107 protein-coding genes and 3 tRNA genes (2 of these 110 running past the window's edge) are annotated in these 114,656 nt (G+C 64.1%); 61 read left to right on the top strand and 49 right to left on the bottom strand.

The annotated features are described in order from the left end of the window. Positions 1–426 carry the start of an SDR family oxidoreductase gene (locus QGV54_RS11690; RefSeq protein ID WP_281016660.1) on the bottom strand. It extends 609 nt beyond the left edge of the window, so only the first 426 of its 1,035 coding nucleotides appear in the window; it begins with the start codon at positions 424–426; its stop codon lies off the left edge, out of view. Between the two features lie 2 nt (positions 427–428). Then, positions 429–1,754 (bottom strand): aspartate aminotransferase family protein, encoded by a 1,326-nt coding sequence (locus QGV54_RS11685; RefSeq protein ID WP_281016661.1) that lies wholly within the window; start codon positions 1,752–1,754, stop codon positions 429–431. A gap of 141 nt (positions 1,755–1,895) precedes the next feature. On the opposite strand from QGV54_RS11685, the gene QGV54_RS11680 reads away from it, so the two are divergent. The 12 genes from QGV54_RS11680 (at position 1,896) to QGV54_RS11625 (ending at position 14,046) form a co-directional block, all read left to right on the top strand. Further along, positions 1,896–2,747, top strand: a complete 852-nt coding sequence (locus QGV54_RS11680; RefSeq protein ID WP_281016662.1) for a fumarylacetoacetate hydrolase family protein — start codon at positions 1,896–1,898, stop codon at positions 2,745–2,747. A gap of 9 nt (positions 2,748–2,756) precedes the next feature. Continuing rightward, positions 2,757–3,476, top strand: coding sequence for a hypothetical protein (locus QGV54_RS11675; RefSeq protein WP_281016663.1), 720 nt, complete (start codon positions 2,757–2,759; stop codon positions 3,474–3,476). Positions 3,477–3,523: 47 nt separating this feature from the next. Beyond that, positions 3,524–4,573, top strand: a complete 1,050-nt coding sequence (locus QGV54_RS11670; RefSeq protein ID WP_281016664.1) for an enoyl-CoA hydratase/isomerase family protein — start codon at positions 3,524–3,526, stop codon at positions 4,571–4,573. Between the two features lie 170 nt (positions 4,574–4,743). Then, positions 4,744–5,538, top strand: coding sequence for a fumarylacetoacetate hydrolase family protein (locus tag QGV54_RS11665; protein WP_281016665.1), 795 nt, complete (start codon positions 4,744–4,746; stop codon positions 5,536–5,538). 55 nt (positions 5,539–5,593) lie between these two features. Beyond that, positions 5,594–7,009 (top strand): deoxyribodipyrimidine photo-lyase, encoded by a 1,416-nt coding sequence (locus QGV54_RS11660; RefSeq protein ID WP_281016666.1) that lies wholly within the window; start codon positions 5,594–5,596, stop codon positions 7,007–7,009. A gap of 84 nt (positions 7,010–7,093) precedes the next feature. Further along, on the top strand, positions 7,094–8,905 hold the full coding sequence (locus QGV54_RS11655; RefSeq protein ID WP_281016667.1) for an ATP-binding protein: 1,812 nt from the start codon (positions 7,094–7,096) through the stop codon (positions 8,903–8,905). Positions 8,906–8,938: 33 nt separating this feature from the next. Beyond that, positions 8,939–9,253 carry a cupin gene (locus QGV54_RS11650; RefSeq protein ID WP_348637611.1) on the top strand — a complete coding sequence of 105 codons (315 nt, stop codon included), beginning with the start codon at positions 8,939–8,941 and terminating at the stop codon, positions 9,251–9,253. Positions 9,254–9,350: 97 nt separating this feature from the next. Then, a complete protein-coding gene (locus tag QGV54_RS11645; protein WP_281016669.1) occupies positions 9,351–10,352 on the top strand; it encodes a cysteine synthase A in 1,002 nt (333 codons plus the stop codon). A gap of 37 nt (positions 10,353–10,389) precedes the next feature. Then, entirely contained in the window at positions 10,390–11,103 is a 714-nt protein-coding gene (locus QGV54_RS11640) for an alanyl-tRNA editing protein (protein ID WP_281016670.1), read from the top strand. 41 nt (positions 11,104–11,144) lie between these two features. Then, positions 11,145–11,993, top strand: a complete 849-nt coding sequence (gene sseA, locus QGV54_RS11635; protein WP_281016671.1) for a 3-mercaptopyruvate sulfurtransferase — start codon at positions 11,145–11,147, stop codon at positions 11,991–11,993. Between the two features lie 5 nt (positions 11,994–11,998). Next, complete coding sequence (locus QGV54_RS11630; RefSeq protein WP_281016672.1) at positions 11,999–12,544, top strand: GNAT family N-acetyltransferase; 546 nt, start codon at positions 11,999–12,001, stop codon at positions 12,542–12,544. Then, positions 12,541–14,046: a UbiD family decarboxylase gene (locus tag QGV54_RS11625; protein ID WP_281016673.1), complete on the top strand. Its 1,506-nt coding sequence runs from the start codon at positions 12,541–12,543 to the stop codon at positions 14,044–14,046. Before QGV54_RS11630 ends, QGV54_RS11625 begins: the two co-directional genes overlap by 4 nt. 16 nt (positions 14,047–14,062) lie before the next feature. Here QGV54_RS11625 and QGV54_RS11620 read toward each other — a convergent pair whose 3' ends face one another. Then, positions 14,063–15,391: an FAD-dependent oxidoreductase gene (locus QGV54_RS11620; protein ID WP_281016674.1), complete on the bottom strand. Its 1,329-nt coding sequence runs from the start codon at positions 15,389–15,391 to the stop codon at positions 14,063–14,065. A gap of 201 nt (positions 15,392–15,592) precedes the next feature. Between QGV54_RS11620 and QGV54_RS11615 the strand changes: the two genes are divergently transcribed. Together QGV54_RS11615 and QGV54_RS11610 are read left to right on the top strand one after the other, a co-directional pair. Beyond that, positions 15,593–16,915 (top strand): efflux RND transporter periplasmic adaptor subunit, encoded by a 1,323-nt coding sequence (locus QGV54_RS11615; RefSeq protein WP_281016675.1) that lies wholly within the window; start codon positions 15,593–15,595, stop codon positions 16,913–16,915. Then, positions 16,912–20,073 (top strand): efflux RND transporter permease subunit, encoded by a 3,162-nt coding sequence (locus tag QGV54_RS11610; protein WP_281019912.1) that lies wholly within the window; start codon positions 16,912–16,914, stop codon positions 20,071–20,073. The genes QGV54_RS11615 and QGV54_RS11610 overlap by 4 nt, the downstream gene beginning before the upstream one ends. Positions 20,074–20,085: 12 nt before the next feature. Here the strand turns inward: QGV54_RS11610 and QGV54_RS11605 are convergent, their stop codons facing one another. From QGV54_RS11605 to QGV54_RS11595, 3 genes are all read right to left on the bottom strand, one after another. Beyond that, positions 20,086–21,141, bottom strand: a complete 1,056-nt coding sequence (locus QGV54_RS11605) for an LLM class F420-dependent oxidoreductase (RefSeq protein WP_281016677.1) — start codon at positions 21,139–21,141, stop codon at positions 20,086–20,088. Between the two features lie 52 nt (positions 21,142–21,193). Continuing rightward, positions 21,194–21,973, bottom strand: a complete 780-nt coding sequence (locus tag QGV54_RS11600; RefSeq protein ID WP_281016678.1) for an SDR family NAD(P)-dependent oxidoreductase — start codon at positions 21,971–21,973, stop codon at positions 21,194–21,196. Between the two features lie 319 nt (positions 21,974–22,292). After that, positions 22,293–22,787, bottom strand: coding sequence for a tetratricopeptide repeat protein (locus QGV54_RS11595; protein ID WP_281016679.1), 495 nt, complete (start codon positions 22,785–22,787; stop codon positions 22,293–22,295). A 329-nt stretch (positions 22,788–23,116) separates the two neighbouring features. Between QGV54_RS11595 and QGV54_RS11590 the strand changes: the two genes are divergently transcribed. The 4 genes from QGV54_RS11590 to QGV54_RS11575 are packed head-to-tail and all read left to right on the top strand — an operon-like array spanning position 23,117 to position 25,466. Further along, entirely contained in the window at positions 23,117–23,593 is a 477-nt protein-coding gene (locus QGV54_RS11590; protein WP_281016680.1) for a flavodoxin domain-containing protein, read from the top strand. Between the two features lie 15 nt (positions 23,594–23,608). After that, positions 23,609–24,424 carry an alpha/beta hydrolase gene (locus QGV54_RS11585; protein ID WP_281016681.1) on the top strand — a complete coding sequence of 272 codons (816 nt, stop codon included), beginning with the start codon at positions 23,609–23,611 and terminating at the stop codon, positions 24,422–24,424. Between the two features lie 55 nt (positions 24,425–24,479). Continuing rightward, positions 24,480–24,773, top strand: coding sequence for a hypothetical protein (locus QGV54_RS11580; RefSeq protein WP_281016682.1), 294 nt, complete (start codon positions 24,480–24,482; stop codon positions 24,771–24,773). A 3-nt stretch (positions 24,774–24,776) separates the two neighbouring features. Beyond that, entirely contained in the window at positions 24,777–25,466 is a 690-nt protein-coding gene (locus QGV54_RS11575) for an NnrU family protein (RefSeq protein WP_281016683.1), read from the top strand. Positions 25,467–25,576: 110 nt separating this feature from the next. Here QGV54_RS11575 and QGV54_RS11570 read toward each other — a convergent pair whose 3' ends face one another. Beyond that, on the bottom strand, positions 25,577–26,029 hold the full coding sequence (locus QGV54_RS11570) for an Hsp20 family protein (RefSeq protein WP_281016684.1): 453 nt from the start codon (positions 26,027–26,029) through the stop codon (positions 25,577–25,579). A gap of 220 nt (positions 26,030–26,249) precedes the next feature. Then, on the bottom strand, positions 26,250–26,471 hold the full coding sequence (rpmE, locus tag QGV54_RS11565; RefSeq protein ID WP_281016685.1) for a 50S ribosomal protein L31: 222 nt from the start codon (positions 26,469–26,471) through the stop codon (positions 26,250–26,252). 189 nt (positions 26,472–26,660) lie between these two features. Between rpmE and QGV54_RS11560 the strand changes: the two genes are divergently transcribed. Then, a tRNA-Leu gene (locus tag QGV54_RS11560) sits at positions 26,661–26,747 on the top strand. A 22-nt stretch (positions 26,748–26,769) separates the two neighbouring features. On the opposite strand, the gene QGV54_RS11555 is transcribed toward QGV54_RS11560, so the two are convergent. Further along, the gene (locus tag QGV54_RS11555) at positions 26,770–27,585 is read right to left on the bottom strand and encodes a GNAT family N-acetyltransferase (RefSeq protein WP_348637612.1); all 816 of its coding nucleotides are present in this window, start codon (positions 27,583–27,585) and stop codon (positions 26,770–26,772) included. 427 nt (positions 27,586–28,012) lie between these two features. Between QGV54_RS11555 and QGV54_RS11550 the strand changes: the two genes are divergently transcribed. Further along, positions 28,013–31,723, top strand: coding sequence for a vitamin B12-dependent ribonucleotide reductase (locus QGV54_RS11550; RefSeq protein ID WP_281016687.1), 3,711 nt, complete (start codon positions 28,013–28,015; stop codon positions 31,721–31,723). 227 nt (positions 31,724–31,950) lie between these two features. Then, positions 31,951–32,757 carry an enoyl-CoA hydratase-related protein gene (locus QGV54_RS11545; RefSeq protein WP_281016688.1) on the top strand — a complete coding sequence of 269 codons (807 nt, stop codon included), beginning with the start codon at positions 31,951–31,953 and terminating at the stop codon, positions 32,755–32,757. 13 nt (positions 32,758–32,770) lie between these two features. Here the strand turns inward: QGV54_RS11545 and QGV54_RS11540 are convergent, their stop codons facing one another. The 4 genes from QGV54_RS11540 to QGV54_RS11525 are packed head-to-tail and all read right to left on the bottom strand — an operon-like array spanning position 32,771 to position 39,172. Then, positions 32,771–34,036 carry a serpin family protein gene (locus QGV54_RS11540; RefSeq protein WP_281016689.1) on the bottom strand — a complete coding sequence of 422 codons (1,266 nt, stop codon included), beginning with the start codon at positions 34,034–34,036 and terminating at the stop codon, positions 32,771–32,773. Further along, positions 34,033–36,726, bottom strand: a complete 2,694-nt coding sequence (locus QGV54_RS11535; RefSeq protein WP_281016690.1) for a trypsin-like serine protease — start codon at positions 36,724–36,726, stop codon at positions 34,033–34,035. The genes QGV54_RS11540 and QGV54_RS11535 overlap by 4 nt, the downstream gene beginning before the upstream one ends. After that, entirely contained in the window at positions 36,723–38,240 is a 1,518-nt protein-coding gene (locus QGV54_RS11530; RefSeq protein ID WP_281016691.1) for a caspase family protein, read from the bottom strand. The genes QGV54_RS11535 and QGV54_RS11530 overlap by 4 nt, the downstream gene beginning before the upstream one ends. Further along, positions 38,204–39,172, bottom strand: coding sequence for an OmpA family protein (locus QGV54_RS11525; protein ID WP_281016692.1), 969 nt, complete (start codon positions 39,170–39,172; stop codon positions 38,204–38,206). The genes QGV54_RS11530 and QGV54_RS11525 overlap by 37 nt, the downstream gene beginning before the upstream one ends. A gap of 63 nt (positions 39,173–39,235) precedes the next feature. Between QGV54_RS11525 and QGV54_RS11520 the strand changes: the two genes are divergently transcribed. Beyond that, positions 39,236–40,267: a hypothetical protein gene (locus tag QGV54_RS11520; RefSeq protein WP_281016693.1), complete on the top strand. Its 1,032-nt coding sequence runs from the start codon at positions 39,236–39,238 to the stop codon at positions 40,265–40,267. Between the two features lie 33 nt (positions 40,268–40,300). Then, on the top strand, positions 40,301–40,771 hold the full coding sequence (locus QGV54_RS11515) for a hypothetical protein (protein ID WP_281016694.1): 471 nt from the start codon (positions 40,301–40,303) through the stop codon (positions 40,769–40,771). A gap of 36 nt (positions 40,772–40,807) precedes the next feature. Here the strand turns inward: QGV54_RS11515 and sulP are convergent, their stop codons facing one another. The 6 genes from sulP to QGV54_RS11485 form a co-directional block, all read right to left on the bottom strand. Beyond that, complete coding sequence (gene sulP, locus QGV54_RS11510) at positions 40,808–42,520, bottom strand: sulfate permease (RefSeq protein ID WP_281016695.1); 1,713 nt, start codon at positions 42,518–42,520, stop codon at positions 40,808–40,810. An 82-nt stretch (positions 42,521–42,602) separates the two neighbouring features. Then, the gene (locus QGV54_RS11505) at positions 42,603–44,282 is read right to left on the bottom strand and encodes a bifunctional protein tyrosine phosphatase family protein/NAD(P)/FAD-dependent oxidoreductase (RefSeq protein WP_281016696.1); all 1,680 of its coding nucleotides are present in this window, start codon (positions 44,280–44,282) and stop codon (positions 42,603–42,605) included. A gap of 18 nt (positions 44,283–44,300) precedes the next feature. Then, positions 44,301–45,185, bottom strand: coding sequence for an MBL fold metallo-hydrolase (locus tag QGV54_RS11500; protein WP_281016697.1), 885 nt, complete (start codon positions 45,183–45,185; stop codon positions 44,301–44,303). A 43-nt stretch (positions 45,186–45,228) separates the two neighbouring features. Next, the gene (locus QGV54_RS11495) at positions 45,229–45,441 is read right to left on the bottom strand and encodes a DUF2892 domain-containing protein (protein ID WP_281016698.1); all 213 of its coding nucleotides are present in this window, start codon (positions 45,439–45,441) and stop codon (positions 45,229–45,231) included. A 155-nt stretch (positions 45,442–45,596) separates the two neighbouring features. Further along, on the bottom strand, positions 45,597–46,259 hold the full coding sequence (locus QGV54_RS11490; RefSeq protein WP_281016699.1) for a Crp/Fnr family transcriptional regulator: 663 nt from the start codon (positions 46,257–46,259) through the stop codon (positions 45,597–45,599). Next, complete coding sequence (locus QGV54_RS11485) at positions 46,259–46,729, bottom strand: Rrf2 family transcriptional regulator (protein WP_281016700.1); 471 nt, start codon at positions 46,727–46,729, stop codon at positions 46,259–46,261. Before QGV54_RS11485 ends, QGV54_RS11490 begins: the two co-directional genes overlap by 1 nt. A gap of 239 nt (positions 46,730–46,968) precedes the next feature. On the opposite strand from QGV54_RS11485, the gene QGV54_RS11480 reads away from it, so the two are divergent. The 4 genes from QGV54_RS11480 to QGV54_RS11470 all read left to right on the top strand — a co-directional run bounded on the left by QGV54_RS11480 (position 46,969) and on the right by QGV54_RS11470 (position 50,970). Continuing rightward, on the top strand, positions 46,969–48,378 hold the full coding sequence (locus tag QGV54_RS11480) for a cytochrome ubiquinol oxidase subunit I (protein WP_281016701.1): 1,410 nt from the start codon (positions 46,969–46,971) through the stop codon (positions 48,376–48,378). After that, the gene (gene cydB, locus QGV54_RS11475) at positions 48,368–49,372 is read left to right on the top strand and encodes a cytochrome d ubiquinol oxidase subunit II (protein ID WP_281016702.1); all 1,005 of its coding nucleotides are present in this window, start codon (positions 48,368–48,370) and stop codon (positions 49,370–49,372) included. The genes QGV54_RS11480 and cydB overlap by 11 nt, the downstream gene beginning before the upstream one ends. After that, positions 49,372–49,479, top strand: a complete 108-nt coding sequence (locus QGV54_RS19835) for a DUF2474 domain-containing protein (RefSeq protein WP_348637613.1) — start codon at positions 49,372–49,374, stop codon at positions 49,477–49,479. Before cydB ends, QGV54_RS19835 begins: the two co-directional genes overlap by 1 nt. Positions 49,480–49,593: 114 nt before the next feature. Beyond that, positions 49,594–50,970: a dicarboxylate/amino acid:cation symporter gene (locus QGV54_RS11470; RefSeq protein WP_281016703.1), complete on the top strand. Its 1,377-nt coding sequence runs from the start codon at positions 49,594–49,596 to the stop codon at positions 50,968–50,970. A 7-nt stretch (positions 50,971–50,977) separates the two neighbouring features. On the opposite strand, the gene QGV54_RS11465 is transcribed toward QGV54_RS11470, so the two are convergent. After that, complete coding sequence (locus tag QGV54_RS11465; protein ID WP_348637614.1) at positions 50,978–52,468, bottom strand: SulP family inorganic anion transporter; 1,491 nt, start codon at positions 52,466–52,468, stop codon at positions 50,978–50,980. A 184-nt stretch (positions 52,469–52,652) separates the two neighbouring features. Further along, entirely contained in the window at positions 52,653–53,366 is a 714-nt protein-coding gene (locus QGV54_RS11460) for a DUF1194 domain-containing protein (protein WP_281016704.1), read from the bottom strand. Between the two features lie 9 nt (positions 53,367–53,375). On the opposite strand from QGV54_RS11460, the gene speB reads away from it, so the two are divergent. Together speB and QGV54_RS11450 are read left to right on the top strand one after the other, a co-directional pair. Further along, entirely contained in the window at positions 53,376–54,341 is a 966-nt protein-coding gene (gene speB, locus QGV54_RS11455) for an agmatinase (RefSeq protein ID WP_281016705.1), read from the top strand. Next, complete coding sequence (locus QGV54_RS11450) at positions 54,338–54,691, top strand: hypothetical protein (RefSeq protein WP_281016706.1); 354 nt, start codon at positions 54,338–54,340, stop codon at positions 54,689–54,691. The genes speB and QGV54_RS11450 overlap by 4 nt, the downstream gene beginning before the upstream one ends. 5 nt (positions 54,692–54,696) lie before the next feature. On the opposite strand, the gene QGV54_RS11445 is transcribed toward QGV54_RS11450, so the two are convergent. Next, positions 54,697–55,176 (bottom strand): DUF2244 domain-containing protein, encoded by a 480-nt coding sequence (locus QGV54_RS11445; RefSeq protein WP_281016707.1) that lies wholly within the window; start codon positions 55,174–55,176, stop codon positions 54,697–54,699. Positions 55,177–55,273: 97 nt separating this feature from the next. Between QGV54_RS11445 and ruvC the strand changes: the two genes are divergently transcribed. The 5 genes from ruvC to QGV54_RS11420 all read left to right on the top strand — a co-directional run bounded on the left by ruvC (position 55,274) and on the right by QGV54_RS11420 (position 60,039). After that, the gene (ruvC, locus tag QGV54_RS11440) at positions 55,274–55,795 is read left to right on the top strand and encodes a crossover junction endodeoxyribonuclease RuvC (RefSeq protein WP_281016708.1); all 522 of its coding nucleotides are present in this window, start codon (positions 55,274–55,276) and stop codon (positions 55,793–55,795) included. Between the two features lie 20 nt (positions 55,796–55,815). Continuing rightward, entirely contained in the window at positions 55,816–56,640 is an 825-nt protein-coding gene (locus tag QGV54_RS11435; protein ID WP_281016709.1) for an aspartate dehydrogenase, read from the top strand. An 85-nt stretch (positions 56,641–56,725) separates the two neighbouring features. Further along, positions 56,726–57,430 (top strand): histidine phosphatase family protein, encoded by a 705-nt coding sequence (locus QGV54_RS11430; protein ID WP_281016710.1) that lies wholly within the window; start codon positions 56,726–56,728, stop codon positions 57,428–57,430. Positions 57,431–57,538: 108 nt separating this feature from the next. Then, a complete protein-coding gene (locus tag QGV54_RS11425; protein ID WP_281016711.1) occupies positions 57,539–59,620 on the top strand; it encodes a molybdopterin-dependent oxidoreductase in 2,082 nt (693 codons plus the stop codon). An 8-nt stretch (positions 59,621–59,628) separates the two neighbouring features. Further along, complete coding sequence (locus QGV54_RS11420; protein WP_281016712.1) at positions 59,629–60,039, top strand: DUF6524 family protein; 411 nt, start codon at positions 59,629–59,631, stop codon at positions 60,037–60,039. Between the two features lie 68 nt (positions 60,040–60,107). On the opposite strand, the gene QGV54_RS11415 is transcribed toward QGV54_RS11420, so the two are convergent. The 5 genes from QGV54_RS11415 to uvrA all read right to left on the bottom strand — a co-directional run bounded on the left by QGV54_RS11415 (position 60,108) and on the right by uvrA (position 66,767). Further along, positions 60,108–60,428: a hypothetical protein gene (locus QGV54_RS11415; RefSeq protein WP_281016713.1), complete on the bottom strand. Its 321-nt coding sequence runs from the start codon at positions 60,426–60,428 to the stop codon at positions 60,108–60,110. Then, complete coding sequence (locus QGV54_RS11410; RefSeq protein WP_281016714.1) at positions 60,425–61,765, bottom strand: acyclic terpene utilization AtuA family protein; 1,341 nt, start codon at positions 61,763–61,765, stop codon at positions 60,425–60,427. The genes QGV54_RS11415 and QGV54_RS11410 overlap by 4 nt, the downstream gene beginning before the upstream one ends. A 1-nt stretch (position 61,766) precedes the next feature. Continuing rightward, a complete protein-coding gene (locus tag QGV54_RS11405; protein WP_281016715.1) occupies positions 61,767–63,332 on the bottom strand; it encodes a long-chain-fatty-acid--CoA ligase in 1,566 nt (521 codons plus the stop codon). A 95-nt stretch (positions 63,333–63,427) separates the two neighbouring features. Continuing rightward, a complete protein-coding gene (locus tag QGV54_RS11400) occupies positions 63,428–63,772 on the bottom strand; it encodes a VOC family protein (protein WP_348638755.1) in 345 nt (114 codons plus the stop codon). Between the two features lie 82 nt (positions 63,773–63,854). Beyond that, complete coding sequence (gene uvrA / locus QGV54_RS11395) at positions 63,855–66,767, bottom strand: excinuclease ABC subunit UvrA (protein ID WP_281016717.1); 2,913 nt, start codon at positions 66,765–66,767, stop codon at positions 63,855–63,857. Positions 66,768–67,053: 286 nt separating this feature from the next. Here uvrA and QGV54_RS11390 point away from each other — a divergent pair, with 286 nt between their 5' ends. The 4 genes from QGV54_RS11390 to QGV54_RS11375 all read left to right on the top strand — a co-directional run bounded on the left by QGV54_RS11390 (position 67,054) and on the right by QGV54_RS11375 (position 72,013). After that, complete coding sequence (locus QGV54_RS11390; protein WP_281016718.1) at positions 67,054–67,566, top strand: single-stranded DNA-binding protein; 513 nt, start codon at positions 67,054–67,056, stop codon at positions 67,564–67,566. A gap of 144 nt (positions 67,567–67,710) precedes the next feature. After that, positions 67,711–69,114, top strand: a complete 1,404-nt coding sequence (gene leuC / locus QGV54_RS11385) for a 3-isopropylmalate dehydratase large subunit (protein ID WP_281016719.1) — start codon at positions 67,711–67,713, stop codon at positions 69,112–69,114. Between the two features lie 179 nt (positions 69,115–69,293). Continuing rightward, entirely contained in the window at positions 69,294–70,271 is a 978-nt protein-coding gene (locus QGV54_RS11380; RefSeq protein ID WP_281016720.1) for an ABC transporter substrate-binding protein, read from the top strand. Between the two features lie 68 nt (positions 70,272–70,339). Next, complete coding sequence (locus QGV54_RS11375) at positions 70,340–72,013, top strand: iron ABC transporter permease (RefSeq protein ID WP_281016721.1); 1,674 nt, start codon at positions 70,340–70,342, stop codon at positions 72,011–72,013. 23 nt (positions 72,014–72,036) lie between these two features. Here QGV54_RS11375 and QGV54_RS11370 read toward each other — a convergent pair whose 3' ends face one another. The 7 genes from QGV54_RS11370 to QGV54_RS11340 all read right to left on the bottom strand — a co-directional run bounded on the left by QGV54_RS11370 (position 72,037) and on the right by QGV54_RS11340 (position 79,444). Continuing rightward, positions 72,037–73,077, bottom strand: coding sequence for an ABC transporter ATP-binding protein (locus QGV54_RS11370; protein WP_281016722.1), 1,041 nt, complete (start codon positions 73,075–73,077; stop codon positions 72,037–72,039). Positions 73,078–73,189: 112 nt separating this feature from the next. Beyond that, positions 73,190–74,974 (bottom strand): NAD(P)/FAD-dependent oxidoreductase, encoded by a 1,785-nt coding sequence (locus tag QGV54_RS11365; RefSeq protein ID WP_281016723.1) that lies wholly within the window; start codon positions 74,972–74,974, stop codon positions 73,190–73,192. After that, a complete protein-coding gene (locus QGV54_RS11360; protein WP_281016724.1) occupies positions 74,967–75,959 on the bottom strand; it encodes an MDR family oxidoreductase in 993 nt (330 codons plus the stop codon). Before QGV54_RS11360 ends, QGV54_RS11365 begins: the two co-directional genes overlap by 8 nt. Positions 75,960–76,043: 84 nt before the next feature. Continuing rightward, positions 76,044–77,009 carry a hypothetical protein gene (locus tag QGV54_RS11355; RefSeq protein WP_281016725.1) on the bottom strand — a complete coding sequence of 322 codons (966 nt, stop codon included), beginning with the start codon at positions 77,007–77,009 and terminating at the stop codon, positions 76,044–76,046. Between the two features lie 19 nt (positions 77,010–77,028). After that, positions 77,029–78,069 (bottom strand): rod shape-determining protein, encoded by a 1,041-nt coding sequence (locus QGV54_RS11350; protein WP_281016726.1) that lies wholly within the window; start codon positions 78,067–78,069, stop codon positions 77,029–77,031. 192 nt (positions 78,070–78,261) lie between these two features. Continuing rightward, positions 78,262–78,894, bottom strand: coding sequence for a hypothetical protein (locus QGV54_RS11345; RefSeq protein ID WP_281016727.1), 633 nt, complete (start codon positions 78,892–78,894; stop codon positions 78,262–78,264). Between the two features lie 103 nt (positions 78,895–78,997). After that, positions 78,998–79,444 carry a hypothetical protein gene (locus QGV54_RS11340; protein WP_281016728.1) on the bottom strand — a complete coding sequence of 149 codons (447 nt, stop codon included), beginning with the start codon at positions 79,442–79,444 and terminating at the stop codon, positions 78,998–79,000. Positions 79,445–79,516: 72 nt separating this feature from the next. Between QGV54_RS11340 and QGV54_RS11335 the strand changes: the two genes are divergently transcribed. After that, a complete protein-coding gene (locus QGV54_RS11335; protein WP_281019911.1) occupies positions 79,517–79,960 on the top strand; it encodes a MarR family transcriptional regulator in 444 nt (147 codons plus the stop codon). 33 nt (positions 79,961–79,993) lie between these two features. Here QGV54_RS11335 and thiS read toward each other — a convergent pair whose 3' ends face one another. Further along, positions 79,994–80,992 (bottom strand): sulfur carrier protein ThiS, encoded by a 999-nt coding sequence (gene thiS, locus QGV54_RS11330; RefSeq protein ID WP_281016730.1) that lies wholly within the window; start codon positions 80,990–80,992, stop codon positions 79,994–79,996. Between the two features lie 146 nt (positions 80,993–81,138). On the opposite strand from thiS, the gene aroQ reads away from it, so the two are divergent. The 4 genes from aroQ to aat are packed head-to-tail and all read left to right on the top strand — an operon-like array spanning position 81,139 to position 84,117. Then, positions 81,139–81,600, top strand: coding sequence for a type II 3-dehydroquinate dehydratase (aroQ, locus tag QGV54_RS11325; protein WP_281019910.1), 462 nt, complete (start codon positions 81,139–81,141; stop codon positions 81,598–81,600). A gap of 2 nt (positions 81,601–81,602) precedes the next feature. Then, on the top strand, positions 81,603–82,073 hold the full coding sequence (accB, locus tag QGV54_RS11320; protein WP_281016732.1) for an acetyl-CoA carboxylase biotin carboxyl carrier protein: 471 nt from the start codon (positions 81,603–81,605) through the stop codon (positions 82,071–82,073). 18 nt (positions 82,074–82,091) lie between these two features. Then, positions 82,092–83,444, top strand: coding sequence for an acetyl-CoA carboxylase biotin carboxylase subunit (accC, locus tag QGV54_RS11315; RefSeq protein WP_281016733.1), 1,353 nt, complete (start codon positions 82,092–82,094; stop codon positions 83,442–83,444). A 13-nt stretch (positions 83,445–83,457) separates the two neighbouring features. Then, complete coding sequence (aat, locus tag QGV54_RS11310) at positions 83,458–84,117, top strand: leucyl/phenylalanyl-tRNA--protein transferase (RefSeq protein WP_281016734.1); 660 nt, start codon at positions 83,458–83,460, stop codon at positions 84,115–84,117. Positions 84,118–84,181: 64 nt separating this feature from the next. On the opposite strand, the gene meaB is transcribed toward aat, so the two are convergent. After that, positions 84,182–85,174, bottom strand: coding sequence for a methylmalonyl Co-A mutase-associated GTPase MeaB (gene meaB / locus QGV54_RS11305; protein ID WP_281016735.1), 993 nt, complete (start codon positions 85,172–85,174; stop codon positions 84,182–84,184). 3 nt (positions 85,175–85,177) lie between these two features. Next, positions 85,178–86,236 (bottom strand): tRNA (adenosine(37)-N6)-threonylcarbamoyltransferase complex transferase subunit TsaD, encoded by a 1,059-nt coding sequence (gene tsaD / locus QGV54_RS11300; RefSeq protein WP_281016736.1) that lies wholly within the window; start codon positions 86,234–86,236, stop codon positions 85,178–85,180. Positions 86,237–86,364: 128 nt separating this feature from the next. Here tsaD and hemC point away from each other — a divergent pair, with 128 nt between their 5' ends. From hemC to QGV54_RS11265, 7 genes are all read left to right on the top strand, one after another. After that, positions 86,365–87,297, top strand: coding sequence for a hydroxymethylbilane synthase (hemC, locus tag QGV54_RS11295; protein WP_281016737.1), 933 nt, complete (start codon positions 86,365–86,367; stop codon positions 87,295–87,297). Further along, positions 87,297–88,010 carry a uroporphyrinogen-III synthase gene (locus QGV54_RS11290; protein WP_281016738.1) on the top strand — a complete coding sequence of 238 codons (714 nt, stop codon included), beginning with the start codon at positions 87,297–87,299 and terminating at the stop codon, positions 88,008–88,010. The genes hemC and QGV54_RS11290 overlap by 1 nt, the downstream gene beginning before the upstream one ends. A 19-nt stretch (positions 88,011–88,029) precedes the next feature. Further along, positions 88,030–89,550 carry a mitofilin family membrane protein gene (locus QGV54_RS11285; RefSeq protein ID WP_281016739.1) on the top strand — a complete coding sequence of 507 codons (1,521 nt, stop codon included), beginning with the start codon at positions 88,030–88,032 and terminating at the stop codon, positions 89,548–89,550. Positions 89,551–89,553: 3 nt separating this feature from the next. Next, complete coding sequence (locus tag QGV54_RS11280; RefSeq protein ID WP_281016740.1) at positions 89,554–90,936, top strand: heme biosynthesis HemY N-terminal domain-containing protein; 1,383 nt, start codon at positions 89,554–89,556, stop codon at positions 90,934–90,936. A 26-nt stretch (positions 90,937–90,962) separates the two neighbouring features. Further along, positions 90,963–91,370: a VOC family protein gene (locus tag QGV54_RS11275; protein WP_281016741.1), complete on the top strand. Its 408-nt coding sequence runs from the start codon at positions 90,963–90,965 to the stop codon at positions 91,368–91,370. Further along, the gene (locus QGV54_RS11270; protein WP_281016742.1) at positions 91,370–92,338 is read left to right on the top strand and encodes a branched-chain amino acid ABC transporter permease; all 969 of its coding nucleotides are present in this window, start codon (positions 91,370–91,372) and stop codon (positions 92,336–92,338) included. The genes QGV54_RS11275 and QGV54_RS11270 overlap by 1 nt, the downstream gene beginning before the upstream one ends. Before the next feature lie 101 nt (positions 92,339–92,439). Continuing rightward, positions 92,440–92,516: transfer RNA gene (locus QGV54_RS11265), tRNA-Met, on the top strand. Between the two features lie 413 nt (positions 92,517–92,929). Here the strand turns inward: QGV54_RS11265 and QGV54_RS11260 are convergent. Next, on the bottom strand, positions 92,930–93,811 hold the full coding sequence (locus tag QGV54_RS11260) for a TauD/TfdA family dioxygenase (protein ID WP_281019909.1): 882 nt from the start codon (positions 93,809–93,811) through the stop codon (positions 92,930–92,932). A 76-nt stretch (positions 93,812–93,887) separates the two neighbouring features. Here QGV54_RS11260 and QGV54_RS11255 point away from each other — a divergent pair, with 76 nt between their 5' ends. Next, positions 93,888–94,214: a hypothetical protein gene (locus tag QGV54_RS11255; protein WP_281019908.1), complete on the top strand. Its 327-nt coding sequence runs from the start codon at positions 93,888–93,890 to the stop codon at positions 94,212–94,214. A gap of 56 nt (positions 94,215–94,270) precedes the next feature. Here QGV54_RS11255 and dctP read toward each other — a convergent pair whose 3' ends face one another. The 4 genes from dctP to QGV54_RS11235 form a co-directional block, all read right to left on the bottom strand. Then, entirely contained in the window at positions 94,271–95,314 is a 1,044-nt protein-coding gene (dctP, locus tag QGV54_RS11250; RefSeq protein WP_281019907.1) for a TRAP transporter substrate-binding protein DctP, read from the bottom strand. A gap of 80 nt (positions 95,315–95,394) precedes the next feature. Next, positions 95,395–96,723 (bottom strand): TRAP transporter large permease subunit, encoded by a 1,329-nt coding sequence (locus QGV54_RS11245; RefSeq protein ID WP_281019906.1) that lies wholly within the window; start codon positions 96,721–96,723, stop codon positions 95,395–95,397. Continuing rightward, entirely contained in the window at positions 96,716–97,213 is a 498-nt protein-coding gene (locus QGV54_RS11240) for a TRAP transporter small permease subunit (RefSeq protein WP_281019905.1), read from the bottom strand. Before QGV54_RS11240 ends, QGV54_RS11245 begins: the two co-directional genes overlap by 8 nt. Beyond that, on the bottom strand, positions 97,213–98,094 hold the full coding sequence (locus tag QGV54_RS11235) for a TauD/TfdA family dioxygenase (protein WP_281019904.1): 882 nt from the start codon (positions 98,092–98,094) through the stop codon (positions 97,213–97,215). The genes QGV54_RS11240 and QGV54_RS11235 overlap by 1 nt, the downstream gene beginning before the upstream one ends. Before the next feature lie 176 nt (positions 98,095–98,270). Between QGV54_RS11235 and QGV54_RS11230 the strand changes: the two genes are divergently transcribed. Together QGV54_RS11230 and QGV54_RS11225 are read left to right on the top strand one after the other, a co-directional pair. Continuing rightward, a complete protein-coding gene (locus QGV54_RS11230) occupies positions 98,271–99,050 on the top strand; it encodes an aldolase/citrate lyase family protein (protein WP_281019903.1) in 780 nt (259 codons plus the stop codon). 17 nt (positions 99,051–99,067) lie between these two features. Further along, positions 99,068–99,862 carry a phytanoyl-CoA dioxygenase family protein gene (locus QGV54_RS11225; protein WP_281019902.1) on the top strand — a complete coding sequence of 265 codons (795 nt, stop codon included), beginning with the start codon at positions 99,068–99,070 and terminating at the stop codon, positions 99,860–99,862. 461 nt (positions 99,863–100,323) lie between these two features. On the opposite strand, the gene QGV54_RS11220 is transcribed toward QGV54_RS11225, so the two are convergent. Next, the gene (locus QGV54_RS11220) at positions 100,324–100,575 is read right to left on the bottom strand and encodes a hypothetical protein (RefSeq protein ID WP_281019901.1); all 252 of its coding nucleotides are present in this window, start codon (positions 100,573–100,575) and stop codon (positions 100,324–100,326) included. A gap of 98 nt (positions 100,576–100,673) precedes the next feature. Between QGV54_RS11220 and QGV54_RS11215 the strand changes: the two genes are divergently transcribed. The 5 genes from QGV54_RS11215 (at position 100,674) to QGV54_RS11195 (ending at position 105,457) form a co-directional block, all read left to right on the top strand. Continuing rightward, positions 100,674–101,812, top strand: a protein-coding gene (locus tag QGV54_RS11215) for an IS3 family transposase (protein ID WP_281015974.1) whose coding sequence is annotated in 2 segments (ribosomal slippage) — positions 100,674–100,938 and positions 100,938–101,812 — 1,140 coding nt in all. Because the reading frame shifts where the segments join, the coding sequence is not laid out codon by codon here. Beyond that, entirely contained in the window at positions 101,707–102,324 is a 618-nt protein-coding gene (locus QGV54_RS11210; protein ID WP_348638785.1) for a thioredoxin domain-containing protein, read from the top strand. The genes QGV54_RS11215 and QGV54_RS11210 overlap by 106 nt, the downstream gene beginning before the upstream one ends. A gap of 212 nt (positions 102,325–102,536) precedes the next feature. Next, positions 102,537–103,745, top strand: coding sequence for an MFS transporter (locus tag QGV54_RS11205; RefSeq protein WP_281016747.1), 1,209 nt, complete (start codon positions 102,537–102,539; stop codon positions 103,743–103,745). Positions 103,746–104,040: 295 nt separating this feature from the next. Further along, a complete protein-coding gene (locus QGV54_RS11200) occupies positions 104,041–104,781 on the top strand; it encodes a class I SAM-dependent methyltransferase (RefSeq protein WP_281019871.1) in 741 nt (246 codons plus the stop codon). A gap of 61 nt (positions 104,782–104,842) precedes the next feature. Next, the gene (locus QGV54_RS11195; RefSeq protein ID WP_281016748.1) at positions 104,843–105,457 is read left to right on the top strand and encodes a dimethylsulfonioproprionate lyase family protein; all 615 of its coding nucleotides are present in this window, start codon (positions 104,843–104,845) and stop codon (positions 105,455–105,457) included. A 78-nt stretch (positions 105,458–105,535) separates the two neighbouring features. On the opposite strand, the gene QGV54_RS11190 is transcribed toward QGV54_RS11195, so the two are convergent. Beyond that, the gene (locus QGV54_RS11190) at positions 105,536–106,216 is read right to left on the bottom strand and encodes an OmpW family protein (protein WP_281016749.1); all 681 of its coding nucleotides are present in this window, start codon (positions 106,214–106,216) and stop codon (positions 105,536–105,538) included. Between the two features lie 313 nt (positions 106,217–106,529). Here QGV54_RS11190 and QGV54_RS11185 point away from each other — a divergent pair, with 313 nt between their 5' ends. Further along, positions 106,530–107,096 carry a hypothetical protein gene (locus QGV54_RS11185; protein WP_281016750.1) on the top strand — a complete coding sequence of 189 codons (567 nt, stop codon included), beginning with the start codon at positions 106,530–106,532 and terminating at the stop codon, positions 107,094–107,096. 197 nt (positions 107,097–107,293) lie between these two features. Next, positions 107,294–108,307, top strand: coding sequence for a hypothetical protein (locus QGV54_RS11180; protein ID WP_281016751.1), 1,014 nt, complete (start codon positions 107,294–107,296; stop codon positions 108,305–108,307). A gap of 221 nt (positions 108,308–108,528) precedes the next feature. Here the strand turns inward: QGV54_RS11180 and QGV54_RS11175 are convergent, their stop codons facing one another. Continuing rightward, positions 108,529–109,857 (bottom strand): PLP-dependent aminotransferase family protein, encoded by a 1,329-nt coding sequence (locus tag QGV54_RS11175; protein ID WP_348638754.1) that lies wholly within the window; start codon positions 109,855–109,857, stop codon positions 108,529–108,531. A gap of 144 nt (positions 109,858–110,001) precedes the next feature. Between QGV54_RS11175 and QGV54_RS11170 the strand changes: the two genes are divergently transcribed. Further along, positions 110,002–110,958, top strand: coding sequence for a DMT family transporter (locus tag QGV54_RS11170; RefSeq protein ID WP_281016753.1), 957 nt, complete (start codon positions 110,002–110,004; stop codon positions 110,956–110,958). A 160-nt stretch (positions 110,959–111,118) separates the two neighbouring features. Here the strand turns inward: QGV54_RS11170 and QGV54_RS11165 are convergent. The 4 genes from QGV54_RS11165 to QGV54_RS11150 form a co-directional block, all read right to left on the bottom strand. Next, positions 111,119–111,208, bottom strand: a tRNA-Ser gene (locus QGV54_RS11165). Between the two features lie 71 nt (positions 111,209–111,279). Then, on the bottom strand, positions 111,280–112,407 hold the full coding sequence (locus QGV54_RS11160) for an NAD(P)/FAD-dependent oxidoreductase (protein WP_281016754.1): 1,128 nt from the start codon (positions 112,405–112,407) through the stop codon (positions 111,280–111,282). Continuing rightward, entirely contained in the window at positions 112,394–113,782 is a 1,389-nt protein-coding gene (locus tag QGV54_RS11155) for an MFS transporter (protein WP_281016755.1), read from the bottom strand. The genes QGV54_RS11160 and QGV54_RS11155 overlap by 14 nt, the downstream gene beginning before the upstream one ends. Before the next feature lie 115 nt (positions 113,783–113,897). Further along, positions 113,898–114,656, bottom strand: the 3' portion of a protein-coding gene (locus tag QGV54_RS11150) for a patatin-like phospholipase family protein (RefSeq protein WP_281016756.1). Its footprint extends 171 nt past the window's final position; 759 of the gene's 930 nt are visible here — the last part of the coding sequence; its start codon lies off the right edge, out of view — the gene reads right to left on this strand; it ends in the stop codon at positions 113,898–113,900.

Below are 114,656 nucleotides of genomic sequence, written 5' to 3'. Positions count from 1 at the left end.
CGAGCCGCCGGTCTGCGGCGTGTCCTCCGTGACCTCGCCGGAGGACCAGTCATAGACGTTCCAGGTGGAGGTATGGATGAACCGCTTCGCCCCGTTCTTCAGCGCCGCATCGACCACATTCTCCGTGCCGTCGATGTTGATCTGGTTCTGCATCGGGGCCTGCCGTCGCCAGACCGAGGTCATGGCGGCGGTGTGAAACACGGCATCGCAGTCCTTCGGCACGGCGGCCTCCAGACTGTCCGGATCCAGCAGGTCGCCGGTCACCTGCGTTACCGGATAGCGGTCGAGATCGCGGTGGCGCAGCTTCTCCCGCCGCAGCGCCGTCACGTGCCAGTCCGCCGCCAGCAACTGTTCGACCAGGTTGAGGCCCAGAAAGCCGGTCGCGCCGGTGACAAAGGCGCGGCGTTGGGGCGACCCGTCAGCCATGGTCAGTCGAGGTCATTCAGCACGTCGCGGACCAGATCCATCAGTTCGTCGATCTGTTCCTTGCTGATGATGAAGGGCGGTGAAAGGGCAATGATGTCGCCGGTCACCCGCACCATGGCACCCTTCTCGAACGCCTTGATCATCGCCTCGAAGCCGCGTTTGCCTGGCTCGCCGTCCCGTGCGGAGATCTCGATGGCGCCGACCAGACCGATGTTGCGGATGTCGATGACATTCTTCGCGTCGGCGAGGGCGTGCAGCTTCTCTTCCCAGTAGCTCTCCAGCCCGGCGACGCGGTCGAACAGCTTCTCCTCCTGATAGATCTCCAGCGCGGCGATACCGGCGGCGCAGGCCATCGGGTGGGCGGAGTAGGTGTAGCCGTGAAACAGCTCGATGGCGTGCTCCGGCCCGGTCATGAAGGCGTCATAGATGCTGTCGCTTGCGGCGACGGCACCCATGGGCACGGCGGCGTTGGTCAGGCCCTTTGCCATGGTCATCATGTCCGGCACGACGCCAAAGCGGTCAGCCGCGAAGTTGGTGCCGAGACGCCCGAAACCGCTGATCACCTCATCGAAGATCAGCAGGATGCCGTACTTGTCGCAGATCGCACGCAGCCGCTGCAGATAGCCCTTCGGCGGGACCAGAACGCCGGTCGATCCCGACATGGGTTCGACGATCACCGCCGCGATGGTGGACGGGTCATGCAACTGCACGATCCGCTCCAGATCGTCGGCCAGTTCCGCGCCATGTTCGGGCTGCCCCTTGGCGAAGCTGTTCTGCTCCGGCAGGTGGGTATGCGGCAGGTGATCGACGCCGTTCAGCAGGGAGCCGAAATACATCCGGTTCTTGACGATGCCGCCAACGGAAATGCCGCCGAAGCCGACCCCGTGGTAGCCGCGTTCCCGCCCGATCAGGCGGGTCCGGGTGCCGTCCCCGCGGGCGCGGTGATAGGCGATGGCGATCTTCAGCGCGGTATCGACCGCCTCCGACCCCGAGTTCGTGAAGAAGATCCGGTTCAGCGGATCTGGCGTCAGGGCGCTGATCCGGTTCGCCAGATCGAACGCTGCCGGGTTCGCGTACTGGAACGAGGGCGCGAAATCGAGCGTGTTGGCCGAGTTGGTGATCGCATCCACGATCTTCTGCCGACCGTGCCCGGCGTTGACGCACCAGAGGCCGGCGGAACCGTCGAGAATCTGCCGACCGTCCGCGGAAGTGTAGTGCATGTCCTTGGCGGAGACGAGCAGACGCGGTTCCTTCTTGAACTGGCGATTCGGGGTGAAGGGCAGCCAGAAGGACTCGAGGTCATTCGGGATCGGATGGGCATAGGTCATGGCAGGCGCTCCCCCGGCGGTCGGTACATGGTTCGGTCTCGCAGATGCTAGCAAGCCGGGGCGCAAATGGCACTGGCGAAACACGGACCCATTCTCTAGGTTTCCGGCGGGACCGAAACGACATTCCTGGGAGGGGCAATCATGCGGTTGATGACTTTCGAACAGGCTGGCAAGACCAGCTATGGCGTTGCCACCGAACAGGGGGTGATCGATCTGGGCAGCCGGATCGGTGCCGAGTATCCGACCCTGCTGTCCCTGATCGAGGGAAAGGGGCAGGCAGCGGCCGAGAAGGCCGCCAGTGGCCAGGGCGATGATTTCGCCCAGTCGGACGTGACCTTCCTGCCGGTCATCCCGCGTCCCAACAAGATCATCTGCGTCGGCCTGAATTACGAGGATCATCGCATCGAGACCGGGCGTCAGCCGTCCGGTTACCCGGTGCTGTTCCCGCGCTACGCCAACTGCCAGGTCGGGCATGGGCAGGCGATGGTGAAGCCGCGCAACTCCGACCGTTTCGACTATGAGGGCGAGATGGCGGTCATCATCGGCACGCCGGGGCGGCACATTTCGCAGGCCGACTCGCTGAACCATGTCGCGGGCTATTCCTGCTACAACGACGGCTCGGTCCGTGACTTCCAGGGCCATACGCACCAGTTCCTGCCGGGCAAGAACTTCACGGCTACCGGCGCGTTCGGTCCCTGGATGGTGACGTCGGACGAGATCACCGATCCCTCCACCCTGACACTGACGACCCGCCTGAATGGCGAGGTCATGCAGCATGCCGACACGGATCACATGATCTTCAACGTGCCGTTCCTGATCGAGTACATCAGCAGCTTCATGGCGCTGGAAGCAGGTGATGTCATTGTCAGCGGTACGCCGGGCGGTGTCGGCGACCGGCGCAATCCGCCTGTCTACATGAAGGATGGCGATACGACGGAGGTCGAGATCACCGGCATCGGCACGCTGGTCAATCCTGTGGTGAACGAGGGCTGAGGCGGACAAGTGACCCTAGCGAAGCCAATCATCGGGGTACTGCTTTCCCTGCTGACGGGTGCCTTCCTGATGATCTCGCCTCTGACGGTCTCTCCGGCCAGGGCGCAGTATGATGACCCCTGCCGCAATCCGCGTGAACTGCCAACGGTGATCGTGGAGGTCGAGGCGCGGACGGAGCGGACAAGTGCCCGCTTCACGGCGGACGAACTGCACCAGTACGCCGACCGGCAGGATCCGCTGCCGGTCGGCTATCGGCATTTCGGATTTACCGAAATGGCGCGGGAGATCAGGACCAAGGCGCAGGTTCGTTCCGGCACGGATGAATACAAGAACTTCTGCTTCTCGCCGGAGACGATCACGGTGACGGTCAAGGTCGCGCCCGTGATGTATGTGCCGGGCGAGTACCCGCGGACCAGTTGTCCGGCGGGGGCCGTGCGGGTGCACGAACTGCTGCATCTGCAGGTTCACGAGGACGCGCTGCAGGAACTGCCGGGCAGGATCGAACGCGCGCTGGAGCTTGAGCGCGAGTTGCGGATCACCCGCAAGGCCCGGGACAAGCGTCATGCGATCAGTCTGGTCCGGGACCTGTCCCTGGAAGTGGCGGAACGCACCGCCAGGGAACTGGACGAGGAATACCGCATCAGGCATCTGGAACTGGACTCGCCGCAGAGCTATCGCGCCAATCTGGGCATCTGCGGAGAAGCCGAATGGGCCGGCCTGATGGATTGAGCAGGGCGTGAAATGCGCCATGCGCCGGGATGGGGAGAGAACCGGAAATGGACCAGGAAATTGAATTCGGCAGGAAGGGCGGTCTGGCCACCGTCCTGTTGAACCGGCCGAAGGCCCTCAACGCGCTGACGCACGAGATGTGCGTGGAGCTGCATGCGCGGCTGAAGCAATGGCGGACCGATGACTCGGTTCAGGCCGTTGTGGTTCAGGGGGCAGGGGACCGGGCGTTCTGCGCCGGTGGCGACATTCGCAAGCTGTATGACGAAGGCCGTGCCGGGGGACAGTACCCGTATGACTTCTACCATGATGAGTATCGGCTGAACGTCGATATCCACTACTTCCCGAAGCCCTGGATTTCCCTGCTGGACGGGATCGTGATGGGCGGCGGTTGCGGGGTGTCGATACCGGGCAGCCATCGTGTGGCCACGGAACGGGTGACCTTCGCCATGCCGGAAACGGGGATTGGCCTGTTCCCCGATGTCGGTGGTTCCTTCTTTCTTTCCCGTGCGCCCGGGCATGTGGGGACATGGCTGGCACTGACCGGCGCGCGGCTGAAGGCTGCCGACAGCCTGCACGCGGGCGTCGCCGATGCCTGCGTCGCTTCCGAACGTCAGGATGAACTGATCGATGCGCTGGCGGGCGCTGAAATCGCCAGCCATGACGACGCGACGACCGTGATCGCCGGATTTGCTTCCGAACCGGGAGACTCCGACCTGGCGGCGCGGCGAGCCGATCTTGACCGTCTGTTTGCGGGTGACAGTGTGGAGGAGATCCTCGACGCGCTTGATGCCGACGGTGGGGAGTGGGCCGCGAAGCAGGCTTCGATCATGCGCACCAAATCGCCGACGTCGCTGAAGATCGCCTTCCGGCAGGTCCGCGATGGCGGGACCAGGGATTTCCGCGAATGCATGAAGATGGAATGGCGCATGGTGAACCGCGTCATCGCCGGACATGACTTCTACGAAGGCACCCGTGCGACCGTCATCGACAAGGATCAGTCACCGGCCTGGCAGCCCGCGACACTGTCCGAGATCGATGCCGCGACCGTCGAAGGCTATTTCGCACCGCTGCCGGACGGCGACCTGACGTTCGATTGACCCGGAATCCTGCGCCGCGGGGGCGCAAGCGCGGCCAACGGCGTCTTGTCACATCCCATTGCGGGTGGTCTGCACAATGCCTAGGTTGAGGTTTCCCCATACAGCAGCCTGACTCGCCAGCGACGTTTGCGAACGGTCGGGCTTGCCTTGAACTGGTGCAGGAGTACCACATGAGCGATGCGATGACGAGCGAGCAGGCCGCGCTCTGGCTTGACGACATGCACACCCGACTGGCGCGATACGAGGCGTTGCCGGAAAAACTGGCCCCGACCAGCATCGAGGCGGCCTATGCCGTGCAGGACGCCTTCGTGCGCCGCATGCAGATGCGTGGCCTGAAGCCTCTGGGCGCGAAGATTGCGCTGTCCTCCCCTCAGATGCAGGAGATGGTGGGTATCGACCGTCCCGTCGGAGGAACGATTGTCGGCGCTGAGCTGCTGCACTCACCTGCCCGGATCCGCGCTTCCCAGCTCGGCCGTGTCTGCATCGAGTGTGAGGTCGCCGTTCGTCTGGGATCGACGCTCGAAGCCGGCGGTGCGCCGTTCAGTGAAGAGACCATCTACAACTCCGTCGATGCCTGCGCCGCAGCCTTCGAAATCGCGGACGACCGCAATGCGGATTACGCGAAGCTGGATGCGCTGAACCTGATAGCCGACAACGCCTGGAACGCCGGGATCATCCTGGGGCCGGTGGTCACTGATTTCGACGCTGCGACCCTGGCCGATGCCACGGCGGAACTGCACATGAACGGGGAGAAGGTCGGTGAGGGCAAGGGCTCCGACGCGCTCGGCCATCCGTTCAACAGCCTTCGGGTTCTGGCGGACGAGCTGACGGCGCAGGGACGTTCCCTGAAGGCCGGTGACTGGGTCCTGACCGGCACCGTGATCCGCACCTGGTTCCCTGACGTAGGTTCATCACTGACCTACAGCCACAGTGTGCTGGGGGATGTCAGCGCGGAAATCGTCTGACCGATTGGCCGCCTGATTGATCATCGGGGGGCGTGTGTCCGAAAAACCTGTTCTTGTGTGGTTTCGCCAGGATCTTCGGCTGGCTGACAATCCGGCCCTGACCGCGGCTGTCAGCACCGGCGCGCCTGTCATTCCGGTCTTCGTGCTGGATGACAGTGGTGCCGGGGACTGGCGACCGGGTGGTGCCTCCCGCTGGTGGCTGCACCATTCGCTTGCGGATCTGGACGAGAGTCTGCGGGGGAAGGGCAGTCGGCTTGTGCTGCGGTCCGGCGCGTCAGGTCAGGCCATCCGGGACCTGGTGCGGGAGACCGGCGCGGATACCGTCCTCTGGAACCGCCTCTACGAACCTCTGGCGATCCGCCGCGACACGGCACTCAAGTCGGACCTTAAGGATGCCGGTGTGGCCGTGGAGAGTTTCCCCGGCAACCTGGCCTTCGAACCCTGGACGATCCGTACCGGTGACGATGGTCCCTATCGCGTGTTTTCGCCCTTCATGAAGGCCTGCCTGCGCAAGGGTGCGCCGGACCAGCCTCTCACCACACCTGACGCACTGACGGCCCCGGAGAACTGGCCCGCCAGCGATGAGCTGGAAGGGTGGGCGCTGCAGCCGACGACACCGGACTGGGCGGGTGGCCTGAGAGAGCGCTGGACACCCGGCGAGACCGGCGCCCGCAGACGCTTCGGGGCGTTCCTGGATGATGCGCTCGACAACTATGCGAAGGCACGCGACCAGATGGCGGGCGAAACCACGTCGCGGCTTTCCCCGCACCTGCATTTCGGCGAGATCAGTGTCCGGTCGATATGGCAGACCCTCGATCACCGGGAAGCCGAAGGTGCCCGGTCCGTCGGAAAGTTCCGCGCGGAACTGATATGGCGCGAATTCGCCCATCACCTGCTGTTTCACTATCCGACACTGCCGGAGAAGAACTGGCGTGAGTCCTTCGATGCCTTTCCCTGGGTCGATGATCCGGAGGCCCTGAAGGCCTGGCAGAGCGGGCAGACCGGCTATCCGCTGGTTGATGCGGGCATGCGCGAACTCTGGGTCAGCGGCTATATGCACAATCGGGTGCGGATGGTCGTGGCATCCTTCCTGATCAAGCATCTCGCGATCCACTGGCGTCATGGTGCGGACTGGTTCTGGGACACGCTCGTCGATGCCGATCTGGCGAACAATGCGGCGAGCTGGCAATGGGTTGCCGGTTCCGGCGCGGATGCCGCCCCCTATTTCCGCATTTTCAATCCCGTGCGGCAGGGGCAGCAGTTCGATGCCGATGGTGCCTATGTCCGCCGTTGGCTGCCCGTACTGCAGGATCTGCCCGACAGGTACCTTCACGCCCCCTGGACCGCGCCTGATGCCGTGCTCCGGGACGCGGGTGTGAAACTGGGTGAGAACTATCCGAGGCCGGTCGTGGATCACGCCGAGGCGCGGGCGCGCGCGCTGGCCGGGTACGAGAGAGTTAAGGCGCTGTAATAAAATCGTAATTAGCAAAAGCTTAATTTTGCACCGTCACGATGCCCCGGCTTATGTTCCAGGCCGGAGAGCAGGGGAAGATCGGTGCCGAATTTCGTTGCTGCGATCCGACAGTTCATGGGCGTGTCTGCGGCCTTTTCCGCTTACGTGCGTCGCCACCCCGTGAGTTATGCCCTTCTCTCCGGTCTCGCGACCTCGATGCTGGTGTTCGCAAGCAGCAGCTTCACTGAACTCTCCCATGACAGTGCCTGGCTGCTGATGGCGACCACAGGGACCGCCGCCGCGATCGCGGTGCTGGGTGCTGCGACGCCGTTCGGGCGCACTGGCAGCAGAACGGGCAGACTGCGGGAGCAGGCGGTCGGGCAGAACATCTCGAGAGTGATGGAATCACTGGATGACGGCCTTTTTCTGTTTGATGCCGAAGAACGGCTGATCACCTGCAATGACATTGCCCGCCAGATATTTCCTGAAGTGACACAACGACAGGGATCTGGCGGCCTGATGGACCTTGGCGATCTGGCAAACATGGTCGCAGCCCACAATGGACGGAGCGAAAGCGGTGTGATCGGCCTTGATCTGGCCGGGTCGGTCCTGCATCTGCTGCGCAAGCAGGGGGCGGCAGAGATGCTGAGCATTCGTGGGTCGGAATGGTACCGGGTCACGGCCCGGCAGACCGAGGATGGCAGCCACCTGATCGTCTTCTCGGACATGACCGAGTTCGTGGACCGGGGTCTGAAGCTGAAGGAGAGTGAGGCGCGCTTCGAGCGTCTGGCCGAGCATCTTCCGGGCGCGATCCTGCGCCGGCTGGAACTGGCGAACGGCAGCTTCATCTTCGACTACCGGAACGGCGGCATCCGCGATCTGACCGGACTGGAGCCGGACCATTTCGTCGGTGACCTCGCGAACCTGCTGCGACAGGTTCATCCTGAAGACAGGGAGGAGGTCAGGCAACGGTTCGAACTGGGTGACAGGTCTCAGGCTTCCTGGAACATGGAGTTCAGGATCCTGCACGCGCGCCGGTCGGCGACATGGGTATCCCTGACCATGCGGGCACGGCTGAACAGGATCGGGCGGGCTGTCTTCGAGGGGATCCTGCTCGACATCACCGAACGCAAGCAGGTGGAGCAGACGATACGTCGTGCGCAGGAGGAGGCCGAGAAGGGCAGTCAGGCGAAAACCAATTTCCTTGCCAACATGAGCCATGAACTCCGGACACCGCTGAACGCGGTCATTGGCTTCTCGGAGATGATGATGCATCAGACGCTGGGGCCCCTGAATCCGCCGAAGTACCGCGAATATGCCGGCGACATTCGGGGTGCTGCCGTTCATCTGCTGGATCTGATCTCCGACATCCTCGACCTGTCGCGGCACGAAGCGGGCCAGTTCGAACTGCGCGAGACCACGCTGGATGCCAATGAACTACTGCGGGAATGCGAAAGGTACTTCAGTGCCCGGGCGCAACAGCGGGGAATGGCGTTTCGTGTCTGCCTCTCGAAGGAACCGGTCATGCTGCGGGTGGACCATCTCAGAATACGCCAGATCATGCTGAACCTGATCTCGAACGCCATGAAGTTCACGGATGATGGAGGCTCGATCCTGATCGATGTGCGCCTTGATCCGTCCGGACCGCAACTGCGGGTCCAGGATTCGGGAATTGGCATGGACAAGTCCCAGATCGCGAAGGCGTTCGAACCCTTCGGGCGGGTGGAGTCCCAGCTCACCGCAGGACGCGAGGGGACCGGTCTCGGCCTGCCGCTCTCCGCCGTGCTTGCCGAGCGGCATGATGGCGAACTGCTGCTGGAGAGCGAGCCGGGCAAGGGCACACTTGCCATCCTCCAGCTTCCCGATCATCGTCTGCTCCGGAAAAGGCCGCGCGGCATTCGCGCATGCGCATGAAGGCGTTGTTGCCCCCATCCGGAGTTTCGTCCGTTGCGAGTGATCCGACCGAATGAGTACACGGGCGAGAGTGCCTGGGATGCGCTGGACATCGAGAAGTTCGACACCGCAACCGTGCGCCTGCACTGGACCGATCAGCCCTACATCTGGCACGTCAACGACGGGCCGGAAGTGTTCGTGGTGGTGGATGGCCGGGTCGACATGAAGGTGCGCGACGCAAGCGGCACGGTCACTGTCCATCGTCTGGAGCCGGGCGACATTTTCCACGCCCAGGCCGGGGACGAGCATGTCGCTCATCCGCTGGGGGGCGCGCGGGTGCTGGTCGTGGAGCGTGCGGGCAGTATCTGAACTTCCCGCCCGACCGTTCCCTGTCCGCTTTACCTTCCCTGTAGTCTGTCCTAAATCCCGTAGGAGTTCGCGCTTCATGGAATTGTACGAGAAAAAAATGGATATCAGACAAGGCTTCGTCGGGTCGATTGGAAATACACCGCTGATCCGTCTCAACAGGGCATCCGAGGAGACCGGGTGCGAGATCCTGGGCAAGGCGGAATTCCTCAATCCCGGCGGATCGGTGAAGGACCGGGCGGCGCTGGCGATCATCAACGACGCGGAAAAGCGTGGCCTGCTGAAGCCGGGCGGCGTGATTGTCGAGGGCACGGCGGGCAATACCGGCATTGGCCTGGCACTGGTCGCCGCGGCCCGGGGCTACAAGTGTGTCATCGTCATTCCCGAGACCCAGAGCGACGAGAAGAAGGACATGCTGCGGATCTGCGGCGCCGACCTGCGCGAAGTTCCCGCCGTTCCCTATCGTGACCCGAACAACTACGTGAAATATTCCGGGCGCCTGGCGGAGGAGATCGCGGCCAGCAACCCCAACGGGGCCATCTGGGCCAACCAGTTCGACAATGTTGCCAACCGCCAGGGTCACATCGACACCACGGGTCCGGAGATCTGGGAACAGACGGACGGCAAGGTCGACGGCTTCATCTGTGCCGTAGGTACGGGCGGCACGCTGGCTGGTGTCGCCATGGCGCTGAAGGAACGCAATCGGCACGTGAAGATCGGTCTGGCCGATCCGCATGGCGCGGCCCTGTGGCACTATTATGCCCACGGCGAGCTGAAGTCCGAGGGCGGATCGATCACCGAAGGCATTGGTCAGGGGCGCATCACCGCCAATCTGGAGGGGCTGTCGGTCGATCATCCGTACCGCATCGGGGACGAGGAAGTGGTGCGGACAACCTTCGACCTGGCGCAGCACGAAGGACTGATCCTCGGCGGGTCCAGCGGCATCAATGTGGCAGGCGCCATCCGGCTGGCGCGGGAGCTTGGCCCCGGCCACACCATCGTCACCATCCTCTGTGACGGCGGGCAGCGGTACTTCAGCCGCCTCTACAATCCGGCCTTCCTGAAGGAGAAAGGCTTGCCGACCCCGCCCTGGTTGGACTAATTCCGGGGGCTGACGCAATTCCGTGCGGGAGCCCCTGATGACCGACGCCCTGTTTCGCGACGATGCCTATATGAAATCGTGTGACGCGACCGTGCTGGCGGTGACGGAGCGGGGCGGCGTGGTGCTCGACCGGACCATCTTCTATCCGACCGGCGGCGGGCAGCCCGGTGACAGCGGCACCATGCGCTGCACCGACGGCACTTCCATCCGCATTGCCACCACCGTGAAGGGCGAGACGCCTGACGGGATCGTGCATGTTCCGGCGGAAGGGGAAGCATTGCCCGAGGTCGGTTCGGCGGTGACGCTGGAACTCGACTGGGACCGCCGCCACGCGCACATGCGCATGCATACCTGCCTGCATCTGCTTTCCGCCGTCCTGACCTATCCCGTCACGGGTGGTCAGGTGGGCGCGGAGAAGAGCCGTCTGGACTTCGACATTCCGGAGGCGGTTCTGGACAAGGACGAGATCACCGCGAAACTGAACGAACTGGTCGCGCGCGACGCGCCGGTCAGCATGCGCTGGATCACGGACGCGGAACTGGCGGCGCAGCCGGACCTGGTCAAGACCATGTCCGTGCAGCCCCCGACCGGCGCCGGGCATGTGCGGCTGATCGAGGTCGAGGGCATGGATCTTCAGCCGTGTGGCGGCACGCATGTTGCCCGCACCGGCGAGATCGGTGCCGTGGAAGTACGCAAGATCGAGAAGAAGGGCCGGCAGAACCGGCGCGTCAGTATCCAGTTCGCGTCCTGAACAGCGACAACGACAGGCAACAATCCAGCAGGGGCCAAACAATGGGCTATTCCAATCCGCAATCACTGGTCTCCACGGAGTGGCTGGCCCGGCATATCGATGCACCCGATGTGCGCGTCGTCGATGCATCCTGGTACATGCCCCATCTGGGACGGGACCCGAAGGCAGAGTTCGCGGCGGAACATATTCCCGGTGCCGTCTTCTTCGATATCGACGAGATCGCCGATACCGACAGCGACCTGCCGCACATGCTGCCGTCGTCGGAGAAGTTCTCCTCCCGCTGCCGCAGGCTGGGCCTGGGCGACGGTGTCCGCATCGTCGTCTATGACGGTGCCGGCTGTACCGCGGCGTCAAGGGTCTGGTGGACGTTCCGCGCCTTTGGTCATGACGATGTCTCGGTGCTGGACGGGGGGCTGCCGAAGTGGAAGGCGGAGAATCGTCCGCTGGCGGATCTGCCCGACGTTCCGCGTGAACGCCACCTCTCGGCCCGTTTCAACAGCTTCCTGGTCCGCGACGTGGACCAGATGCTGGCGAACGTGAAGAGCGGGCGCGAACAGGTGCTGGATGCCCGCTCCCCCGGCCGTTTCGATGGCAGCGAGGCGGAGCCGCGGCAGGGACTGCGCGGCGGCCATATCCCCGGCAGCCTGAACACACCCTATCCGAGCCTGCTGAAGGAAGACGGAACCTTCCTGCCGCCGGAGGCCCTGAAAGAGGTCTTTGCCGCATCTGGCCTCGACATGAAGAAGCCGGTGATCACCACCTGCGGCTCCGGCGTCACTGCCTGCGTTCTGGCCCTTGCCCTGCATCTGGTCGGGCACCGCCAGGTCGCGGTCTATGACGGGTCCTGGACCGAATGGGGCGGTCGGGAAGACACGCCGGTGGAGCGGTAGGCATCATGGCGCAGGCGGATGAGGACCTGATTCCGATCACCATCACCTACCTGCGGATGGCGGCCCAGCCGACACGCCCGACACCGCCCGCGCCCGCGACACCGCATGCCATCATGCGGGCGGAGCAGCCGACGGTTCATTTCTACCGCTATCTCTACAACACGGTCGGGGAACGCTGGATCTGGACCAACCGGCGCTACATGCCGGACGAGGAGCTTGCCGCCATCATCCAGGACCGCGATGTCGAACTGATGGTGCTCTATGTGAAGGGTGTGCCTGCGGGATTTGCCGAACTCGACTTTCGCGGCCTGCCGGATGAGGCTGATCTGGCCTACTTCGGTCTGATGCCGGAGTTCATCGGGCGCAAGCTGGGGGGCTGGTTCCTGCACTGGGCTGTCAGCGAACTCTGGTCGCGCGGGCCCGAGAGCATCACCGTCAATACATGCACGAAGGATCACCCCTCCGCCCTGCCGATGTACCAGCGGATCGGATTCGTGCCCTACAGCCGTGAGGAATCGACCCTGCGGCCCCTGCCGGGTGCGTCCGCGTGACCGATCAGTCGCTGCGCGATTTCATCACCAGGCTGGAGCGCAAGGGCGATCTGGTGCGCGTCAGCGAGCCGGTCTCGACGGTGCTCGAGATGACGGAGATCCAGACCCGTCTGCTGGCGGAGGGCGGTCCGGCGGTTCTGTTCGAGAACCCGGTGAATGCCGATGGCTCTCCCGCCGCCATGCCGGTTCTGGTCAACCTGTTCGGTACGGTCGAACGGGTGGCGATGGGAATGGATCGCAGGCCCGAGGAACTTCGCAGTGTCGGCGAGATGCTGGCCTTCCTGCGTCAGCCCGAACCGCCTGCCGGGTTCCTCGATGCGCTGGACAAGCTGCCGCTGGTGAAGACGGTGATGGCAATGCGCCCGAAGACCATCGGCTACGGTCCTGTCCATGACGTGATCCAGACCGGCGACCAGATCGACCTGACGCAACTGCCGGTCCAGACCTGCTGGCCGGGGGAGCCTGCGCCGCTGATCACCTGGCCGCTGGTGGTGACGAAGGGCCCCTCCGAGGCGAAGGAGGATGACTTCAACCTCGGCATTTACCGGATGCAGGTGCTGGGGCGGAACAGGACGATCATGCGCTGGCTGAAGCACCGGGGCGGCGCGCAGCATCATCGGCGCTGGGCGGCGGAGAAGCCGGAGCCGCTGCCTGCTGCCGTGGTCATCGGTGCCGATCCGGGCACCATCCTGGCCGCCGTGACGCCGGTGCCGGATACGCTGTCCGAATATCAGTTCGCCGGGCTGCTGCGCGGTCGGAAGGTGGAACTGGTGGACTGCCAGACAGTGCCGCTGAAGGTGCCCGCCCATGCCGAGATCGTGCTGGAGGGGCACGTCAGCCTGGAAGACTACGAAGACGAAGGCCCCTACGGCGATCACACCGGCTATTACAACGCGGTCGAGAAGTTCCCGGTCTTCACGGTCAGCGCCATCACCCGGCGCAAGGACCCGATCTACCTGTCCACCTTCACCGGTCGCCCGCCCGACGAGCCGTCGGTACTGGGGGAGGCGCTGAACGATGTCTTCGTGCCGCTGCTGATCCAGCAGTTCCCGGAGATCGTCGATTTCTGGCTTCCGCCGGAGGGCTGTTCCTACCGCATCGCCGTCGTCTCCATCAAGAAGGCCTATCCGGGCCACGCCAAGCGCGTGATGCTGGGTGTCTGGTCCTATCTGCGGCAGTTCATGTACACCAAGTGGGTCATCGTCGTGGACGACGACATCAATGCCCGCGACTGGAAGGATGTGATGTGGGCCATCTCCACCCGCATGGACCCGGCCCGCGACATCACGGTGATCGAGAATACCCCCATCGACTATCTCGACTTCGCCTCACCCGAGGACGGGCTGGGATCGAAGATCGGTCTGGATGCCACCAACAAGTGGCCGCCGGAGACGAAACGGGAATGGGGCACCAAGATCCGCATGACCGATGAGGTCATCCGCACCATCGACGAGAAATGGTCCCGACTCGGCCTGCCCGGATCAGGCAAGTCGATCTGGTGAACGGCCGGGCATCTGCCTAGGCCCCGTCTGCTTCGCGCCCGCGTTCGCTGACGAAGCCGGCGGTCCAGGGATCATCCTTCGTCAGGGACAGGTTGTCGTCGATGGCGGTCTGCAGGGCGGCCACGTCGATCTGGTGGAATGATCCCGCGCCCACCAGCGCGGCGGCGTTGGCGGCGGCGCGTCCCATGGCGAAACAGGGGCCCATGACCCGCACGCTGGCGAGGGCCGCTGGTTCGGCGTCGATGCAACGCCCGGCCGTGACCACATTGTCCAGTCCCTCGGGCACCATGGCGCCGAAGGGAATCCAGTGCATGTGGTCGTCGGCGAAGACCTCCCAGTGCGTGTCCGCCATTTCCGTATGCAGCTCGATGGGCCAGGAGCAGCGGGCGATGGCATCGTCGGGGCGGTGCCCGGCGCGCACACCATCGACCGTGATGCGGCTGCGGCCCTGAATGGTGCGGGTCTGGCGAATGCCGGGCTGGCCATAGGTCGCGACACGGGCATTGCCGAAGGCTTCCGGAAACTCCGCCTTGAACAGGGCAAGCAGGCCGTCCACCTGCGCCCGGCCCTGCATTCCCGCCCGGGCAAGGCCGACAGGGTCCTGCGGGGTCTCGATATGGGTCATGTTGGCCAGAACCTTGCCCGGCTCCGCCTGCGGGAAAAGGAACCCGTCATGGCGCACCAGGCCGAATTCCGCGCCGCGCGCGCGCATTGCAGCGTGATAGGTCTCCCGCGGCATCTCGTTGACGATATCGGTATCCACGCCTTCGAACACCGCCATGATCGTGCCGTGAATGTCCGTGTCGGACTGGTTCAGGTCCAGACCGGCCAGCCAGGAGAGCACCGCGTCGCCCGACGCATCGACGAAGCTCTGGGCCTCGATCACCATGTCGCCCCAGCGTGTCGCGAGCTGCAGGGTGCTGATGCGGCGGTCGTTCTTCTCCACCCCGCGCAGCACTGCGCCGGTGACCGGCATGACGTCGGTTTCAAGAATCTGCCGCTCCACCCAGCGCATCCAACCGTTGATGGCATAGTCGACGATCAGCGTATTGCGGGCCCGGCGGGCGGTGGCCTGGCCGTTGGCTGTCATCTCTTCCAGCAAGGGGTCCATCACGCCATGCGTGACGCGACCCGGCGCAGGTCCGTTGGCATAGAGGCCGCAGATGGTGCCGATGGCGGAGTTCACGGCCTGTCCGCCGATCTGTGGTGCGGCATCTACAAGGACGACCGACTGACCCAGTGCACGGGCCTCCAGCGCCGCAGACAGGCCCGCAGCCCCCGACCCGATGACGCAAAGGTCGGCGGTCAGCTTCTGCTGTTGCGACATGCGTCGCACGGTTTGCATGCCTGGATGCTGCACCTGTTTCTCCCGATCCCGGATTGCTTTCGAACCTGTACCAGAGTGGCGGCTGGGCTGTACCGAATGCAAGGCAGTCATCTCGCCACGGTATTGTGACCAGTTGTAACCGTGCATACCGGTCGCGTTGTGGCGTCGGCCCCGGCACTCTATATCCTTGACGCAAACGTCAGCAGGACAGGGCAGTTCATGGCAAGCATCAAGATCAGGCGCCCGCGCGGCCAATTCGCCGTCAATCTTGCGGGCTTTGGCGCGCTGCTGGTGGTTGCGGTGCTGATTGCCGTGCTTCTCGTGGCGACCCGGACCCGCCTGGAGCCCACCGAACCGGTGGAGCGGGTCTGGAATGTTGAGACGCTGATCGTGGCGCGCCACGATCACCAGCCGCACATGAAGGTCTTCGGTGAACTGGCCGCAGGGCGCAGCAGCGAGATGCGGGCGCTGGTGCAGGGTGAGATCGCCGCAGTTGGTGACTATTTCCGCAATGGCGCGGCGGTCGCCAAGGGCGACCTGCTGATCGAGATCGACCGCTTCGAGTACGAGGCGGCGATTGCCGAGCTGAAGGCGACCATTTCCGAAACGCGGGCCCGTATCGCGGAAGCCGAGGCCAATAGGGACTCGGAAACAATTTCCCTGTCCCAGGACAAGGAAATGCTGGTCCTGCTGCAGCGTGACCTGGACCGGACCACGGAACTGCATGGTCGCGGCAACATCTCCGACAAGTCGCTGGACCAGGCCAAGATCGAGCTGACGCGGCAGCGCCAGACGGTGGCGCGGCGGGAGGCAGCAGTCAAAAGCAACGATGCACGCGTCGTCCAGCAGCGCGCGGCGCTGCAACGCCTGGGCATCGAACTGGAGCGGGCGGAGCGGGACCTGGAGCGGACCCGCCTGGTTGCGCCGTTCGATGGCTTCCTGTCGGAGGTCAATGCCCAGCTGGGACAGCGTGTGAGCGTCAATGACAGGATCGCGCGGCTGGTCGGCGCGGCGCAGCTGGAGGCGCGCGGACATCTGTCGGATGCCCAGTATGGCCGCCTGCTTGCGGACGGCGGTCTGGATGGTCGGCTGGCGAAGGTCGTCTGGACCGTGGGGGAGCGGAAGCTTGCCTATGATGCCGTCATCGCCCGCATCACGGCAGAGATCAGGCCTGAAACCGGCGGCGTGACCTTCTACGCATTGCTAGCGGCTGACGGGCTGGACCTGCCGATCCGTCCGGGGGCGTTCGTGAGCATCGAGCTGCCCGACAGGCGGTTTCCCGATTCCATCCGCATCCCTTCCGTGGCGCTGCACGACGAGAACCATGTCTTTGTCGTCGGGCCTGATGACCGGCTGGAGCGTCGCGCGGTGACACCGCTGGCCCGTGCCGACAATGACGTCATCGTCACGGGGGAACTGAACGACGGAGACACCATCGTCCTGACACGGTTCAACGAGATCGGGCCGGGCGTCCTGGTCCGGAGCGCGGACATGGAATCGGACAAGGCAGACCCGGTGCCGACAAAGGTTTCCAGCCGATGAACCCCGCCGATCTGGTCCGGATCTTCGTCCGGCATCCCAACGCAGCCAATCTGCTGATGGCCCTGATGCTGATAGCCGGGCTGTTCAGCCTGCAGAAGCTCAATACCCAGTTCTTTCCCGATACCGGCCTCGACTTCATCACCATCACCGTCGCCTGGCCCGGTGCGAGTGCGGAGGATGCGGATTCCAGCATCGTCTCCGCGATCGAGCCGGAGGTCCGCTTCATTGACGGCGTGAAGGAGGTCAACAGCTACTCCCAGGAAGGATCCGGGGTGGTTGTTGTCGAGTTCCAGGCCGGTTCGGACATGCAGTCCGCCCTGTCGAACGTGGATGCGGCGGTATCCGGCATCACCACCCTGCCCGAGGATGCAGAGGAGCCGCTGATCAAGCGCGCCATCCGCTACGATCTGATCTCTCGCATCTCGATCTCCGGTCCGGTGTCCGAAGCGACACTGAAGGCGCTGGCCAAGCACGTCCGGGACGGGCTGCTGGACCGCGGCATCGACCTGGTGAACTTCTTCGGCAAGCGCGACGAGGAGATCCATGTGGATGTCCCGCCGTCGTCCCTGCGCCGCCTCGACCTGACACTTGGCGATCTCTCCAAGCAGATCAGCGACACGTCGGTCGACCTGCCGTCCGGTGATCTGAGCGGCACCTCGGAGAAGCAGCTGCGCTCCCTCGGGGAACTGAAGCGCGCCGACGAAGTGGCGGGGATCGAGGTCGCGTCTGCTCCCAACGGAGAGAAGATCTTCCTGCGTGACGTGGCCCAGGTGCGCGAGAGCTTTGACAGCCGCCAGCCGGTCGGAGGGCGGGGAGAGAATCCGGCAATCGAGATGATCGTGCAGCGGTCGCTGACCACGGATGCGCTGGAGGCAGCAGCCATCGTCAACGCCTATCTGGAGGAGATAAGGGGCGTCCTGCCACCCAACATCGAGATCAGGCAGTACGACATACAGGCGTCCCTGATCTCCGACCGCATCAACCTGCTGCTGCGCAACGGTCTCAGCGGCCTGGTGCTGGTGCTGATCGTGCTTTTCGTCTTCCTGTCGGGGCGCATCGCCTTCTGGGTGGCGATGGGCATTCCGGTGGCGATCCTTGCCACCGGGGCAGTGATGCTCTGGAGCGGCCAGAGCATCAACATGGTCAGTCTGTTCGCCCTGATCATGACGCTGGGCATCATTGTCGATGATGCGATTGTCGTTGGTGAACATGCCGCGCATCTGCGCCAGCAGGGCATGAGCGCCGTGGACGCGGCGGAGGCGGGGGCGCTGCGCATGCTTGCGCCCGTGACAGCCGCCGCGCTGACCACCATCGCCGCCTTCATGCCCCTGTTTGCCATCGGCGACGTGATCGGGCAGATCATCGTGGCCATCCCGCTTGTGGTTGTGGCGGTGCTGGTGGCCAGTCTGATCGAATGTTTCTTCGTGCTGCCCGGTCATCTGCGTGGTGCGATGCGGGCCGAACCCGGTTCCGGAAACAGTCGCTACGAGAGCTTCCGGCTCTGGTTCGATACCCGCTTCAACCAGCTTCGCGACGGTCGGTTCCGGCGCGCTGTCGTCGCGGCGCTGGACTACCGCTATGTCACCATCGGCGCCATCCTTGCGGCCCTGATCATCAGCCTGGGCATTCTGGCCAGTGGCCGGGTCGGTTTCGTGTTCTTCCCCAATCCCGAGTCCGACACGATAGACGCGAATATCGAGATGGCGGCCGGCACACCGCGGGAGAACCTGCAGGACGCGCTGCTGGAACTGGAACGGGCGCTGGCCCGGGCCGAGAAGCGGGTGGCGTCGGAGACCAGCGATATCGTGGTCATGAGTTTCCAGCGTCTCGGGCAGAGTCAGGGGCGATCCTTCGAGCGTGTTTCCGGCGATCATCTGGGCGGGATGCAGGTCGAACTGGTGGCGTCCGATTACCGCAATGTCCGCACCAACGAGTTCATCGAGATCTGGCGCGAGGAGATCCCGCGCATCTCCGGCGTACGGCGGATCACGTTGCAGGAGCGGGCCGGCGGACCGCCGGGCCGGGAACTGGACATCCGGTTCCGTGGTGACGATATCGCGGAACTGAAACTCGCTGCCGAGGAACTGAAACTTGAACTGCAGCGCTTCGATGGCCTGTCGGATATCGAGGATGACCTGCCCTTCGGCAAGCAGGAGCTGATCCTGGAACTGACCCCACGCGGACGCGCGCTGGGCTTCACGACCGACAGTGTGGCCCGCCAGGTCCGCAATGCCTTCGAAGGTGCGATTGCGAAACGGTTTCCACGCGACGATGAGGAAGTGACGATCCGGGTGCAGTTGCCGGAGGCGGAGGCGACAGAGGCCGCTGTCCGCAACCTGTATCTGCGCAGTCCCTCAGGGGCGGAAACTCCGCTGGAAGGAGTTGTCTCCTTCAGGGAGGACGCCGGTTTCGCCCGCATCCGCCGCAAGGACGGCCGGCGGGAAGTCGCGATCTTCGCGGAGATCGACGAGACCGTGACCAAGCCGGGAGCCATCATCACCGCCCTGTCGGACGGGCGGGTACAGGCCATCGCGCAGCGCTACAATCTGTCCTTCCGCTTTGCGGGCAAGGCCGAGGAACAGGCGCAGACCCTGGGCGACATGAAGACCGGCGCCATGGTCGGGCTGTCCGCGATCTACATCATCCTTGCCTGGGTCTTCGCGTCCTATTCAAGACCTGTCATTGTCATGTCGATCATACCCTTCGGTCTGATCGGTGCCGTGACGGGGCACCTGATCCTCGGCTATGACATCACGATCCTGTCGCTTGTCGCCCTGATTGGTCTGGCCGGAATCCTGGTCAACAATTCCATCATCCTGGTGTCCACGATCGATGAGCGGGTGAAGGATGGCCAGACCGTCATGGAAGCCATTGTCGACGGCGCCTGTGACCGATTGCGGGCGGTGACACTCACCTCCATCACCACCATCGTCGGTCTGATCCCGCTGCTGTTCGAGACCAGCCTGCAGGCACAGTTCCTGATCCCCATGGCCGTGACCATCGTCTTCGGCCTGGCCACGGCCTCGGTGCTGGTGCTGTTCGTGGTCCCGGCGCTGCTGGGCATGCTGGAGGACATCTCCGCGTTCAGGACGCGGAACGTGAGGGGCTGGCGCACGCTTGGCGACGACCGGGACCTGTACGGGGACCGCGCCGACTGACTGACCGGGCGGTCAGCGCGGCTGGTTCAGCCGCGCGACCTCCGCCATCAGATCGACGACCGAATCCTGCTGGGTGCGGACCAGGCCGGTGGTGGCACCGGATTCCTCCCAGGCACCGAACCGCTCCCGGATCCGTTTCGCCGGACCGACCAGGCTCTTCGCGTCCACCCATTCGTCCGGCACCGCGGCGGTTGCCTCATCCTTGCGGCCCGCCAGATAGAGTTCCTGGATGCGTTCGGCAGCGTCGCCATAGCCGCGCCGGATCATCATTTCCTTGTGGTAGTTCTTGTTCTTGTGGCCCATGCCGCCGACGTAGAGCGCGACCTCCGGTTTCAGGCGGTCGAGAGCCGCCTGCACATCGTCATCCATCTCCACGTGGATCATGGCCTCCACCTCGAAGTTGTCCCAGCTCTTCTCCTCACCGCGCTTGCGCGCCCGCTCGAAGCCCTGTTCGATCCATCCCGCATATTCGTGCATCGTGCCCGGCGTGAAGCCGAGCGGCAGCCAGCCGTCGCAGATGTCGCCGCACAGGCGGACGGTCTGCTCATTCCCGGCGCCGAGGTAGATCGGAATGTCGGGGTTCATGTGCAGGATCGACTTCAGCGGCTTGCCGACACCCAGCGCACCGTCCCCGGTGTAGGGCAACTGGATCTGCTTGCCGTCATGGGTCACGGGCTCTTCCCGGCGGAAGACCTTGCGCATGATCTCGACATAGTCCTTCAGCCAGTAATAGGGGCTGCCCCAGGGACGGCCATACCAGCCCTCCACGATCTGCGGCCCGGAGACGCCCAGTCCGGCGATGAAACGTCCGCCGCCCGCCATGGCATCGACCGTCGCCGCGCACATGGCCGCGTTCGACGGCGTGCGGGCGGAGACCTGCATGATGGCGGTGCCGAGCTTGATCCGCTCCGTCTTCGCGGCGAGGAAGGCGAGGGGGGTCACGGCGTCGGAGCCATAGGCTTCCGCCGTCCACACCGAGTGGTAGCCGAGCTTCTCTGCCCGCTGCACACGCTCCACCGGCAAGTCCATCTGGCCGCCGGAATAGCCGATCATCAGTCCGAGTTTCATTGTTCTTCCTCCCCCGAGTTCATTGTGCCGCCGTGGCCGTGCACGGCTGTTGTCAGCCCATCCGCATGCCGCCGGAAATAGTGATCGTCTGCCCCGTCATGCCGTCGGATTCACTGCAGCCGAGGTAGACTGCCAGATGCGCGATCTCCACCGGTTGCAGCATGCGCCCGATCGGCACCCGGTCCACCAGCGCCTTCTGCATGGCCTCCGGCGTGATGCCGTTCAGTTCGGCATGGACGGAGAACTGGTCGATCATGTCCGTCTCGACGAAGCCGGGACAGATGGCATTGATGGTGATGTGGTCCCGGGCATGTTCCAGTGCGGCACAGCGGGTCATGCCGACAACGGCATGCTTGGAGGTGTTGTAGATGCCCTGGTTCATCGACTCCCACTTTCCGGCGGTGGAGGCGACGTTGACGATCTTTCCCCGGCCCGCGGCCTTCATGTGGCGCAGGGCGAACTGCATCGCATGGAACACGCTGTAGGTATTCACCTGCATGACCGTGTCGAAATCCTCGGGCGTGTAATCGACGAAGCGGGCCGCCTTGTAGATCCCGGCATTGTTGACCAGCACGTCCATGCCGCCGATCCGGTCGATGCAGGCGGCGATCATGCCTTCGACGGCATCCCTGTCGCTGACATCCGCTGCATGTATCTCGACCTTGCCGCCATGCTGGAGCGCGGCATCCCGCGTCGCCTCCAGTTGCTTCAGACCTGTGGCGACAAGGAACAGGTCGGCACCTTCGCGCGCATATTCTTCGGCAATGGCGCGCCCGATGCCCCGGCTGGCCCCGGTGATCAACGCCCGGCGTCCTTCAAGTCGCTTGCCCATCGCATCCTCCCCCTGATGTGTCGCCCGAGTTTAGGCCTGAATCGGTCCGGTTCCACCCCATCGGGTTGCATGGCTCCAATCAGCGGCGGGACGGATGGACAGGGCGGCTTCATCCACCCCGATCTCGCCTGTTGCGCGCCGTTGCAATGGCAGCTTGTTGTATTATCGCACTGGTCCCAGAGAAACGCGCCTGACCGAAACAAGAAAACCCGACATATCCATGAGGACATGCCGGGTTTTCCCGAAAACGTTTCAAAACCAGACGGTCAGTCGGTTGCCAGTTGCAAATTGCAGTTGGCCGCCGAGTGGCGTAGGGGCGTCAGGAGCCCTCGTAGGCGTCGACAATCTTCTCCAGGCGACGCTTGCCGGCCTGCAGCTGGCCCGGGCGCATGGTTTCGGCCAGGGCGTCACGCTGCGCGGCAGCTTCCTTGTCACCACGGTCGGCCGCAATCTGGAGGATCGCCCAGGCCTGCACCGGGTCCTGCGGCTTGCCGCGACCGTCGGCGAACATCTTTGCCAGCTTCTTCATGGCACCCTTGTGGCCCGCGCGTGCAGCGGTCTGGAACCAGTCAGCGGCCTTGGCCATGGCCTGCGCGTCTTCCTTGGCAGTGCCTTCCCCGGCTTCGAACATCAGGGCGGCACGATAGACAGCCTCCACATCGCCATTGCCGCCAGCCTTCACGAATTCCTGCAGCGCCTCGTTGAACTTGCCCTGTTCGTAGAGTGCCTCGCCTTCGTCATAGCCGGCATGGGCCATGCTGCCCATCATCAGTGCGGTCGCGAAGGTCGCGCCAAAAGCAATCTTGCGGAACATCTGGTCTACTCCTCGGTTCGTTTACGCTAGGGGATTCTATCGCCCCATGTCTCGCTGACCCCCGGCCAACACAAGTCCCCGCCAGGCGGGGTGTTGCAATCCGTGCAGCAAGGAATGGGCCAATTTTGTTAATGAAGGCTTTAGAGTCGCCGGAGAAGCGAATTTCATCCCTTTTCGATCCTTGTTCCGGTTGCGTCAGGGGCCCCGGCTGCGGGGCCTGAAGAGGCGGCGTTCCCGCCGCTTCGGCCATGGCCGGGGGCTGGATCAGCCTCCCTGTTTGGTCTATACGATCCGCTTTCAGCGTGCTGTCGGTCAAACGAGGGGAAGCCATGTCCGCATCGATCAATATTCTTGTCGGATCGATGACCGGTACAGCCGAGATGGTCGCCGAGGACATGCAGGCAAAGATCGAGGAGGTCAGTGATCATCCTGTCGAGATGATGCTGATGGATGATCTGGACGCCAGCGTGTTCGATCGGGACGGTGTGTTCCTGATCGTCACCTCCACCTACGGACAGGGCGAGGTGCCGGACAATGCGCTGGATTTCTACGAAGCCATCGATGAATCAGCGCCTGACCTGTCGGGTGTGCGGTTCGGCGTCTTCGGTCTGGGCGATTCCACCTACGGCGAGACCTACAATTTCGGTGGCAAGCTGTTCGAGGATCTGCTGACCCGGTGCGGTGCCCGTATCATCGGTGAACGGTCACAGCACAATGCCAATGGTGCGGAATTGCCGGAGGAAGCGGGGGTGGTGTGGATCCAGGAATGGATCCGCCTGATCGACGACACGGACGTTGCCGCCTGACGGGCGGTGCTGACCATGACGGATGCACCATCCTATGCACAGTTGAGCCAGGGCAGGATCGAGTATCGCTGGTTCGGCCACCGGGATCGGACCCCGACCCTGGTGCTGCTGCATGAGGGGCTGGGCTGCGTCGACCTCTGGCGAGCCTTCCCCGACGAACTGGCGGCGCGCACGGGCTGTGGTGTGCTCGCCTACAGCCGCTACGGCTATGGCCGTTCGGCACCCTGCGCCTTGCCGCGTCCGATCAGCTACATGCACGACGATGCCCGCACGGTGCTGCCGGAACTGCTGCGGCACCTGGACATCGGGGACCATGTCCTGATCGGCCATTCGGACGGTGGCTCCATTGCGCTGATCAACGCCGGGGCCTCCGCCGCACCGGGCCTGCGCGGCGTGGTCACGATGGCGGCGCATATCTTCATCGAGGATGTGAGCGTCCGTTCCATCGCCGCCGCAAGTGAGGCCTTTGCAACCGGACGCCTGCGGCAGGCGCTGGAGCGTTACCACGGTACGAATGTGGACTGTGCCTTCCGTGGATGGGCGGATTCCTGGCTCAATCCCGAATTCCTGCACTGGAATCTGGAAGAATTCCTGCCGACGATCCGTGTGCCCTGTCTGGTGATGCAGGGGGAGACGGACGCCTATGGCACGGCGGCCCAGGTCGAGGGGATCGTCGCCGGTGTCGGTTCCGGTGCCGGTATCGGGGGCAGGGCGGAGGCGCTGATGCTGACCGATTGCGGCCACGCACCGCATCAGGACCAGCCGCAGGCCACGCTGAATGCCATCGGCGCATTTGTCGCCGGAATTTCCGACGAAAGTGATCCAGAATGATCGCGTTCTCGATTATCCTCCCGTGATGGCCGGGGATTCTTCAAGAACGATCATCATGGACAGGAATGTGCCGACTGCGGCGCAACTGCGGTATCTCGCGCGTGGGCTGACCCAGCCCGGCGGGAAGCTGCCCCTGTTCGACGAGGACGGGCAGATGGTGCCGGTCGATGTGGTGCGCACCTGCATCGCGCGGGGGCTTGCGGCACCCTGGTTCGACAATCCCATCAAGCCGGACTGGATCGTATGCCGCCTGACCGAGAAGGGAAGGCGGCTCACCGGCATCACGGGCGGATATCAGACGGCGGCGGACCTGCCTGAGGCACGGCTGGCCGCCAACGACGCGGGGTAGGACATGACCGGAACCACGACCCATCTGATTCTGGCGATGGCCGTCTTCCTGATCATCCACATCGTGCCCTCAAGCGCCCTGCGCGGGCGGCTGGTGGCCATCATGGGACAGGGCGGCTATCTCGCCTTCTATTCCATCCTGTCGCTTGCCGGCATCGTCTGGGTGGTGATGGCCTTCAACGCCGCGGCGTTCAGCGGGTACCTATGGTATCTGCCCTATGTGATGAACTACGTGGCCGCAGTGCTGATCCTGCTCGGTTTCTTCCTGTTCATCGGCGGGCAGACGCAGCCCAATCCGGCTTCCGTCGGCCAGTCCGTGGCGGCGGACGATGATCCGGCGCGTGGTTTCATGCGGATCACGCGACATCCGTTCCTGGTCTCCGTCGTGCTCTGGGGTACAGCCCACATTCTGGTGCGCGGGGACTACAATGCCCTGATCTTCTTCGGCGGATTTCTGGTGCTCGCGGCGGCGGGGACGTTGCTGATCGATGCAAAGCGGCGCAAGGCCGACCCCGAAGGCTGGGCCCGCTACAGCGCCGTGACCTCAATCATCCCGTTTCTCGCCATCCTGCAGGGGCGCAACCGGCTTGTGGTCCGGGAGCTCGGCTGGTGGCGGCTGCTGCTGGCCGTGGTCGTCTTCATCGGCTTCCTGCACCTGCACCCGATCATCATGGGTGTCGATCCGCTGCCCTGAGCGACGCACTGTCCTGATCCGGAAAGTGAGAGGCCCGCGCTGGAGTTTCCGACGCGGGCCTCTTTCTTGTTCAGTTGGTTATCGCCGTTTCCTCAGCGATGACCTGCGGTTCAGGCGGCCTGGGAAAGCTGCTTCTGGCCGGAACCGATGGCGATCTCGCGGGGCTTCTCGGCCTCCGGGATCTCGTTCACCAGCTCGATGTGCAGCAGACCGTTCACCAGGTCGGCGCCGACCACCTTCACGGTGTCCGCCAGATGGAAGCGGCGGGTGAAGGCGCGACGGGCAATGCCGCGGTGCAGGAACGCGGTGCCTTCATCGGCAGCGACTTCCTCGGCCTTGCCGGAGATGGTCAGGCTGCGGCCTTCCTGATTGATTTCGAGCTCGTTCTCGCCGTAGCCGGCCACCGCCAGGCTGATGCGGTACTTGTCCTCCGCGTGGCGCACGATGTCGTATGCGGGGAAGGACTGGCTGTCGGCGGCGTTGAAGGCCGTGTCGAAGAGCCGGTCGAAACGGTCGAAGCCAACCGTGTTGCGAAGCAGGGGTGAGAGATCAAACGTACGCATGGCACATCCTCCTTGAAGCAATGTGAGTCTCGCGAGTCCCGGATGGGCAAACGCGATTTCCGATCACGATCGCCCCGCCAGGCGGCGACGACCGAGTCCATATCTTGGTGCCCACAAGGCTGGTTCAAGGGGGAGGATGGCCAAAAAAATGCCCCCGCCGCGCAGGGCGGCAGAGGCATCCTTGTATCCGGCATGCGGCGGGTCGAACCCGCCGGGCAGATCACTTCAGTCCGAAGCCCGCATACTTGCTGCGGAACTTGGCGACCTGGCCCTTGTCCATCAGACGCTGCGTGCCGCCGGTCCAGGCGGCATGGGTGGACGGATCGATGTCCAGCACCAGCGTGTCACCGGCGCTGCCCCAGGTAGAGCGCGTCTGGTAGGTATCGCCACTGGGCAGCTGCACCGTGATCTCGTGATAGTCGGGATGAATGTCCGCTTTCATGGCTCTCGTCCGCTCGTCTGGGGGCCGCACCGCGCAAGCGCGCAGACTGGCCCGTGAATGTCTCAGGAAGGCAGCTGTATAACGAAGGTGCGTCGTGCCCGCAAGCCTATAGCGACCACCGATACTCCCGCTCCGATGTCACTTGATCAAAGTGGCGCGGCATCTATGATCCGCCAGCCTTCTGGAAATGCCCCAGTGGCGGAATCGGTAGACGCGGTAGACTCAAAATCTGCTTCCGGTAACGGAGTGCCCGTTCGAGTCGGGCCTGGGGCACCAGAGGGAAATTTCCTTCGATATTTCATAGCATTGTCGTGTTTTTCTGATCCAATTCCCTCACCATCTCGAGCTGGTCGAGGAAGTGCGTTCCGCCCATGTGGGCCACGAACCGGGTAAACGCGCTGTCCGATGCATCGGCGTTCAGGATCCGCAGCGGGCGCCCCGTTACACATTTTTGCAGGCTCTGAACCAGTGCCTTTCCCAGGCCGTTCCGTCGGCACGCCGGATGCACCGCGACCTGTGCAATGACGCCCGGTGTGCGCAACAGCACGGCGTAGCCTGACAGCTCTCCCTGCTCATGATGTGTGGCGCAAACGGCTGAATCACCTGCGGCAAGGATGGATTCATCGTCGTGCTGCCAACTCGGCTCCCAGTCCCGCACCTGTCTGGCTGACAGCATCACATCCTGCCATGACCGGTCGACGGCAACGGTGGCTGGTGCCGGATCCTCGTCGGTGTCGTCAGGGGGGACCAGGGTGAAACAGCCGAGCCGCCTTCGTTCGGTGAAGCCAAGAGACCGGTAAAGGGACAGTGCGGGCGCGTTGTCGCTGATCACCTCGAGCTGCATGCTGGTCATGCCGGCTTCGGTGATCGCGGCAATGCAGCGTGCACCCAGCATGCGCGACAGGCCCCGACGCCGGTGTTCCGGGGTGCAGCCGCTGGTGATCGGGTAAGCCGACCTGTCGCGACGTCCGACGAACCAGAAGGCGGCGACCTTGTCTCCGGCAAGCACGACCCGCGACAGGTCGGGGTCGAATGATCGCTGGTCAAGCATGTTCATGAACCCGTCCAGATCGGACTTCATGGGGACCGGATAGTCGGCGAAGGCGGCCAGCATGGCCCGATGCAGATCCTCCGGCCGCTGATCCGCGGCGGTTGCGAATACTGGGGACACTTGCTGGGCCTTCCATGCTGGGTGAGGGGCCGGGCTGTGCGGCTGATCTCCTTCGGTGACTGTGTCCTGCTGGTACCACGTGACGCCATATGTGGTGTGCGAAGATTGTTGCCGGAATATGCCAAGCCCGGAAACCCGCCGTTCGCGCCACCTGACGCCCCCTGCATGTAGATTTCGGCCTGCCCAAAGGCACCAGATATTGTGATTTCCGATTGACGGGAATGGGCCATGGAACGCAATATGTTGTGGTTGTTGCGGGCGCGGACAGGGCTGCGGCGCAACAGATAGTACATGATTCAAAAACACGGCTACGCGCCAACCCGCGAATCGGAGAGAGTGTTCCGGTTTGCGGGAACAGAGGGGAAGACCAATGCGCATTGAGCGGCGTTTCACGAAGGACGGGGCGGATGCCTACGACGCCATCGAGTTCCGGACGACGACCAGCGAGATCCGGAATCCGGACGGCTCGGTCGTCTTCCGTCTGGACCGCATGAATGTGCCGAAGGCATGGAGCCAGGTGGCGTCTGACGTGCTGGCGCAGAAGTACTTCCGCAAGGCTGGCGTCCCCGCGCGACTGAAGCCGCATGCGGAGGATGATGTGCCCGTCTGGCTGCAGCGCCGTGTCCCCGATGAGGAGGCGCTGGCCGAACTGCCGAAGTCGGAGCGTGTCACCGGCGAAAGTGATGCACGGCAGGTTTTCGACCGGCTCGCCGGCACCTGGACCTACTGGGGCTGGAAGGGCGGCTACTTCGATGCGGAAAAGGACGCCCGCGCCTATTACGACGAGATGCGCTACATGCTCGCGAAGCAGATGGCGGCCCCGAACTCCCCGCAGTGGTTCAACACCGGCCTGCACTGGGCCTATGGCATCGATGGCCCGGCGCAGGGCCACTACTATGTCGATTTCCGTACCGGCGAGCTGACCGAGTCGCAGACTGCCTACGAACATCCGCAGCCCCATGCCTGCTTCATCCAGTCCGTCAGCGATGACCTGGTGAACGAGGGCGGGATCATGGACCTGTGGGTGCGTGAGGCGCGGCTGTTCAAGTATGGCTCCGGCACCGGCACCAACTTCTCCGCCCTGCGTGGCGCGAACGAGCCGCTGTCCGGCGGGGGCCGCTCGTCCGGCCTGATGAGCTTCCTGAAGATCGGTGACCGTGCCGCAGGTGCGATCAAGTCCGGTGGCACCACCCGCCGGGCCGCGAAGATGGTGACCATCGACCTCGACCATCCGGACATCGAGGAATACATCATGTGGAAGGTCGTGGAGGAGCAGAAGGTCGCGGCCCTCGTCTCCGGCTCCACCCTGGCCAACCGCCACCTGAATGCGATCATCGGTGCCTGCTGGGTCGATACCTTTGCGCCCGACGACGACCGTCGTCTGGATCCGAAGGAGAACAGCGCCCTGAAGACCGAGATCATCGCCGCGCGCAAGGCCGTGATCCCGGAGAACTATATCCAGCGTGTGATCCAGTTCGCCGGGCAGGGCTATCGCCACATCGATATCCCGGTCTACGACAAGGACTGGGATTCGGACGCCTACCTGACCGTTTCCGGCCAGAACTCCAACAATTCCGTGCGCGTGCCGAACGCCTTCCTGGATGCCGTGGAGCGCGGTGGCGACTGGGAGCTGAAGTTCCGCACCGACGAGAAGTCGGGCAAGCGCGTCAACGCGGCGGAACTGTGGGAGAAGGTCTGCTACGCCGCATGGGCCTCCGCCGATCCGGGCGTGCAGTTCGACACCACCATCAATGACTGGCACACCTGCCCGGAGGATGGCCGCATCAATGCGTCCAATCCGTGCTCCGAGTACATGTTCCTGGACGACACGGCCTGCAATCTGGCCTCCCTGAACCTGATGACCTTCCGCAAGGCCGACGCCAGCTTCGATATCGAGGCCTTCGAGCATGCGGTGCGGCTCTGGACGGTGACGCTGGAAGTCTCCGTCATGATGGCGCAGTTCCCGTCGAAGGAGATTGCGGAACTCAGCTATCGCTTCCGCACGCTGGGTCTCGGCTTTGCCAACATCGGCGGCCTGCTGATGGCACAGGGGCTGGGCTATGACTCGGACGAGGGGCGGGCGCTTTGCGGTGCCATCACCTCCCTGATGACCGGTGTGTCCTATGCGACGTCCGCCGAGATGGCGGGCGAACTGGGGGCCTTCCCCGGCTATGCGAAGAACGCGAAGCACATGCTGCGGGTGATCCGCAATCATGCCCGTGCTGCCGAAGGCAAGCAGGACGGCTATGAGGAACTGTCGATCAAGCCGGTGCCGCTGGATGTGCGGTCCTGCCCGGATCAGGCGCTGGTCAAGGCCGGACAGCGGTCCTGGCAGCGGGCGCTCGACCTGGGTGAGAACCATGGCTTCCGCAACGCGCAGGCCAGTGTCATTGCCCCGACGGGTACCATCGGCCTGGTGATGGATTGCGACACCACCGGCATCGAACCGGATTTCGCCATCGTGAAGTTCAAGAAGCTGGCCGGCGGCGGCTACTTCAAGATCATCAACCGCACGGTGCCGGAGGCGCTGACGAAGCTCGGCTATACCGACAGCCAGCGGGATGCGATCATCAACTATGCCGTTGGCCATGCCACGCTGGACGGCGCACCGTTCATCAATACCGAGACCCTGAAGGCACGTGGCTTCTCCGACTTCCAGCTCGAACAGCTCGAAGACGGAATCAAGAGCGCCTTCGACATCCGTTTCGCCTTCAACCGCTACACCCTGGGTGAGGACTTCTGCCTGCGGGTACTGGGTTTTGAACCGGAACAGCTCGACGACCTGAACTTCGACATGCTCGCGGGCATGGGTTTCAGCAAGTCCGAGATCGAGGCGGCCAATACCTACGTCTGCGGCGCCATGACCGTGGAGGGTGCGCCGCACCTGAAGGACGAGCACCTGATCGTCTTCGACTGCGCCAACCCCTGTGGCCGTATCGGCAAGCGCTACCTGTCCGCCGAGAGCCACATCCGGATGCTGGCGGCATCGCAGCCCTTCATCTCGGGTGCGATCTCCAAGACGATCAACATGCCGAACAGCGCCAAGGTGGCGGACTGCGAGCAGGCCTACATGCTGTCCTGGCGTCTGGGTCTGAAGGCCAATGCGCTCTATCGCGATGGGTCCAAGCTGTCCCAGCCGCTCAACGCCGTGGCACTGGACGAGGAAGGCGAGACGCTGGAAGAGGCCGTGGCCGAAGCCTCGCTGACCGAAAAGGCGCAGATCGTGGCGGAACGGATCATCGAGAAGATCGTCGTTCGCGAACGGGACCGCCTGCCCAGCCGTCGCAAGGGCTACACCCAGAAGGCCCTGGTCGGGGGACACAAGGTCTACCTGCGGACCGGCGAGTTCGACGATGGCCGCATCGGCGAGATCTTCATCGACATGCACAAGGAAGGCGCCGCCTTCCGCAGCCTGATGAACAATTTCGCCATCGCGATCTCCATCGGCCTGCAGTACGGCGTGCCGCTGGAGGAATATGTGGAGGCCTTCACCTTCACCCGCTTCGAGCCGAACGGCATCGTGCAGGGCAACGACGCGATCAAGAACGCGACGTCGATCCTCGACTACATCTTCCGGGAACTGGCGGTCAGCTATCTTGGCCGCAACGACCTGGCGCATGTGGAACCGAGCGACCTGCGCGCCGATGCCATCGGTGACGGCGCCGACGAAGGCAATCTGCCTGACCTGACCAAGGGCGAGGAAGAGGTCCGCGCCGCCGATGCGGCCCTGACCCATGCGATGGGTCTGGCGTCCACCGGTTACGTCCGCTCCAACCTCTATGTCCTGAACCCGGAGAAGCGTCAGGCTGCGGCCCAGACGCTGGAGGAAACCGCGACCGTAATGCGGTCCGCCGGGGGGACTTCGGGCGGGGCAACCGTCAGCCAGACCGTGGCCTATTCCGAGACCAAGACGGTCAGCGCCTCCAGTGGAGCCGGCAACGGCCGCGCCAAGCAGGTCGCGGAAGCCCGGATGAAGGGCTACGAAGGCGACTCCTGCGACGATTGCGGCAACTTCACCCTGGTCCGCAACGGCACCTGCATGAAGTGCGACACCTGCGGCGCGACGACCGGCTGTTCCTGACAACAGCCAGTCCGGACGAAACGGAAAAGGCCCGGCGGAGACAATCCGCCGGGCCTTTTTCGTGTTCGGTCCATTGCGCGGCAAGCCGCACTGACCGCTTGTCTTGCGTCCGACAGGACATTCAGGGTTCTGACCGCATTACCATCTCGATGATTGCCGTTGCGGGGGGCTAGACTGGCCGCTGGAACGGCGTGATTTCGCGACAGACGGAAGGGGAGACCGCAGCGATGACCGAGACCAATGATGAAGTGCTCTATGACGTGGCCGACCATGTCGCGACGATCACGCTCAACTGCCCGGACCGGATGAACACCATCTCCCGTCCGATGCTGGAGAGTATTTCGGCGCTGCTGCTGCAGGCGCGCGACGACACGGACGTCCGGGTGATCGTGCTGACAGGGACCGGGCGGGCGTTCTGTGCCGGGCTGGACCTGCGCCGGGACGCGAGTGGCGGCAGCCGGGGCATCCTGGAACCGAATGCACCGGTCAGGACAACCATCGACCTGCGCAATACGCCGCCCACCGTGCTGCATGAAATCGACAAGCCGACCATCTGCGTGCTGAACGGGTCTGCTGCCGGATACGGGTTCGACATGGCGCTCGGGTGCGATATCCGCGTGATGTCCGACAGCGCCAAGCTCTCGGCCGCCTTCACCAAGCGCGGGATCGTGCCGGAGTCCGGCGGAACCTGGCTGCTGCCCCGGATGCTCGGCTGGGCGAAGGCGTCGGAACTGATCTTCTCCGGTCGGACTCTCGATGCGCAGCAGAGTCTGGATCTTGGTCTGGTTAGCAGCATTCACCCGGCCGACAAGGTGGCGGAGGCGGGCGCGGCCCTTGCCGCCGAGATCGCGGCCAACGCACCGCTGGCCGTGCAGGCGTCGAAGCGGATGATGCGCATGGGTCTGGACGAGGGCTTCAGCGACCACGTCCACCACGTCTATCTGCAACTGCTGCCGCTCATGCAGACGGAGGACCAGAAGGAAGGCATGGCCGCCTTCATGGAGAAGCGCGAGGCGGTGTTCCGGGGCAGATAGCCTGTCGGCCTTCCTATTCGTCGGTGCCCGACGCGTCGCCCGGCCGGTTGATCATGCCGATCAGCAGGGGCAGCCCGGTCGTCTGTTCCCGGATCATCAGCACGAAGGGCCGGTCGAAGTTCAGTTCCACCGGCTCTGCACCGGCACGGGTGCCGATGGCGATCGTCGCTGCCGCCACTTTCGATCCCTTCTCGTCGACGGTCAGCGCGACCTGCTGGCGTATCGGGCCGGGACGCGTTGCCGGTGTCAGCATGGATGAACCCAGCAGGGGATCGTCGAGCACGTCGCCCAGCCGCGCCTGATGAAGCAACTGATCCAGACTGGCCGTTGCGTCCAGTTTCATGCGGGGCAGTCGCAGTGTGAGCGAATGGGAGTCGGTTGCGGCCACAGGGACGGTCAGGCCGCCAACGGTCTCGCAGGCCATCCTGCCGAAGCTGCCGAGTTCGAACGCCGTCGGCTGCACCAGCACCGCCTCGAAGCGCCCGTCGCCATAGGGCAGGGTCAGCCAGTCACCATGGGCGTCACGGCGATGCGGCAGGACCTGCCGGCGCGACTGCATCATCGCCACTTCCGTGGCCAGGGGTGTTCCCGATGCGAAGGCGGCGCGGCGCGTTTCCTCCGGGTCGAAGGGCGTGCTCCAGGCACCGCTGAAGGCAAGTACATCGGCCATCAGAATGGTCGTTTCGGCGGGGATGTCGGTGATGGCCTCCGCGATCATGCCGTCCGTCCGGTCACTGATCCATGCGTTGATCCGGTCGGTGGTGGCCGGGTCGGCAGGGTCCATGGCCTGCAGGCCGGCCCCGGCATGCAGGGCGAAGTAGGTGCGGGGTTCGTGGTTCCTGTCGTGCCAGATTCCGGTCGCCAGTCGCAGGGTCACATCGGGAGAGGCGTCCGCAGATAGCCGCGCCCGGTCCAGGCTGACGCCGAATGCCAGCGACCCGCCCAGGAATTCCGGCCAGGCCAGCAATGCCGCAATCTTCTGGCGGACGGGCAGGGGACTGCCCGCACCGATCATGGCCAGTATCCGGCCCGCTCCGGTCGGGGCGATCAGCACGTTCCGGTCCGGAGCGGTCTGCAGTGCTGCGCTGGCCAGACAGAAGCCGAGCCGCTCCAGCCCCACCGCGACGCGGCGCGCCGGATCCAGGGCGTCGAGCTGTCCGGAGCTGCTGTCGGCCGCTGCGGGGACGGTGGCCGCCAGGCCGCCAAGTACCCCGGCGGTTGCCAGTCCGAGAAGGAGCCTCCGAACCTTGCGCATGTTGCCGCCCCGTTCCCTGGTCATTGGACAATCTCATATTCAACCGCATGCATCGTCCAGTCGGGCAGACGCATGGCAAAGCCGTCCCGTTGCGGCTGACGCAGACCCGCGGCAACGTCGGAGAGATAGGCGCGCAGGTCCTTGATGGTCTCCAGGTCGCTATGGCGGTCCAGCACCTTCGCCACTTCCGATTCCGGATCGGCGAGGATGGCCACCAGTCGACCCTGACCCAGCGGCGGACCCGCCACGAAGTCATAGCCGTCAGCGAGCTTCGGGAACGTCATCGTCTCGCCCGCGTCGATGCGCGATGTCTGTCCGGCGGCAACAGCCAGCCTGTTCGGGAAGATCTGCACCATCTGACCATCGGAGCGGACGTCGATCACGAACAGGCGCCCCTCCCGCCGGGCGGTCACCGACAGTCGAATCCGGTCGCCAACCTTCACGGTGCTGGTCGGCGTCACTTCCAGATGGACGACACTCTTCCGCGGCTTCTTCGGGCCATCGACGACGGTCTCCTCCGGCGCACCCTCCGGACGTGGCGGACGGACGGAAGGGTTCGGTTCAGGTCTGGCCGACGGCGGTGGCACCGCGGCTGCCGCAACCTGCTGCGGTGCCGATGCGTCTGCCGTGGCGGCCAACGCGACCGGCGCCGGTTCCGTCTGGCCGACCGGTGCTGATGGTGTGCCGGTGGCCGATTCCAGGATGGCACGGTGGACCGGGCGTCTGGAGATGACGTCGGTAAGGTATGCCTCCGATGCCGCCTCCAGCGTGGGGGTCAGCCCGATTCCGCATGATCCGGGATTCTGCTTGCAATAGCTGCCCGCGCGCTGCCTCAGGTGATCCAGCAGCTCGGCGTGCGAGACAATCCCGTCCCCGTCCGCGTCAGCCGCCCTGTTCCGCAACCCCTCGACAAAGGCTGAGGTGAAGACACCGCCCGGCGGCGAGGCGCTGCGGTCGACCAGGGCGAGCTCCCGCTCGGAGACCGCTGTCCAGACAACCAGATTGTCGTTGCGCAGATCGATCAGGTCGTTGGCATTGGTCCGGGTACGCATGGAACTGCGCGGCAGCGGCTTGAAGGTGCCGCCCAGCCGGAAATCCAGGGAACGCGCATTGGCCGTGTCGGGCACGTTCGCGGCGAGATTCCGGGTGACGGAGCCCGAGAAACAGGAATCGAAGATCGCCGTCACCCGCCTGTCCGCGATCGCACGCAGCAGGACGCCGATGTCGTCGTCCACGATGACGCGCATGACAGCGGGGCGGATCAGGTCACGGGCCCGAAAGCGGTTGGCATCGTAGGGCACAATGGCTTCATCGATCGCGTCGGCCTCGTCGCCGTTCAGGTCCTGCTGGTGAAAGCCGTGTCCGGCGAAATAGAGCAGTGCCAGGTCATCGGGCCGGGTCTGGGCCGTCAGCCACTGCTCGAAAGCCAGATGAATGTTGGCCCGTGTCGCCTGGGAATCGGTCAGGACCATGATCTGGTCCTCCGTGAAGCTGCCATCGGCCAGCAGCAGGGCACGGATGCGCTCCACATCGGCGACGCTGCCGGTCAGGTCGAAGTCGTCATCCCAGTAGTCGTCGATGCCGATCAGCAGGGCGCGATTGCCTGCCGGGCGCTGGGGAATGTCGAGGGTGGCCAGATTCGGCGGTGGCAGGCGCGGGGAAACCGGCGCCAGGATCGTGCCGATGTTCATGGCGCTGCCGGTAGGAGCCGTGGCCGGGCTGTCAGGCGTGTCACCAGCGCCGGTCGGCGCCTGGGCAGCAGCCTGAGGCAGCACAACGACTGAATCGGAAGAGACCAGCGCCGACTCGAGGACGGGCGGCGCTGCCGCGGCCACCATCTGGGGATCATTCTCGAAACCGGTGAGGGTCGCGATGCTGAGGCGCGTTCGTTCCGCAATCCAGTCGAGGTAGCTGGTGATCCGGGTATAGACGCCATAGCGTCCGGCAACGGCGCAGCCCGCGCCCCAGCTGACGATGCCCAACTGCACGAAATCACCGTTCCCGTCCCGCACCAGCAACGGCCCGCCGCTGTCGCCCTGGCAGGTATCGCGCCCGCCTTCGTCCAGTCCGGCGCAGATCATGCCGGGCTGGAGATAGGTGCCGTAGACCTGCTTGCACTTGTCGTAGCCCTGCAGTGGCACGCTGGTTTCCAGCAGTCGGCCCGATGCGCCGCCGCCTTCCTCCACGGCGCCGAATCCGATCACGAGGCCCGGCGTGTCCTGTACGCCCAGCACCTCTTCGTCCGCAGGTGCCATCAGGCGCACCGGCACGAACGGCAGCGGCTCCGCCAGCCGGAGCAGGGATACGTCGTTCGGGTGATTGATGGCTGATCCGTCGTAGTCCGGGTGAACGTGTATCTCCCTGACGCCGACGATGACGCCGTGTCCCTCCTCCAGCTGCGTTGTGCCGGCGAGGACACGGATGCTGTTCGGCCTGTCGGCGACGGCATGGGTGCAATGGGCGGCAGTCAGGATCCAGTCGGCCGAGATGATGGTGGCACCGCAGGTATAGCGGAGGCCGGCGCGGTTGATGTTCAGCAACACCTGCCAGGGACGTGCGCCCGACTGGACCTCGTGGCCGCCGATGATGCGGGCAACCGGTTTGGGGGGCTCTTCGGCGGTGACATGCGGCGACAGCAGCATGGCAAGAAAGCCGAGAACAAGGCCGAGGCCCAGGGTCCTTCGTGGCGGCAAGGCTGTCTTCGGTCGGTTCATTGGCTTGCTCCCCCACCGGCGGCAGAGACGATTGGCAGGACGGCCACCCGGAAGTCGCGCCGCTCCAGCAGTGCGCTGACACGGGTCGCCATGTCTGGGTCAAAGGGCCGCCCGTCCCAGTCCCTGAAGGTCTGATACAGGTCCTGCGCCGGTTCCGCTGTCGCGATGATCACCACGCTGTCGGTTCCGAATGGTCCCAGGATCGCGAGGTCATCCAGCAATCCCCCCGGCCGGTCGGACTGACCACGCGCTTCCGGATAAAGCATCTGCACCGTCCCGTGTCCGGTGATGTTGGCGATGAGACGGTGGGGCAGTTCCGCGTCTCCGATCCGGATCGAAAAGCGCTGTCCAAAGGACCACAGACCGTGATCCGGCACCGTCCGGGCATCCAGGGGACTGTGTCGGGCCAGCAGATGCAGCCGGTCAATGGCCAGTCGGCTCTGCGTGATCTGTCCGGCCATGCCGACCGTCGCCTGTTCTGCAACCAGATCACCTCTTGCGGAGAAGGCATGCCGCCGCGTCGGCTCGATCGAGATCGTCCGGTTCAGCGGGATCGGGAGTGCGACGTGGTCTCCGCCTGCGCTGCCCCGGCTGAAGAAGAGGGTCGATTTCGGTGCGAAGCGATAGTGAATGCCTGGCCGCGCCGCGCCATCCGTGACCTGGCGCATTGTCGCGCGGATGTGGCGGTCCAGTTCGCCGGCGGTAATGCGTGCGTTGCCATCGCGATCCGCCGCGCCCCGGATTGCCTGGGCGAAGGCATGGCTGAGTGCGCCGCGCGTCGTTGTGGTCGCACTGTGGGTGCCATCCGTCAGCTCGAACGTCGGTGCCGCGTGATCCGGTTCCGCGGTCGCCTGCAGGACCATGGTGCGCGGCGGCATCTGCTCCAGTCCCGACAGTGACGAGGCCCGATAGACTTCCGCGAGTGCTGCAAATCCGGCGGATGACTCGGGCCACCGGCGTACCGCCTGCACCGGAAGTCCTCTCGCTTGCGGCGCGCTGCCTGGACTGCTCGCCGGTCGGCGGGGCGCATCGACATAGCCCGTGTCGAGCAACAGCATGGCGAGGGCGCCCCTTGCCGCAATGTCGGAGGCCCACAGTGCAAGCTCTCCGTCCCGGATCCCGGTGGTGAGGTCGCCATCGCCCATCCGCAGGACCTCGTCCAACTGGTCGGGCTCGCTGCCCAGCGCCTGTTCCGGCTGCTGGCCGCCCGCCCCTGCATAGGAAAAGAAGATCAGGTCGCCCGCTGCGGCACGGGACTGCAGCATTGCAAGTTCCCGGCGCACGGGACCTGGTCTTGCGTCAGGGCCGGTCAGGACCGTGATGTCGCTGCCGTGTACATGCCGCAGTGCGTCTGCGAGTTCGGCGGCATCGCGTTCCGCGCCCGGCGCGTCCAGTTCGACCGCCACCACAAGCGCGCGCAGTTCAGCCTGGCCCGGGGCGGAAATCAGCAAGGCCAGCAGGGTAACGGGTACGAGTATCAGCCGCCGCATGTGGCCGTGGCCAAGCCGACGCATATCTCCACCCGTCGATCAAGCCGCCACTGATCCTCCAGCGGCAGGGCATTCCGGCCGTCAATCGGGAAGGGCTGGCTCTCGCCGCGTCCGATCGCCGTGACATTGCCGGAAAATCCGGCCTCCCTGATCTTCTCCGCGATTGCCGCGGCCCTGCGCTCCGAAAGGGCCTCGTTGTAGCCCTCTTCGCCGCGCTCGTCGGCGTGTCCGACGACCGTGACGATATCCGGATTCTCGTTCAGCAGCCGCTCGACCAGTTGCGAGACGGTCTTCTCCCCATCATCCGTCAGTTCCGTCGAGTCGGTTTCGAACGCGATCGGCTCCCGCCGGACGGTCGGATTGAATCCGCGCACGGAGCCGAGCGCATACCCGCCCTTTCGCTGCGTGGCGGGGTCGAGGTCGACGGGGACATGGGTGGGGGAGAGCAGGCGCGCTTCCTCCATCTTCTGATGGATCATGCGCACGAAGCCGGGGCCCGGATCAAAGTCCTGCCAGCTCTGGCCGGTGTCCGCGAGCAATGTCATCGCGCGCTGGTAGGCCATGGCCGCCGCCGCGTAATGGCCTGCCGCACGGTAGCCGTCGCCCAGCGCCTCCAGCACCAGGGGCTGCGGCACGTCGAGCTGCAGCGCCGCCAGTTCGGGTGGTGCCGCGGCCTTGTGAATGTCGGCAGGCGGGTTGCCGGCAATTCCTGCGGTCGCGACCCGTGCCACAGCCACCCGGATCCAGTTCCGGAATCCCGGCGGGCAGGGGGCAACGGTTGCTGTTCTGGACATCTGTCTCAGGGATTGCAGGTCACCCCGCGTGAAGGCCTGCGTGGCGGCATCGGCGTCGGGGCAATCGTCGGCCTGTGCCGCCGAGGTTCCGACTGCGAGCAGAACCGGCACCGCGACGAGTGCGGACAGGCAGGTTCCGAAGGCATGGCGACTGGCTCTCATTCCAGCATTTCCCAGTACATGGTCCGGTCGCGATCCAGACCGGCGCACAACCAGAAGGGGAGTATGCTTTCGCCGGTTCCGACCGAACAGTTGATGAATTGTGCCCCTTTGTCGTTGCCTTGTCACGTGACGGCGGCGACAATGACGTGTCGTGCAGGGGGACAGGGACCGGATGCGATGAAACCTTTGAGTGTTTCAGTGCTTGCACTGGCCATGATCGGCTTGGGCGCCTGCCAGGGGGATCAGGCTGAACCGGGTCCGGTGCAGACCGCTTCTGCGGCCGGTGTCACGCCGTGTCCGCGCGCCGCGGTTGTGCAGCCGGATGAGATCGAGTCGCGCTTTCTCTCCTCGCTGGCTGCGCCGATACTCGGGTTTGCGGCGGAGAAGATCTTTGATCTGCTGGTCGGCACCCTCGATACCGGTGCGGAAGTTGCCGCGGCCGGGGTCGACAGTGTGACGAGTGATTCAGGTGCGGGATCGCCTGCGGCGATCAACGCGACGATGGATTGCGTTCCTGCGCAATCCGATAGCGGGACACTGGCCTCGGCGCCCGAGCCGGAACCTGTGTCAGCCACCCTGGTTGTGGCGACCTATCTTGACGATGGTGGCGAAAGCCTGCGTCAGGTCTCCCCCGACGAGACCACATTCACCGGCCAGGACCGGATTGTCCTGCGAACCACGGCCAACCTGCCGGGCATTCACCGCCTGTCGAACCGGACACCGGACGGCAGGCTGGTGCCGATCGGCGACTGGCCCGCTGCCGCAGGACAGGTGCACGATATCGGGCCGTTCGAGTTCTCGGGCGCGCCAGGCACCGATCAGGTAATCTTCAGCTTCATGCCCTGTGCTGATCCGGCGACCGCTGACAGTGACAATCTGGATGTCGCAGCGGATGTGCGGTCCAGCCTGCCTGCCTGCCGTGATGTGCAGCTTGCCGCGCGCACCGGGCTGCCTGCGCCCAGGGACATGTTCATCGCCGACAAGGGCAAGAATCATTTCACCTCCGCACGGCTGGACGACCTGGTCGCAGAGCGGCGCCTGCGCCGGCCATTGCAGACCGAGCTGTCATTTCGCCATGCCCCTGCCGGAGGCTGATTCCGACCGTGACGATCAGAGGAGGATTCCGTCATGAGACCGATTTCCGCGATTGCAGGCGCCGTTCTGGCCCTGTCCGTAGCTTTCTCGGCCAACGCCTTCGAACTGATCAGCCGCAGCGAGATTCTGGCGATCCGTGACGGCTCGCTGCCCGGCTCGACGCTGGAGGCCGCGCCGCGTGCCGTTGTCGCGGATGCGCCTGTCATCGAACTGGTGCAGCCCAACGCAACGACCCATTTCAAGGCCCCGGTGGACATTCACGTCCGGATGCGCCCCGGCCTTGGCGCTTCACTCGACATGTCGAGCCTGGAAATCCGCTACGTCGGTTCCATCTTCTCATTCGACATCACGGACCGGATTCTCGAACGTGCCGAGGTGAAGGACGGCGAGATCATGGCCAGCAACGCCGACCTGCCGGCGGGGGAGCACGAGATCCTGATCCGCGTGAATGACAGCTGGGACCGCAGGGGCGAACGCCGCTTCAACTTCACTGTCGAGGAATAGTTGCCCCCGGCGCCTGCGGCCTGCGCCACCCTCCGTTCAGGGTTTCAGCGTGCGCCAGGCGTCATACTGGGACAGGAAGACCTGGCCACTGAGCCTGTCGAGGAAATGGGTGGTCTGCAGCCGGTCCATCACCGGTCCCTTGACCTCTGACAGATGCAGCCTGACGTCGATGCTTTCCAGCCGCTGGTTTATCGTCTCCAGGCTCTCCAGCGCCGAATAGTCGATCTCGTTGATCGCCGAGCACATCAGCACAACGTGCCGGATATCCTTGTTCCCGGACAGTCGGTTGAGCACCAGATCCTCCAGGAAGCGCGCGTTCACGAAGAACAGGCTTTCATCGACCCGAAGGCTGACCACCGATGGATCGGTCTCGACCTTGTGGCGCAGGATGTTCCGGAAGTGCTGGCTGCCGGGCACCAGTCCGACCTCGGCGACATGCGGCCGGGAACTCTTGTAGAGGTGCAGCGCCAGCGAGAGGATCACGCCGGTCGATACGCCGACCTCCACGCCCAGCGTCAGTGTCAGGACGATTGTCGCCAGCACGGCGCTGAAGTCCGCCCGCGAATAGCGCCAGGTCTTCTGCAGGATGCTCAGGTCGACCAGGCTGAGGACCGCCACGATGATCGTCGCCGCCAGGGTGGCCTTCGGCAGGAAATGGACCAGGGGCGTGAGGGCTATCGCGGCAAAGGCCAGACCGACAGCGGTGAAGGCTCCGGCGGCCGGGGTTGCCGCACCCGCATCCGCATTCACGACGGAACGCGCAAAACCGCCTGTCACAGGATAACCGCCCGTGAAGGCTGCCCCCAGATTCGCGGCCCCCAGGCCAATCAGTTCCTGGTTCGGATCGATGCGCTGCCGCTTGCGCGCGGCGAGTGTCTGGGCGACGGATACGGATTCCACGAACCCGATGACGGAGATCAGCAGCGCGGGCACGAGCAGCAGCCGGATCAGTTCCACATCCATGGGCGGCATGGTGAGGGGGGGCAGGCTCTGAGGCACGGCACCCACGATCTTCACGCCTTCCGAGTCGAGACCGAGGCCCCATACAAGCAGGGTCGTGACGGCGACAGCCGCAACCGGACCCGCCTTGGTCAGGATGTCGGCGGGCATCGCCCCGAGACCGAGTGCCAGCAGGGAGCGTTTCAGGTGTTTCCTGACCCAGAACAGGAACCCGGTCGCGGCGACACCGATCAGCACGGTGACGGGATTGATCTGGTTCAGGTTGGTGACAAGTGACTGCACGATCTCGATCAGGGTGTGGCCACGGGCATTGATCCCGAGCACATGACCGAGCTGGCTTGCGGCGATCAGGATGCCACTGGCCGTGATGAAGCCGGCGATCACGGGATGTGAGAGAAAGTTCGCCAGGAAGCCGAGCCGGAACACGCCCATGATCAGCAGGATGCCGCCGGAGAGTGCGGCCAGGAGAAGGGCGGCGGCCAGATATCCCGCAGAGCCCTGATCCGCTACCTGACTGATGGCCGTGGCTGTCATCAGGGAGACCACGGCCACGGGTCCGACCGCCAGAACCCGGCTGGTGCCGAACAACGCATAGAGAACGATTGGCGCGATGGAGGCATAGATGCCCGCCTCCGGCGGCAGCCCGGCCAGCAGTGCATAGGCCAGCGACTGCGGGATCAGCATGATCGTGACGATGACTGCGGCGACCAGATCGTTGACCAGCGTCTCGCGCGAATAGGTGCGCCCCCAGTCCAGGACCGGCAGGTAGCGCGCGATGGATGGCTTCATGGTCAGTTGTCCCGCAGTTGGGTGGCAGGTGCGGCGGTCAGCCGTTGCGGATGACCCCGCAGCGGTCCGGGTTCAGGTCCGGTCAGTCGCTGTGAGCGGTCAGCTTTTCCGGCCTTGCCAGCCATTCGCGACCCCGCAGCATCGCCTTCCAGTAGATCGGCGGCAAGATGCGTTCCTTCAGCAGCCATGCCAGACGGCTGGGCCGGGTTCCATCGATCAGAGCCTTCGGAAAGCTTGGCAGCAAGGTGCCGCCATAGCCGAACTCGGCCAGCACGATCTTGCCGCGCTCGACCGTCAGGGGGCATGAGCCGTAGCCGTCATACTGGGCAACGGGAGAGTGCCCGGAGATGTCGGCAACGATGTTTTCCGCCACGACGGGTGCCTGCTTGCGGGCCGCCGCGGCGGTCTTCGCATTCGGGGCGTTCATCACGTCGCCGAGGGACCAGATGTTGTCATGGGTCCTGTGGCGCAGGGTTGCCTGGTCGACATCGATCCAGCCGGCGCTGTCGGCCAGCGGGGAGACACGGATGAAGTCAGGCGCTGTCTGGGGCGGACAGACATGCAGCATGTCGAATTCGGTCTCGATCAGCCGGGGCTCGGCATCCGGCTCCCGAACCTCGAAGGTCGCCTTGCGCGCCGGACCGTCAACGGCAACGAGATTGTGGAAGAAGTTCCGGGTGACGCCATAGCGATCCATGTAGGATTCCAGCGCGGGCACATAGTCCTTCACACCGAACAGGACACCACCGGCATTGTTGAACCGGATTTCGATGGCACCCAGCACCCCGTTGCGCCGCCAAGCATCGGCGGACAGATAGAGTGCCTTCTGCGGTGCCCCGGCGCATTTGATCGGCATGGGGGGCTGGGTGAATATCGCCCGGCCCGCCTTCAGTCCCTGCACCAGTTCCCAGGTATAGGGCGCCAGATCGTAGCGGTAGTTGGAGGTAACGCCATTCCGGCCCAGCGTCTCCGACAGGCCTTCCACCTTTTCCCAGTCGAGTTTCAGGCCCGGGCAGACGATCAGCCGGTTGTACTTCACGACCCGGCAGCCGTCCAGGATGACGGCATTGTTCTGCGGTTCGAACGCGGCGACGGCGCTCTTGATCCAATGGACGCCGCGCGGGATCAGACTGCCCATGGTGCGCGCCGTGTCGCTGGCGGAGAAGATGCCGCCGCCGACCATCGTCCAGCCGGGCTGGTAGTAGTGCACATCCGCCGGATCGATGATCGCGACCTCCAGCGACGGCATCCTGGCCCGGATGCTGGCTGCCACCGCGATGCCCCCCGCACCGGCCCCGACGATGACCAGATCGAATGATGCATCGCCCTGGTCGGTAGGCGTCCGGCCACCGTTGGCAATCCGGCGAACGACACCGTTCATGTCATACCCGGCGGCCTTGGTGGCGGCCAGGATGCTGGCCATGGGGCGCTTGCCGGCCTCGCTCAGGGACCAGAGCGTTGCGGAGCGGGTGCCGGTCCGGCAATAGGCCAGGACCGGGCCGGGCATGTCGCGCAGTGCATCGCCGAAGCCGGACACATCCTCATCGGAGACCACGCCTGGAACCACGGGCAGGTAGTGCATCTCCAGCCCGCTGGCACTTGCGGCTGCCGCGATCTCCTCGTGGGTTGGCTGGTCGGCCCCTTCACCGTCAGGGCGATTGCAGATGATGGTGCGGAAACCGGCGCCGGCGATGGCCGGAATGTCGTCAGCCGAGATCTGCGGACTGACCGACAGGCCATCCGTGATGTGCTTGATGTCCATGCTGTTGGTCCTTCAGTCTCAGAGGCCGTTGATCGGCACGGTCAGCACCATGTTGCCGTCGTCATCCGTCGGGATATGGCCACCGCGCATGTTCACCTGCAGGGAAGGGATGATCAGGCGCGGCATGCCGAGCTGGGGGTCGCGTTCGCTGCGGAAGGCGACGAACTCCGCCCGTGACCTGCCACCGCCGACATGGATGTTGGCGCGCTTCTCGTCACCGACCGTGGTCTCGAAGGCGATCTCGCGCCCGCCCGGGCCGTAGTCGTGGCACATGAACAGCCGCATCGCATCCGGCAGGGACAGCAGCTTCTGGATGCTGTCGTACAGCGTTCCGGCATCGCCGCCGGGGAAGTCGGCGCGGGCCGAGCCGCCATCAGGCATGAACAGCGTGTCGCCGACGAAGGCGGCATCGCCGATCACATGCACCATGCAGGCCGGCGTGTGACCCGGCGTATGGATGGCGAAGGCCTGCATGCTGCCGATCATGTAGGTGTCGCCATCGGCGAACAGGCGGTCGAACTGGGATCCGTCGCACGGAAAGCTGTCGCCTTCGTGGAAGAACGCCCCGAACGTGGTCTGCACATCGCTGATCCTGTCGCCGATGCCGATCAGCCCGCCCAGCGCTCCCTGGATGTAGGGGGCGGCGCTCAGGTGATCCGCATGGACATGGGTCTCGATGATCCATTCCAGCTTCAGCCCGCGCGCCCGGATGTCGTCGATGATCGCATCGGCGCCTTCATGACTGATGCGCCCGGCGGCGTAGTCCAGGTTGAGGACACAGTCGATGACGGCGCAGGCAGCGGTTTCCGGATCGCTCACCACATAGCTGAACGTATTGGTGTCCTCGTCGAAGAAGGCCTTGACGTCCGGCCTGGTATCCATGCTGACGGGATAGTTGTTCATGGCTCCATCTCCTCCTGCTGGTCGCGGGTTTGGCGTGGCGGTGTCAGATGCGGCAGGTGCGGATGCCGAAGATGCGGTAGAGCGGGCACATGCGCAGAGTGGCGGTCGCCAGCATCACCACGCCGATGGCGATCGCGACGTACTTCGGATAGGGCGTGGACATGGCATCCAGAGCGCCGCCGAAGGCCACGGCCAGCAGCACAACGCCGAGCAGCGCGCGGATGATGCGATCAACGGTTCCGACATTCACGGTCATCAGACCTCTCCTTTTTAAGGTGTAAAAGGAGTATATGTTTTGGCTGCTGGTCCTTCGGTGACTTTGTCACCCAACCGGGAAATTTCCTCGTGATGCGTGCGACGCCGCCATCGGGTCGAGAGTGAGACCGGTAAAAGATCTAGTTCGGATGAAGTTTAGTGGCTTTCCGCAATGTGACGCAGGCTTGCCGTGTCCAGAAGGCTGATGACGCCGCGGGCCTGTGCGACCCATCCCTTCCGCTGAAATTCGTGCAACTGGCGTGAAACCACTTCCCGCGCGGTGCCGAGTTCCGACGCCAGTTGCTGGTGAGTTGCCCGGATCTCCCGCGTGCCTCTCGCCAGGGTGACCAGCCGCTGGGCCAGGCGGACATCGATGTGGCCGAAGGCGACTTCGTCGATGACGCGGAACAGATCGGTGATGCGTCGGGAGTAGGCGTTGAAGACGAAGGCGCGGAACGCGCCCGAACCTGCCATCAGCTCGTCGAAGACCGCTCTGGGAATGGCCACGGCCTCCACATCGGTCTCGGCCACGCCCTCGGCCGTATAGTCCTCGTGCGCCAGCAGGCAGGCCGTGGTCAGAACGCAGCTCTGCCCGGCCTCGACCCTGTAGAGAACGATCTCGCGACCAGACTCGGAGGTCTGGTGGACCCGGACGGTGCCTTCGATCAGCAGCAGCAGATTGTCCGGTGACCGGCCAGGGCCGAAGATGACCTGTCCCTCAGGAACCCTGACCACGGCGCTGCGGGATACCAGTCTCTGGCGAATCTCGTCCGAGAGGCTGGACAGCCCGGCGAAGCGCTCGATCCAGGCGTCGGCCATCAGCCCAGCGCCCGCTTCGGTCGCACGATCCCGGCCTGCAGTGGCGCAATCCGGTCCAGCAGTTCACGCCTGTTGCCGGCAATGTCGGCGACGGTCAGATCGTCCAGCACGGCCATGAAGGCATCGGTGGCTTCCCGCAGGGCGCGGGACAGTCGGCAGATCCCCACCAGCGGGCAGGTGTTGCGCTCCGGGTTGAAGCATTCGACCACATCCATTGGTCCTTCCGTCAACCGGACAACTTCCCCGATCACGATCTTCTCCGCCGGCCGGCCAAGCCGAAAGCCGCCGCCCCTGCCACGCACGGTCTCCAGATAGCCGACCTTGCCAAGCTCATGCACGACCTTGACGATATGCGGGCGCGCCAGACCATGCACCTTGACCACGTCATCGACGCGGACAAGGTCCGGCGCGCGCAACGCGGCAAGCTGCAGCGACCTGAGCGCGTAGTTCGTGAAGCCGGTGAGTTTCATGGCCCCTCCCTGTTGAAACATATATCCGCGATATTGCTATCGAACAAGTTGGCTCCGTGGCCGTTCCGGGGACCTGGCTGAGCTGCTGAACGTCGCGATGAATCAGGCCGCAGACGGAGCCCTCGGGATGCTGCGGTCCGGTGCGCCATTTTGCCCTCTTAAAATATATAATTAGAATAGTTCTATTTGGCATCGATGGGCCGTGCAGACTGTTGCGGTCGCAAAATCAGGAAAGTGGCATGCTGGATTCCCTCTCCGCAGAAACACTTGCCCGGGCGCAGTTCGCGTTCACGGTCTCCTTCCACATCGTGTTTCCGGCCTTCTCCATCGGGCTGGCGAGTTTCCTCGCCGTCCTGAACGGGCTCTGGCTCCGCAGCCGCGATGCGACCTATCTGGCGCTGTTCGATTACTGGAAGAAGATCTTTGCCGTCGCCTTCGGCATGGGGGTCGTTTCCGGCATCGTCATGTCCTACCAGTTCGGCACCAACTGGTCGGTCTTCTCCGATCTGGCCGGTCCCGTCGTCGGACCCCTGATGGCCTACGAGGTATTGTCGGCGTTCTTTCTGGAGGCCGGCTTCCTCGGCATCATGCTGTTCGGGCGGAAGAGGGTCGGCGACCGGCTGCACATGTTCGCCACAGCCATGGTTGCCGTCGGCACGCTGATCTCCGCGACCTGGATCCTCAGCGTCAACAGCTGGATGCAGACGCCTGCCGGGTTCGCCATCAATGAGGCGGGGCAGTTCATCCCTGTCGACTGGATGGAGATCGTCTTCAACCCGTCCTTTCCCTATCGCCTGCTGCACATGGTCCTCGCCGCCTATCTGACCACGGCGTTTGTCGTCGGAGGGGTCGGCGCGCTGCACCTGCTGCGCGACCGGCGGGACGCGACGGCGCGGCGCATGTTCTCAATGGCCATGTGGATGGCTGCCCTGGTGACACCTGTCCAGATCTTCGCCGGGGACCTGCACGGGCTGAACACGCTGGAACACCAGCCGGTTAAGGTGATGGCGATGGAGGGGCATTACGACAGCCACCCGGACGGCGCGCCGCTGATCCTGTTCGGCTGGCCGAACGCGGCGGAGAAGCGGGTCGACTACGCCGTCGAGATCCCGAACCTCTCCAGCCTGATCCTGAAACACGACTGGAACGCACCGCTGGACGGCCTTGATACCGTGCCCGATGCGGACGAGCCGCCGGTGGCCATCGTCTTCTGGAGCTTCCGGATCATGGTCGGCCTCGGGTTCGCCATGCTGGGGGTGGGGCTGTTCAGCCTGTTCCAGCGCCTGCGCGGACGTCTGTATGATGCGCCCTGGCTGCATCGCGCGGCCCTGCTGATGGGCCCCAGCGGTTTCGTTGCCGTGCTTGCCGGATGGGTGACGACGGAGGTCGGGCGACAACCCTTCACGGTCTACGGATTGCTGCGAACCTCGGATTCACTGGCACCCGTCGCGGCACCGGCGGTGGCGACATCGCTGCTGATGTTCATCATCGTCTATTTCTTCGTCTTCGGTGCGGGCGTCTTCTACATCCTGCGCCTGATGAACCGATCCGCGCTGGCCGCCATGCCCGACGACGACGATGGTCCGTTGCGCGCCGCCGGTCCGGTTTCACGACCACACAAGGATGGGGAGGCACACCATGCCGTTTGATCTCGCCTTTGTCTGGGCCGGTCTGATCGCCTTTGCGGTGCTGACCTATGTCGTGCTGGACGGTTTCGACCTTGGCATCGGCATCCTGTTCCCCACGGGCCGCTCCCGCGATGACCGCGACGTCATGATGAATGCCGTGGCACCGGTCTGGGACGGCAACGAGACCTGGCTGGTGCTGGGTGGCGGCGGCCTGTTCGCCGTCTTCCCGCTGGCCTACGCCGTTGTCATGCCCGCGCTCTACATGCCCATCACGCTGATGTTGCTGGCCCTGGTCTTCCGGGGCGTGGCGTTCGAGTTCCGCTGGCGCACCGAACGCTGGAAGGGGGTCTGGGACGTGGCCTTCTTCGGCGGGTCCACGCTCGCCGCCCTGTGTCAGGGAATCGCCCTCGGCGCGCTGGTGCAGGGGATCGAGGTCCAGGGCCGGGCCTATGCCGGGGGCTGGTGGGACTGGCTGACGCCATTCTCCCTGCTCACCGGTGTGGCGCTGGTCGCCGGATATGCCCTGCTGGGCGCGACCTGGCTGGTGCTGAAGACGGAGGGACCGCTGCAGGCCCGGATGCGCGGCTACGCCTTCCGCCTCGGCATCGTGACACTTGCCTTCATCGGTGCCGTCAGCCTGCTGACACCCTTCCAGGACCCGGTCTACTTCCAGCGCTGGTTCAACCTGCCGGGCAGCCTCTACACCTTTGTCGTGCCGGTGCTGATGCTGGGCGCAACATGGCTGCTCTACAGCGGCTTGCGCCGTCGGAGCGACCTGCAGCCATTCCTCGCGGCGCTGGGCATGTTCGTGCTCAGCTTCATCGGGATCGGCATCAGCTTCTATCCCATGATGGTGCCCCCGGGCCTGACCATCGCCGAAGCCGCCGCCCCGGACGAGAGCCTCGGCTTCGCCCTGGTCGGCGCCCTGATCCTGATACCGATCATCCTCGCCTATACCGCCTACGCCTACTGGGTGTTCCGTGGCAAGGTGCGGGTCGGCGACGGCTACCACTGATGGCAGAGAGCGGCACGGGCAGGCGCTGGCTCTGGTTCATCGCCTACTGGATCGCTGGCGTCGCGGCGCTGGGGGTCGTGGCGCTGGTGTTGCGGATGGTGCTGTAGTGTCGGTGGCCTTGTTGGGCATTGGCAAGGCAGATGCCGTGAGCACTTGATCTGGATCATGGCGGCCTTGCGCGCGTCATGAAAGGAACACGCCTTGTACGCCGGAGGCGATTGATGACCAGCAAATCCGATCCTGTCCATAGCACCGATGCGCCCACCCGCTCCCTGCCGGGGCTGCGGCGGCATCTGTTTTCGCTGATCCGGGACCGGCTCTGGTTGCAGGTGCTCGTGGCGATGTTCCTGGGGGTGGGCTTCGGGACGCTGATCGGGCCGACGGCGGATCTGGTGTCGGCGGATGTCTCGACGCTGATCGGCAACTGGGTGGCGCTGCCCGGGCGGCTGTTCCTGCTGGCGATCCAGTTCGTCGTCGTGCCGCTGGTCGTGGCCTCCGTCATTCGTGGCATTTCGGCGGGCGGTGGCGGATCCAGTCTGGGCCGCATCGGCGGGCGGGCCGTCGGCTTCTTCATCCTGACCACCCTGTGTGCGGTGGCCATCGGCGTCGCCGTCGCGCTGCTGATCGAGCCGGGCAGCTTCGTCGATCGCAGCGCGGTGGGGGAGGCGCTGGCGACGGCGGGCAATGTCGCCACGACCGCAAGCCCGGCGCCGCCGAGCGTCGATCAGATACCCGACATGATCGTCGGGCTGTTCCCGACCGATCCGCTCAGCACCTTCGTCAGCGGCAACATGCTGCAGATCGTCATTGCCTCCGCGATCCTCGGCATCGCGCTGGTGATGACACCGCAGGAACAGCGCATGCCGCTGCTGGAACTGCTCGCCTCCGTCCAGGCGGTCTGCATGGTGATCGTCAGCTGGGTGCTGCGGTTCGCGCCGCTGGCCGTCTTCGGCCTGCTGGCCAACATCACGTCACGCATCGGCCTGTCGGCGCTGCTGGGCACGGGGATGTATGTGGTAACGGTGCTGCTGGGGCTGATCCTGCTGCTGTGCCTCTACCTGCTGGTGGTCTGGCTGCAGACAAGGCGTGGCCCGGTCGGCTTCCTGCGCGATGTCCGGGACGTCATGCTGCTGGCCTTCTCCACCTCCAGTTCCGCCGCCGTGATGCCGCTGACGCTGACCACGGTGGAGAACCGTCTGAAGGTGCGCAGCGAGGTTGCCCGCTTCGTCGTGCCGCTGGGCACCACGATCAACATGGCCGGCACGGCGCTCTATCAGGGGGTCGCGACGATCTTCCTGGCGCAGATCTTCGGCATTGACCTGGGGATCGGGGGCATTGTCCTCGTCGTCGTCATGGCGACCGGGGCGGCCATCGGTTCGCCGGGCACCCCGGGGGTGGGCATCGTCATCCTGGCCACCATCCTCTCCAGCGTCGGTATCCCCGCCGCCGGAGTGGCGATCATCCTTGGCGTCGACCGGTTGCTCGACATGTGCCGCACGGTGGTCAACGTCACGGGCGACATGGTGGCCTGCGTCGTGGTGGACCGGCAGACGGCAGATGCCACAATGGACTCCGCCGCCGAACCGGAGGTCGGCTGACCGCGCGTCAGTGCCCCATCAGGCGGTCCAGGGCGTCGGGCTTGTCGTGGATGCCCAGCCGGTCGACGATGGTCTCGCTGGCCCGGTTGAGGCCAATGAGGTCCGTTTCCGCCCCTTCACGCCGGAACTTCAGCACCGCCATGTCCAGCGCGGCAACGGCCGAGATGTCCCAGATGTGGGCGCGGCTGACGTCGATGGTGACGCTGTCCAGCGCCTCCTTGAAATCGAAGGACGCGCTGAAGTCATCGACTGAGGCGAAGAAGAGCTGTCCCTGCACCAGATAGGTCCGGTGGGTCTCGTCCTCCGAGAGGGTGGAGGTGACGCGGAAGATCTGCGCGATCTTCCAGGCGAAGAAGATGCCGGAGAGCAGCACGCCGATCAGCACGCCGATGGCCAGATTGTGGGTGAAGACCACGGTGATGACGGTGGCCAGCATGACGATGGAGGAGGATCCGGGATGCTCCCGCAGGTTCCTCAGCGAGGTCCAGCTGAAGGTGCCGATGGAGACCATGATCATGATGGCGACCAGCGCCGCCATGGGAATGATGCTGACCCAGTCGCCCAGCACCACCACCAGGATCAGCAGGAAGACACCGGCACAGAAGCAGGACAGGCGCCCCCGGCCACCGGATTTCACGTTGATGATCGACTGGCCGATCATGGCGCAGCCCGCCATGCCGCCGATGAAGCCGGTGGCGGTATTGGCCAGGCCCTGGCCGACGCATTCGCGGTTGCGGTCGCTGCTGGTGTCGGTCAGTTCGTCGACGATGGAGGCGGTCATCAGCGACTCCAGCAGGCCGACGGTCGCCACTGCCGCCGAATAGGGCAGGATGATCAGCAAGGTCTCCAGGGTCAGCGGAATGTCGGGCAGCAGGAAGACCGGCAGGGTGGACGGCAGTTCGCCGATGTCGCCGACCGTGCGCAGGTCCATGTCGAAGGTCAGCGTCACGGCGGTCAGGGCCACGATGCAGACAAGCGGGGAGGGGATGGCCCGCGTCAGGCGCGGCAGCAGGTAGATGATGGCCAGTCCCGAGGCGACCATGACATAGGTCATCCAGGGCACGCCGATCAGTTCCGGCAATTGCGCCATGAAGATCAGGATGGCGAGCGCATTGACGAAGCCGGTCATCACCGACTTCGAAACGAACCGCATGACGGTCCCGAGCCTGAGCATTCCTGCCGCGATCTGCATAAGCCCCGCCAGCACGGTGGCGGCCAGCAGGTACTGCAGCCCGTGGTCCTTCACCAGCGTGATCATCAGTACCGCCGTGGCCGCCGTGGCGGCGGAGATCATGCCGGGCCGCCCGCCTGCAATGGCCGTGATCACCGCGATGGAGAAGGAGGCGAACAGCCCGACCTTCGGATCGACACCGGCGATGATGGAGAAGGCAATGGCCTCCGGAATCAGGGCCAGCGCCACCACAAGTCCGGCAAGGACATCCCCGCGCAGGTTGCCAATCCATTCATTGCGCAGGCGCGATATCAGGTCGGTTTTCAAGAGGGGCGTCTCCAGCAGGCATGGCCCGCAAGAGCGGGTCGCGTCAGGCGAAATCGTTCTGGCCGTGGGGCAGGGGTCGGGGTTGCCATCCGGCGGGCAGCAGATGAATTCTTCATGCTGCACTGCAACATGTGCCCTTGATAGGCGTTCAGGTCCGGTTCGGCAAGGCCCGAAGCGGCAGACGTCAGCGTTGCATCGACACCATGGCGCCGCCCCTGATCTCCCGCATCAGCTTGATGCGGAAGGCGTCGGGAAAGGTCTCGAAGCTGTAGGTGGGGACCGAAAAGGCCCCGTACCCGGATATGACGATGTCGCGGTAATAGCGCGCGAGGCCGCTGTCATTGTCGGTGACCGGCAGGCCGTTGATGACCACGTCACGTCGCGCGATCTCCGGTCTCAGGCTGCGGATCAGGGGCGGCTTGGAGTTCCGGCCATCCCCTGAGACATCGATCACCCGACGCTCCGTCGGCCAGGGCAGCCGGTCGAACATCAGCAGGGAATAGCTCAGTGCCGCGCCGATGGCGGTGCCGCCGCGCAGGAACTTCTGCCGTGGCGAATCCAGCAGATGCGCGGAGACCTGCTGTGCCGCCGCTGGGCCGTCGATACGGGTCCAGGGCAGGAGGACATGCTGTTCCCCCACGCTGGCCCAGGTCACGACACTGATGGCGATGGCCTTGTTCCGGCCACCGTCGATCACCGACAGCACCGACGGATGGCTGATGGCATGGGCGATGCCGCCGATCTGCAGCAGATATTCCTGCCCATCGACACTGGCGGAGGCATCGACGGCCAGCACGATCGCCACATCGACCGTACCGGCCGACTGCGCCTTCACCGCTTGCGGCATGAGGCCGAGGCACGCGAGGATGGCGCAGATCGACAGCAAATGGCGGAGCATGGCACGACGATGAGCAGCAACAGTTACGATGGCGGCAGGCTCGACCTGCCCTTTGTCGGCCTCTGCACCTTCGGCAAGCAGCCCGTCTGCACGGACTGGTCCGCCATCGACGCCGATGTGGCCGTGCTGGGGGCACCGTTCGACATGGGCACGCAGTATCGGGCGGGCGCACGCTTCGGTCCGCGCGCGATCCGGGAGGCTTCGACCCTGTTCTCCTTCGGTCATGGCGGTGCCTATGATCATGAGGATGACGTGACCTATCTGCCGGTGGACCAGGTACGGATCGTCGATGTGGGCGATGCGGACATCATCCACACCGACACAATGGCAAGCCATGCCAACATAGAAAAGGGGGTCAGGGCGATCCTGGCCGCCGGGGCGATGCCGGTGACGCTGGGTGGGGACCATTCGGTGCATATCCCCTGCATCCGCGCCTTCGATGACCAGCCGCCGGTCCATATCATTCATATTGATGCCCATCTGGATTTCGTCGATGAGCGCCATGGCGTGCGCTATGGCCATGGCAATCCGCTGCGCCGGGCGTCCGAGATGGCGCATGTCACGGGGTTCAGCCAGTTGGGCATCCGCAATGTCTCCTCCTCCAATCGCGACGACTATGCAGCCGCCCGCGCTGCCGGGTCCGACATCCTCTCGGTGCGCCAGTTCCGGGCGCTGGGACCGGCGGGTGTGCTGGCGCGCGTGCCGGAAGGGGTGCGGTACTATCTGACCATCGACATCGATGGCTTCGACCCCTCCATCGCCCCGGGCACCGGCACGCCGAGCCACGGCGGGTTCCTGTACTACGAGATCCTGGAGTTCCTGCAGGGACTGACGGCGCGGGGGCAGGTGGTCGGCATCGATCTGGTGGAGGTCGCGCCCGACTATGACCGCGACGGCACCACGGCTTTCCTGGCGGCACAGGTGTTGATGAACCTGCTCGGCTTCATCTTCCATGCGCAGGGGCGCAGCGCATGATTCACGAGGACAGCAAGGCGCTGTACGCGGCGGCCTGCGCCGCGACCACAGCCATCGAACGGTTCTTTCAGGTCAGCCCGGAAGACTTCACCAACTGGCTCGCGTTCGGCGAACAGATTGCCGCGAACGGTGTTCTCGAACGAGTGGCGGCGAATGACTTCCCCATGTCCAAGGGGGAACGGATGCTCTGCCTGACCATGGTCGCCAAGGCCGACTTCGGCCACGTCGCGGCACAGGCGGAGCCGGATGTCTGGGGCCGGGGCGGCTTCTGGTCCATGGACCGGATCAATGGTTTGCTGGCGCTGCGTATCATCGCCGATGGCGTCTGGCCGCTGACGGGCCAGGACTGAAGGTTTCAGGCCGGGCGACGGGTGCGCCAGTTCCGGATGGCCACGGTCAGCTCGTCGGCCAGTTCCACCCGCTCCTCCGCCGAGAGAAACCCGCCAATGGCCAGATGGTTCCCGTGACTGGCGACGCTGAGCACATTGTCGCCGCTGTGGTGGGGGGTCAGGTCGAAGCGCGCCCAGTAGGCCGGGAAGCGCCAGATCTGCTGTCGTCCGTTGGCATGGTGCCGTGAAACGACCAGATCACTGCCCTGAATGTACAGCCGCTCCTCCGTCCGCGCTGCGCGGTAGTTCTGGCGGAACGCGAACCAGATCAGGGCCACGTCCAGGCCGAAGAAGCCGAAGACCGGCCATGCACCCTTCAGCATGAACAGCAGGCCTGTGATGAAGCTCACGCCCGCGATCAGGCTCATGACGATCAGGAATCCGCGCGGCCCCAGCGATCGGTAGGGACTCAGTCGGAAATCGAATTCGGGGGCGGCTTGCTGCATTGCGACAGGGTACCATCCGGCGCAGGGAACGAAAGTGAAACCTGCAGCGGACTGTGGCACTCTGGTCTGCCTGATTCGCATACGCTGGAGGTGCCACGTGCAGACGACGCGACTGATCGGCCTTGATCCTGGCCTCCGCGCCACTGGTTGGGGCATCGTGGACCAGCGCGGCAACCGCCTGAGCTGGGTAGCTGACGGTGCCGTGACCTCCAACGCGAAGGATGACCTGGCCACCCGCCTGCGCCAGCTGCATGACGGCATCCAGCAGGTGATCGCCGACTGGCAGCCCGACATCGCGTCGGTGGAGGAGACCTTCGTCAACAAGAACCCGGTCTCCACACTGAAGCTGGGACAGGCGCGCGGGGTGTCGTTGCTGGTGGCGGCGCTGAACGGCCTGCCGGTGACGGAATATGCGCCGAATGCGATCAAGAAGGCGGTGGTTGGCACCGGTCATGCGGCGAAGGAACAGATTCACCTGATGGTGAAGACCCTGTTGCCCGGTGCGGTGATTGCCAACGAACATGCCGCCGACGCCCTGGCCGCCGCGATCTGTCTGGCCCACCATCAGGGCGGGCGACGGGATGCCCTGCTGCGGCAGGCCGGTGCCGTGGTCCGCTGAGCGCAGGGGGAGAGCCGAATATGCCGAACATACCGACCAAGCCGCTGAAGGTTGCCGTGGCCGGGCTGGGGGCCGTGGGCCTGCCGCTCGCACGCTGGCTGGATGCCGGACAGGACCGCCTGACGCTCCATGCCGTCAGCGCGCGGGACCAGGAAGGCGCCGCGCGCAAGATGGCCGGTTTCAGGACGCCGCCGCCGATCCGCGACCTGGATGCGCTTTGCGATGGCGCGGATGTGGTGGTGGAGGGGCTACCGCCGGAACTGTTTCGCCCGCTGGCGGAGCGGGTGCTGGGGCAGGGGCTGATCCTGGTGCCGCTGACCGTGACGCAGCTTATCCTGCACATGGACCTGGTTGACCTGGCCGAGCGCACCGGCGCGCGGATCATCGTCCCGACCGGGGCAATCCTGGGTCTGGATGCGGTACGTGCGGCGGCGAAGGGGGAGGTGAGTTCCGTCACCATGATGACCCGCAAGCCGCCCGTGGGCCTGATCAATACCCCGCATGTGCGGGAGCAGGGAATCGACCTGACCGATCTGCGGGAGCCACTGAAACTCTATGAGGGCGCGGTGCGGGATGCGGCGCAGAAGTTCCCGGCCAACGTCAATGTCTCGGTGGCGCTGGCGCTGGCGGGGATCGGGCTGGACCGAACACGCTACGAGATCTGGGCCGATCCCGGTGTCAGCCGCAACACGCATGTGATCGAGGTGGAGGCGGACAGTACGCGGTTTCGGATGGAGATCGCGGGTGTCCCCTCGGAAGGCAACCCGGCAACCGGGCGCCTGACGCCGCTGTCGGCCATCGCGGCGCTGGAGGGACTGGTCAGCACGCTGAAGATCGGATCCTGAGCGGCCCGCCGGGCTGGAGCTGTCATTTCATTGGCGTCTGGCGGTGCTATGAAGGCATGCACCAATCAAGGGGAGAGCGAGAAACATGGACAATCCGGCCGGGAACCGCCGTCGCGTCTATCTGATGCGTCATGGTGATGTGCGCTATTACAACGACAGGGGGGAACGCGTCGCGGACCCGGATCTGGTGCCGCTGACGGAGCGGGGACAGGACCAGGCCCGGATGATGGGTGAACTGCTGGCGGATACCCATTTCGACCTAGCCTATTGCACAGGTCTGCTGCGGACGCGACAGACGGCGGAGGGGGCGCTGGGCGGGCGTTCGGATCCGAGCCTGCAGGTCGCCCCGGACCTGCGGGAGATCAAGTCGGGCGCCACCGATCTGATGACCCGGTCGGAGGCCATTGACGAGTTCGTCTATTCGATGGAGCACGCCGCGAAACCCGGTGCGCGTTTCGCGCGTGGCGAGGCCTATGCCGATTTCTACGCCCGCGTGACAAAGGGAATCGAGGAAGTGCTGCTGCAGGATGGCTGGAAGACCATGCTGATCGTCGCGCATGGCGGCACGAACCGGGCCATCCTGTCATGGCTGACCGGGGGCGGGCTGGCGACCATGTATGCCTATGAACAGGATACGGCGGCGCTGAACATCTTCGACGTCGATGTGGTCGATCACGCGATCCGCCGACGCTACCTGCGTCTGCTGAACTATCGCCCGGACGACGTGCTGAAGGCGGAGGACTGGCGCACCACGCTGGAGCGCACGTTTGCCCAGCGGAAGCCGGACTGATCCGGAGCGGAAAGGAGCCGCCGCACGGCGGCTTCTATCCCGTCCGGTTCGTGACTATGCTTGCGTCATGTTGAAGAGAAGCCGCTCCACGGGGAAGGAAACCGCCCGATGAATGCTCCGGTGAAACTGGCCTATTCGGCCTGTCCGCATGACTGTCCCTCCACCTGTGCGCTGGAGGTCGAGGTTCTGACGCCGGAGCGTATCGGCCGGGTTCGTGGCGCGAAGGACAACAGCTATACCGATGGCGTCATCTGCGCCAAGGTCGCGCGCTATGCGGAGCGGGTGCACCATCCCGACCGGCTGATGCACCCCTTGATCCGTACCGGCCCCAAGGGATCGGGACAGTTCCGCCAGGCGACGTGGGACGAGGCCATGACGATGGTCGTCGAGGGGCTGCAGGCGGCGGAGCGGGACTTCGGCGCCGAGTCGGTCTGGCCATATTTCTATGCGGGAACCATGGGGCTGGTGATGCGGGACGGCATCAACCGTCTGCGCCACGCCAAGCGCTACAGCCGCATGCACGCCACCTTCTGCACCACCATGGCGTTCGCGGGCTATATCACCGGCACGGGGAAACTGGCCGGCGCGGACCCCCGCGAGATGGCGAAGTCCGACTGCGTGGTGATCTGGGGCACCAACCCGGTGAACACCCAGGTCAACGTCATGACCCACGCCATGAAGGCGCGGAAGGAGCGGGGTGCGAAGATCGTCGCCATCGACATCTACCGCAACGGGACCATCGAACAGGCCGACATGGGGCTGGTGCTGCGCCCGGGCAGCGATGGCGCGCTGGCCTGCGCGGTGATGCATGTCCTGTTCAGGGATGGCCATGCCGATCGCGACTACATGGCGAAGTACACCGATGATCCGGCAGGGCTGGAGGCGCATCTGCAGGACAGGACGCCGGAATGGGCCGCCGGTATCACGGGTCTGACCGTGGAGGAGATCGAGGCATTTGCCGCGCTGGTCGGCACCACACCGAAGACATTCTTCCGCCTCGGCTATGGTTTCACGCGCGGGCGCAACGGCGCGGTGAACATGCATGCGGCACTCTGCATCCCGGCGGTGACAGGGGCCTGGCAGCATGAGGGCGGCGGCGCGTTTCACAACAATGGCGCGATCTATCACTGGAACCGGGAACTGATCGAGGGGCTGGACGTGGTCGGGCGCAGCACCCGCATTCTCGACCAGTCGCGTATCGGCCCGATCCTGATGGGCGACAAGCGCGACCTGGGGGACGGTCCGCCGGTGAAGGCGCTGTTCATCCAGAACACCAATCCGATGATGGTGGCCCCGGAACTGGCCAAGGTGCACGCGGGATTCGCGCGCGAAGACCTTTTCACGGTGGTGCATGAGCAGTTCATGACCGACACGGCGAAGATGGCCGATGTCGTGTTGCCCGCCACCATGTTCCTGGAGCATACGGACCTCTATCAGGGCGGTGGGCACCAGCACATCCTGCTGGGCCCGAAGGCCATCGATGTGCCGGGAGAGTGCCGGTCGAACCATGACGTGATCTGCGATCTGGCGAAGCGGCTGGGGGCCGAGCATCGCGGCTTCGACATGTCGGTGGAGGAGATCATCGACTGGACGCTGCAGGCCTCCGGCTGGCCTGACTTCGAGACCCTGAAGAACAGCCGCTGGATCGATGTGCAGCCGGAGTTCCGGGAGGCCCATTACCTCGACGGTTTCGGCCATGCGGATGGCAAGTTCCACTTCTCGGCCAACTGGTCCGGCAATGCGCCGCAGGGCTTTGGCCCGAATGGTGCCCCGGACAGCATGCCGACCTTCCCGGACTACTGGGGACGGGAAGACAAGGCGACGGATGCCTATCCGTTCCGCATGGGCACCAGCCCGGCGCGCAGCTTCCTCAATTCCTCCTTCACCGAGACCCCGGGCTCGAAGAAGCGCGAGGTCCGTCCGACAGTGAAGCTCAACCCGAAGGACGCGGAGAAACTGGGTGTGGTGGCCGGTGATCTGGTGCGCCTGAGCAATGCCAACGGTGCCACGCGGGTACATGCAGAACCCTTCGAGGGTGTGCAGCAGGGGATCGTCATCGTCGAGTCCGTCTGGCCCAACGATGCCTTCGTCGACGGCATCGGCATCAACGTCCTGACCAGCGCCGATCCCGGTGCGCCTGTGGGCGGCGGCCTGTTCCATGATACCGCCGTCAATATCGAGAAGGCGTAGGCGCGGCCATGCATTTCGATTTCGGAGATTTCATCAAGCGCTGGGTGATCGCGCTGGTTCTGGTCTTCGCGACCTACAATCCGACTCCCTGGTCCTATGTGACCTGGGTTCTGCGCGATCTGACCGCAGAGCTGCCCTACAAGGCACTGGCCGGGGTGGTGCTGTTCATCGCCTATGTCATCTTCCTGCGCGCTACCTGGCGCTCCATCGGCGGGTTCGGCATCATGCTGGTGGTGGCGCTGTTCGGGGCCCTGTTCTGGGTGCTTGCCGACCTGCGGCTGCTGGACACGGGGAACCGGGATCTGGTGACCTGGCTGATCCTGACGGTCGCGGCCACGGTCCTGGGTATCGGCGTCAGCTGGAGCCATGTGCGCCGCCGTATCTCCGGCCAGGCGGATGTGGACGACGTCGAGGCCTGAGCCGGGGAGCCCATCGTGCAGCGCCGGTGCTGAAAGGCTGCGTACCCGTATCAGATACGGGTGCGGCGTCAGTCGATCTCCACCGGCATGTCCAGCAGGATGAAGGACCAGCTCTTGCCGTGCCCGTCGAGATTCAGGGAGCCATTCACTCCGCCATCAAGGGCGCTGGTGAGGATGAAGTTCAGGCCGTGCAGATGAGGCATTTCATGACGTGTGACGGTGCCATCGACCTGTGAGCCGAAGTGCTGTTTCAAGGCTTCGGCGGTGATCTGCTGTCGCACGGTCTCGAAGTCTGCTGGGTCGTTGACCCAGAGCGAGATGTTGGAGGTGTCGCCCTTGTCGCCGGCACGGGCGTGGGCGATCTCCCGCAGTTGGACTGTCCGGCTCATGTCCGCAGCACCTCCACCCGTGTCGGCACGTCGGCTCTGGGCAGGAAGGCGTCGTGGGTGACGATCGACGGCGTGATGCGCCCCCTGAAACCGCCGCCACCGGCAGGACCGGCGCAAAGCAGTGACTCCACCTCCCACAAGACCGCCTCCGCCCGTTCGCGGTCGCGGAAGCGGCCCGCCACCCGCAGCCGCACATCGGTGTCCGCGCGCTCTGAGCCATAGTCCGCGTGAGCGTGCAGGGACCGCACGCCGATCAGGTCGCAGCGCAGATCCTCGGTCACCCCATGCACCCGGCGCAGGCGGGTTTCGGTGATCTCCGCCGCCAGCCGCGCCCGGTCGACCGCGCCGCGCCCGGCGTAGGAAATCTCGCCCTCCGCCAGCAGGCCGCCATCGAAGGCGACAGTGACCTTCAGCGTCTCCGGACGTGCGGTGCCGGAGGCGTCGCGCAGGCCCACCCGGTCTGCGCCCTGATCGATGACCTGCACGGCACTGAAATCCGCGGTGACATCGGGGGTGAGGTAGCGGGCGGGATCATGCACCTCGTAAAGCAACTGCTCCTTCACCGTGGCCATGGTGACCATGCCGCCTGCCTGCGGCAGCTTGGTGATGGTGACTGTGCCGTCTGCCGTGACCTCGGCGATGGGATAGCCGACGAAGGCCAGGTCGGGGACGTCCTTGTGGCCCGGGTCGGCGAAATAGCCGCCGGTGATCTGGGCCCCGCACTCCATCAGATGCCCGGTCAGTATGCCTGCCCCCAGCAGCGGCCAGTCGTCCGCCGACCAGCCGAAGCGGTGGCGCAGCAGCGCCAGGAACATCGACGGATCCGCCAGCCGCCCGCCGATGACCAGGCTGGCATCGGTTTCCAGTGCAGGCAGGATCGCGTCGGCACCGATGTAGGCATTGGCTCCGATCAGGGTCCGGTCAATATCCCCGACCGTACAGCCGGAGTGGGGCAGGGGTGTATCCGGGGTGATGCGATCAGTCACGTCGTCACCCAGCACCACGGCCACGATCTGCCCGTCCAGCCCCGCGTTCCGGGCAACACCCTGCGCCGCACGTCCGGCAGCCACCGGGTTTGCAGCACCCATGTTGGTGACGATGCGGCAGCCGCTGGCGGCGGTCAGCGGCCAGACCGCCCGCAACCGGGTTTCCAGCAGACTGTTGTAGCCCTTCGCCGGATCGGCGCGGCGGTCGCGATGACCGAACGCCAGCGTGCGTTCCCCCACGCATTCGAAGACCAGCGCATCGAGTGCACCGTCGCGCGCGAGATCGACCGCCGGGTCGAGCCGGTCCGCGGAGAACCCGGCACCACCGCCAATCCTGAACGTGGAGGTCACATCAGTTGACCTGCTTGGTCTTGCCTTCCCAGTAAGGCTTGCGCAGGTCCGTCTTCAGGATCTTGCCGGCACCGGAAAGCGGCATCGGTTCGGTGCGGAAGGAGACGGAGCGCGGGCACTTGTAGTTGGCGATCAGGGCGTGGCAGTGGGCGATGATCCCGGCCTCATCCACCGTTTCACCCTCCTGCAGGCGGACGATGGCATGAACCCGCTCGCCCCACTTGTCGTCAGGCACGCCGATGACAGCGCATTCGACCACGGACGGGTGCTGATAGATCGCGTTCTCCACCTCGGCCGAATAGACATTCTCGCCGCCGGAGATGATCATGTCCTTCACCCGGTCGACGACGAAGACGAACCCGTCCTCGTCCATCGTGCCGCCGTCGCCGGTATGGATCCAGCCGTCGCGGATGGTCTGCGCGGTCAGGTCCGGCTTGTTCCAGTAACCCTGCATGACGTTCGGGCCCTTGGCGCAGATCTCGCCGACCTCGCCGCGCGGCACCTCGTTGCCATCCGCGTCCAGAATGATCAGTTCGACACCGATGGTGGCGCGACCGACCGACTTGGCAAGATGAGCATCCGGGCCGTCAAAGTCGTGATAGCGCGGCTTCAGCAGGGTCAGCAGGGGGGAGCATTCCGTCTGGCCATAGGCATGGTAGAACCCGACATTGGGCATCAGTTCCATCGCCTTGCGCACCACCGCCTCCGGCATCGGGGACGCGCCGTAGAGAATGCCCCGCAGCTTGGAGATGTCCCGTTTCGTCACGTCGGGGTGGTTGACGACCATGTTCATCATGGTGGGCACGAACAGGGTGTTGGTGACCCGATACTTCTCCAGTGCCTCCAGCGCTGCCGCCGGTTCGAACTTCGGGATGAAGCAGTGACCGGCGCCCAGCACCGTCGCGCCGAAGGTCGCGGTGCCGTCCGCCAGATGGAACATCGGACCGGCATGCAGGTACATCATGTCGGCGCTGAATTCCATGTCGTGAATCACGTGCATGGCGTTGGAGACCAGGTTGCGGTGGCTCAGCATGACACCCTTCGACACGCCGGTGGTGCCGCCGGTATAGAACAGGCCTGCCAGATCCTCGCCACTGCGGCCGGCGTCTTCCGCCGGTTCATTCTCCTGAATCAGGGTCTCGTAGTGCAGCAGACCCTCGGGCGCGGCACCGTCACCCACATAGATGATGTGCTGCACGCTAGGCATCTTGCCCTGCAGCTTCGGCAGATAGGGCAGGAAGTCGTCGTCGATGAACAGGATCTGGCTGCCGGAATCGCTGATCCAGTACTCCACCTCCGGCGGCGCCAGTCGCGTGTTGATCGGCACGAAGACACCGCCCGACCACGGCACCGCGAAGAAGTATTCGAGATAACGGTCGGAGTTGTTGGCCAGGATCGCCACCCGGTCCCCCGGCGTGACCCCCAGGCCCTGCAGCCCGGCGGCCAGGCGGCTGATGCGGTTCTGGAATCCGGTCCAGTCCTGCGACCGCTCCCCGAAGGTTGTCGCGACCGCGTTGCGTGTAATCTGGGCGTTGCGTCGAATGAACTGCGTCAGAGCCATCTGCATCGGACCATATCCTCCCCGTCTGAATTCGCGGGAAGTCTAAGGTCAAAACACGTGGCCGCAACCCACGGCTTTCGCTGGTCAAGCGTGCCTGGATGTCAAACCGGCTGGAAGAAGGTGATCAGGTTGCCTTCGTGGTCCAGGACGGCAAATTCCAATGCCCCGTAGTCGGCACGTTTCAATGGCCCGTTGGGATGAACGATATCGTGCTCCCGGCAGGCGGCGTGGAGCGTTTCGATCTCCGTCACTTCGATACGGCAGCTTGCGGTGCCGGCGAGAAAGGACTCCGCACCGGAGATGATCGGATCGATGTTCGTGCGTTCCTTCCAGCGCCGGTCATCGGCCAGCCAGAGTTGCAGCAAGACGCTGTTGCGGGACAGCAGCGCAAAGCCCGGGCCCTTTGCCACCGGCGCAAAGCCGAGCTTTTTCTCATAGAAGGACACGGCTCGGTCGATGTCCTGAACCGGGAACGCAGGGGTTGCCGACACGAACTCGGACATACCCGAACCCCGCCGCCCCGCTGCCTCAGGCCGCCGATTTGCGCCTGCGCGTCGTCGATCCCTTGGCTTTCGGCTTCGCGGGTTTCTTCGGCGTACCCGACTTCGACCCGCGCCGGGCCAGTATGTCGGCCAGGTAGCGCCCGGTGTAGCTCTCCTTGACGGTTGCCACTTCCTCCGGCGTGCCGACACCGACGACATAGCCGCCGCCGTCACCGCCTTCGGGGCCGATGTCAACGACCCAGTCGGCGGTCTTGATGACCTCCAGATTATGCTCGATCACGATCACCGAATTACCGGAATCGACCAGGGCGTGCAGCACTTCCAGCAGCTTGCGCACATCCTCGAAATGCAGGCCAGTGGTCGGCTCGTCGAGGATGTAGAGCGTGCGGCCGGTGGCGCGCTTGGCCAGTTCCTTGGCCAGCTTCACCCGCTGTGCCTCGCCGCCCGACAGGGTGGTCGCAGGCTGCCCGACCTTGATGTAGCCGAGGCCGACCTGCATCAGGGTGTCCATCTTTTCCCGCACGGACGGCACGGCGGTGAAGAATTCCTGTGCTTCCTCCACCGTCATGTCGAGCACGTCGGAGATCGACTTGTTCTTGAACTTGATCTCCAGCGTTTCACGGTTGTAGCGCTTGCCCTTGCAGACGTCGCACTGGACGTAGACGTCCGGCAGGAAATGCATCTCGATCTTGATCAGGCCGTCGCCCTGGCAGGCCTCGCAGCGCCCGCCCTTGACGTTGAAGGAGAAACGGCCGGCCTTGTAGCCGCGCGCCTTGGCCTCCGGCAGGCCGGTGTACCAGTCCCGGATTGGTCCGAAGGCCCCGGTGTACGTCGCCGGGTTGGACCGTGGCGTGCGCCCGATGGGGGACTGGTCGATGTCGATGATCTTGTCCAGCCACTCCAGCCCGTCGATCCGCTCATGCGGGGCAGGGCCGGCCTTGGCATTGTGCAGCCGCCGCGCCACGGCCTTGTAGAGTGTCTCGATGGTCAGCGTCGACTTGCCCGATCCGGAAACGCCGGTGATGCAGGTGAAGGTGCCGAGCGGCAGGGTCACATTGACGTTGCGCAGGTTGTTGCCGCTGGCGCCGACGATGCGGATGAACCGGTCGCGATAGCCCTCCCGCCGTTTCGCCGGGACCGGCACCTGCTTCATGCCGGAGAGATACTGGCCGGTGATGCTCTTCGGGGCCTGCATCACCTTCTCCGGCGTGCCTTCCGCGATCAGTTCCCCGCCATGCATGCCTGCCAGCGGGCCGATGTCGATGACATGGTCGGCGGCCATGATGGCCTCCTCGTCATGCTCCACCACGATCACGGTATTGCCCAGGTCGCGCAGGTTCTTCAGCGTTTCCAGCAGGCGCGCGTTGTCGCGCTGGTGCAGCCCGATCGACGGTTCGTCGAGCACATAGAGCACGCCGGTCAGGCCCGACCCGATCTGGGAGGCGAGGCGGATGCGCTGGCTCTCGCCGCCCGACAGGGTGCCGGAGTTGCGCGAGAGGGTCAGATACTCCAGCCCGACATTGACCAGAAAGCCCAGACGCTCGTTGATTTCCTTCAGGATGCGACCGGCGATTTCCTGCTGCTTCGGCGTCAGCTTGCTGTTCAGGGCGTTGAACCAGTTGGCGGCTTCCAGGATGGAGAACCTGGCCGCGTGGCCGGCGTGAATGCCGTCGATCTTCACCGCCAGAGCTTCCGGTTTCAGGCGATGCCCCTCGCAGACCGAACAATGGGTAACCGCCTGGAAATGCTCGATCTCCTCCCGCATCCGCGCGGAATCGGTTTCCTTCCAGCGCCGTTCCAGGTTCCGCACCACACCTTCGAAGCTCTTGTTGGTGCTGTAGCTCCGCATGCCGTCGTCGTAGGTGAATTCGATGGTTTCATCGCCGGAACCGAACAGCAGCACGTCCTGCACGTTCTTCGGCAGTTCCTCCCAGGGCGTGCTCGACGACTGGCGGTAGTGGCGCAGGATGCTGTCCAGGGTCTGCAGGTAATAGGGACTGGTTGTCCTGGACCAGGGGGCAATCGCGCCGCCACGCACCGTCAGGGTCGTGTCGGGCACCACCAGGTCGGGATCGACATACATCTCCGTCCCCAGCCCGTCACAGGCCGGGCAGGCTCCGAAGGGATTGTTGAAGGAGAACAGGCGCGGTTCGATCTCGTCGATGGTGAAACCGGAAACCGGGCAGGCGAACTTGGCGGAGAAGATCGTCCGCTCGCCATCATCCGCATTTTCCGTCACCGCGATGCCGTCGGTCAGCGCCAGCGCCGTCTCCAGCGAATCGGCCAGGCGGGTGGCGATGTCGTCGCGCACCACGACGCGGTCCACCACCACGTCGATGTCATGTTTCAGCTTCTTGTCCAGCGTCGGCATGTCGTCGAGTTCGTACAGCTCGCCGTCCACCTTCACGCGCTGGAAGCCCTGTTTGCGCAGGTCACGGAACTCCTTGCGGTACTCGCCCTTGCGCCCGCGCACGATGGGGGCCAGCAGGTACAGCCGCGTCCCCTCCGGCATCGCCATGATGCGGTCAACCATCTGGCTGATGGTCTGGCTCTCGATGGGCAGGCCGGTGGCGGGGGAGTAGGGGATGCCGACCCGCGCCCACAGCAGGCGCATGTAGTCGTAGATCTCCGTCACCGTGCCGACGGTCGAGCGGGGGTTCTTCGACGTGGTCTTCTGCTCGATGGAGATCGCGGGGCTCAACCCCTCGATGCTGTCCATGTCGGGCTTCTGCATCAGTTCCAGGAACTGCCGCGCATAGGCGGACAGGCTCTCGACATAGCGCCGCTGCCCCTCCGCATAGATCGTGTCGAACGCCAGTGACGACTTGCCGGACCCGGACAGGCCGGTGATCACGACCAGCTGGTCGCGGGGGATATCGACGTCGATACCCTTCAGATTATGTTCCCGCGCCCCACGGACGCTGATCATCTTCTGCATCTACAAACCACCATTCCGGGGGAAGCGCCTGGCAGGGGCTGGGTCGCCCGTGCATTTCCTGAAACAGGAACATAGGGTGCACGCACCCCCAAGGCGAGTCCCCTGACGTCGCAGCCAGACTCTTCTGGCGACTCCCGAACCGCAGCGGCTATAAGGGCATGAATGGTTCGTGGCCTGTTCCATCCCTCTCCCCCTCCCGGCCACCCACGCAAGTATCCTGAAATGGGTGGGCGGGAGGGGGAGAGGGATGGAACAGGCAGACACAATATTTCGACGGAGCGGGGACATGGCAGGCAGCGTCAACAAGGTCATTCTGGTCGGCAATCTGGGGGCGGACCCGGAGGTGCGGCGGATGCCGGACGGCAATCCGGTGGTGAACCTGCGCATCGCGACCTCGGAGACCTGGCGCGACCGCAACAGCGGCGAACGCCGGGAGCGTACCGAGTGGCACCGCGTCGTGATCTTCAACGAGAACCTGGCCAAGGTCGCCGAGCAGTACCTGCGCAAGGGTGCCAAGGTGTTCATCGAAGGCCAGATCCAGACCCGCAAGTGGACCGACCAGCAGGGCCAGGACAAGTACAGCACCGAGATCGTGCTCAACCGCTTCCGCGGCGACCTGCAGATGCTCGACAGCCGCGGTGAAGGTGGCGGCGGTGGCGGCAGCTATGGCGGCGGTTCCGGTGGGGGCGGCGGCTACGGTGGTGGTTCCGGCGGCGGCGGCTCACGCGGCGGCAATGACCGTGGCGGCGACGATTTCGGTGGCGGCGGCAGCGACCTGGACGACGAGATCCCGTTCTGATCAGGCGGTCCGGGTGGCCATTGCGCCTCCCCGATTGACGACATTCGCAGTTGGGCATAGGGATAGCGCCCGGTCGGGCGGGTGATCCCGGCCAGGGGTCGTGCGCGCTGACGCGCGGCCCGTGCTGGGTGGAGGAGATTTGACGTGAGCCAGGCAAAGACGCTGTTCGACAAGATCTGGGATGCGCATGTCGTGGAGACGCGCGATGACGGGTCGGCGATCCTGTATATCGACCGGCACCTGGTGCATGAGGTCACCAGCCCGCAGGCGTTCGAGGGGCTGCGCAACACCGGGCGCAAGGTACGTCGGCCGGATGCGACCCTGGCCGTGGCCGACCACAACGTGCCCACCACCGATCGCTCCGCCGGTATCGCCGACGAGGAAAGCCGCATCCAGGTCGAGACGCTGGAGAAGAACTGCGCCGAATTCGGCGTGCCCTACTTCGGCATGGACGACATCCGCCAGGGCATCGTCCACATCATCGGGCCGGAGCAGGGCTTCACCCTGCCGGGCATGACCATTGTCTGTGGTGACAGCCACACCGCGACCCATGGCGCCTTCGGTGCGCTGGCCTTCGGCATCGGCACGTCGGAAGTGGAGCATGTGCTTGCCACCCAGTGCCTGCTGCAGCAGAAGTCGAAGAACATGCTGGTGAAGATCGAGGGCGATCTGAACCCAGGCGTCACCGCCAAGGATCTGGTGCTGGCCGTGATCGGCGTCGTCGGCACGGCGGGCGGCACGGGCTATGTCATCGAATATGCCGGTTCGGCCATCCGCGACCTGTCGATGGAAGGCCGCATGACCGTCTGCAACATGTCGATCGAGGCAGGCGCGCGCGCCGGTCTGATCGCCGCCGACGAGAAGACGTTCGACTACGTGAAGGGCAGGGCCATGGCGCCGAAGGCCGGTGGTTTCGAGCAGGCGGTGGAATACTGGAAGACCATGGTCTCCGACGAGGGCGCGCACTACGACAAGGTCATCGAACTGACCGCCGCCGACATCACGCCGCATGTCACCTGGGGCACCAGCCCCCAGGACGTGGCCCCGATCACCGCGCGGGTTCCCGACCCGGCGGATATCGAGGATGAGATCAAGCGCGACTCGCTGGTCCGGGCGCTGGCCTACATGGGCCTGCAGCCGGGTGTTAAGCTGACCGATGTGACCATCGACAAGGTCTTCATCGGATCCTGCACCAATGGCCGGATCGAGGATCTGCGCGCCGCCGCCGCCGTGGCGAAGGGGCGCAAGGTTGCCGCCAACGTGCATGCCATGATCGTTCCCGGCTCCGGCCTGGTGAAGGAGCAGGCGGAGCAGGAAGGGCTGGACAAGATCTTTGTCGAGGCCGGCTTCGACTGGCGGGAGCCGGGCTGCTCCATGTGCCTGGCGATGAACGCCGACCGGCTGGAACCGGGCGAGCGCTGCGCCTCCACCTCCAACCGCAACTTCGAGGGCCGTCAGGGGCGTGGCGGGCGCACCCATCTGGTCAGCCCCGGCATGGCAGCCGCAGCCGCGATCGCCGGCAAGCTGGCGGATGTGCGCGACCTCTGAGACTGTTTCATTCCTCGCCGATGACCTGGCAGGTTTGCCTGCGGGGGGCAGAACTGTGCAGGGCTGCCCCGACTGTCTGCTGTCCGACGTCTGTCACAATCCGCCCCTAGGTTCGGCCCTCGCCAGGATGCGGTATTGGCCGCATTGGTGAATTTCACATCTTCCAGGGGGATGAATCCATGAGACGTTTCGTGCTGGCGACAATGCTCGCCGTCGGACTGGGTGCAGGTGTGGCGGAGGCCGCTTCCGGCAAGCTGGTTGTCTATACATCGCAGCCCAACAAGGATGCCCAGCAGACCATGGACGTGTTCATGGCCGCCAACCCGGGCGTGGAAGTCGAGTGGGTCCGTGACGGCACCACCAAGATGATGGCGAAGCTGCGCGCGGAGTTCGCCGCCGGTGCGCCGCAGCCCGACATCCTGCTGATTGCCGACATGGTGACCATGGAAGGGCTGAAGCGGGAAGGCCGCCTGATGGCCCATTCCGGCGCGGATGTGGCCGCCTATGATCCGGCGCTGATGGACAAGGATCGTTTCTACTTCTCCACCAAGCTGATCACGACCGGCATCATGTACAACACCAGTGCACCGATGGTGCCTGAGTCGTACAAGGATCTGCTGAAACCGGAAGCGAAGGACCGCATTGCCATGCCGTCGCCGCTGACCTCCGGTGCTGCGACGATCCACATGGCCGCGCTGACCGCCAATCCCGACCTGGGCTGGGGCTATTACCAGGGACTGGCTGACCAGGGCGCCAACCCGAAGGGCGGCAACGGCGGCACATACAAGGCCATCGCCGGTGGCGAGAAGCTGTATGGTTTCGTCGTGGACTTCCTGCCGATCCGCAACAGGCTGCAGGGTGCGCCGGTCGCGTTCGTCTTCCCTAAGGAAGGTGTCTCTGCGGTGACCGAGCCGGTCGCGATCCTGTCCACGGCGAAGAATCCCGAAGCAGCAAAGGCCTTCGTCGATTTCCTGCTTTCACCGGCAGGCCAGCAGATGGCCGCGGACCAGGGCTACCTGGCGGCCCATCCCGCGATTGCACCGCCCGAGGGCTTCCCGGCCCGTGACCAGATCAGGCTGATGGACTTCGATCCTTCCGACGCGCTTGAGAATGCTGATCGCTATCGCCTGAAGTTCGAGGATATCTTCGGCGGGTGAGCCTTGACCTGAGACCGAGAGTTCCCGGCGTGTCACGTCCGGGCCAACAGAACCGGAGCGGCGAGGGGATGACCCTCGCCGCTCTTCTGCTGTTGGGGGGGCTGATCTGCGGCACACCACTGTTGATGATCCTGCTGGAAGGGGTGGCTCCGACAGGCAGGCTCTCACTGGTGCCGCTGCTGGAAACGCTGCAAGGGCGGTCGGTGCAGCGGGCACTTTGGCATTCGTTCGAAACGAGCTTGCTGTCCGCCCTTCTCGCCCTTGTCTACGGGACCGTCCTGGCCTGCCTGGTGGGCCTGACCGATGCGCGGGCTCGGGGCTTCTTCATCTTCCTGGTCCTCTTGCCGATGATGATACCGCCCCATGTTACCGCCATCGCCTGGATCCAGGCACTTGGCCCCGGCAGTGCATTGCTGCTCTGGCTCGGCATCGCCCCCGAGATCGGAACGACGCACCCCCTGTATTCCCGTGAGGGTATCGTGGCCCTGCTGGCAATACAGCACGGGCCACTCGTGCTTCTTGTCATGCTTGCCGCCCTGCGCAGCTTGCCGGGTGAACTGTCGGATGCATCTCGGGTCTTTGGTGCCAACGTCTGGCTGATGCTGCGTCGTATCGTGCTGCCGCTGCTGCTGCCGAACATGATTGCGGCCTTCGCGCTGGCCTTCGTCTCCGCGCTGGGAAACTTCGGCATCCAGGCGCTGCTGGGCATTCCTGCCCGATACACCACGCTGCCAGTGCTGATCTGGCGGCGAATGTCGAGTTTCGGTCCCGAGATGCTGACCAATGTTTCGATGATTTCCATGATTGTCGGTCTGATGGCGATCACGGCAGTCGGGTTGCAGGCGCATCTGCAGCGGCGCGGCCATGCCCAGCTTATCGGCCTGCCGCAGAGAAGCCTCGGTTTCAGGCTGGGGCGCTGGCGGTTGCTGGTCGAACTTGTCCTGCTGGTGCTGGTCTGCGGCGTCCTGGTGCTGCCCATGCTGTCGTTGCTGGCAACGGCATTGACACCGACCTATGGCGTCCGGCTCACGCTGTCGACCCTGACCGGTGCCAACTTCGAAGAGATATTGCTCACCCAGTCCGTCACCCTGCGCGCCTTCATGAATTCGACCCTGATCGCAGGACTGGCGGCCGTGATGCTGGCGGCCTACTCAGTCGGAATCGGGTTTTTCCTGATCCGAAGACGCGGGGTGGCGCGGCGCGCGGCAACGTCCATTAGCGGTCTGGCCGATGTCAGCTACGCCCTGCCGGGCCTGGTGATCTCGATTGCCTGCATCCTGGCCTTCATCCGTCCCCTGCCGCTGATCGAGATGTCGATCTACAACACCCTGCTGATCATCCTGGTGGCCTATCTTGCCGCCTTCCTCTCGGTCGCGCTGAAACCGGTCGCCGCCGCCTACCTGCAGATCGACCCGAGCCTGGATGATGCGGCCCGGGTGGCCGGTGCCAGGTTCGGACGGCGGCTGTTCCGCATTTTCCTGCCGCTGGTGGCTCCGGCGGCAGCTTCAGGTGCGATCCTGGTCTTCCTCACGGCCTACAACGAGGTCACGGTGTCTGCCCTGCTCTGGTCGACGGGCAACGAAACGATCGGCACGACGATCTTCAACTACGAGGACGGCGGCTACACCACGCTGGCAGCAGCCATGTCGGTTGTCACGGTTCTTGCCACGATCATGCTGATGCTGGTGCTGGATATCGCAGGCCGACGTGCGCCGCCGGGCGTCGTGCCCTGGCGCGACTGACACGGATGGCGAAACGGCAAATGCTAGGCCTGCTCAGGAAGGACCCAGGCTTTTCGAATGCTGACCGGCAGGGTATCGCCCAGCCGGGCGGGACTGTCGAGGTTCAGGACCAGTGAATGTGAGGTGCCTGAAACGACAGCCTGACATTCCCAGTGACCACCCCGGTAGGTCACGCTCTCGACCCGGACCGGGCTTCCGGCCTCACCATCAATGCTCAGCCACTCGGGCCGCAGCAGGACCTGTTCGGCGGTAGTGCTGCTTTCTGCTCCCTTGCCGGTGACGGGCAGGGACCAGGGACCGAACCGGAGATCGTCGTCACTGCTCCGGATTGCTGCGACGATGGCCCCGGTCCCGACGAATCCTGCAACGAAGGCGTTGCGGGGCCGGGCATAGAGTTCGTCCGGGGTTGCCACCTGTTCGAACCGGCCCCTGTTCATCACCGCGATCCGATCAGCCAGCGCCATGGCTTCCCGCTGGTCGTGGGTGATGTAGAGCGTGGTGGCCCCTGTCGTCCGATGAAAGTCCCGCAGTTCATGCTCCATGGTGCCGCGCAGATGCGGGTCCAGGTTGGCCAGGGGCTCGTCCATCAGGACGACCCCGGCCTGGCTGGCGAGGCAGCGCGCCAGGGCAACCCGCTGGCGCTGCCCACCCGACAGATCGGCAGGGAGACGCTCGGCGAAGGGAACCAGCGCCACGGTCTCCAGGTGGGTTCGGGCCTGCCGTTCGGCGTCGGCTCGCCGCGCCCCCCTGGCTTCGAGTGGAAAGGCAACGTTGCGGAGTACGTCCATGTGCGGCCAGAGCGCATAGGACTGGAATACGACGCCGACGCCCCGTGCTTCCGGTGCCAGATGCAGATCCGGTCCTGCGACCTGCTTTCCCGACAGGCCCACTGTCCCGGAATCAAGCTCTTCCAGCCCGGCGATGAGACGAAGGAGCGTGGACTTTCCGCAGCCCGACGGGCCAAGCACGACAAAGAACTCCCCTTCCGCGACACCGGCGGAAAGGTGATCGACGGCGGCCTCGGTACCGAACCGCTTCGTCACATCCATCAGCTCTATCGACACGTGTCAGTTTCTCCGGGTCCAGGGTCCGCGGAGGCTGCGAACGTCAACAGGAATCAACCATTGAATGTGCACGACTTCGATTGCATGCGCATGACGTATTGCGGGCCGGCGGCTAGCACATTTCCGGGCTCAGCAACCCCTCCTCGCAGGCCTTGATCTGCAGGGCGAGATAGCGTGAGAAGATGCGGCACTGGGCCAGGCTGCCGGCGGTGAACCAGAGGCCGGGCTGAGGCGTGCGGCACCACATGTTGCGCAACTCGCCCCCGTCGTTGAAACCCCAGACCGGGCCGATGCGATCCGCGATTCGGTCGTTCAGCCAGGTGCGCACGGTCTCCTGCTGGTTCAGGTAACCGGTGGCGAGCACGATCAGGTCGGCGGCGTGTGTCGTGCCGTCGTCCAGCACTGCGCCGGCCTCATTGAAACACTCGATGTTCTCGTCATGCAGCAGGCCGATATCGCCGCTGACGATCAGGTCCGAACAGCCGACATTGAAGTAATAGCCGCCGCCGCGCTGCATGTACTTCATCTGGAACCCGGTCTCGCCCTCCCCGAAGTCCAGCTTGAAGCCACGCGCCTCCAGCCCTGCCAGAAGCTCGGCATCGACCCGTTTCATCTCGGCGGTGGAGAGCTGGTACGACCGGCGCAGCACGGGGAAGGGGAAGGATGCCGCGAGCAGGTCACAGTCGTCCAGCGGCGGTCCCTCGTCATACAGCGCATAGACCTTCTGCGCCTCCGCCAGGCTGACGATGTAGCTCGGGTTGCGCTGGACCATGGTCACGTCCGCGCCGCTGGCCTGCAGGTCCTGGGCGACGTCATGGGCGCTGTTGCCGGTGCCGATGACCAGCGCCCGCTTGCCCTTCCAGCCCTTGCCATCGGTATAGCTGCCGGAATGCATGACCGTGCCCTGGAAGCTGTCCAGTCCGGGCAGGTCGGGGATGACGGGGATGGCGCTGACACCGGTGGCGAAGATGACGTGACGCGGGCGCACCACGCGCTTCGTCCCGTCCCCGCTCTCCAGGTTCAGGGTCCAGGTGCCGGTTGCCGCATCATGGTCGCCACCGACAAGGGCCGTATCCGTCCAGCAATTGAGCTCCATCGCCTCGACATAGAACTCGAACCAGTTCGCCAGCATGTCCTTCGGGATATAGACCGGCCAGGTTGGCGGAAACGGCATGTAGGGCAGATGGTTGACGTAGACTTCGTTGTGCAGGGTCAGGGAATGGTAACGGCTGCGCCAGTTGTCACCGACCCGCTGGTTCTTCTCGACCAGCAGGGTATCGACGCCCAGGGCGTTCAGCCTTGCGGCAATGGCCAGTCCGGCCTGTCCGGCCCCGACCACGACAACAGCGGGTTCGCGGTCCGCATAGGCGCGGGCACGGTCGCGATGATCCTGCCAGTTGGCACCACCGAACTCCCGCGCAAAGGCATCGCCACCCGCCCGTGCCGCACTGAGCCGTTCGGGATGTTCCTTCAGCCCGTGCAGGGCGGTCATCAGGGTCCAGGCGCGCAGGTCGCCGGAGCCATCAGGGTCAGGCACCAGCCGAACCACCCCCTGTCCCTGACCGACGGCGGTGCGGAAGTCGAAGAGCACCTCCAGCGATTCCTGACCGGCACGTTTCACCCTGCGGGGCGGTGTCCGGTCCTTCGCAAGGCTGAAATTCGACGGTCTCACCGCGTCTAGACGGCGTGCCAGCTCTTCGCGAATGGCCGCCGTGCCGCTGAACGTGCGGATGTGCCAGGTGAAGGCAAGGATGTCGCGCCAGTGCCCCTCTTCGAGAAACAGGCTTGCCGCCGCGCCCGCGTCCTGCCGCGACAGCGCGTCGCCAAAGGCTTCGAGCCAGGCAACGGCTGCCGCCGCGTCGGACTTGGCGGATGCGGCGGCAGCGCTGTCAGGCATTGACGTCGACAATGACGCGGCCACGTACCTGACCCGCCAGGATCTGCGGCGCAAGCTCCAGCACCTTCGCCAGCGGAACCTCTTCGGCCATGCTGTCCAGCTTGTCCTTCGGCAGGTCCGTGCCCATGCGGGTCCAGGCCTCCTGTCGCGCGGCCATCGGGGCGAAGACGCTGTCCACACCGGCAAGGGTCACACCGCGCAGGATGAAGGGCAGCACCGTGGTCGGCAGGTCCGGACCGCCAGCCAGGCCGCAGGCCGCGACGGCTCCGCCGTAGTTGGTCTGGGCCAGGGCATTGGCGAGGGTGGTGGACCCGACCGTGTCCACGACACCGGCCCAGCGCGGCTTCTGGAACGGCTTCCCGGCTTCGGACAGCGTGTTGCGGTCGATCATCTCCGACGCGCCCAGCCCCCGCAGGTAGTCATGTGTTTCCGCACGACCGGTGGAGGCAACAACCGTGTAGCCGAGCTTGGCCAGGATCGCGACGGCGACAGACCCGACACCACCGGCGGCACCGGTCACCAGGATCGCGCCGTCCTTCGGCGTGACGTCGTTCTTCTCCAGCGCCAGCACGCAGAGCATGGCGGTATAGCCCGCGGTGCCGATGGCCATTGCCTGCTTCATGTCGATGCCATCCGGCAGCTTCACCAGCATGTCGGCGCGCACCCGGGCCTTCTGCGCATAGCCACCGGAATGCGACTGGGACAGGCCATAGCCATTCAGGACGACCTTGTCGCCGGGCTTGAAGTCAGCGCTCTCGGACGAGGCGACGGTACCCGCGAAGTCGATGCCGCAGACCATGGGAAAGCTCTCGCAGACCTTGCCCTTGCCGGTGACCGCCAGCCCGTCCTTGTAGTTCAGCGTCGAGTAGGCAACATCGACGACGACGTCACCGGCCGAAAGGTCGTCCAGCGTGATGTCGCGGATTTCGCTGCTGTACCCTGCGTCCGTCTTGTTGGCGACCAGCGCCTTGAACGTACCGCTCATGATTGTTTCCCCCGGCAATTGCGTTGCATGAATCCAGATGCGCCAGTCGTAACAGAAGCGACAGGCTCAGGTCAGGGGCTTTTTTCAGGGGGCGGGGCTGCTCACAAGCTGGGCCAGCGCGGCGTGATAGGTCTCGATAACCCTGGCACGCCGTTCGGCGCCGGAGCGGGCGAAGTGCTCCAGCATCACCCCCGCATTGACCTCCATGACCCTGTGCTGATTGTCCGCCGTGCGGGCCACATCGACACTGCCGAAGCGCAGGTTGAGAGCTGCTGCTGCGGCAAGGGCGACACCGTGACCGTCGGCGTCCGTGGACAATTCGGTAATGCCGCCACCCTGTCCGAGGTTGTGCCGCCACCCCACAGGCAGGCGCTCGCCGGCCTGCGGCACCCGGTCGAGTTCTTCGGTCTCCAGGTCTTCCAGCCAGGCGCCGAGGGACGGTCCCATTTCCGGCGTCATGGCCTGTGCGACCAGGGCCCGGACGGATGAAACACCATCACCGGCGAGGGTCGGGACCGTCTTGGCGTAGGCCAGTCGCACGGTTCCATCCAGCACCACGAAGCGGGATTCCCGTGTGATCTCCGTCCAGGGGCTGAGGGCGATGGAGCGTTCGGTCCGGAAAAGGTCGTGCGCCACCCGCTCCAGCTCCAGCGGGGTGCGCACCCGATGCACGCCCTTGCCGCTGGTGCCTTCGTTGCCCTTCAGCACCACATCCGCACCGGCAGCAGCGAAGGCCTTACGCAGGCTGTCCCAGTTGCCGGAACCACGCGTGAAGACATGCAGGTCCGGGTTCAGGAACAGCCGGTGCGGGATGTGGTCGATGTTCTCTGCCGCCAGCATGTCGGCGGTCGCGGCCTTGTCGTTGGCGATGCGCAGGGTGGTGGCGCTGTTCAGGCCGATGTCATAGCCCAGCAGGGGAAAGCGGCGGCCATCGCCGGTCTTCAGGATCAACAGCCAATCGTGGGACAGTGCCTGCACCGACATGCCCTGCGCGGTCGCGAAGTCACGGACCGCCGCAACGAAGACCCGGTCGTCGTTGCGGATGGCCATGTCGATCAGAATCCCGGGATCAGTCGGAGTTGAGCAGAACCTGTCGCAGGGTCTTCATTTCCTCCAGCGCGCGGCCCGTGCCCATGGCAACGCAGGACAGTGGCTCATCGGCGATGGAGACCGGCAGGCCGGTCGCATGGCGCAGCACATAGTCCAGATTGCCCAGCAGTGCCCCGCCGCCGGTCAGCACGATACCCTTGTCGACGATGTCGGCGGCCAGTTCCGGCGCAGTGTGCTCCAGCGCGACCTTGCAGGCCTCGATGATCGCACCCACCGGCTCGGCCAGGCTCTCGGCGATCTGGCGCTGGGAAATGATCAGCTCCTTCGGCACGCCGTTCATCAGGTCGCGGCCCTTGATCTCCATGGTGGAGCCATCGCCCTCATCCGGCGGGCAGGCGGACCCGATTTCCTTCTTGATCCGCTCCGCCGAGCTTTCGCCGACCAGCAGGTTATGGTTGCGGCGAATGTAGGCGATGATCGCCTCGTCCATCTTGTCGCCACCAACGCGGACGGAGCGCGAATAGACGATGCCGCGCAGCGACAGCACCGCGACCTCCGTCGTGCCGCCGCCGATGTCGACGACCATGGAACCTGTCGGTTCGGTCACCGGCAGATTGGCACCGATCGCGGCGGCCATCGGCTCCTCGATCAGGAACACCTGACGTGCCCCGGCGGATTCGGCCGATTCCATGATCGCGCGCCGCTCGACCTCCGTGGAGCCGGAGGGAACGCAGATGATCACGCGCGGGCTGGCGAAGCTGCGGCGGTTATGCACCTTGCGGATGAAGTGCTTGATCATGTCCTCGGCGACGTCGAAATCGGCGATGACACCGTCGCGCAGCGGGCGAATGGCCTCGATGTTGCCAGGTGTGCGGCCCAGCATCAGCTTGGCCTCGTCCCCGACCGCAAGCACGTGCCGCTTGCCCTTGATGGTGGTGATCGCGACCACCGATGGTTCGTTCAGGACGATGCCCCGACCCTTGACGTAAACCAGCGTGTTCGCTGTACCAAGGTCGATCGCCATGTCGGCGGAGAGCCAGCCAAAGAGATTAGCGAACATGTTGTATGAACCGGTCCTGAATGTATCTGTTGTCGGGCTGTCCGCCTGACGGGATATTGCGTGGCCCTTTTGTTGCGCAAGCCGCATGATCGCGCAACCGGTTTCCGGGGCTGATGCCCTGTCGACCGCAGAATCACCGCGTGGGTTGTGCTGGTAGGCCCTGATTGTGGCAGGAAACAGGCACGTGCCCGTTCAGCAGGTCGGAACCTCGACGTAGGAACTGGAAACGGTGCCGCTTTCCTTGCGCAGGTTCCTGAACAGGGCATCCAGCATCGGCCCGATCAGCGCCGCCATCTGGCCGCAGGATCCCTGCGTCGATACTTCACCCTCGAATGCAGGTTTGCCCGTCTCCCGCTCCGTGAGCGTCAGGCTGACGATGGCGGGCCAGAGCGTATAGGGAAAGCGATCGACACGGTCGCCGCGATAGATGCGTTCTGTCTCCACCACCTGGTCGCCGTTCTGCAGCGTCACCAGTCGGCGGCGGACGAGGTATTCCGGCGTCCGCACGACATGCTCGCGTTCGATGCCTTCCTGAACCTCCGCCGTCATGCTGGCAACGAAACGCGCCGTCGCGGCGTCATCGACGATGCTGAAACCTGCGGATCTGAGGCGCTGGGCCAGGGCTTTTTCGAAGTCCGCAGTGCGCAGGCTTTCGTCACTGCTCGCGATAGCGACCGTACTGCCCGCCACCGCAAGGCTGTTAATGCGATTGTGCTGGGTGACGGAAACGGGTTGGGTCGGCGTGCAGGCCACCGTGAGAATGGCCAGCAGAACCAGCAGCGTCAGGGCGTGAATGGGGCCGTGTGTCTTCATGCCGTCAAGCATGCCCCCGCTTCCGGTGTCAGGCCATAGCCCGGGCGATCACAATGCGGCCCTGAACAGGAAAAGTGATCGCGGCAGCGCATGCCCGGGCCGGTTCGCGGGCAATCTATGTCAGACGCCGGCGCCGGGTGCGGGCCAGACGTATTCCGTCGCGCATGTTGAGTGCCAGCAGGGTGATGTTCGTGCAGCCACCAACCAGTTCGACGGCCTGCACCAGATAGAACAGGGTATCGAGTTCATGCCTCTGCGCCTTGCATGACAGGAACAGCGCCGACGGGATCAGGATCAGGACGCCATTGGCGGCGATGAAGGGCATCCGTTTCCGTTTGCGGATCGCCAGCGGTCCCCGGTGCTGCATCGAGAGCCGGAAGCCCGACAGGGAGGCCGCCGCCAGCGCCGGAACAAGGATCAGAAAGCCCCACGGAATCAGGGTCTTGACCGTGATCACCGTCGCCGGTGAGCCAAGAAGCTCCGACCAGACCGTAGCCAGCCAGAAGGTCACGATTGTTGCCAGGGCGGTCGTGCCCGCGATCGGATGGATGATCTTGTACATCTGTTGTCTCCCATGATGAATAGCAGGCTATATATTATTGCATAGCGGGCTATTCAAATGTCATCCTGCACCATGGATTTCGCGAAGGACCAATCGGCCGGCTATCTGGTCAACCATGTGGCGCGCCTCTTCGAGCAGGGTCTCAAGAGACGGATCAGGCCGTTGGGGCTCAGTCCCGGCACCTTTCCCGCGCTGCTGGAACTCTGGGAACATGACGGGCTGACGCAGAAGGAGCTGGTGATCCGGCTCGACATCGAACAGCCGACAATGGCCAACACGCTTGCGCGGATGGAGCGCGACGGCCTGGTGATCCGCAAGAAGGACGACTCAGACGGACGGGTTCAGCGGATCTGGTTGACGGATCGGGCGCGGGAGCTGCAGCGCCCGGCTGTCGCGGCGGCGATGGCGGAGAACGCCGATGCCATGGCAAGTCTTGCCGACCACGAACGCGAGCTGTTCGTGGCTCTGATGCGCAAGATCATCAAGGCCCGGTCAGGATCAGGTTCCCGGCGATGAACCTGCAGGCGACCATCGACAACCGCTGTTGATTCAGATCAGCCCTGCGAGCGGGCTGGACGGATCGGCATACTTCTTCCGCGGCATCCGGCCTGCCAGATAGGCCAGTCGTCCGGCCTGCACCGCATGCTTCATGGCCCGGGCCATCATGATCGGGTCCTTGGCCTCCGCGATTGCGGTGTTCATCAGGACGCCGTCACAGCCCAGTTCCATTGCGATGGCTGCGTCCGACGCGGTGCCCACCCCCGCATCCACCAGCACCGGCACCTTTGCCTCCTCCACGATCAGGCGGATGTTGACCGGATTCTGGATGCCGAGACCGGACCCGATAGGGGCACCGAGCGGCATGATCGCGCAGCAGCCCATTTCCTCCAGCCGCTTGGCCTGGATCGGATCGTCGGAGCAATAGACCATGACCTCGAAACCCTCCGCCAGCAGCTTCTCTGCGGCGCGAATGGTCTCCGGCATGTTGGGGTAGAGCGTCTTCTGGTCGCCCAGAACCTCCAGCTTCACCAGATCCCAGCCGCCGGCCTCGCGCGCCAGCCGCAGCGTGCGCACGGCATCCTCTGCCGTGAAGCAACCCGCCGTGTTGGGCAGATAGGTCAACTTCGTCGGATCGATGAAATCCACCAGCATCGGCTGGTCGGGATCGGTGACGTTGACCCGCCGGACAGCGACCGTGACGATCTCCGCCCCCGCAGCCTCCACCGCGCGGGCATTCTGTTCATAGTCCTTGTACTTGCCGGTGCCGACCAGCAGACGCGACCGGAATGTCCGGCCGGCGACGACGAAGGTGTCTTCGGATGTATCCACACCGCCGGGTGCCGCATCATCCCCACCGCCGATGAAGTGGACGATTTCAACTTCATCCTCTTCCTCCAGCTGGGTCCGGTCGTAGGCGGACTTGGCCACGATCTCCAGGTTCACCTCGACCGCGACCTTGCGCGAATCGACCCGCATCCGGTTCAGAAGCTCCCGCACCGTGGTGCCTTCCTCAACGATCTGCTGCTTGCCATTGACGGAGATACGCATGTGGCCGGGTCCTCTCGGGATGGGTGACTTTCGCCATGCCCTAGCGTGCGCGTGTGGCATCGGGCATGTCGGCAGTGGTTTCGCGCTACCGGGAAACGAACTATAACCACGGCAGATATATGGCAACAGGGGCTTGCACCAACACCATGCGTGAATCACTTCTTATCCTCAACGGGCCGAACCTCAACCTGCTCGGTACCCGTCAGCCTGAGGTTTACGGGCGAGAGACGCTTGGTGATATCGAGGCCCATTGCACCCAGGTGGGGCAGGGATTCGGGATCGGGATCGACTTCCGGCAATCGAATCACGAGGGCGAGATCGTCGACTGGATTCACGAGGCGCGGACGAAGCATGCGGGCATCATCATCAATCCCGGTGCCTATTCGCATACCTCCGTGGCGATTCTCGATGCCCTGCTGTCGGTAGACCTGCCAACGGTGGAGGTTCACCTGTCGAACATTCACCAGCGGGAGGATTTCCGGCATCATTCATATGTCAGTCGCGCCGCGAAAGGCGTGATCTGCGGGTTCGGGTCGCTGGGATATATCCTTGCACTTCAGGCACTCGCAGCCGAGATAAAGTCCAGGAACCAACAGGCAATGGCGTAAGCATGACCAAACTCAAGGTGGACGTGGACACGGTACGGGAACTGGCGAACTTGCTCGTCGATACCGGCCTGACCGAAATCGAGATCGAACAGGACGACATCAAGCTGCGTCTGGAACGCAAGGTACAGCAGACCGTCGTGGCCTCTGTACCTGCACCGGCCCCGGCTGCGCAGGCCGCGCCCGCTGCCGCGCCCGGCACGCCTGCCGCCGCCCCTTCGGCGGCGGATGCCCATCCGGGTTCGACGGAAGTGCTCTCGCCCATGGTCGGCACGGCCTATGTCGCGCCGGAACCGGGGGCGCCCAACTTCGTCAAGGTCGGCGACACGGTGACCCAGGGCCAGACCCTGCTGATCATCGAGGCGATGAAGACCATGAACCCCGTACCGGCACCGAAGGCCGGCAAGGTGGTGGCCGTGCTGATCGAGAACGAACAGCCGGTCGAGTACGAACAGCCCCTGTTCCTGATACAGTGACGGGACGGTAGCAGGCGCATGTTCGAGAAGGTCCTGATTGCCAACCGCGGCGAGATCGCGCTTCGCATCCATCGTGCCTGTCATGAGATGGGCATCCGCACCGTTGCGGTGCATTCAACAGCGGACGCGGAGGCGATGCATGTCCGGCTGGCGGACGAATCCGTCTGCATCGGACCGGCCAATCCACAGCTCAGCTATCTGAACATCCCGGCGCTGATCTCGGCCGCCGAGATCACCGGCGCGGATGCGGTGCATCCGGGTTACGGCTTCCTGTCGGAGAATGCCCGGTTTGCGGAGATCGTGGAGGCGCACGGTATCGCCTTCATCGGCCCGACGCCGGAACATATCCGCCTGATGGGTGACAAGATCGCGGCAAAGCAGACCATGATCCGTCTCGGCGTTCCCGTGGTGCCCGGCACGGAGGGTGCGCTGGAGGATATCGAATCCGCGAAGGCGTCGGCCCGGGAGATCGGGTACCCGGTGCTGTGCAAGGCCGCCGCCGGTGGCGGTGGTCGCGGCATGATCGTGGTGGAGCGGGAAGAGGATCTGGAAGCATCCCTGTCGCAGGCGCGCGGCGAGGCCAAGCACGCCTTCGGCGACGACACCATGTACATGGAGAAGTACCTGCCCTCCCCGCGCCATATCGAGGTGCAGGTCTTCGGCGACGGGCAGGGGCATGCGGTGCATCTGGGGGAGCGAGACTGTTCCATTCAACGTCGCCATCAAAAGGTGGTGGAGGAAGCGCCGTCGCCCGCCCTGAATGCCGATCAGCGCAAGCAGATCGGCAATGTGGTTGCCGACGCGATTTCGGAAATGAACTACCGGGGTGCGGGGACCATCGAGTTCCTGTACCAGGACGGTAGCTTCTATTTCATCGAGATGAACACGCGCCTGCAGGTGGAACATCCGGTGACCGAGGCGATCACCGGCATCGATCTGGTGCGCGAACAGATTCGGGTCGCGTCCGGCATCCCGCTCAGCATGAAGCAGTCGGATGTCGAGTTCACCGGCCATGCCATGGAATGCCGGATCAACGCGGAGAACCCGGCAACCTTCGCGCCCGCACCCGGCCTGCTGCAGGGCTATCACGCCCCTGGTGGCCTGGGCGTGCGGGTCGATTCCGCGCTTTACGACGGTTATCGGGTGCCTCCGAACTACGACAGCCTGATTTCCAAGCTGGTCGTCTATGGCCGGACGCGGAACGAGTGCCTGATGCGGCTGCGGCGCTGCCTGGACGAGTATGTCATTGGCGGCATCAAGACGACCATCCCGCTGCATCTCGCCCTGATCGACGATCCGACCTTCATCGACGGTGACTACGACATCCACTGGCTGGAAAAGAATCTGGACCGGCTGGTGGCGAAGTTCTGAACGGCCTCCTCCGGTGAGCGACCGGCTTTCGCCTGGTCTGCTGGTACAGGCCTATTCGCGCGGTCTGTTCCCCATGGCGGAAAGCCGTGACGACTCGCAGCTCTTCTGGGTCGACCCGGAGGAGCGCGGCGTGCTGCCGATCGAGGGGTTCCACGTGCCGAAGCGGCTGCGGCGCACCGTGCGGCAGGACCGGTTCCGCATCACCCACGACCTGGCGTTCGAACAGGTGATCACCGCCTGTTCCGAGCTGGATCACCGGCGCGGACGCTTTGACAGCTGGATCAATGTCGAGATCGTGCGCGCCTATGCCGAACTGTTCCGGCTTGGCCATGCCCATAGCATCGAGTGCTGGCAGGAAGGCAAGATCGTCGGCGGCCTGTATGGCGTGTCCATTGGCGCGGCGTTCTTTGGCGAGAGCATGTTCAGCGCAGCCACCGATGCCAGCAAGGTCGCGCTGGTGCATCTGGTGGCGCGGCTCCGGGCAGGGGGCTACATCCTGCTCGACAGCCAGTTCGTCAACGACCACCTGAAGCAGTTCCATATCGAGTCGGTGCCGAAGCCGGAGTACCTGAAGCGGTTGCAGGCGGCGCTGCCGCTGGTCGCGGACTTCGAGAAAGTACCCATGGGAACGGACGGCGCAACGATGCTGCGTCTGCTGACCGATCCGGCCTAGTACGGCTCACTGCTTGATTGCATCACCGGCCCACTCCAACACGTGACGGCTCGATCCGGGCGACTCAGTCGGACCTGGAGCCGTCGAGGAACATCTGGCGCAGGGCGTCCGCTGCGGCGCCAGGGGTGGTGGTGCCGTCCATCACCTGCCGCTCCCATTCCGGCAGGGCGCGGGCGACACCGGCGTCCGCCATCAGCGCCTGAACCAGGCTGTCGGTCAGTTCCTGCCACATCCATGACCGGGCCTGTTCCGCCCGAAGGGTCTCCAGCGCCCCGGCGGCGGTCATGTCATCGCGGAACTTCGTGATGTCGCGCCAGACCTCGGGAATGCCATTGCCCTCGACGGCGGAGGCCATGCGCACGCGCGGCGACCAGTGCGGCGTCTTCGGTCGCATCAGACCCAGCGCGCCGCGATATTCGGTTGCCGCCCTGCGGGCTGCGGGCAGCAGGTCACCGTCGGCCTTGTTGATGATCACCAGATCGGCCAGTTCCATCACGCCACGCTTGATGCCCTGCAATTCGTCCCCGCCCCCGGGCGCGAGCAGCAGGCAGAAGATGTCCACCATCTCTGCGACCGTGGTCTCCGACTGTCCGACACCGACGGTCTCCACCAGGATGACGTCGAATCCGGCAGCCTCCGCCAGCAGCATGGTTTCCCGCGTGCGCCGGGCGACACCGCCGAGCGTGCCGCCGGACGGGGAGGGGCGGATGAAGGCGTTCGGGTCGCGGGCCAGATGCTCCATGCGGGTCTTGTCGCCCAGGATCGAACCGCCGGTACGCTTGGAGGACGGATCGACCGCCAGAACCGCAACCTTCAGGTCCTGCGCTGTCAGGTGCTGGCCAAAGGCCTCGATGAAGGTGGACTTGCCGACACCGGGGGTGCCGGAGATGCCGACACGGACGGCATTGCCGCTGCTGGTCACGATCTTTTCCAGCAGGATCTTCGCCTGCTCCCGGTGATCGGCCCGACTGGATTCCACCAGCGTGATCCCACGGGCGAGCGCCCGCCGCTGGCCCGCCAGAATCCGATCCGCCATGTCCTGCAGCTTGTCTGTCATCACTCAGGCCTTCACGCCGGCAAAGGGAAGGGGGTCCGCATCCGCATCCAGTGGCCAGCGAGCCCGTGCCCCCACATCCAGAGAGTCCGTCGAGCCTGCCAGCAGCCGCTCGACGCCGGCCCACGCCACCATGGCCCCATTGTCAGTGCAGAGTGCGATGGGCGGGGCGATCATGGGCAGGTCACGGTCTGCCGCGGTCTCCGTCAGCCGTGCCCGGAGCATCCGGTTGGCCGCGACCCCGCCCGCGATCACCAGCCCGGTCGGTGCGGTGCCGGACGCCCGGCAATGGTCGATGGCGCGCCCGATCCGATCCTCCAGCACGTCGGCGACCGCAGCCTGGAATCCGGCGCAGAGGTCGGCCAGATCGTGCCGGGTCGGGGGTTGCTCAAGTTCTGACGCGGCCTTGCGGACCGCCGTCTTGAGACCGGAGAAGGAGAAATCCATGTGGTCGCGTCCGCGCATCGGTCGCGGCAGCGCGAACCGCGCCGGATCGCCGCCCTGCGCCATCTTCTCCACCGCCGGACCGCCCGGAAACCCGAGGTCCAGCAGCTTGGCCGTCTTGTCGAACGCCTCCCCCACCGCATCGTCGATGGTGGAGCCGAGACGGCGATAGTCGCCGACGCCCCTGACCAGCAGGATCTGGCAATGGCCGCCCGAAACCAGCAGCAGAAGGTAGGGAAAGGCGATATCCGACGTCATCCGCACGGTCAGCGCATGCGCTTCCAGATGGTTGACCGCGATCAGCGGCTTGCCTGTGGCCAGCGCCAGGGCCTTCGCGGTGGTGAGGCCGACGATGACGCCACCGATGAGGCCCGGACCTGCGGTCGCGGCAATGGCGTCCACGTCGCCGAGCCGGATACCGGATTCATCCAGGCAACGCGCGACGATCCCGTCCAGCTTCTCGACATGGGCGCGGGCCGCGATTTCCGGGACCACGCCAGCGAAGGGGCGATGCGCCTCTACCTGGCTGTGGACGATGTTCGCCAGTATCCGCTTGTCCGATGTCACGACGGCGGCGGCGGTCTCGTCACAGCTTGTCTCGATCCCGAGGACGATGCTCACGTCTGTGCTCCTGCTGGCCTGTCTGATGCCGACCGCCGACAGGCGGCCATGGACAGGCAGTCCATGCTGGTCAATGTTCTGGTCTCCGGGTAACACCGTGGGCAGAAACGGACAAGGTGGCGAAAACAGTGACACAGGCTTTGCGGATCGGAACACGCGGCAGCCCTCTGGCGCTCTGGCAGGCGCGGGAGGTGAAGCGCCTGCTGCACATGGCCCATCCCGAACTGGACGATTCGGCTGTCGAGATCGTGGTGATCACCACCACCGGCGACCGCATTCGTGACCGCGCACTGGCCGCCGCCGGGGGCAAGGGGCTGTTCACGAAGGAGATCGAGGAATCGCTGGCCGACGGAAGTGTCGATCTGGCCGTGCATTCCATGAAGGACATGCCGACGACCCTGCCGGAGGGCATGGATATCTGCTGCCTGTTGCCGCGGGAGGACCCCCGCGATGCCTTCATCAGCCTGGTGGCCGATTCCATCGACGACCTGCCGGAGGGTGCGATTGTCGGCACCGCCAGCTTGCGCCGTCAGTCGCAACTGCTCTTCCGGCGTCCAGACCTGAAGGTCGTGATCTTCCGGGGCAATGTTCAGACCCGCCTGGCGAAGCTGGAGGCCGGTGAGGCCGCCGCGACATTCCTGGCCAATGCCGGCCTGACGCGTCTAGGCATGACGGATCGGATCACGGCACTGATCGAGCCGGAGGAAATGCTGCCTGCGGTGGCCCAGGGCGCCATCGGTATCGAGATCCGCAGCAACGACAGTGCAACCCGTGCCCGGCTGGCCCCGTTGCATGATGCCGCCACGGAGGCGGCTCTGGCCGCCGAACGGTCGATGCTCGCTGCCCTGGATGGCTCCTGCCGGACTCCGATTGCCGGACTCGCCATCGACAACCCGAACGGCGATGGCATGTGGTTCAGGGCGGAGATCGTGATGCCTGATGGCAGCCGTCGTCACGTGACCGAGCGAACCGGGGCGTGGAGCGATGCTGCGGCGCTGGGGCAGGACGCGGGCGAGGAACTGAAGGCACTGGCCGGGCCGGAATTCCTTGCGGCAATCTGATGCGGGTCCTGCTGACACGCCCTGAAGCCGATGCCCGGGCGACGGCGTCGGTTCTGCGTGACCTGGGACATGATGTGATCGTCGATCCGGTACTGGATATCCGTTTCACCGACAGGCTGCGCCCCGACTTCGATGGGGTGGCTCACTGGCTTGCAACCAGTCGCAACGGCGTTCGCGCCCTGGTGCATTTCGATGCGGACCGCTCCGTGCCCCTGCTGGCCGTCGGGTCGAGCACGGCGGCCCTGGCGCGGAAAGCAGGCTTCACCACTGTCCATGATGCGGATGGCGATGTCTCCGACCTCGTCCGGCTGGTCCGCGATCAGGTTCCGGTCGATGGTGGTACCCTGTTTCATGCGGCGGGGTCGGAGGTCTCGGGGGATCTTGCAGCCGCTCTCAGCGGTTTCGGCTATCGCGTTCGGCGACAGGTTCTCTATGCCGCTGTGCCCGCCAGCGCGCTTCGGCCGGAGACGCTGGCGGCGCTGGATGACCATGCCATCGACGCCGTGCTGTTCTATTCCCCCCGGTCTGCAGCCTGTTTTGCGGCGCTGGTTGCGGCATCTGGTAGGCTGGACGAATGCCGGACAATCGCTGCATGCTGCATCAGTCAGCGTGCGGCAGTGGCCTTGCAGAACGTGAGCTTCCGGCGTGTACTGGCGGCACCGCGTCCGAACCAGTCGGACCTGCTGGACCTGTTGCAACAATGCGTATCGTAGACGGACGGGAATTCACTTCATGACCGACAAGGACGACAAGAAGCCGAAGCCCGAGGAGGCCGAGACGCAGGAGACGAAGCCCACCGACGCTGCCGGGACTCCCGAAGGGGACGCAGATGAGGCGGCGGCCGCGTCCACCAGCGAGAATGAGGTCGTGGAAGTCGTTGCCGCAGGTGGTGCAGTCCCTGTTACCGAGGTTGACGCCGACAAGGCAGTCGACGCCGACGCGGCTCAGGAGGGCGATGATCGCGCTGAAACCGCGACCGGGTCGGAAGCCGACACTGCCGACGTCGCGCCACCGCCGCCGCCGCCGCCCGCAGCCGCGCAGCCGCGCAAGCGGGCCGATGGCGGTGCGCGTTTTCTTGCCCTTGTCGCCATCCTGCTGGCGCTGGGTGTCGGGGCCACGACGATCCTGCCGCAGATCAGCGGCGGCGCGGCGGACCGGATCGCTGCCCTGAAGACGGAAGTTGCCAATCTGGCCGACCAGAACCGTGCGCTTGCTGCGCGGGTCGCTGACGCGCCCGCCGCCACGCCTGCCGAAGCGGTTGACCTGTCGGGCGTCGAGGGTCGGCTGGAAGCGCTGGAGGCCGCCCTGGCCGGATCCGCGACGATCGAGGACCGGCTTGCCGCACTTGAGGCCGGGCAGGGAGGTTCTGCCACCCCGGCAGCGATCTCCGAAGCCGATTTCGCAGCCCTGCGCGATGAGGTTGCCGCGCTGGCAGCGACGGTGGCCTCCTTCCGGACCGGAAGTGCGGGCAGCACGGTATCGGCACCGGTCGAGAGTAGCGGCAGCGCGGACACCGAAGCACTGGCGTCCGAGCTGGGCGACCTTGAGCAACGGCTGACTGCCATCGAGGACGGAGCAGGCGACGCCGGTACTGCAGCCCGCGACCTGCGCGCAAGTCTTGATGCGCTGCGCGACCGCATGGCGGCCCTGGCAAGCGAGACCGATGCGCTTTCATCGCGCATCGATGCCGTGGCCGAGGCTGCGGCATCGCAACGGGGCCAGGCTGATGCTGAGGCGGCGCAGAAGGCGGCGCTGGTGCTGGCGCTTGGTCGTCTGCGCGATGTTGCCGCCACCGGTGCCGCATTTCCCGGGGCCTGGAATTCGGTCGTCGAACTGGGGGTCGATCCGGCGGAGCATGCAGTGATTGCGGATGCCGCCCAGCATGGCGTGCCGACGGCGGATGCCCTGCGCCAGCGCTTCCCCGCCGCGGCGGATGCCGCGCTGACGGCGGAACGGATCGGCGGGGATGACACATGGTACGGTGCGGCGTTCCAGCGTCTGGGCAATCTGGTCAGTGTGCGCCGGGTTGGCGAGGTCGAGGGGACCGGCGTCGAAGCCATCGTGACCCGTGCCGAATATCGCCTGCAGGAGGGCAATCTGGAGGCTGCGCTTGCCGAACTGGATGGTCTGAGCGGACCACCGGCGGAAGCCGTTGCCTCCTGGCGCGTGGCTGCAGAGCAGCGGCTGAAACTGGAGCAGGCCATCCGGGCCCTGCAACAGGATGTCTTCCAGAACATGTCGCAGGGGAACTGACCGGTGATCCGCTTCATCATCCTGTTCGCCTTCGTCATTCTGGTGGCCGTTGGCGCGGCCTGGCTGGCTGATCATCCGGGCAGCATCGCGCTCGCCTGGGCCGGCTGGCGCATCGAGACCTCGATCCCTGTCCTGGTGTTGCTGCTGCTGGTGCTGATGGGCGCTTCGGCGCTGATCTATCGCCTGTGGCTCTGGCTGGTCGGCAGTCCGGGACGTATCGGCTCCGCCCTGCGCGGCAACCGCAAGGAAAAGGGCTACAAGGCCCTGACGGAGGGCATGGCCGCCATCGCGGCCGGAGAGGCGCAGGTGGCCTCCCGCGCTGCGGAACAGGCGGAGAAGCTGCTGAATGGCCCGCCGATGGCCCAGTTGCTTCGGGCGCAGGCTGCACAGCTCGCGGGCGACGACAAGACGGCGGAGAAATACTTCCGCGCCATGCTGGATACCAAGGAGACGGAGCTGGTGGCGCTGCGCGGCCTGCTGATCCAGGCGGGTCGTCTGGGTGACCACGAACAGGCCCTGGCGCTGGCCATGCGGGCACGCAATCTGCGTCCCGGCGCAGGCTGGGCCGTCCGGTCGCTGTTCGATCTCCAGGTCTCGGCCGAGGACTGGACTGCCGCCTCCCAGACCGTCGCAGGCGGGCAGCTGGCCGGTGTCTACACGCGGGAGAATGCGGGACACAAGCTGGCGGTGCTCTATACCGCCGATGCACTGGCCAAGGAGGCCGCCGGACAGCGTCGCGAAGCGCTGACGCACGCCACGGATGCCCTGAAACAGGATCCCGCGCATGTGCCTGCCGCAGTGCTGGAGGCGCGCCTGCTCGCCGCATCGGGCAAGGAGCGTAAGGCCAACCGGCACCTGACCTCAGCCTGGCAGCAGACCCGTCATCCTGCCATTGCCGAGGCGTTCCTGGCACTGAAGCCCGGGGAGAGTCCTGCGGCGCGGCTGGCGCGCTTCGAGACGCTGCACAAGTCGACGCCCGGGGATGAGGAAAGCCTGCTGGTGCTGGCGCGACTGGCGCTGGAGGCCGACGACCTGATGAAGGCCAACGAGGCAGCACAGCGCGCCAACGACAAGGCTGAAACGATCGATCAGCGCCATTGTCGCCTGATGGTCAGTCTGGCGGAGCGGTCCGGCGACGGTGCCGGGAAGGCGCGGGAATGGCTGATGCGCCTTGCGGACGCGCCCGCCGCGCCACACTGGCAGTGCGACAGTTGCGGCGAGACGCCTGCCGACTGGCACCCCCGCTGTCCCCGCTGCAACACCTTCGACAGCCTGAGCTGGCGCTCCGTGCAACCCTCTGCCGACACGGTCCTGCTGGTCGATGAGGTGAAGCAGGATGCCGACGGGGCACCGGAGGAAGTGCCCGTGGAAACCGTCGCCCGCTGAGCCGCGACCTGACCGGACGGAAATCCATGCATATCGACAGCCTTGACCATCTTGTCCTGACGGTGGCCTCCATCCCCGCGACTGTCCGCTTCTATACGGAGGCCCTGGGCATGCAGGTGGAAACCTTCGGACAGGGACGGACCGCCCTGCGTTTCGGCAACCAGAAGATCAACCTGCACGAGGCGGGCAGGGAGTTCGAGCCGAAGGCCGACCGCCCGACACCGGGATCGGGCGACCTCTGTTTCCTCACCACAGTCCCCCTGGCAGACGTCCTGGCACATCTGGAAGCACTTGGTGTTCCTGTGCTGGAGGGGCCGGTTCAGCGTACCGGGGCCAGCGCGCCGATCCTGTCCCTCTATCTCAGGGACCCGGACGGGAACCTGATCGAGGTGTCGAACATTCTCGATTCCGACCCGACAGTAGACCGGCGCTGATGGTTCGTGTCCAGACGGCCCTGGGGCTTCTGATCGCCCTCACGCTTCCGTTCGTGCTGGAGGACTATGACCTCTATCGCTTCACGGACGCGATTGTCTTCGCCATCGCCATTCTGGGGCTGAACCTGCTGACCGGGATCAGCGGGCAGTTCTCCATCGGTCACAGCGCGTTCTTCGCCATCGGTGCCTATACGGTGGCGATGCTGACCACCGAATGGGGCATGTCCCCCTATCTGGCACTGCCCTTCGGCGCGGTATCGGGTTTCGTCTTCGGCTTCCTGTTCGGCTGGCCGGCCCTGCGGTTCAGCACCGTGCATCTGGCGCTGGCCACCTGGGGACTCGCCCTGGTGGTGCCGCGTATCCTGAAGGCCCCGCCATTCGACCAGTTCACCGGCGGGGTGCAGGGCATCTATCTGGATCGTCCCGGGGCACCGTTCGGCCTGCCACTGTCCGATGACCAGTGGTGGTACCTGGTGTCGCTGCTGATCGTTGTGCTGTCGGCCTTCCTGATCGGCAATCTGATGCACGGCCGCATCGGGCGGGCGCTCAGGGCGCTGCGCGACCACCCGGATGCGGCGAAGACCATGGGGATCAATGTCGCCCTGTTCCGGACCACGGCCTTTGGCGTGTCGGGTGCCGCGGCGGGACTGGCCGGCGGGCTCGCCGGGCTGCTGGCGGATTTCGTGGCGCCGGATACCTACACGATCTTTCTGGGGATTGCCCTGCTGATCGGGGCAGTGGCGGGGGGCATCGATACCTTGCGGGGCGCGTTCGTCGGCGGCCTGATCGTCGAATTCCTCCCCGATGCGGCCGGGATCATCTCGAAGTCCATCTCCTTTCCGGTCTATGGGCTGCTGCTGATCGCGCTGGTGATGCTGATGCCGCATGGTGTCGTACCGGGCCTGGACCGGCTCTGGCAGCGCCTCTCCGGCGACCGCGGTCAACGCCCGCCACCACCGCTTTCATGAAGCTGTCATTTTTCCTGAGAGCAGGGGTTCACAAGCCGGGGCACAGGGGCTATATCACCGCTCCCGGCAACGCGGTTCCAACCGCTCGCCAGGCACCTTGACGCGGGGTGGAGCAGCCCGGTAGCTCGTCAGGCTCATAACCTGAAGGTCGCAGGTTCAAATCCTGCCCCCGCAACCACTTTTACCGAACGGGCCGTTCTCTCATCGAGGGCGGCCCGTTTGCTTTGTGGTTCCGGTGCATCGGTCAAGGCGGCCATCTCGACGATGTTGCCGACGCGGCCAGTGGACCAGCCGTCGCTTCGACCCGACCCGCTTGGGGGCACGAGAGTCTGGTCAACCAGCTCTCGCAGGATCTCTCCAGCAAGGGTTCACGCGAGACATGCGCGAGCTCAAGGCGATGCAGAGTTGGGGGAGCAGGGCACCCCGCCATCCACGATCACTTCAACCTCGACCGCTATCTCAGCCGCCGACCCGACTTCAAGCGGCGCTACGATGCAATGGTCGCGGACTGGCGACAGATCACGGCCTGAAACCTTGGCCCCTCAGCAATCGCCGCGTCCGGGTAGAATTGCTCCGACAATGCCCTCGAGGCTATCCCCACAGCTCTTTGTCCACTGGCTCAACGCCAGTTGTCCCTGCGACTGTGCATCGCCGCATCACGCGCCGATACTTGTCGATCTGATACCCGGTCAGTCGATGCAGGGTCGACCGGTTGTCCCACAGAAGCAGGTCTTTCCTCTGCCAGCGATGCCGGTACACATTGCCGATAGTGGTCAACCGCGTTTCCAGTTCACGAACTTGGTGTCGGCTGCTTGCAACGTCCTCCCCTTCCAGATGCGAGACGTGGCCGCCCAGAAAGACCGAATGTCGACCGTCGGGCAGGCGTCTCAGGACGGGATGCACGGTATCGGGCACCTTTGCCAGTTCCTCCGCGCTCAGTGGAGGAAGTCTTCCAGGGTTGGCCGAGCGACTGTAGGCATAGGAATGCACCGCGGCCCGACGCGACAGAGCCTCAAGTTCGGTCGGGTCGAGGGATTCGAACGCGGCGATCATGTTGGCGAATTCGGTATCACCACCCTCTGGTGGTACGTCCAGCGCGTACAGGATCGTGGCGAGACACGGAACGTGGCGGAAGCTGGAGTCGGTGTGCCAGCGAGATGTCCCGCGCAGAAACACAGCCTGTGGATCGTCATTGGGCGTCAATGATCCATCAGGACGGACATTGCTGAGATTGAATATCTCCGGGTGTGCGGGATGCCGCTTCTCGGGTTCTGGCAGTATCTCCAGTTCCCCGAACAGTCGGCAGAAGGCCACGAACTCGGCATCGGTCAGATCCTGACCGCGAAACAGCAGGACCTGCCAGTCCGACAGAGCCTTCTTCAGCGTCAGAGCAAGCGCTGCGTCTCCGCAGTTCCTGCAATCGAAATCGAAGACGCGTGCGCCAAACGATTCATGAAGCGGCTCGAAACGCACGGCTGTACCTCCAGTATTGTCATGCTCCGGTCCCCCGCATAGCGTGCGGTCAACAAACTGCAAAGGGCGAAAGCAAATGATTCTGCGTCAGGCGATATTCATTGGTTCTGTTGTCGAGGACCGACAAGCGGATTTTGACGCCCACGTTGTCTCCACTGTGCTGCCATTGCTGAGGCAACTGCCGGGAGTCACCTCTGCCGAAGCCCTGAGAACTCGCGAAGCCGAAGCCGGAGCCCCCGACATCTACCAGATATACCAGCTTCGTTTCCCTGACCTGACGGCGATGAAGATGATGCTGGATAGCCCGGAGAGAATGCAGGTGCATGACGCGATGGCGGTGATTCTGCCCTGGTTCGAGGGCAGCATCTTTCATCTCGTCTCGGAGACCAGCGAGAACGGTTAGCGCCTCATGGGACGTCCACCGGGCAGGCACACCTGCCCGGTGGACGTCTGGCGAGACTACTTCAAGTACTGGTCAGGGACGTCGTAACCGAGTGACTCGATGAACCGGAAATGATCCTTCAGCACGGCTGCGTATTCCGGTGCGTCTTCGGTATAGATCTCGGCAACGACCTTCATGCGGGCCTCTTCCAGCTTGCGCATGTCATCGGCAGACCATTCGATGATCTCGATACCAGCATCGCGGAGCTTCTGGAAGGTCACCTGCTCTTCGGCCTTCACCTTCATCCAGTAGGACATGCCAACCTCCGCAAGTGCGGCGTTGACAATGTTCTTGAGGTGGTCCGGAAGACTGTTCCATGCCTCAAGGTTGACGATCCAGTCGTAGGTAGCACCGCCGGAGTAACTGGGTGTGATGACGTACTTGGAGACTTCATGGAGTCCAAAGCCGTAGTTCACTGTCAGTGTGGTCCACTCGGCCGCGTCGACAACACCACGCTGCAGTCCCTGGTAGACATCGCCACCTGACATGGAGACCGGCGCCGCACCAAGAAGGGCGAAGCTGCGTGATGCCACGCCGCCGGAACGAATCTTCAGTCCTTTCAGATCCTCGACACTGCGGAGGGGCACATTCGACCAGATGTGTTCACCGGAAACCGGCGTCACGCCGAGATGGTACAGATTGTCATCTACAAGGGCGTCCCGATAGATCTTGGCACCACCCTGATCATACCACATCGCAGCCTGGAGCCGGTCGGCATTGACCGGCCATTCGTTTGCCGAACGGAACACCTTGTCCTTCGAAGCGTACAGTTGCATGTAGCTGTGCCACACCTCGAACACACCCCGGCCGACCGCCGTGCCTGCCTCAAGTTCGCCGGCAAGCACGCCGGAACCGAAAACCTTGATCTCAAGCTTGCCTTCGGACAGTTCGTTGACGCGATCCGCGAACGCCTTGGCCAGATCGTCATATTCGGAGGTGTTCGGGGCAGCGATCGTCTGCATCCGCCAGGTGATCTTGTCCTGCGCCTGAGCGGCAGCAGCTATAGACATCATGCCGCCGGCCACCAAGCCGCATAGTGCAGTCTTCATGAGCAGTTTCATCGGTTCTCCTCCCAGTTGATGCCACACTTGGGTGCGGCGTTTTCCGGACATTGGTTCAGTGTCCGGATCGCTGTCGGCTGCTAGGGCAACAAGGCCTCCGGCAACCATGTAATGATCTCGGGAAAGGCAATGCACAGCAACAATCCTAACGCCTGAAGTGCCACGAACGGTGGTACCGCCCTGTACAAATCGATGGTCAGAATGGACTTTGGCGCCACGGATTTCAGGATGAAGAGATTGTATCCGAATGGCGGTGTCAGATATGCCATCTCAAGGTTGATGATCACCAGTGCGCCAAACCAGATCGGATTGAAACCCATTGTCTCGACGATCGGCAGAAAGATCGGCACCGTCAGGAAGATGATGCCCACAGGATCCATGATCATGCCCAGCAGAAAGATGATCAGCATCATGGCGAAGATGACCTGCCACTTGCCGACGCCCGCGATCTCGATCAGATCCTTCACGAACTGGTCGCCACCCAGACCCGCATAGACTGAAACGAACAGAAGCGAACTGATCGCGATCCACATGACCATGGTGGAGGACAGCAGCGTCTGGCGACAGGCGTCCTTCAGTGCCTCCAGCGTCAGCCGCCGGTTGCCGGCGGCCACGAGCAGACTGCCAAACGCGCCGACGGCTGCCGACTCGGTCGGACTGGCGATCCCGGCAAAAAGCGATCCCAGCACACCAAGTACCAACAGCGTGGCAGGCAGCACGACCTTCAGGCTTACCAGCTTGTCCCGCAACGTGATCTGCCGCCGTTCCTCGATCGGAATGGGCGGGCCCAGGTCCTTGTTGATGCCGCACCTGATCGCGACATAGACGATGAACAGCCCCATCAGCAGAAGTCCGGGCGTGGCCCCGGCCAGAAACATCTTTCCGACCGAGAGGTTGGCCATGCTGGAGAAGATGATGGCCAGCAGACTGGGCGGTATGAGCTGCCCAAGCGCGCCGCCGGACAGGATGGTTCCGACCGCAATGTTCTTGTCGTAACCCCGTTTCAGCATCGCCGGCAGTGCGATCGTGCCCATGGTCACGACGCCGACGGCGCTGACACCGCTCATGGCAGCAATCAGGGCGCAGATGATGACCGTACCAATGGCGAGGCCACCACGCAGCGGTCCCATCCATTTGTACATGGCATCGTAGAAGTCATCCGCGATCCCGGATTTTGCAAGGACGTTCGCCATGAACAGGAAGAAGGGGACCGATATCAGCGTATAATTGAAGATCATGTCGGCGATCTTGCTGCCGACAAGGAATAGGCTGGCCGGTCCCCAGAAGAAGTAGGTTGCCACCAGACTGACCGTGCCGAGGGCAAAGGCCAGCGGCACTCCGAGAAAAATGGTGAGCAGCAGGCCGACGAACAACAGGAGCGTTATGTATTCGATCCCGAGTTCAGTCATGTTCCCGCATCTTTCCGAACTCACGGTACATCTGAGACAATCCCTGCAGGATCATGAGTATCGCAGCAAGCGGGATCATTGATATTACGGGGTAGATATAGGGACTCCAGACAGAGAAACGTTGTTCCTCGATTTCTATCGATTCCAGTGCCTTCTGGCCGCCATAGTAGAGAACAACGGCGCAATAGAAGAAGACAAAGAACAAGGCGAAAATCTTCATTGCCGAAACGGTGCGGGGACGGGCATACATGTAGGCGATTTCCACCCGCACATGGCCGTCTTCCCTGAGCGTGTAGCCGGCACCGAGAAGAAACATGAACCCGAACATGATCTGTGCCGACTCCAGCGCCCAGATTGTGGGTGCCGTGAATACGTAGCGCAGGATCACTTCCAGAAGGATCACCGCGATCATCGGCAGGGTCAGGAACGAGACTGTCACCCCGACAAAGCCATTGATCCGGTCAATGATGTGAGCAACCTGGTTGAGCATCATACGGCCTGACTTGCAGCGTAGCCGGATGCGCCGGGATACCCCTTCACGCTGATCCGGTGCATGATCCTCGTGTTGCTCTGATTGCTGGCCACATCCATCACCGCCGCTGCGTGCATGGTCACCATGGTGTCCCAGATGAACAGGTCATCGACCCTGTAGTGCTGGGTGATGGTGTATTTCGGTTGGGTACAATGGACCTTCAGTTCATCCAGCAGGGCCGTCGCTTCATCATTGGGCATTCCAACGATGCCGCGAGCGCTGGCAGCGACCGCATACAGGCATTTCTCGCCACTGACAGGATGGCGCTTGACCAGTTCGTGTTCGACTTCCGGTACCCGCGCCTTCTGCTCCGGCTTCAGCTTTCCTGCATCGTGTTCGGCACCTGCATCCCGGTTGCCATAACGGTGTCGGACGGTAAGCCCCTCCAGGAAACGTCGGCGGGACTCCGGCAGATCGCGAAACGCCGCGACCATGTCGCAGAGGTAGGTCTCGCCGCCCTGCACCGGCACCGACCTGGCGTAGAGCATCGTCGCGCTGGCGTGGTCAGGTTCGTATGAATTGTCAGTATGCCAGAAGGCTGCTCCGTTATGTCCGTTCGGCTTGCTCTCGTCCTCGACTATGTTTGTCAGAAGCAGGATCTCCGGATGACCTTCCAGGCGCAGATGCTCTAGTACATGGGGATGCGGTCTGCCGAAGATCATCGAGAACCGGACGAAATCATCGGGCTGGATCTTCTGATCTGGAAATCGGAGTGCACGGTGCCTGGGCAGGGCATCGCGCAATTCCCCAACCTCGGTGGGCGACAGGGGAACAGACAGATCGATGTCAGTAACCTCGGCACCGAACGCCTGTCCGGCGACCGCCTCAATCGTGGTCATGGCTCCCTCCCCTTGCAGAGCGGCGAAATCACACCACTCTGTAACAGGAGACATCGTAGCGGCTGGTTCGCCGACACAGCAAAGCAAAATTGAGAAGCTGCCATGCAGAGCGCTGCATTGACCCAACGGGACACTGCGGTGCAAATGAGTGCAACAGAAATGCAGGGGGGAGATCTATGCGGCACAATCCGGTGAAAGAACGACTTGCCAAGGGCGAAACAGTGTTCGGGACGATGATGTTCGAGTTCCTGAGTCCCGGACTGCCACAGATACTCGCCGAGTCGGGGGCAGACTTCGTGTTCTACGATCTTGAGCATTCGGGATTCTCGATTGGCGAGATGAAGACCCAGTTCGCTCTGTGCCGTGGCCTTGGCGTTGTGCCCTTCGCCCGTCCGCCCGGCAAGGACTATCAGTTCACAGCGCGGCTGCTGGATTCCGGCGCCTTCGGAATGCTGTACCAGATGGTTGAAAGTGCTGACGAAGCGCGAGAGCTCGTTCGCTGGAACAGGTATCCCCCGCATGGAATCCGCGGTGCAATCTTCGGCGGTGCCCATGATGATTACACGGCGGGGGACATGGCCGAGAAAGCCCGTCAGGCCGAGGAAAGAACGATGACGACCGTGCTGATCGAGACTGCGGCCGGACTTGAGAACGTGGAGGAAATCATGGCTGTGGAAGGCGTGGATGCCGCCCACCTTGGCCATGCGGACCTGTCATTGTCGCTGGGGATACCCGGACAGTTCGACCATCCGGACCTGCAGCGTGGCATAGATGCGATCGTCAACGCCGCCGAACGGAACGGCAAGACTGCGGCGACCCTCGCCCCAACGCCTGAATGGGGTTACGATTTCATGAAACGCGGTTACCGGATGATGTCGTACAGCTATGATATCGGCCTGTTTGCCAACAGCCTTTCGGCCGGCATCACGGACCTTCGGAACGCAGCAGAATCCTGATGAGGGAGAATTCGAAAATGCAATTGACCGATGCACAGATCGAGACTTTCCGCGACAAAGGCTGGATTGTCATTCCAAACGCTTTCGATGCCACCGAAGTTTCCGTGCTCAACGATGCGGTGAAGGCCGTGACCGAACATGACGGGCCGGAAGTCGCGCGCGAGCCGGATGGCGCGCCGCACGTGGTCTATGGCATGCATCTGCTTGATGACCGATTTGCGGCACTGGCCCGCCATCCGAACATTGTGGATACATCGGAAGCATTGCTCGACTCGAAGGTCTTCGTTCATCAGAGCCGGGTCAACGTCAAGCAGATCGATGGATCCATTGTGAAATGGCATCAGGACTTCGGCACATATCATCGGGTCGACGGACTGCCTGATCCCCGAGGCATCATGGTCGGCGTGTTTTTGAATGACGTGAACTCGTGCAATGCTCCTGTTCTCGGCATTCCGGGCTCGCACAGGCACGGCATCGTGTCCAGGGCGTTCCAGGATCCCACCTCCGAAGATTTTGAAACCGTATCGAAATACCGTTTCGACATTCCGCGGGAAACCATCGCCAGCCTGGTCGCTGAACATGGTCTGGAAGCAATCGAGGGGCCGGCGGGATCGCTTCTGCTGATGGACATGACGGTGGTGCATGGCTCTTCAGTCAATATCACACCGCTTCGTCGGGTTATTCTCTATCTGAATGTCAGCGCGGTCGATAACCGGGGAGAGACGTATGAGCGCCCGGAATATTATGCCGCCAGGGACTTCTCACCACTGGTCTCGGCGGGCGATGACTGCCTGAAATCCTTCGCAGCCTGACCATTCGCGCTGGGCAACACGGGGGAGCCGTCGCATGGACCTCGGCAAGGGCGATATCGTTGGCCGTATCCATGGCAAAGGTCACAAAGGTCGAAGAGCAAAGCCGCAAGGTCCGGTTACTTCAACCCGGGGCCGCAAGGAAGGCGCCTAGCTGATTAGTCCCACGGTGTGATGGAGTGATGCCATCGCAGGATAGCGTGATCGACGTGCAAGTAACGTCGGCTTCGTGCCCCCGCAACCACTTTTACCGAACGGGTCGTTCTCTCATCGAGGGCGGCCCGTTTGGTTTTTGCTTCCGGTGCATTGGCCAGGCGACCATCTCGACGATGTTGCCGAAGAGTTCAATGGACCAGCCATCGTTTCGATCCGAGCCGCATGGGACACGATGATGTGACCCCCGGCTTCCCGACAGCCGGGACCAGAGCCAGGCCGTTCTTGCTACGCTCCCCGAGTGGAAAGCCTCATTTCTTTTTCCGGCGCGTGGAATCATCGATCGGGCGCGGTTCCCGGTAATAGCTCGGCAGCGACCAGCCGAACACGATGGCCAGACCGCGTACGACGAAGGTGACCACAAAGGCGCAGATCGCTGCATCGAAGCGTTCGAGGGCAAGGGACGACAGAATGACATAGGTCGATCCCCCCAGCAGCGCGGCCAGCACGTAGATTTCGCGGCGCAGGATGATGGATTGCTCATTTCCGACGACATCGCGCACGATCCCGCCGAAAGAGGTGGCCCGACAAATCTGGACAGTTGAGTTAGGTGGATTTTCTGCTCCCAATCCGGCAGCGTTGCCGGGACGAAGGAGCGAAGATGACAAGACGACCCAGGCGGAACCACAGCCCTGCCTTCAAAGCGAAAGTCGCATTGGCGGCGCTGAAGGGCGACAGGACGATGAGCGAGCTGGCGACGCAGTTCGACCTGCATCCCAATCAGATCAAGCAGTGGAAGGATCAGCTGCTTGAGGGCGTAACGGGTGTCTTCGATGACACGCCAAAGGCCGCGAAAGAGCCGCAGATCGACGTAAAGTCCCTGCACGCGAAGATTGGCCAGCTGGCGCTGGAAAACGATTTTTTAGAGGGCGCGCTCGACAAGGCCGGTCTGTTGCCGAGCGCAAGGAAATGACGGGCCCGGACCACAGGCTGAGCCTGACACGGCAAGCCCGGCTTCTCGGGATCAGCCGGGGCAGCCTGTATTACGCGCCGCGCCCGACCAGTGCGGCGGACCTCAAGCTTATGCGCAGAATTGACGAGTTGCACATGGACTACCCGTTCGCGGGCAGCCGTATGATGAAAGGGTTGCTGCGGCAGGAAGGCTTCACGGCCGGGCGGCTGCACGTGGCAACCTGCATGAAAACGATGGGCATTGAGGCGCTCTATCGCAGACCGAACACCAGCAAGCCTGCGCCCGGTCACAGGATCTATCCCTACCTGCTGCGCAAGCTGGCCGTGACGCAGCCCAATCAGGTCTGGGCCATGGATATTACCTACATTCCCATGGCCCGAGGGTTCGTCTATCTGGTCGCCGTTCTGGACTGGTTCAGCCGCAAGGTTCTGGCCTGGCGGCTGTCGGTGACGCTGGAAACAGCGCCGTGTCTGGAGGCCTTGAATGATGCCCTGCGCAGATATGGCAAGCCGGAGATCATGAACTCGGACCAAGGATCACAGTTCACGTCCATTGACTTCATCAAGGCGCTGAAGGACGCCGACATCCAGATCAGCATGGATGGCAAGGGCGCTTGGCGCGATAACGTGTTTGTCGAACGGCTCTGGCGCAGCGTCAAATACGAGGAGGTCTATCTGCACGCCTATGAAAGCGTGTCAGCCGCCCGACAGGGCATCGACCGATACCTGGCCTTCTACAACACAAGGAGACCGCATTCATCGCTGGAAGGGCAAACGCCCGATCAGGCATATCACATCAAGTTGCAACCAATCCCGGTGGCGGCATAACCAAGCGGAAAATCCACCTAAGAAACGGCTCGAAACTGTTCAAACGAACCGAACCACCTCTCTGTTCCGATTGTCGCCGTTTTCACGAGGAAGTCTATCCGGCGCTGACGGAGGAGTGGGTTTTCTCCGGCAAGGTGCGGTTCGTCCTCCGCGAATATCCGCTGGACCGTTACGCCCTTCAGGCGTCCATGTTGGCGCGATGCAGCGGCGAGCAGAACTTCTTCGGCGTCGTCGATGTGTTGTTCGAGCGTCAGCCAAGCTGGTCCAAGATCGCTAACCCGACGGCGGCGTTGCGCCAGATCGGCATGCAGTTTGGTGTGTCCGGTCAGGCTTTCGATGCCTGCATGGCAGATGAGTCACTTGTCGACATGATTCTGTCTTCGCGGCTGGAGGGGCATCAACGCATGCGGGTTACCAGTACGCCGACTCTCTTTGTCAACGGCCAGATGGTTTCCAACCCCATGGACTATTCGGAGATCTCGGGTCGAATTCGCAGCGCATTGCAACGTTAGGGGCCATGACAGCAGTGAGTTTCGGCAGTTCACTGCTGTCTACCCTTGTCCCGCCGAGCAGGTAGACGAGGGGCCTGTGTCCCTTGGCAGGCCTGACTGTGCCGGGCTTGTCGAATGTCGGCTTCAGATTGACCTGACCGGGCGCGATCGATTTGCGGCGCACGGAGCGCTATATGTCGGAGACGTCCTGTGCGAAGGGGAGGAAAAGCACGATGACGGCGACCGGCGATGGGGCGACGACGCCGCGGATCCTGCCACTGCTGATGTTGTTGTTCGCAGTCGGTGACCTGTCGACCTCACTGCTGGTGCCGAGCCTCCCCGGAATTGCCCGCGAGTTCGGTACGCCCAATGTCACCGCCCAGCTTGCGATCTCCGGTTTCGCGGTGGCGTTCGGCCTCGGGCAGTTGCTGATGGGGCCGCTTTCCGACGCATTCGGCCGACGGCCGGTGCTGATCGGTGGGCTGATGCTGTTCGGCATCGGCTCGGTTCTGGCTGCGCTCGCCCCTGGTATCGGAGTGCTGATCGCCGGTCGCATCGTCCAGGGCGCCGGTGCCAGCGCCGGGTACGTGCTGGCCCGCGCGGTCGTGCGTGACATCGCGACCGATGACCGCCAGACCGCCCGGATGATGGCGCCGCTGTTCATTTCCAGCGGCACGATGATGATCTGCGGCCCGCTGATCGGCGAGGCGCTGATACCCCATGGCGGCTGGCAGGCCGCGATCCTCGCCGGGCTGCTGGTCGCCGGTTTTGCCTGCGCCTGGCTGGTCGCGAGCTTTCGCGAGACACTGACGGAGCGGACGACGGGTGGGCTGAACCCGATCCGCATGGCCCGAACCTATTCCGGCCTGTTCGTCCATGGGCGCTATTTCGCCTACCTCTTCACGCACTGCTGTGCCTATGGCGCGAGCTATACCTTCATCGCCAACGCGCCCTTCATTGACCTGGCGAACGGTCAGGCCGGGCCGCTTGGCCTTGGTATCAGCGTTGGCGTGGTGATGGCCGGCTTCCTGAGCGGATTGCTGATCGCCCGTCGGCTGGCTGGGTCGATCGGTGTGCCCCAGGGCGCGCACTATTTCGTCATTGCCTCGATTGTTCCGGTACTGGTGCAGGTCGCGCTCCATCAGGCGGGCATGCTGCACCAGTACGCCTACCTGGCGCTGGAGTTCCTGACCATCGCACTGCTTGGCGGCATGGCCCCGTTCACAGCCGCCGGCGTCGTGATCGAGGCGCCGGGCCGTGCCGGATCGGGCGCCGCACTGCTCGGCGCCTCCCAGATGCTCACTGTCGCCAGCGTCATCGTCGTCGTCGGTTTGCTGAACGACGGCACCATGCTGCCGCTGGCACTGATGCAGATCGCGTTGCTGGTCGCCGCGGTTATCGGCTTCCGACTGACCTACGGACCGATCCCGAAGGCAACATGACGCTTCCCACAGGACAACGCGCGAAATCGGATATGCGGATGATCCGCGCGGTGTTGGACATGATGACTACCGACCGCGCGGCTCGGTGCAGGTTCGCAAGGGTCGAGCCATTGCCGTGGTTTGCGAATAGCCCGTTCCGGATCCAGACTGAGACCGGCGAAGAACGATCTGGTGAAGCTGTTCAGCCAGGTTCTGACCGGGCGGTATCGGGTGGGAATGCTGGGCTTTCTGGTTTGGGGCCAAGCAGATTGGCGTATGGTCGCGGATGTGTCGGGAAGGATGAAACGTGGACGGAATGGAACTGCTTGCGGACCTTCACCGCAGCGCCAGGCGGCAGGGACCGGGTGGCGACGACGAAACGCGTCTCGCCATCAGGCTCTCGGGACTTGCCGGTATCAGGGACATCCGGATCGCGGATATCGGCTGTGGCTGCGGTGCCTCAGCCCTGATACTTGCCGGTGAGCTCGATGCCACAGTCACCGCAGTGGATTTCCTGCCGGTGTTTCTCGCCGAGCTTGAGACAGCCGCCAGGCGCGCGAATCTCGGTGATCGCATCAGGCCCCTGAACGTTTCCATGGAAGCGCTTCCCTTCGAGGATGGGCAGTTCGATGCGATCTGGTCAGAGGGTGCGGTCTACAGCATGGGGTTTGCCAACGGTGTGAGATCCTGGCGACGTTTCCTCAAGCCTGGCGGCATATTGGCCGTTTCCGAGTTGACCTGGCTCACGAGCGACAGGCCGACCGACCTGCAGGAACACTGGCAGCGGGAATATCCCGAGGTAGGCACTGCAGCCGAGAAGCTGGCTGTTCTCGAAGCCAGCGGCTACGCACCCGTCGGCTATTTCGTGCTGCCGGAGCATTGCTGGATGGACAATTACTACACGCCGATGCGCCGCAGGTTCCGGGCATTCCTTGACCGAAACGGCAATACGGCTGAGGCCGTTGCCTTGGTCGAGGCTGAGGAAATCGAGATATCCCTCTACGAGAAATTCTCCGATTACATCAGCTACGGCTTCTACATTGCCCGGCGCGCATAGATGCTGTGATACCAATGGCGCACGCTATCCGGCCAGTCGGCCCGCTACAGGAGAACAGTCAATGACCGAGCGATCCATGGAGCTTCAGGCATTCATCGACGCGGCTGCCATGGCCTTTGCCGGGCGGGCCGGGGAGGGGCGGTCGCAGGCATCGGTCTCGGAGTGCTTTGCCGCACTGGCGCGCCCGAGGGGCATGGCGTCAGGGGCAGGTGAGCGTCTGCCGACATGCGAAAGGTATCTCGACATGGCGACCGACCCGGATCGCCTTGACGACGAGGATCTCGTGCGGCTCGCCGTTGCGTTCCGGCGTATCGAACCGGCGCTCGTCTGGGGCAGGCGGTCGGTCAGGGGACTCAACGCCGAAGAGGGTTTCACCGACGGGCACGCGAACGCCATGGTCCTGGGTCCCAGCGGTATCGAACGACGAACCGACGTCTGGCTGGGTGTCTCGCTGGTCGCGCCGCACGTGCGTTACCCGGACCATGACCATCCGCCGGAGGAGACCTATCTGGTGATGACCTCAGGGGAGTTCATGCAGGAAGGAGGTCCCTGGTTCGAGCCGGGAACAGGTGGTTCCCTGTACAACCGACCGGGCAGCCTTCATGCCATGCGTGCGGGCTCTGAACCGCTCTTTGCCTTCTGGCTGCTGCAAAGCAGGGCACCGGATGTCGCATGATGCTTCAGCGGCATCCGGCTGATCGACGGATGCGGAATGCGTGGAGGGACATTGGCAGGTCCGTCCACGCACCGCTGATCAGAACAGGCTGAAACGGTAGCCGATGCCGACACCGACAATCACGGGATTGATGTCGAGTGTCGTCCTCTGCACGCCGATGTTGGCGGTGCGCAGGGTGACATCGGTGCTGATACGGACGTACTTCACATCGACATTGAGGAACAGGTTCTCTGCAATGCGATAGTCGAGGCCTGCCTGCACGGCCAGCCCGAAGGAATCCTCCGCTTCCACCTTTGTCGCGCCGACCGCGTTGATCAGCGCCCCGTCCGCATCCTCTCCGTAGAACATGGTGTAGTTCAGTCCCGCACCGAGATATGGCTGAAAATCGCCACCGGGATTGAAGTGATACTGCAGGGTCAGCGTTGGCGGCAGCAGCCAGGCGCTGGCGGCGTTGCCCAGGTTCGCGATGCCGCCCCGGCCCTCGATCTGATGCCGGGTCGTGGCCAGGATCAGTTCCGCCGCGATGTTGTCCGAGAAGAAGTAGGTGAAATCAAGCTCCGGCACGACCGCGTTGCCGGCACGCAGTTGCGAATTCCCAAGCGTCGGCTGAATGCCGTTCGATTCTGCGGTTGGCAGCACTGCGATGCCTCTGATGCGAACCCCCAGATCGCCAGCCTCCGCCTGCGCGGGACGCGCCATCAGCGAAGCGCCAACGAAAAGTGCGGTGACAGACAGGATTGCAGCTATTGCTCGTCTCATTGTCGCGGCTCCAGATATCGATTGCCTTGATTGGCTCAGATTTCATTCTGGTTCCGGGACGGCTCCGGGTTCTTGATGTGGGTCAAGTCGCCGGAATTTTTGACGATTTTCAGGAGATTCTTGCGCGCTGGGTGAGGCGTGGCCGGCGCGCTTGAATGTCTGCTGTCAGCGCAAATGTACCCGCATCGCCAGGATCGGCAACGAGACTGCCATCGTTCTGGATCCCGACCGGCTGGTGCAGGCGTGCTTCCACTCCGAGCTCGAATCTTGCTGATCCGGGGCAATCAAGGCATGCATTGGAGGGCACAGAACCATGTCGCTTGAGAAGGAACTCAGACCTTACATCGATGCACTGGTCGACCGGAAGCATCCGCTTGGCACGATCGAGTTGCGGGGCTTCGTCAACAAGCTTTCCAGTATCGCCGTCGACTACAGCAAGCGAGGCGGGAAGAGCAAGACCGACTCCGCACAGGCGGAACTTTCTGCGGATGACCGCTCGTATCTGGAGCGCCAGATCAATCTGAGTCTGGAGAAGCTTGCAAGTTCGGCCGATGCGATTCTGGAGGCTGTCGACAGTCTCTCCGACGCGGCGGGAGACAGGAAGAAGACGCAGGCTGCCAGCAGCAAGATCGTTCAGGCGTTTGATTTCCAAGACCTCGTTGGGCAGAGGCTGCTGGAGATGCGTCGCCGACTTTCGGAACCGGATCAGTGGCCGCCGTGCTGCCCCGGGGGCTTCCGGTCCAGGCCTGGACATGACGGTGGATCAGGAAATGGTCGACAAGCTGATGGCCGATTGATCCGGAGCCGAGGCCTGATCTGGTCCGATGGCCAGATGCTGGCCATTCAGAGGCCCAGGTGGCAAGGCCGCCAATCCCTCTGAAGTACGGACAGCATCTGCATCAGTGGATCCTGCTTTCAGAGGCATGCAATTTTCGGATTCCGTGAATTCATGAGGACTTTACGGCGGATATTTCAATAACCGGCGGATTTCCGTTCCGGGTATTGAGTATTGAAAGGGGAGCTACGGGGCCTCAGACAAGATTTGTCTGAAGATGATGTGCAGGTATCAGGCAGGCTTTGAATTCAAGCATCGTTAACCTGTCCGATGATACGAATATCACGTGGCAAGGCACAGGCTGCCGACACCAGCCTCAACATACCAAGCGGGATCTGGCCAGGACGATGGAAGTAACCAGTTTCGATTTCGAGCACCGAATTTTCACTCTCCCGGGCGCGTATATCTTCGGCACCGGGGCGGATCGCAAGCCCATGCTGCATGTGGAGATGGGTGAACTCCATGCGGCCCTGTCGATCGAGGGGCTGGTCAAGGAGTTCGGCATTGCGCCGGATTCGAAAGACTATGAGCTGATCGGCGTTGCCCAGGACGCGTTGAAGTTCGTTCAATACATCTCTCCGGGCGATTCGATCCCGACCGAGATTATCGACGGAACGGCGTCCTGGCCCATCGGACCGGAACACTTCGAGTCTGCCAAGAACCAGTTGATGCTGAAGCTGGCCTCCTGGGTGTCGGGAGAGAGTGTCACCAAGGCAGACAACGCCGCCATGACCAAGTTGCTTGACGACCCGGATGTTCAGAAGAACATCCAGAAGGGCTTCGAGCAGGCTGCGGAAGCCCTGAAGCTCGACAGCCGGGAAAAGGTCGTGGAGATGATCGAGCGTCTCGGTCGGGAGCTTTCATACATCCACGCGCTTCGTGAATATTATCACTGGGTTTTTCTGATCCGGCGGCATCTGAAAGCTGCCCAAGGGTTGCTGAAGGCCGACTCCCAGTCGCTGGAGAACGCCATTCGCGCGGATCTGCTGGCCGATAATGCGACGAAGGAATTCAGACGGAAGTTCGAGAATGTCGATGCACAGATCGACGATGTGGTTTCCGCCCTCAGCAACCTGCCGAATGTCATCGAATTCGTTCGTGTCGAGCGCGATGACCTGCACATGGGCACACTTGTCTGGTCGGAGATCGAGGAAGAGTGGAAAGCGCCGAAATTCGAGACCAGGGAAAGCGTACGGCGGGCGATTTCCGCTCTCTATACCTTCCTCGCGCAGAGGTTCCTGAAGACCGATTGGTAGGAAACGGGGCTCCAGGACCGGGCCCCATTGCTGCACGTACTTCATCGAACGCCAGAGACATGCGTTCGATGAAGATCTGTCGAGGATGCGGCCACGTCCGTACACCCCCTGCCGGCTGATCGTGGGCTCTCCGTGCACCTGTTCCCTGCGACGGCTTCGAGCTCATTCAGACACATTCCGCGGGGCGCGACGGATGGCCGATTTCGCGGTCTGGCTGTTGGTCAGATCACCATCGACGACCAGGTCGGCTTCTGCCGCAGCACACCCGCGACAATTTCGAGGCCGCGTTGCAGCCGCTCTTCACTTGCCTCGTGGCTGACGCAGAGACGGATGGCTTCTGGCGCATCACCCGCGTTGACGGCGAAGCTGCGGCCCTCGCTGATCCGAACGCCTAGGCGGGCGCATTCCGCGCAGAACACATCGGCACGCCAGCCGTCGGGGAGGGGCACCCAGGTATGGAAACCCTCCGAGACCTCCGGGATCGCCTCCGCGCCCAGTACGCTGCGCGCCAGTTGCTGGCGATGCGCGGCGGTTCGTCTCTGCTGGCCGGTCAACCTCTCCGCGGTGCCATCCTTGATCAACCGGCTGGCAACTTCGAGGGTCATCGGCGGCGTCATCCAGACGCTCAGATTGACCGACTGATGAAGGGCAGGGACGAACTTCTTCGGTGCCTTCAGAAAGCCCACCCGCAGTCCGGGCGCGACCGTCTTGGACAGGCTGGTCACGTAGATTGCCGTCTCAGGCGCAACCTGTGCCAGCGGCGCGGGCTTCTCGCGCTTGAGTGGTCCGAACACATCGTCCTCGATCAGGACCACGCCATGGCGCGCGGCGATCTCCGCGATCCTCATCCGTCGCGCCCTGGACAACGTGATCGTCTTGGGAGCCTGCAGGGTCGGCGTCAGATAGAAGGCTTTGGGGTTTGCCTTGCGGCACCAGGCCTCGAAAGCCTCCGGCACCACACCTTCGCCGTCCATCGCGACACCTCCGGTCTGCAGGTTGAGACGGGCTGCCATTGTGAGCACCGGCGTGTAGGTCAGCGACTCCGTCAGCAGCAGATCGCCCGGCTGCAAGAGCGCCATGAGGATGCACAGGATCCCGTGCTGCCCGCCGATGACCGGAACGATGCAATCGAGGTCCGATTCAAGGCCGCAACGCGCGAGCCATATCTGACCCGCCTCCAGGTGGTGCAGGAGGTCTGCATCCGTCTGGTAGTCCAGGAGGGATCGCAAGTGCACAGTGTCGGCAATCCCGGACATCACGCGGCGGACGTGCTGCTCTGACACCCCCGGCATCGGCAGGTTGCGCGACAGGTCAATCGGCCCGCTCTCTGCCCGGCGAAGGGTTTCGGGTTCCGCCTGCGCCGGATCGGGGGCGATCGACCGCACAAAGGTCCCCCGACCCACCTCACCCTTCAGCAGCGCCCGCTTTACCGCCTCCGCGTAGGCCCGGCTGGTCGTGTTCGGGGATATGCCGAGTTGATAGGCCAGTTCACGATGCGGTGGCAGGCGTGTCCCTGCGGGCAGGCGTCCCGTCGCAATATCCTCCGCCATCGCCTCGACGATCCGGAGATATTTCGGGCCATCACGCCCCGACAGATCGGGAATCCAAATTGCCATCAGATCAATCTTTCTATTGCACTGATAAATGTGTGATTGCAGTGACTGTGGGTGTCAATGCAATCATGGACTCCAGTCATGGCACTTTTCTCTCCGTCAGTCGGGAAAGGCATCGTCCTCTCCCTGGTCAGCCTCATGCTGCTCGGAGTCATGCCGATTATCTCCAACCTGCGCCCGTCCGATATCGGGGCGCTCGGCTTCGCCTTTGCGCTCTCTGTCTGGCAGGTGGTGTTCGCTGCGCCGGTGTTCGGATGGGAACTGCGAAGGGGCGGCAGGGGGATTTTCGGCATTGATCTGTCCCGCCGGCAACGTGACCGGATGATACGCGTCGCGCTCTTCACCGGCATGCTTTTCGGCCTCTCGACCTATCTGTACGTTCTGGGGGTCGAAAAGGCCGGTGCGGCGAATGCAGCCATTGCGATCCAGGCCTACCCGCTGTTCGCGATCCTTTGGGAGTCCCTGTTCCTGAAACGGCGCAAGACCGCAGTCGAACTGGCCCTGACAGTTGTTCTGATCGGCGCACTCTACTGCCTCGGCACCGGCGGCACTTTCCTGATGTCGAGCCTGTCGCCCTGGTTCCTCGTGTCTCTCGGGGTGCCCCTGCTGTGGAGTATCGCCCATGTCATCATCAAGGAGGAGCTCAGCAAAACGCCCATAACGCCGGTGCAGGTCACGTTCTTCCGGGTGGCGGTCTCGACGCTGTTTCTGGCGGTCGTTCTGGCCGTGGCTGTCCCGTCAGGGTTCGCTTCAGGCATAGGCGCCATTTTCCATGCAATGTCGGCCCTCATGGGGCTGGTCTACTTCCTGGAACTGCTCGTCTGGTTCTACGCTGTCCGCCATATCGATGTGTCATTGGCCAGTTCGATCACCACACCCTGGCCTGCCTTCACGATGGTCCTTGCCGTCCCGTTCCTCGGCGATGCCATCGCACCTCACCAGGTCGTCGCCCTGGCAGTCGTGGTCGCCTGCATCTATGGCCTTACGCTCGCGAGTCTGAGAAAAGGCAGGCTCCGGCACACCGCACCGGAAGCCTAGACGATGGTGGCCCCGCTGAACCCCTGCCCATCCACTGGACAGGGCTGAGAGTCACCAGGGCTGGATGCGTGGAGAACCGACGCACGTCGGCGTGACCGCCCGCATGGGCACCCCGTCGGAGCGGGTGAACACGGCGCGTTGAGCGTGAGACAGAAAATCGTGGCGGACAGGGTGGGATTCGAACCCACGAAGGGGGTTAACCCTTGGCGGTTTTCAAGACCGCTGCCTTCAACCACTCGGCCACCTGTCCCGCGCCGGGCGGCTTTAGCAGAGTGGTGTGAATGCTGTCCAGCGTGCATGCGCCGGACTCTGGCATCGGGGTCAGCCGGTGCCGGAGCCTGCCTTGCTGCCGACGATCCGGGCCAGCGCGAGGGAGGCGGTGAGGCCGGGAGACTCGATCCCGAACAGGTTGATCAGTCCCGGACAGCCGTGGTCGTCGGGGCCTTCGATGCGGAAATCGGCAGCCTCTTCGCCCGGGGCAGTGAGCTTCGGACGCGCCCCCGAGTAGCCGGGCAGCAGCGCGCCGTCGGGCAGGTCGGGCCAGTAGCTGCGGACGGCGGCGTAGAATTTTTCCGCGCGCGCGGGATCCACGGTGTAGTCGATCCGGCTCGGGTTCCGCGTTTCCAGCCACTCGACGTCAGGGCCGAAACGGGCGCCGCCGCCGATGTCGATGGTGACATGAACGCCCAGACCCCCGGGTTCGGGCACCGGATAGATCAGGCGGTTGAACGGCGCACGACCGGCGAGCACGTAGTAGTTGCCCTTGGCGAACCATGTTTGCGGCCGCGCGCTCGCCGGCAGCCGGTCGATGTCTTGCACCAGGCCGGGGGCATCCAGTCCGCTGGCATTGACCAGGGTGCGACAGCGCATCTCGAACGGGGCCGCGCCACCGGTGCGGATGCCCGGCCCGTCGTCCGAAACGGTGATCTGTTCGACCGGCGTGTCGAAGGCGATCATCGCCCCATGTGTCTCGGCGTCGCCCTGCAGCGCCAGCATATAGCCATGGCTGTCGATGATGCCGGTGGAGGGGGACAGCAGGGCCTTCACGCCGGTCACGGCAGGCTCCAGCTCTGCCAGTTCGGCCCGCCCGACCGCGCGCAGGTCGGGCACCCCATTGGCGACGGCCTTCTGGCGAATGCCCTCCAGCGTGGCGATCTGGCTCTCGCTGGTGGCGACGATGACCTTGCCGCAACGCCGGTGCGCAACGCCGTGGCTCTCGCAGAACGCATACAGCAACTGCTTGCCCTGGACGCAGGTCAGGGCCTTCAGGCTGTCCTTCGGATAGTAGATCCCGGCGTGAATGACCTCCGAATTCCGTGAACTGGTGATCGAGCCGATCAGCGATTCCCGCTCCAGCACGATGACCTCGCGCCCGGCCATCGCCAGTTCACGTGCAATGGCGAGACCGACGACGCCCGCGCCGATGACAACGGCATCAGCGGTTTCCATTGGTGTCTCCGCCTTGTCCGGCAACGGGTTCTTCTGAAGGGGCTTCAGGCTCCGGGGCGGATTCCGTCTCCGGTGTCCCGTCCTGTTGTCCATTGTCGGGAGGTGTCTCGCCGTTCTCATCCTGCTCCACGGTCAGTTGCACCGCGTAGGATGTGCCGCGTACCGGCATGGCCACGAAATCGACATGCTGCTTCGCCGTCGGGGCGGGCTTGCGCAGCATGCGGAACAGGGTCAGCAGGCCGATGATGCAGTGGATCGCGGCCAGGGTGATGAAGAAGCCGTCGGGGCCGGTCAGGTCGATGGCAAGGGCCGCCAGGTTCGGGCCCAGGATGGCGCCCGTACCGTTCAGAAAGATCAGGCCGCTGGAGGCGGCGACCATCTTCTTCAGGGGCACCCGGTCGTTCACATGGGCATTGAACAGCGAATACATCGGGATGGAGAAGCCGCCGAAGATGGCCATGGCAATGAACAGCGGCCAGACACTGCGCGATTCAATCATGGCTGGCGGCTGCACGGTCACCGGTTCCGGCAACAGGATCGCGACGATCGCCGCCAGCATGGCCGCGAATGTCACGACGGTAATGACCAGCCGACGGTTCACCAGGTCGGAGATCCGTCCGATCGGCCATTGAAACAGCATGCCGCCCAGGAAGATGACGGCGATGAAAGTCGATATCTCCGTGACGGAGAGGCCGATGCGCTGCGCATAGATCGCCGCGAAACCGAAGATCGCACCATTGGTGACGCCGTTCAGCGTCATGCCGACGGAGCCGAGCGGGGAGAGGCGGTAGAGCTCCCTGAAACTGAGCGTCTCCGGGGCGGTGAAGTCCGGGGCGCGGGATGCGGCAAGGCAGACCGGCAGCAGTGCCAGCGAGACCAGGACCGCGACGATCATGAACAGGTTGGCCCCGCTCGGGTCCGACGCACCCAGCAGATACTGGCCGGCCGACAGGGCGCCGAGCTGGACGACCATGTAGGTTGCGAGCAGGCGCCCCCGGTTCTGGTTGTCGCTCAGATCGTTGATCCAGCTTTCGGCCACGATATAGAGACCGGCATAGCTCAGGCCGGTGAGCAGGCGCATGGCGAACCAGATCCAGGGATCGATGAAGATCGAATGCACCAGAACGGCGGCGGAGGCGAGGGAGGCCAGCGCGGCAAAGACGCGGATGTGCCCGACCTTCGCCACGACCTTCGGGGCGAACAGCGATCCGGCCAGAAATCCGACGAAGTAACCGGACATGACCAGGCCGAGTACCTGATTGTCAAAGCCTTCGAGGGAACCGCGCAGGCCCAGCAGTGACCCCTGCAGGCCGTTGCCGAGCATCATGAGGGCGATCCCGAGGAACAGCGCCGAGACAGAGAAGATGGCAGCCATGGATCACCTGTAGGTACGGGCCGGTTTCCGAGCGCGGACCCTACGCGAATTTGTCGGCAATCGAAAGTGATGTGCCGACATTCACGACCGCGCCGACGACACGCGGTAACAGGCTTCAGGCCAGAATGGCATAGGCGTCCGCAAGCGCGGGCAGGGCGCGTTCGACGGCGGCCCGGCCTTCCTCGATCGCCTCTTCCGCGCGATCGAATTCCAGCAGGCCGATGTGACCCAGCCTTGGCGCGATATCGATGTCGGCCGGGTCGCCTGCCATGCGGGAGCGGTTGAGCCGGTCCTGCACGATATTGAGGGTGCCGAGCAGAACACTGAAGATGCTGGGCGCATTCTCCGCACGTCCGAACATCTGGCGCATCATCAGTGCAGAGGGGCTGAGCATCTCGTCGGGGTTGGCGCGGATGCGGGACAGCAGTTCATCGAACTGCAGGTTCTCGTCGATCATCTCCGTCGCCAGATTGCTTGTGCCGAAGGTGTCGCTGTTCAGGTTCACGGCAATGACCAGGCGCGCACCCATGGCCCGGCAGACCGAGACCGGAACGGGGTTGACCATGGCGCCATCCACCAGCCAGCGCCCGTTCACGTTCACCGGCGGAAAGACGCCGGGCAGGGCATAGGATGCGGTGATCGCATCGACCAGACTGCCTTTTTGCAGCCAGATCTCGTGGCCGGTGGCGAGTTCCGTCGTGACCGAGGCAAAGCGGCAGGGCAGATCCTCGATCATGATGCCGGCGCATTGTTCCTGCAGCGTCCGACGCAGCCGGTTGCCGCCCAGGATGCCGCCACGGCCGAGGCCAAGGTCCAGATACCGCAACATGCGGCCCCGGGTCATCTTCCTGGCCCAGTCCTCCAGAACGTCGAG

Source organism: Minwuia sp. IMCC3060 (assembly GCF_029909435.1).
Taxonomy (GTDB): domain Bacteria; phylum Pseudomonadota; class Alphaproteobacteria; order Minwuiales; family Minwuiaceae; genus Minwuia.
The sequence above is the reverse complement of the archived record's forward strand: the minus strand, read 5'-3'. Positions and strand labels throughout refer to the sequence as shown.

Excerpts from the sequence above, each read along its gene's own strand:
- QGV54_RS11685 (WP_281016661.1), bottom strand. The coding sequence starts at position 1,754 with ATGACCTATGCCCATCCGATCCCGAATGACCTCGAGTCCTTCTGGCTG.
- QGV54_RS11680 (WP_281016662.1), top strand. The coding sequence starts at position 1,896 with ATGCGGTTGATGACTTTCGAACAGGCTGGCAAGACCAGCTATGGCGTT.
- QGV54_RS11670 (WP_281016664.1), top strand. The coding sequence starts at position 3,524 with ATGGACCAGGAAATTGAATTCGGCAGGAAGGGCGGTCTGGCCACCGTC.
- QGV54_RS11665 (WP_281016665.1), top strand. The coding sequence starts at position 4,744 with ATGAGCGATGCGATGACGAGCGAGCAGGCCGCGCTCTGGCTTGACGAC.
- QGV54_RS11645 (WP_281016669.1), top strand. The coding sequence starts at position 9,351 with ATGGATATCAGACAAGGCTTCGTCGGGTCGATTGGAAATACACCGCTG.
- QGV54_RS11640 (WP_281016670.1), top strand. The coding sequence starts at position 10,390 with ATGACCGACGCCCTGTTTCGCGACGATGCCTATATGAAATCGTGTGAC.
- sseA (WP_281016671.1), top strand. The coding sequence starts at position 11,145 with ATGGGCTATTCCAATCCGCAATCACTGGTCTCCACGGAGTGGCTGGCC.
- QGV54_RS11630 (WP_281016672.1), top strand. The coding sequence starts at position 11,999 with ATGGCGCAGGCGGATGAGGACCTGATTCCGATCACCATCACCTACCTG.
- QGV54_RS11620 (WP_281016674.1), bottom strand. The coding sequence starts at position 15,391 with ATGCAAACCGTGCGACGCATGTCGCAACAGCAGAAGCTGACCGCCGAC.
- QGV54_RS11615 (WP_281016675.1), top strand. The coding sequence starts at position 15,593 with ATGGCAAGCATCAAGATCAGGCGCCCGCGCGGCCAATTCGCCGTCAAT.
- QGV54_RS11610 (WP_281019912.1), top strand. The coding sequence starts at position 16,912 with ATGAACCCCGCCGATCTGGTCCGGATCTTCGTCCGGCATCCCAACGCA.
- QGV54_RS11605 (WP_281016677.1), bottom strand. The coding sequence starts at position 21,141 with ATGAAACTCGGACTGATGATCGGCTATTCCGGCGGCCAGATGGACTTG.
- QGV54_RS11600 (WP_281016678.1), bottom strand. The coding sequence starts at position 21,973 with ATGGGCAAGCGACTTGAAGGACGCCGGGCGTTGATCACCGGGGCCAGC.
- QGV54_RS11595 (WP_281016679.1), bottom strand. The coding sequence starts at position 22,787 with ATGTTCCGCAAGATTGCTTTTGGCGCGACCTTCGCGACCGCACTGATG.
- QGV54_RS11590 (WP_281016680.1), top strand. The coding sequence starts at position 23,117 with ATGTCCGCATCGATCAATATTCTTGTCGGATCGATGACCGGTACAGCC.
- QGV54_RS11585 (WP_281016681.1), top strand. The coding sequence starts at position 23,609 with ATGACGGATGCACCATCCTATGCACAGTTGAGCCAGGGCAGGATCGAG.
- QGV54_RS11580 (WP_281016682.1), top strand. The coding sequence starts at position 24,480 with ATGGACAGGAATGTGCCGACTGCGGCGCAACTGCGGTATCTCGCGCGT.
- QGV54_RS11575 (WP_281016683.1), top strand. The coding sequence starts at position 24,777 with ATGACCGGAACCACGACCCATCTGATTCTGGCGATGGCCGTCTTCCTG.
- QGV54_RS11570 (WP_281016684.1), bottom strand. The coding sequence starts at position 26,029 with ATGCGTACGTTTGATCTCTCACCCCTGCTTCGCAACACGGTTGGCTTC.
- rpmE (WP_281016685.1), bottom strand. The coding sequence starts at position 26,471 with ATGAAAGCGGACATTCATCCCGACTATCACGAGATCACGGTGCAGCTG.
- QGV54_RS11555 (WP_348637612.1), bottom strand. The coding sequence starts at position 27,585 with ATGCTGGCCGCCTTCGCCGACTATCCGGTCCCCATGAAGTCCGATCTG.
- QGV54_RS11550 (WP_281016687.1), top strand. The coding sequence starts at position 28,013 with ATGCGCATTGAGCGGCGTTTCACGAAGGACGGGGCGGATGCCTACGAC.
- QGV54_RS11545 (WP_281016688.1), top strand. The coding sequence starts at position 31,951 with ATGACCGAGACCAATGATGAAGTGCTCTATGACGTGGCCGACCATGTC.
- QGV54_RS11540 (WP_281016689.1), bottom strand. The coding sequence starts at position 34,036 with ATGACCAGGGAACGGGGCGGCAACATGCGCAAGGTTCGGAGGCTCCTT.
- QGV54_RS11535 (WP_281016690.1), bottom strand. The coding sequence starts at position 36,726 with ATGAACCGACCGAAGACAGCCTTGCCGCCACGAAGGACCCTGGGCCTC.
- QGV54_RS11530 (WP_281016691.1), bottom strand. The coding sequence starts at position 38,240 with ATGCGTCGGCTTGGCCACGGCCACATGCGGCGGCTGATACTCGTACCC.
- QGV54_RS11525 (WP_281016692.1), bottom strand. The coding sequence starts at position 39,172 with ATGAGAGCCAGTCGCCATGCCTTCGGAACCTGCCTGTCCGCACTCGTC.
- QGV54_RS11520 (WP_281016693.1), top strand. The coding sequence starts at position 39,236 with ATGCTTTCGCCGGTTCCGACCGAACAGTTGATGAATTGTGCCCCTTTG.
- QGV54_RS11515 (WP_281016694.1), top strand. The coding sequence starts at position 40,301 with ATGAGACCGATTTCCGCGATTGCAGGCGCCGTTCTGGCCCTGTCCGTA.
- sulP (WP_281016695.1), bottom strand. The coding sequence starts at position 42,520 with ATGAAGCCATCCATCGCGCGCTACCTGCCGGTCCTGGACTGGGGGCGC.
- QGV54_RS11505 (WP_281016696.1), bottom strand. The coding sequence starts at position 44,282 with ATGGACATCAAGCACATCACGGATGGCCTGTCGGTCAGTCCGCAGATC.
- QGV54_RS11500 (WP_281016697.1), bottom strand. The coding sequence starts at position 45,185 with ATGAACAACTATCCCGTCAGCATGGATACCAGGCCGGACGTCAAGGCC.
- QGV54_RS11495 (WP_281016698.1), bottom strand. The coding sequence starts at position 45,441 with ATGACCGTGAATGTCGGAACCGTTGATCGCATCATCCGCGCGCTGCTC.
- QGV54_RS11490 (WP_281016699.1), bottom strand. The coding sequence starts at position 46,259 with ATGGCCGACGCCTGGATCGAGCGCTTCGCCGGGCTGTCCAGCCTCTCG.
- QGV54_RS11485 (WP_281016700.1), bottom strand. The coding sequence starts at position 46,729 with ATGAAACTCACCGGCTTCACGAACTACGCGCTCAGGTCGCTGCAGCTT.
- QGV54_RS11480 (WP_281016701.1), top strand. The coding sequence starts at position 46,969 with ATGCTGGATTCCCTCTCCGCAGAAACACTTGCCCGGGCGCAGTTCGCG.
- cydB (WP_281016702.1), top strand. The coding sequence starts at position 48,368 with ATGCCGTTTGATCTCGCCTTTGTCTGGGCCGGTCTGATCGCCTTTGCG.
- QGV54_RS19835 (WP_348637613.1), top strand. The coding sequence starts at position 49,372 with ATGGCAGAGAGCGGCACGGGCAGGCGCTGGCTCTGGTTCATCGCCTAC.
- QGV54_RS11470 (WP_281016703.1), top strand. The coding sequence starts at position 49,594 with ATGACCAGCAAATCCGATCCTGTCCATAGCACCGATGCGCCCACCCGC.
- QGV54_RS11460 (WP_281016704.1), bottom strand. The coding sequence starts at position 53,366 with ATGCTCCGCCATTTGCTGTCGATCTGCGCCATCCTCGCGTGCCTCGGC.
- speB (WP_281016705.1), top strand. The coding sequence starts at position 53,376 with ATGAGCAGCAACAGTTACGATGGCGGCAGGCTCGACCTGCCCTTTGTC.
- QGV54_RS11450 (WP_281016706.1), top strand. The coding sequence starts at position 54,338 with ATGATTCACGAGGACAGCAAGGCGCTGTACGCGGCGGCCTGCGCCGCG.
- QGV54_RS11445 (WP_281016707.1), bottom strand. The coding sequence starts at position 55,176 with ATGCAGCAAGCCGCCCCCGAATTCGATTTCCGACTGAGTCCCTACCGA.
- QGV54_RS11435 (WP_281016709.1), top strand. The coding sequence starts at position 55,816 with ATGCCGAACATACCGACCAAGCCGCTGAAGGTTGCCGTGGCCGGGCTG.
- QGV54_RS11430 (WP_281016710.1), top strand. The coding sequence starts at position 56,726 with ATGGACAATCCGGCCGGGAACCGCCGTCGCGTCTATCTGATGCGTCAT.
- QGV54_RS11425 (WP_281016711.1), top strand. The coding sequence starts at position 57,539 with ATGAATGCTCCGGTGAAACTGGCCTATTCGGCCTGTCCGCATGACTGT.
- QGV54_RS11420 (WP_281016712.1), top strand. The coding sequence starts at position 59,629 with ATGCATTTCGATTTCGGAGATTTCATCAAGCGCTGGGTGATCGCGCTG.
- QGV54_RS11415 (WP_281016713.1), bottom strand. The coding sequence starts at position 60,428 with ATGAGCCGGACAGTCCAACTGCGGGAGATCGCCCACGCCCGTGCCGGC.
- QGV54_RS11405 (WP_281016715.1), bottom strand. The coding sequence starts at position 63,332 with ATGCAGATGGCTCTGACGCAGTTCATTCGACGCAACGCCCAGATTACA.
- uvrA (WP_281016717.1), bottom strand. The coding sequence starts at position 66,767 with ATGCAGAAGATGATCAGCGTCCGTGGGGCGCGGGAACATAATCTGAAG.
- QGV54_RS11390 (WP_281016718.1), top strand. The coding sequence starts at position 67,054 with ATGGCAGGCAGCGTCAACAAGGTCATTCTGGTCGGCAATCTGGGGGCG.
- QGV54_RS11380 (WP_281016720.1), top strand. The coding sequence starts at position 69,294 with ATGAGACGTTTCGTGCTGGCGACAATGCTCGCCGTCGGACTGGGTGCA.
- QGV54_RS11375 (WP_281016721.1), top strand. The coding sequence starts at position 70,340 with ATGACCCTCGCCGCTCTTCTGCTGTTGGGGGGGCTGATCTGCGGCACA.
- QGV54_RS11365 (WP_281016723.1), bottom strand. The coding sequence starts at position 74,974 with ATGCCTGACAGCGCTGCCGCCGCATCCGCCAAGTCCGACGCGGCGGCA.
- QGV54_RS11360 (WP_281016724.1), bottom strand. The coding sequence starts at position 75,959 with ATGAGCGGTACGTTCAAGGCGCTGGTCGCCAACAAGACGGACGCAGGG.
- QGV54_RS11355 (WP_281016725.1), bottom strand. The coding sequence starts at position 77,009 with ATGGCCATCCGCAACGACGACCGGGTCTTCGTTGCGGCGGTCCGTGAC.
- QGV54_RS11350 (WP_281016726.1), bottom strand. The coding sequence starts at position 78,069 with ATGTTCGCTAATCTCTTTGGCTGGCTCTCCGCCGACATGGCGATCGAC.
- QGV54_RS11345 (WP_281016727.1), bottom strand. The coding sequence starts at position 78,894 with ATGCTTGACGGCATGAAGACACACGGCCCCATTCACGCCCTGACGCTG.
- QGV54_RS11340 (WP_281016728.1), bottom strand. The coding sequence starts at position 79,444 with ATGTACAAGATCATCCATCCGATCGCGGGCACGACCGCCCTGGCAACA.
- QGV54_RS11335 (WP_281019911.1), top strand. The coding sequence starts at position 79,517 with ATGGATTTCGCGAAGGACCAATCGGCCGGCTATCTGGTCAACCATGTG.
- thiS (WP_281016730.1), bottom strand. The coding sequence starts at position 80,992 with ATGCGTATCTCCGTCAATGGCAAGCAGCAGATCGTTGAGGAAGGCACC.
- aroQ (WP_281019910.1), top strand. The coding sequence starts at position 81,139 with ATGCGTGAATCACTTCTTATCCTCAACGGGCCGAACCTCAACCTGCTC.
- accB (WP_281016732.1), top strand. The coding sequence starts at position 81,603 with ATGACCAAACTCAAGGTGGACGTGGACACGGTACGGGAACTGGCGAAC.
- accC (WP_281016733.1), top strand. The coding sequence starts at position 82,092 with ATGTTCGAGAAGGTCCTGATTGCCAACCGCGGCGAGATCGCGCTTCGC.
- meaB (WP_281016735.1), bottom strand. The coding sequence starts at position 85,174 with ATGACAGACAAGCTGCAGGACATGGCGGATCGGATTCTGGCGGGCCAG.
- QGV54_RS11290 (WP_281016738.1), top strand. The coding sequence starts at position 87,297 with ATGCGGGTCCTGCTGACACGCCCTGAAGCCGATGCCCGGGCGACGGCG.
- QGV54_RS11285 (WP_281016739.1), top strand. The coding sequence starts at position 88,030 with ATGACCGACAAGGACGACAAGAAGCCGAAGCCCGAGGAGGCCGAGACG.
- QGV54_RS11275 (WP_281016741.1), top strand. The coding sequence starts at position 90,963 with ATGCATATCGACAGCCTTGACCATCTTGTCCTGACGGTGGCCTCCATC.
- QGV54_RS11270 (WP_281016742.1), top strand. The coding sequence starts at position 91,370 with ATGGTTCGTGTCCAGACGGCCCTGGGGCTTCTGATCGCCCTCACGCTT.
- QGV54_RS11255 (WP_281019908.1), top strand. The coding sequence starts at position 93,888 with ATGATTCTGCGTCAGGCGATATTCATTGGTTCTGTTGTCGAGGACCGA.
- dctP (WP_281019907.1), bottom strand. The coding sequence starts at position 95,314 with ATGAAACTGCTCATGAAGACTGCACTATGCGGCTTGGTGGCCGGCGGC.
- QGV54_RS11245 (WP_281019906.1), bottom strand. The coding sequence starts at position 96,723 with ATGACTGAACTCGGGATCGAATACATAACGCTCCTGTTGTTCGTCGGC.
- QGV54_RS11240 (WP_281019905.1), bottom strand. The coding sequence starts at position 97,213 with ATGCTCAACCAGGTTGCTCACATCATTGACCGGATCAATGGCTTTGTC.
- QGV54_RS11235 (WP_281019904.1), bottom strand. The coding sequence starts at position 98,094 with ATGACCACGATTGAGGCGGTCGCCGGACAGGCGTTCGGTGCCGAGGTT.
- QGV54_RS11230 (WP_281019903.1), top strand. The coding sequence starts at position 98,271 with ATGCGGCACAATCCGGTGAAAGAACGACTTGCCAAGGGCGAAACAGTG.
- QGV54_RS11225 (WP_281019902.1), top strand. The coding sequence starts at position 99,068 with ATGCAATTGACCGATGCACAGATCGAGACTTTCCGCGACAAAGGCTGG.
- QGV54_RS11205 (WP_281016747.1), top strand. The coding sequence starts at position 102,537 with ATGACGGCGACCGGCGATGGGGCGACGACGCCGCGGATCCTGCCACTG.
- QGV54_RS11200 (WP_281019871.1), top strand. The coding sequence starts at position 104,041 with ATGGAACTGCTTGCGGACCTTCACCGCAGCGCCAGGCGGCAGGGACCG.
- QGV54_RS11195 (WP_281016748.1), top strand. The coding sequence starts at position 104,843 with ATGACCGAGCGATCCATGGAGCTTCAGGCATTCATCGACGCGGCTGCC.
- QGV54_RS11190 (WP_281016749.1), bottom strand. The coding sequence starts at position 106,216 with ATGAGACGAGCAATAGCTGCAATCCTGTCTGTCACCGCACTTTTCGTT.
- QGV54_RS11185 (WP_281016750.1), top strand. The coding sequence starts at position 106,530 with ATGTCGCTTGAGAAGGAACTCAGACCTTACATCGATGCACTGGTCGAC.
- QGV54_RS11175 (WP_348638754.1), bottom strand. The coding sequence starts at position 109,857 with ATGGCGGAGGATATTGCGACGGGACGCCTGCCCGCAGGGACACGCCTG.
- QGV54_RS11170 (WP_281016753.1), top strand. The coding sequence starts at position 110,002 with ATGGCACTTTTCTCTCCGTCAGTCGGGAAAGGCATCGTCCTCTCCCTG.
- QGV54_RS11160 (WP_281016754.1), bottom strand. The coding sequence starts at position 112,407 with ATGGAAACCGCTGATGCCGTTGTCATCGGCGCGGGCGTCGTCGGTCTC.
- QGV54_RS11155 (WP_281016755.1), bottom strand. The coding sequence starts at position 113,782 with ATGGCTGCCATCTTCTCTGTCTCGGCGCTGTTCCTCGGGATCGCCCTC.